This is a genomic window from Variovorax sp. J2P1-31 (genome assembly GCF_030317215.1).
Taxonomy (GTDB): Bacteria; Pseudomonadota; Gammaproteobacteria; order Burkholderiales; family Burkholderiaceae_C; genus Variovorax.
Map to the genome: position 1 here is coordinate 53793 of NZ_JASZYA010000005.1, position 112534 is coordinate 166326.

Annotated in this window: 98 protein-coding genes (1 of these 98 running past the window's edge); 56 read left to right on the plus strand and 42 right to left on the minus strand. The window is 70.2% G+C overall.

All coding sequences use genetic code 11. The annotated features are described in order from the left end of the window. Positions 1 to 28 precede the first annotated feature (28 nt). Both QTI20_RS28845 and QTI20_RS28850 read left to right on the plus strand, forming a co-directional pair. A complete protein-coding gene (locus QTI20_RS28845; protein WP_286555851.1) occupies positions 29 to 1156 on the plus strand; it encodes a ligase-associated DNA damage response exonuclease in 1128 nt (375 codons plus the stop codon). Beyond that, a complete protein-coding gene (locus QTI20_RS28850; protein ID WP_286555850.1) occupies positions 1153 to 2829 on the plus strand; it encodes an ATP-dependent DNA ligase in 1677 nt (558 codons plus the stop codon). Before QTI20_RS28845 ends, QTI20_RS28850 begins: the two co-directional genes overlap by 4 nt. A 6-nt stretch (positions 2830 to 2835) precedes the next feature. On the opposite strand, the gene QTI20_RS28855 is transcribed toward QTI20_RS28850, so the two are convergent. After that, a complete protein-coding gene (locus QTI20_RS28855) occupies positions 2836 to 3732 on the minus strand; it encodes a LysR family transcriptional regulator (protein ID WP_286555849.1) in 897 nt (298 codons plus the stop codon). Between the two features lie 140 nt (positions 3733 to 3872). Between QTI20_RS28855 and gtdA the strand changes: the two genes are divergently transcribed. The 7 genes from gtdA (at position 3873) to QTI20_RS28890 (ending at position 11951) form a co-directional block, all read left to right on the plus strand. Further along, complete coding sequence (gene gtdA, locus QTI20_RS28860) at positions 3873 to 4925, plus strand: gentisate 1,2-dioxygenase (protein ID WP_286555848.1); 1053 nt, start codon at positions 3873 to 3875, stop codon at positions 4923 to 4925. 59 nt (positions 4926 to 4984) lie between these two features. Further along, positions 4985 to 5689 (plus strand): fumarylacetoacetate hydrolase family protein, encoded by a 705-nt coding sequence (locus tag QTI20_RS28865; protein ID WP_286555846.1) that lies wholly within the window; start codon positions 4985 to 4987, stop codon positions 5687 to 5689. 14 nt (positions 5690 to 5703) lie between these two features. Further along, a complete protein-coding gene (locus tag QTI20_RS28870) occupies positions 5704 to 6969 on the plus strand; it encodes a 3-hydroxybenzoate 6-monooxygenase (RefSeq protein WP_286555845.1) in 1266 nt (421 codons plus the stop codon). Positions 6970 to 7042: 73 nt separating this feature from the next. Then, positions 7043 to 8035, plus strand: a complete 993-nt coding sequence (locus QTI20_RS28875) for a Bug family tripartite tricarboxylate transporter substrate binding protein (protein WP_503011452.1) — start codon at positions 7043 to 7045, stop codon at positions 8033 to 8035. A 31-nt stretch (positions 8036 to 8066) separates the two neighbouring features. Continuing rightward, the gene (locus QTI20_RS28880) at positions 8067 to 9035 is read left to right on the plus strand and encodes a Bug family tripartite tricarboxylate transporter substrate binding protein (RefSeq protein WP_183024208.1); all 969 of its coding nucleotides are present in this window, start codon (positions 8067 to 8069) and stop codon (positions 9033 to 9035) included. Next, positions 9032 to 10378, plus strand: coding sequence for an FAD-dependent oxidoreductase (locus QTI20_RS28885; protein ID WP_286555843.1), 1347 nt, complete (start codon positions 9032 to 9034; stop codon positions 10376 to 10378). Before QTI20_RS28880 ends, QTI20_RS28885 begins: the two co-directional genes overlap by 4 nt. 37 nt (positions 10379 to 10415) lie before the next feature. Beyond that, a complete protein-coding gene (locus QTI20_RS28890) occupies positions 10416 to 11951 on the plus strand; it encodes a cryptochrome/photolyase family protein (protein WP_286555841.1) in 1536 nt (511 codons plus the stop codon). Here QTI20_RS28890 and QTI20_RS28895 read toward each other — a convergent pair. Then, positions 11948 to 13060 carry a PQQ-dependent sugar dehydrogenase gene (locus tag QTI20_RS28895; protein WP_286555839.1) on the minus strand — a complete coding sequence of 371 codons (1113 nt, stop codon included), beginning with the start codon at positions 13058 to 13060 and terminating at the stop codon, positions 11948 to 11950. The two genes, QTI20_RS28890 and QTI20_RS28895, sit on opposite strands and share 4 nt — an antisense overlap. A gap of 89 nt (positions 13061 to 13149) precedes the next feature. Between QTI20_RS28895 and QTI20_RS28900 the strand changes: the two genes are divergently transcribed. The 4 genes from QTI20_RS28900 (at position 13150) to QTI20_RS28915 (ending at position 16547) form a co-directional block, all read left to right on the plus strand. Then, a complete protein-coding gene (locus QTI20_RS28900) occupies positions 13150 to 13626 on the plus strand; it encodes a hypothetical protein (RefSeq protein ID WP_286555837.1) in 477 nt (158 codons plus the stop codon). 73 nt (positions 13627 to 13699) lie between these two features. Further along, entirely contained in the window at positions 13700 to 14596 is an 897-nt protein-coding gene (locus tag QTI20_RS28905; RefSeq protein WP_286555835.1) for an acyl-CoA thioesterase, read from the plus strand. Next, positions 14593 to 15708: an NADH:flavin oxidoreductase/NADH oxidase gene (locus QTI20_RS28910; RefSeq protein ID WP_286555834.1), complete on the plus strand. Its 1116-nt coding sequence runs from the start codon at positions 14593 to 14595 to the stop codon at positions 15706 to 15708. The genes QTI20_RS28905 and QTI20_RS28910 overlap by 4 nt, the downstream gene beginning before the upstream one ends. A 32-nt stretch (positions 15709 to 15740) precedes the next feature. Continuing rightward, the gene (locus QTI20_RS28915; protein WP_286555832.1) at positions 15741 to 16547 is read left to right on the plus strand and encodes a PPK2 family polyphosphate kinase; all 807 of its coding nucleotides are present in this window, start codon (positions 15741 to 15743) and stop codon (positions 16545 to 16547) included. A 12-nt stretch (positions 16548 to 16559) separates the two neighbouring features. Here QTI20_RS28915 and QTI20_RS28920 read toward each other — a convergent pair whose 3' ends face one another. Next, a complete protein-coding gene (locus QTI20_RS28920; protein ID WP_286574312.1) occupies positions 16560 to 17894 on the minus strand; it encodes a glycosyltransferase family protein in 1335 nt (444 codons plus the stop codon). Between the two features lie 198 nt (positions 17895 to 18092). Here QTI20_RS28920 and QTI20_RS28925 point away from each other — a divergent pair, with 198 nt between their 5' ends. The 4 genes from QTI20_RS28925 to QTI20_RS28940 are packed head-to-tail and all read left to right on the plus strand — an operon-like array spanning position 18093 to position 24301. Beyond that, on the plus strand, positions 18093 to 19022 hold the full coding sequence (locus QTI20_RS28925; RefSeq protein ID WP_286555828.1) for a glycosyltransferase: 930 nt from the start codon (positions 18093 to 18095) through the stop codon (positions 19020 to 19022). Beyond that, complete coding sequence (locus QTI20_RS28930) at positions 19019 to 20173, plus strand: glycosyltransferase family 4 protein (RefSeq protein ID WP_286555827.1); 1155 nt, start codon at positions 19019 to 19021, stop codon at positions 20171 to 20173. Before QTI20_RS28925 ends, QTI20_RS28930 begins: the two co-directional genes overlap by 4 nt. A gap of 11 nt (positions 20174 to 20184) precedes the next feature. Continuing rightward, a complete protein-coding gene (locus tag QTI20_RS28935; protein WP_286555825.1) occupies positions 20185 to 22689 on the plus strand; it encodes a glycosyltransferase in 2505 nt (834 codons plus the stop codon). 4 nt (positions 22690 to 22693) lie between these two features. Next, entirely contained in the window at positions 22694 to 24301 is a 1608-nt protein-coding gene (locus tag QTI20_RS28940) for a hypothetical protein (RefSeq protein ID WP_286555824.1), read from the plus strand. On the opposite strand, the gene QTI20_RS28945 is transcribed toward QTI20_RS28940, so the two are convergent. The 10 genes from QTI20_RS28945 to QTI20_RS28990 form a co-directional block, all read right to left on the minus strand. Beyond that, a complete protein-coding gene (locus QTI20_RS28945) occupies positions 24298 to 25011 on the minus strand; it encodes an ABC transporter ATP-binding protein (RefSeq protein ID WP_286555823.1) in 714 nt (237 codons plus the stop codon). The two genes, QTI20_RS28940 and QTI20_RS28945, sit on opposite strands and share 4 nt — an antisense overlap. A gap of 154 nt (positions 25012 to 25165) precedes the next feature. Beyond that, the gene (locus tag QTI20_RS28950) at positions 25166 to 25921 is read right to left on the minus strand and encodes an ABC transporter ATP-binding protein (RefSeq protein ID WP_286555821.1); all 756 of its coding nucleotides are present in this window, start codon (positions 25919 to 25921) and stop codon (positions 25166 to 25168) included. Then, complete coding sequence (locus QTI20_RS28955; RefSeq protein ID WP_286555820.1) at positions 25918 to 26859, minus strand: branched-chain amino acid ABC transporter permease; 942 nt, start codon at positions 26857 to 26859, stop codon at positions 25918 to 25920. The genes QTI20_RS28950 and QTI20_RS28955 overlap by 4 nt, the downstream gene beginning before the upstream one ends. Continuing rightward, positions 26856 to 27776 carry a branched-chain amino acid ABC transporter permease gene (locus QTI20_RS28960; protein ID WP_286555818.1) on the minus strand — a complete coding sequence of 307 codons (921 nt, stop codon included), beginning with the start codon at positions 27774 to 27776 and terminating at the stop codon, positions 26856 to 26858. The genes QTI20_RS28955 and QTI20_RS28960 overlap by 4 nt, the downstream gene beginning before the upstream one ends. A gap of 177 nt (positions 27777 to 27953) precedes the next feature. Beyond that, positions 27954 to 29165 (minus strand): ABC transporter substrate-binding protein, encoded by a 1212-nt coding sequence (locus QTI20_RS28965; protein WP_286555816.1) that lies wholly within the window; start codon positions 29163 to 29165, stop codon positions 27954 to 27956. Between the two features lie 185 nt (positions 29166 to 29350). Beyond that, on the minus strand, positions 29351 to 30205 hold the full coding sequence (locus QTI20_RS28970; RefSeq protein WP_286555814.1) for a class I fructose-bisphosphate aldolase: 855 nt from the start codon (positions 30203 to 30205) through the stop codon (positions 29351 to 29353). A gap of 40 nt (positions 30206 to 30245) precedes the next feature. Further along, on the minus strand, positions 30246 to 31226 hold the full coding sequence (locus tag QTI20_RS28975) for an aldo/keto reductase (RefSeq protein ID WP_286555916.1): 981 nt from the start codon (positions 31224 to 31226) through the stop codon (positions 30246 to 30248). A 17-nt stretch (positions 31227 to 31243) separates the two neighbouring features. Then, positions 31244 to 32245, minus strand: a complete 1002-nt coding sequence (locus QTI20_RS28980) for an ABC transporter permease (RefSeq protein ID WP_286555813.1) — start codon at positions 32243 to 32245, stop codon at positions 31244 to 31246. Beyond that, positions 32242 to 33762, minus strand: a complete 1521-nt coding sequence (locus QTI20_RS28985; protein WP_286555812.1) for a sugar ABC transporter ATP-binding protein — start codon at positions 33760 to 33762, stop codon at positions 32242 to 32244. The genes QTI20_RS28980 and QTI20_RS28985 overlap by 4 nt, the downstream gene beginning before the upstream one ends. Next, positions 33759 to 34808, minus strand: coding sequence for a substrate-binding domain-containing protein (locus QTI20_RS28990; protein WP_183024227.1), 1050 nt, complete (start codon positions 34806 to 34808; stop codon positions 33759 to 33761). The genes QTI20_RS28985 and QTI20_RS28990 overlap by 4 nt, the downstream gene beginning before the upstream one ends. A gap of 179 nt (positions 34809 to 34987) precedes the next feature. Here QTI20_RS28990 and QTI20_RS28995 point away from each other — a divergent pair, with 179 nt between their 5' ends. From QTI20_RS28995 to QTI20_RS29005, 3 genes are read left to right on the plus strand one after another with little or no spacing between them, the layout of a single operon-like run. Continuing rightward, positions 34988 to 36475: an FGGY family carbohydrate kinase gene (locus tag QTI20_RS28995; RefSeq protein ID WP_286555810.1), complete on the plus strand. Its 1488-nt coding sequence runs from the start codon at positions 34988 to 34990 to the stop codon at positions 36473 to 36475. Next, complete coding sequence (locus QTI20_RS29000) at positions 36472 to 38235, plus strand: glycerol-3-phosphate dehydrogenase/oxidase (RefSeq protein WP_286555808.1); 1764 nt, start codon at positions 36472 to 36474, stop codon at positions 38233 to 38235. Before QTI20_RS28995 ends, QTI20_RS29000 begins: the two co-directional genes overlap by 4 nt. Before the next feature lies 1 nt (position 38236). Next, positions 38237 to 38992 (plus strand): GntR family transcriptional regulator, encoded by a 756-nt coding sequence (locus QTI20_RS29005; protein WP_286555807.1) that lies wholly within the window; start codon positions 38237 to 38239, stop codon positions 38990 to 38992. Positions 38993 to 39138: 146 nt separating this feature from the next. Here the strand turns inward: QTI20_RS29005 and QTI20_RS29010 are convergent, their stop codons facing one another. The 3 genes from QTI20_RS29010 to uvrA are packed head-to-tail and all read right to left on the minus strand — an operon-like array spanning position 39139 to position 44244. Further along, complete coding sequence (locus QTI20_RS29010; RefSeq protein ID WP_286555806.1) at positions 39139 to 40026, minus strand: DMT family transporter; 888 nt, start codon at positions 40024 to 40026, stop codon at positions 39139 to 39141. A 48-nt stretch (positions 40027 to 40074) separates the two neighbouring features. Continuing rightward, positions 40075 to 41169, minus strand: a complete 1095-nt coding sequence (locus QTI20_RS29015) for a sensor histidine kinase (RefSeq protein WP_286555802.1) — start codon at positions 41167 to 41169, stop codon at positions 40075 to 40077. Between the two features lie 39 nt (positions 41170 to 41208). Next, positions 41209 to 44244 (minus strand): excinuclease ABC subunit UvrA, encoded by a 3036-nt coding sequence (gene uvrA, locus QTI20_RS29020; RefSeq protein ID WP_286555800.1) that lies wholly within the window; start codon positions 44242 to 44244, stop codon positions 41209 to 41211. A 194-nt stretch (positions 44245 to 44438) separates the two neighbouring features. On the opposite strand from uvrA, the gene ssb reads away from it, so the two are divergent. Then, a complete protein-coding gene (ssb, locus tag QTI20_RS29025; RefSeq protein WP_183024236.1) occupies positions 44439 to 44975 on the plus strand; it encodes a single-stranded DNA-binding protein in 537 nt (178 codons plus the stop codon). Between the two features lie 107 nt (positions 44976 to 45082). Here ssb and QTI20_RS29030 read toward each other — a convergent pair whose 3' ends face one another. Then, positions 45083 to 45979, minus strand: a complete 897-nt coding sequence (locus QTI20_RS29030; protein WP_286555798.1) for a LysR family transcriptional regulator — start codon at positions 45977 to 45979, stop codon at positions 45083 to 45085. A gap of 142 nt (positions 45980 to 46121) precedes the next feature. Between QTI20_RS29030 and QTI20_RS29035 the strand changes: the two genes are divergently transcribed. The 7 genes from QTI20_RS29035 (at position 46122) to QTI20_RS29065 (ending at position 52656) form a co-directional block, all read left to right on the plus strand. Continuing rightward, a complete protein-coding gene (locus QTI20_RS29035; protein WP_286555796.1) occupies positions 46122 to 47069 on the plus strand; it encodes a dioxygenase family protein in 948 nt (315 codons plus the stop codon). Between the two features lie 103 nt (positions 47070 to 47172). After that, the gene (locus tag QTI20_RS29040; RefSeq protein WP_286555794.1) at positions 47173 to 47421 is read left to right on the plus strand and encodes a 2-hydroxymuconate tautomerase family protein; all 249 of its coding nucleotides are present in this window, start codon (positions 47173 to 47175) and stop codon (positions 47419 to 47421) included. 98 nt (positions 47422 to 47519) lie between these two features. Next, positions 47520 to 48887 (plus strand): MFS transporter, encoded by a 1368-nt coding sequence (locus QTI20_RS29045; RefSeq protein WP_286555793.1) that lies wholly within the window; start codon positions 47520 to 47522, stop codon positions 48885 to 48887. 73 nt (positions 48888 to 48960) lie between these two features. Next, positions 48961 to 50640, plus strand: a complete 1680-nt coding sequence (locus QTI20_RS29050; RefSeq protein WP_286555791.1) for an FxLYD domain-containing protein — start codon at positions 48961 to 48963, stop codon at positions 50638 to 50640. A 68-nt stretch (positions 50641 to 50708) separates the two neighbouring features. Further along, positions 50709 to 51440, plus strand: coding sequence for an energy-coupling factor ABC transporter ATP-binding protein (locus QTI20_RS29055; protein ID WP_286555787.1), 732 nt, complete (start codon positions 50709 to 50711; stop codon positions 51438 to 51440). Beyond that, the gene (locus QTI20_RS29060) at positions 51433 to 52026 is read left to right on the plus strand and encodes an energy-coupling factor transporter transmembrane component T family protein (RefSeq protein ID WP_286555786.1); all 594 of its coding nucleotides are present in this window, start codon (positions 51433 to 51435) and stop codon (positions 52024 to 52026) included. The genes QTI20_RS29055 and QTI20_RS29060 overlap by 8 nt, the downstream gene beginning before the upstream one ends. Positions 52027 to 52074: 48 nt before the next feature. Next, positions 52075 to 52656 (plus strand): biotin transporter BioY, encoded by a 582-nt coding sequence (locus QTI20_RS29065; protein ID WP_286555784.1) that lies wholly within the window; start codon positions 52075 to 52077, stop codon positions 52654 to 52656. Here the strand turns inward: QTI20_RS29065 and QTI20_RS29070 are convergent. Beyond that, complete coding sequence (locus tag QTI20_RS29070; RefSeq protein ID WP_286555782.1) at positions 52653 to 53123, minus strand: DUF6314 family protein; 471 nt, start codon at positions 53121 to 53123, stop codon at positions 52653 to 52655. The two genes, QTI20_RS29065 and QTI20_RS29070, sit on opposite strands and share 4 nt — an antisense overlap. An 85-nt stretch (positions 53124 to 53208) precedes the next feature. Here QTI20_RS29070 and QTI20_RS29075 point away from each other — a divergent pair, with 85 nt between their 5' ends. Next, positions 53209 to 54204 carry an LLM class flavin-dependent oxidoreductase gene (locus QTI20_RS29075; RefSeq protein ID WP_286555781.1) on the plus strand — a complete coding sequence of 332 codons (996 nt, stop codon included), beginning with the start codon at positions 53209 to 53211 and terminating at the stop codon, positions 54202 to 54204. Positions 54205 to 54312: 108 nt separating this feature from the next. Here the strand turns inward: QTI20_RS29075 and QTI20_RS29080 are convergent, their stop codons facing one another. Together QTI20_RS29080 and QTI20_RS29085 are read right to left on the minus strand one after the other, a co-directional pair. Beyond that, positions 54313 to 55464 (minus strand): alpha-hydroxy acid oxidase, encoded by a 1152-nt coding sequence (locus QTI20_RS29080; protein ID WP_286555779.1) that lies wholly within the window; start codon positions 55462 to 55464, stop codon positions 54313 to 54315. A 97-nt stretch (positions 55465 to 55561) separates the two neighbouring features. After that, positions 55562 to 56443, minus strand: coding sequence for a LysR substrate-binding domain-containing protein (locus tag QTI20_RS29085; RefSeq protein WP_286555778.1), 882 nt, complete (start codon positions 56441 to 56443; stop codon positions 55562 to 55564). A gap of 94 nt (positions 56444 to 56537) precedes the next feature. Here QTI20_RS29085 and mnmA point away from each other — a divergent pair, with 94 nt between their 5' ends. Next, a complete protein-coding gene (gene mnmA, locus QTI20_RS29090; RefSeq protein WP_286555777.1) occupies positions 56538 to 57698 on the plus strand; it encodes a tRNA 2-thiouridine(34) synthase MnmA in 1161 nt (386 codons plus the stop codon). A gap of 130 nt (positions 57699 to 57828) precedes the next feature. Here mnmA and QTI20_RS29095 read toward each other — a convergent pair whose 3' ends face one another. From QTI20_RS29095 to QTI20_RS29115, 5 genes are read right to left on the minus strand one after another with little or no spacing between them, the layout of a single operon-like run. Then, positions 57829 to 58341, minus strand: coding sequence for an NUDIX hydrolase (locus QTI20_RS29095; protein ID WP_286555775.1), 513 nt, complete (start codon positions 58339 to 58341; stop codon positions 57829 to 57831). Between the two features lie 7 nt (positions 58342 to 58348). After that, positions 58349 to 58780, minus strand: a complete 432-nt coding sequence (locus tag QTI20_RS29100) for a DUF4019 domain-containing protein (RefSeq protein ID WP_183024251.1) — start codon at positions 58778 to 58780, stop codon at positions 58349 to 58351. Between the two features lie 4 nt (positions 58781 to 58784). Further along, entirely contained in the window at positions 58785 to 61208 is a 2424-nt protein-coding gene (locus QTI20_RS29105; RefSeq protein WP_286555773.1) for a CHASE2 domain-containing protein, read from the minus strand. Between the two features lie 16 nt (positions 61209 to 61224). Then, positions 61225 to 62964, minus strand: coding sequence for a FecR family protein (locus QTI20_RS29110; protein WP_286555772.1), 1740 nt, complete (start codon positions 62962 to 62964; stop codon positions 61225 to 61227). After that, entirely contained in the window at positions 62961 to 63695 is a 735-nt protein-coding gene (locus QTI20_RS29115) for a response regulator transcription factor (protein WP_286555770.1), read from the minus strand. Before QTI20_RS29115 ends, QTI20_RS29110 begins: the two co-directional genes overlap by 4 nt. 257 nt (positions 63696 to 63952) lie before the next feature. On the opposite strand from QTI20_RS29115, the gene bamE reads away from it, so the two are divergent. The 6 genes from bamE (at position 63953) to QTI20_RS29145 (ending at position 69979) form a co-directional block, all read left to right on the plus strand. Then, positions 63953 to 64387, plus strand: a complete 435-nt coding sequence (gene bamE, locus QTI20_RS29120; RefSeq protein WP_286555768.1) for an outer membrane protein assembly factor BamE domain-containing protein — start codon at positions 63953 to 63955, stop codon at positions 64385 to 64387. A 108-nt stretch (positions 64388 to 64495) separates the two neighbouring features. After that, positions 64496 to 65626, plus strand: a complete 1131-nt coding sequence (locus QTI20_RS29125; protein ID WP_286555767.1) for a Re/Si-specific NAD(P)(+) transhydrogenase subunit alpha — start codon at positions 64496 to 64498, stop codon at positions 65624 to 65626. 17 nt (positions 65627 to 65643) lie between these two features. Further along, positions 65644 to 65973 carry an NAD(P) transhydrogenase subunit alpha part 2 gene (locus QTI20_RS29130; RefSeq protein WP_183023185.1) on the plus strand — a complete coding sequence of 110 codons (330 nt, stop codon included), beginning with the start codon at positions 65644 to 65646 and terminating at the stop codon, positions 65971 to 65973. After that, positions 65970 to 67472, plus strand: coding sequence for an NAD(P)(+) transhydrogenase (Re/Si-specific) subunit beta (locus tag QTI20_RS29135; RefSeq protein ID WP_183024258.1), 1503 nt, complete (start codon positions 65970 to 65972; stop codon positions 67470 to 67472). The genes QTI20_RS29130 and QTI20_RS29135 overlap by 4 nt, the downstream gene beginning before the upstream one ends. 85 nt (positions 67473 to 67557) lie before the next feature. Beyond that, positions 67558 to 69237 (plus strand): long-chain-fatty-acid--CoA ligase, encoded by a 1680-nt coding sequence (locus QTI20_RS29140; RefSeq protein WP_286555765.1) that lies wholly within the window; start codon positions 67558 to 67560, stop codon positions 69235 to 69237. 13 nt (positions 69238 to 69250) lie between these two features. After that, positions 69251 to 69979 carry a 5'-methylthioadenosine/adenosylhomocysteine nucleosidase gene (locus tag QTI20_RS29145; protein ID WP_286555763.1) on the plus strand — a complete coding sequence of 243 codons (729 nt, stop codon included), beginning with the start codon at positions 69251 to 69253 and terminating at the stop codon, positions 69977 to 69979. Between the two features lie 111 nt (positions 69980 to 70090). On the opposite strand, the gene corA is transcribed toward QTI20_RS29145, so the two are convergent. Then, the gene (gene corA / locus QTI20_RS29150; protein ID WP_183024261.1) at positions 70091 to 71077 is read right to left on the minus strand and encodes a magnesium/cobalt transporter CorA; all 987 of its coding nucleotides are present in this window, start codon (positions 71075 to 71077) and stop codon (positions 70091 to 70093) included. Between the two features lie 210 nt (positions 71078 to 71287). Between corA and QTI20_RS29155 the strand changes: the two genes are divergently transcribed. From QTI20_RS29155 to hprK, 4 genes are all read left to right on the plus strand, one after another. Beyond that, positions 71288 to 73396 carry an ATP-dependent helicase gene (locus tag QTI20_RS29155; protein ID WP_286555915.1) on the plus strand — a complete coding sequence of 703 codons (2109 nt, stop codon included), beginning with the start codon at positions 71288 to 71290 and terminating at the stop codon, positions 73394 to 73396. Positions 73397 to 73709: 313 nt separating this feature from the next. Continuing rightward, on the plus strand, positions 73710 to 74039 hold the full coding sequence (hpf, locus tag QTI20_RS29160; protein WP_183024262.1) for a ribosome hibernation-promoting factor, HPF/YfiA family: 330 nt from the start codon (positions 73710 to 73712) through the stop codon (positions 74037 to 74039). 106 nt (positions 74040 to 74145) lie between these two features. Continuing rightward, on the plus strand, positions 74146 to 74613 hold the full coding sequence (locus QTI20_RS29165; RefSeq protein ID WP_183024263.1) for a PTS sugar transporter subunit IIA: 468 nt from the start codon (positions 74146 to 74148) through the stop codon (positions 74611 to 74613). A gap of 82 nt (positions 74614 to 74695) precedes the next feature. Then, the gene (hprK, locus tag QTI20_RS29170) at positions 74696 to 75649 is read left to right on the plus strand and encodes an HPr(Ser) kinase/phosphatase (protein ID WP_183024264.1); all 954 of its coding nucleotides are present in this window, start codon (positions 74696 to 74698) and stop codon (positions 75647 to 75649) included. 51 nt (positions 75650 to 75700) lie between these two features. Here the strand turns inward: hprK and fur are convergent, their stop codons facing one another. Next, on the minus strand, positions 75701 to 76120 hold the full coding sequence (fur, locus tag QTI20_RS29175) for a ferric iron uptake transcriptional regulator (RefSeq protein WP_183024265.1): 420 nt from the start codon (positions 76118 to 76120) through the stop codon (positions 75701 to 75703). A gap of 88 nt (positions 76121 to 76208) precedes the next feature. Here fur and QTI20_RS29180 point away from each other — a divergent pair, with 88 nt between their 5' ends. The 4 genes from QTI20_RS29180 (at position 76209) to QTI20_RS29195 (ending at position 78888) form a co-directional block, all read left to right on the plus strand. Further along, positions 76209 to 76760, plus strand: a complete 552-nt coding sequence (locus QTI20_RS29180; protein WP_286555759.1) for an outer membrane protein assembly factor BamE — start codon at positions 76209 to 76211, stop codon at positions 76758 to 76760. Between the two features lie 108 nt (positions 76761 to 76868). Continuing rightward, positions 76869 to 77699 (plus strand): 4-hydroxy-tetrahydrodipicolinate reductase, encoded by an 831-nt coding sequence (gene dapB, locus QTI20_RS29185; protein WP_286555757.1) that lies wholly within the window; start codon positions 76869 to 76871, stop codon positions 77697 to 77699. 11 nt (positions 77700 to 77710) lie between these two features. Further along, positions 77711 to 78406 carry a MotA/TolQ/ExbB proton channel family protein gene (locus QTI20_RS29190; RefSeq protein ID WP_286555755.1) on the plus strand — a complete coding sequence of 232 codons (696 nt, stop codon included), beginning with the start codon at positions 77711 to 77713 and terminating at the stop codon, positions 78404 to 78406. A gap of 11 nt (positions 78407 to 78417) precedes the next feature. Next, positions 78418 to 78888 carry an ExbD/TolR family protein gene (locus QTI20_RS29195; RefSeq protein ID WP_286555753.1) on the plus strand — a complete coding sequence of 157 codons (471 nt, stop codon included), beginning with the start codon at positions 78418 to 78420 and terminating at the stop codon, positions 78886 to 78888. Positions 78889 to 78981: 93 nt separating this feature from the next. Here QTI20_RS29195 and QTI20_RS29200 read toward each other — a convergent pair whose 3' ends face one another. The 4 genes from QTI20_RS29200 to glgX are packed head-to-tail and all read right to left on the minus strand — an operon-like array spanning position 78982 to position 86325. Next, positions 78982 to 81453: a glycogen/starch/alpha-glucan phosphorylase gene (locus tag QTI20_RS29200; protein ID WP_286555751.1), complete on the minus strand. Its 2472-nt coding sequence runs from the start codon at positions 81451 to 81453 to the stop codon at positions 78982 to 78984. A gap of 33 nt (positions 81454 to 81486) precedes the next feature. After that, positions 81487 to 82929, minus strand: coding sequence for a glycogen synthase GlgA (gene glgA, locus QTI20_RS29205; RefSeq protein WP_286555750.1), 1443 nt, complete (start codon positions 82927 to 82929; stop codon positions 81487 to 81489). After that, complete coding sequence (glgC, locus tag QTI20_RS29210) at positions 82929 to 84236, minus strand: glucose-1-phosphate adenylyltransferase (protein ID WP_286555749.1); 1308 nt, start codon at positions 84234 to 84236, stop codon at positions 82929 to 82931. Before glgC ends, glgA begins: the two co-directional genes overlap by 1 nt. A 25-nt stretch (positions 84237 to 84261) precedes the next feature. Next, positions 84262 to 86325, minus strand: coding sequence for a glycogen debranching protein GlgX (gene glgX, locus QTI20_RS29215; protein ID WP_286555747.1), 2064 nt, complete (start codon positions 86323 to 86325; stop codon positions 84262 to 84264). 141 nt (positions 86326 to 86466) lie between these two features. Here glgX and leuS point away from each other — a divergent pair, with 141 nt between their 5' ends. From leuS to holA, 3 genes are read left to right on the plus strand one after another with little or no spacing between them, the layout of a single operon-like run. After that, a complete protein-coding gene (gene leuS / locus QTI20_RS29220) occupies positions 86467 to 89124 on the plus strand; it encodes a leucine--tRNA ligase (RefSeq protein WP_286555746.1) in 2658 nt (885 codons plus the stop codon). 4 nt (positions 89125 to 89128) lie between these two features. Then, entirely contained in the window at positions 89129 to 89629 is a 501-nt protein-coding gene (locus tag QTI20_RS29225; RefSeq protein WP_286555745.1) for an LPS-assembly lipoprotein LptE, read from the plus strand. 5 nt (positions 89630 to 89634) lie between these two features. Then, on the plus strand, positions 89635 to 90705 hold the full coding sequence (holA, locus tag QTI20_RS29230; protein ID WP_183024275.1) for a DNA polymerase III subunit delta: 1071 nt from the start codon (positions 89635 to 89637) through the stop codon (positions 90703 to 90705). Between the two features lie 25 nt (positions 90706 to 90730). On the opposite strand, the gene phnE (QTI20_RS29235) is transcribed toward holA, so the two are convergent. From phnE (QTI20_RS29235) to phnD, 4 genes are read right to left on the minus strand one after another with little or no spacing between them, the layout of a single operon-like run. Further along, positions 90731 to 91552, minus strand: coding sequence for a phosphonate ABC transporter, permease protein PhnE (phnE, locus tag QTI20_RS29235; RefSeq protein ID WP_286555744.1), 822 nt, complete (start codon positions 91550 to 91552; stop codon positions 90731 to 90733). After that, the gene (gene phnE / locus QTI20_RS29240) at positions 91545 to 92345 is read right to left on the minus strand and encodes a phosphonate ABC transporter, permease protein PhnE (RefSeq protein ID WP_286555743.1); all 801 of its coding nucleotides are present in this window, start codon (positions 92343 to 92345) and stop codon (positions 91545 to 91547) included. Before phnE (QTI20_RS29240) ends, phnE (QTI20_RS29235) begins: the two co-directional genes overlap by 8 nt. Further along, the gene (gene phnC, locus QTI20_RS29245) at positions 92333 to 93118 is read right to left on the minus strand and encodes a phosphonate ABC transporter ATP-binding protein (protein ID WP_286555740.1); all 786 of its coding nucleotides are present in this window, start codon (positions 93116 to 93118) and stop codon (positions 92333 to 92335) included. Before phnC ends, phnE (QTI20_RS29240) begins: the two co-directional genes overlap by 13 nt. Before the next feature lie 10 nt (positions 93119 to 93128). Then, entirely contained in the window at positions 93129 to 94118 is a 990-nt protein-coding gene (gene phnD / locus QTI20_RS29250) for a phosphate/phosphite/phosphonate ABC transporter substrate-binding protein (protein WP_286555738.1), read from the minus strand. A gap of 222 nt (positions 94119 to 94340) precedes the next feature. Here phnD and QTI20_RS29255 point away from each other — a divergent pair, with 222 nt between their 5' ends. From QTI20_RS29255 to gshB, 8 genes are all read left to right on the plus strand, one after another. Continuing rightward, positions 94341 to 95012: a response regulator gene (locus QTI20_RS29255; RefSeq protein ID WP_183024280.1), complete on the plus strand. Its 672-nt coding sequence runs from the start codon at positions 94341 to 94343 to the stop codon at positions 95010 to 95012. Further along, positions 95005 to 96477 (plus strand): sensor histidine kinase, encoded by a 1473-nt coding sequence (locus QTI20_RS29260; RefSeq protein WP_286555736.1) that lies wholly within the window; start codon positions 95005 to 95007, stop codon positions 96475 to 96477. Before QTI20_RS29255 ends, QTI20_RS29260 begins: the two co-directional genes overlap by 8 nt. Next, positions 96474 to 97769, plus strand: a complete 1296-nt coding sequence (locus QTI20_RS29265; RefSeq protein WP_183024282.1) for a glutamate-5-semialdehyde dehydrogenase — start codon at positions 96474 to 96476, stop codon at positions 97767 to 97769. The genes QTI20_RS29260 and QTI20_RS29265 overlap by 4 nt, the downstream gene beginning before the upstream one ends. A 152-nt stretch (positions 97770 to 97921) precedes the next feature. Further along, the gene (gene gshA, locus QTI20_RS29270) at positions 97922 to 99217 is read left to right on the plus strand and encodes a glutamate--cysteine ligase (protein WP_286555734.1); all 1296 of its coding nucleotides are present in this window, start codon (positions 97922 to 97924) and stop codon (positions 99215 to 99217) included. Positions 99218 to 99383: 166 nt separating this feature from the next. Further along, positions 99384 to 101252, plus strand: coding sequence for a potassium transporter Kup (locus tag QTI20_RS29275; RefSeq protein WP_286555733.1), 1869 nt, complete (start codon positions 99384 to 99386; stop codon positions 101250 to 101252). Positions 101253 to 101381: 129 nt separating this feature from the next. Beyond that, positions 101382 to 102383, plus strand: coding sequence for a dienelactone hydrolase family protein (locus QTI20_RS29280; protein WP_286555732.1), 1002 nt, complete (start codon positions 101382 to 101384; stop codon positions 102381 to 102383). A gap of 51 nt (positions 102384 to 102434) precedes the next feature. Further along, a complete protein-coding gene (locus tag QTI20_RS29285; RefSeq protein WP_286555731.1) occupies positions 102435 to 103685 on the plus strand; it encodes a benzoate/H(+) symporter BenE family transporter in 1251 nt (416 codons plus the stop codon). Then, positions 103682 to 104635: a glutathione synthase gene (gshB, locus tag QTI20_RS29290; RefSeq protein WP_286555730.1), complete on the plus strand. Its 954-nt coding sequence runs from the start codon at positions 103682 to 103684 to the stop codon at positions 104633 to 104635. Before QTI20_RS29285 ends, gshB begins: the two co-directional genes overlap by 4 nt. Before the next feature lie 36 nt (positions 104636 to 104671). Here the strand turns inward: gshB and QTI20_RS29295 are convergent, their stop codons facing one another. The 3 genes from QTI20_RS29295 to QTI20_RS29305 form a co-directional block, all read right to left on the minus strand. Next, positions 104672 to 106855, minus strand: coding sequence for a TonB-dependent receptor (locus QTI20_RS29295; RefSeq protein WP_503011456.1), 2184 nt, complete (start codon positions 106853 to 106855; stop codon positions 104672 to 104674). A gap of 148 nt (positions 106856 to 107003) precedes the next feature. Beyond that, on the minus strand, positions 107004 to 107768 hold the full coding sequence (locus QTI20_RS29300; protein ID WP_286555727.1) for a class II glutamine amidotransferase: 765 nt from the start codon (positions 107766 to 107768) through the stop codon (positions 107004 to 107006). 2 nt (positions 107769 to 107770) lie between these two features. Continuing rightward, a complete protein-coding gene (locus tag QTI20_RS29305; RefSeq protein ID WP_286555725.1) occupies positions 107771 to 109246 on the minus strand; it encodes an MFS transporter in 1476 nt (491 codons plus the stop codon). 128 nt (positions 109247 to 109374) lie between these two features. On the opposite strand from QTI20_RS29305, the gene QTI20_RS29310 reads away from it, so the two are divergent. After that, on the plus strand, positions 109375 to 110796 hold the full coding sequence (locus QTI20_RS29310; RefSeq protein ID WP_286555724.1) for a zinc-binding metallopeptidase family protein: 1422 nt from the start codon (positions 109375 to 109377) through the stop codon (positions 110794 to 110796). Here QTI20_RS29310 and QTI20_RS29315 read toward each other — a convergent pair. From QTI20_RS29315 to QTI20_RS29330, 4 genes are all read right to left on the minus strand, one after another. Beyond that, the gene (locus QTI20_RS29315) at positions 110766 to 111020 is read right to left on the minus strand and encodes a cysteine-rich CWC family protein (protein WP_286555722.1); all 255 of its coding nucleotides are present in this window, start codon (positions 111018 to 111020) and stop codon (positions 110766 to 110768) included. The two genes, QTI20_RS29310 and QTI20_RS29315, sit on opposite strands and share 31 nt — an antisense overlap. A gap of 25 nt (positions 111021 to 111045) precedes the next feature. Continuing rightward, positions 111046 to 111675: a L,D-transpeptidase gene (locus QTI20_RS29320; protein WP_286555719.1), complete on the minus strand. Its 630-nt coding sequence runs from the start codon at positions 111673 to 111675 to the stop codon at positions 111046 to 111048. A 113-nt stretch (positions 111676 to 111788) separates the two neighbouring features. Beyond that, a complete protein-coding gene (locus tag QTI20_RS29325) occupies positions 111789 to 112064 on the minus strand; it encodes a proteophosphoglycan ppg4 (protein ID WP_286555717.1) in 276 nt (91 codons plus the stop codon). Between the two features lie 272 nt (positions 112065 to 112336). Next, on the minus strand, positions 112337 to 112534 hold the final stretch of the coding sequence (locus QTI20_RS29330) for a malate synthase G (protein WP_286555715.1). 1977 nt of this gene lie beyond the right edge of the window; the window shows 198 of its 2175 coding nt (coding positions 1978-2175); the start codon falls outside the window, past its right edge — the gene reads right to left on this strand; the stop codon is at positions 112337 to 112339.

The window sequence follows — 112534 nt, forward strand, 5'->3', positions numbered from 1 at the left end:
TGGCGGGGGCCGCCTAGGATCACAGCCCATGAGCTCGCCGTCTTCCGCCGCCGCCGCCGCACCGCGCACCGACGACCTGGTGGTCGCGCGGCCCGAGGGCCTCTATTGCCCGCCCGGCGATTTCTACATCGACCCCTGGCGGCCCGTGGACCGGGCCGTGATCACGCATGCGCATTCGGACCACGCGCGCGTCGGCCACGGCCACTACCTCGCCCACACCGACAGTGAGGGCACGCTGCGCACCCGGCTCGGCGCCGACATCGCGCTGCAGACGCTGCCCTACGGCCAGGCCATCGAACACCACGGCGTGCGCATCTCGCTGCACCCGGCCGGCCATGTGCTGGGCTCGGCCCAGGTGCGGCTCGAACACGGCGGCCGCGTCTGGGTGGCCTCGGGCGACTACAAGACCGAGCCCGACGGCACCTGCACGCCCTTCGAGCCCGTGCCCTGCGACACCTTCATCACCGAGTCCACCTTCGGCCTGCCGATCTACCGCTGGCCCACGCAGGCGGTGCTGTGCGCGGAAATCAACGACTGGTGGCGCCGCAATGCCGACGAGGGCCGCGCCTCGGTGCTGTTCTGCTATGCCTTCGGCAAGGCGCAGCGCATCCTGCACGGCGTCGATGCGGGCATCGGGCCGATCGTGGTGCATGGCGCGGTCGAACCGCTGAATGCGGTGTACCGCGCGGCCGGCGTGGCCTTGCCGCCCACGCTGCGCGTGAGCGACCCCGGTGTCGACGCGCCACTGCTCAAGCGTGCGCTGGTGCTGGCGCCGCCCTCGGCCCAGGGCACGCCCTGGATGCGGCGCTTCGGCAACTACGTCGATGCCTTCGCCAGCGGCTGGATGCAGCTGCGCGGCACGCGCCGCCGCCGCGGGGTGGACCGCGGCTTCGTGATGAGCGACCACGCCGACTGGCCCGGGTTGCAGCGTGCGATCGCCGGCACCGGCGCCGAGCGCGTGTTCGTCACCCATGGCAGCGTGGCGGTGCTGGTGCGCTGGCTCACGGAGAACGGGCTGGAGGCGCAGGGCTTCCAGACGGCGTACGGGGAGGAGGATGGCGAGGAGGTGCCGGCTGCTTCGACGGTGGTGCGCGAGGAGGGCGCCGAAAGCCCCCCTCCCGGCCTTCGCCCAGAGGGGGAAGGAGGAACACCGTGAAGGCCTTTGCCGCGCTGTACCGCGAGCTCGACGCCACCACCTCGAGCCTGGCCAAGCAGGCCGCGCTGCAGCGCTACCTGCACACGGCCGCGCCCGAGGACAGCGCCTGGGCCGTTTACTTCCTGGCCGGCGGCAAGCCGCGCCAGCTGGTGCCGACCAAGCTGCTGCGGCTTCTCGCGCAGGAGGCCGCGGGCCTGCCCGAGTGGCTGTTCGACGAAAGCTACGAAGCGGTGGGCGACCTGGCCGAGACCATCGCGCTGCTGCTGCCGCCGCCCACCGAGACGCACGAACTCGGCCTCGCGGCCTGGATCACGCAGCGCCTGCTGCCACTGCGCAAGCTGCCGCCCGAGAAGCTCGTGGCCGCGCTGCGCGCGCAGTGGCCGCAGCTCGCGGTCGAGGAGCGGCTGGTGTACTTCAAGCTCATCACCGGCAGCTTCCGCGTGGGCGTGTCGCGGCTGCAGGTCACGCAGGCGCTGGCGGCGGTGGGCGCGCTCGACCCCAAGCGCGTCGCGCAGCGGCTCATGGGCTACACCCACATCGGCGGCCAGCCGAGCGCGGCCGACTATGCGGGCCTGATCGCGCCCGAGAACGGCAGCGAGCTCAACCAGAAGACCAGCGGCCAGCCCTATCCCTTCTTCCTCGCGCACCCCTTCAACCTGCCGCTGGAACAGTTCGATGCGGTGCTGGGCCCACCCACGGACTGGATCGTCGAGTGGAAGTGGGATGGCATCCGCGCGCAGCTGGTCAAGCGCGCGGGCGTGGTGTCGCTGTGGTCGCGCGGCGAAGAACTCGTGACCGACCGCTTTCCCGAGCTGGCGCTGATGGGCGAGGCGCTGCCCGACGGCACGGTGCTCGATGGCGAGATCGTGGTGTGGCGCAAGGACGAGACTTCGCCGGAGGGCGAAGGCCGCGTGCAGCCCTTCGCCGAACTGCAGCGCCGCATCGGCCGCAAGACGCTGGGCCCCAAGCTGCTGCGCGAGATCCCGGTGGTGCTGCTGGGCTACGACCTGCTCGAATGGGAAGGCCAGGACATGCGTGCGCAGCCGCAGCAGGCACGCCGCGCACTGCTCGATGCGTTGATCGCGCAGCTGCGCCATCCGCAGCTCATCGCGAGCCCGTTGCTCGAAGGCGCCGATTGGGCCGACCTGGCGCGCCAGCGCGAGGCCGCGCGCGCGATGGGCGTCGAAGGGATGATGCTCAAGCAGCGCCATGCGCACTACGGCGTGGGCCGCACCAAGGACGTGGGCACCTGGTGGAAGTGGAAGATCGATCCGCTGAGCGTCGATGCGGTGCTGATCTACGCGCAGCGCGGCCACGGCCGCCGCGCCAGCCTCTACAGCGACTACACCTTCGCGGTCTGGGACGGCCCGCCCGATGCGCCCGAGCGCAAGCTGGTGCCCTTCGCCAAAGCCTACTCGGGCCTCACCGATGTCGAGATGGGCCGCGTCGACGCGGTGATCCGCAAGACCACCATCGAAAGCTTCGGCCCGGTGCGCAGCGTCAAACCCACGCTGGTGTTCGAACTGGGCTTCGAAGGCATCGCGCGCAGCCCGCGCCACAAGAGCGGCATCGCGGTGCGCTTTCCGCGCATGCTGCGCTGGCGCGAGGACAAGCCGGTGGAGGAGGCCGACACGCTGGAGACGCTCGAGGCGCTGCTGCCCGCGCAGCGCTGAAGCCTGCTAGCCACCCCCGAACAGCTGCGCCACCGTGCGCCGCAGCCAGGCGTTACCCGCGTCCGCGTGGAAGCGCTCGTGCCAGTGCTGCTTGACGGCGTAGGCGGGCAGGGCGAAGGGCAGCTCCATCAATCGCACCGGCTCCTGCGTGGCCAGCACCTCGCCCAGCACGCGCGGCACGATCACCACCAGTTCGGTGTGGGCCACGATGCGCGCCACGCTCAGGAAGCTCGACAGCCGCGCCACCACGTTGCGCTGCACGCCCAGGCGCGCCAGCGTGGTGTCGACGATCGCATGGCCGGTGCCGGAGGACGAGATCACCGCATGGGCCTCGGCCTCGAAGCGCTTCTTCGTGAGCCGCGCGCCGACGCGCGGGTGGTTCCGCGCCACCAGCGCCACGAAGTTCTGCATGAACAGCGTCTGCTGGTAGAAGCCCGCATCCAGCTGCGGCATGAAGCCCACCGCCAGGTCGACCTCGCCGTCCTCGAGCCGGCGGCCGCTGGCCGTGGAGATGATCTCGGTCTCCAGGTGCACGCCGGGCGCCACGCGCCGCAGGTGGTCGAGCAGGCCGGGCAGCAGCACCACCTCGCTGATGTCGGTCATGCAGATCCGGAAGTTCCGCCGGGCCTGGGCCGCGTCGAAGGCGCTGCGGCTGCCGCGCGCGGCTTCCAGCTGGGCCAGCGCCTCGCGCAGGTGCGGGTGGATGCGCTGGGCGTGCGGTGTCGGCTGCATGCCGCGCGCGGTGCGGGTGAACAGCCGGTCGTCGAAGTGCTCGCGCAGCTTGTTGAGCATGGTGCTGGCGGCCGCCTGCGCCAGCCCCAGCTGCTCGGCCGCCTTCGACACGCTGCCGGTCTTGTAGACCGCGTCGAACACGGCGAGCCAGTCGAGATCGAGTTTGGACATGCGGGCGGCTCCTGAAGGCGAAGCCTGCATTATCGAAAAACGAAATACCGGGTATCTTCTGCAGGGCTTGAAGCCATAGTGGGGGCGGCGAACAATGGCGGACCCGGCACCGCAGCCGGGCCGACCCAAGAGACAAGCCCATGAACGACGCCTCGACTGCCGACGAACGCCGCGCCTACTACGAGCGCATCCAGCCGCTGCACCTCACGCCGCTGTGGGAGTCGCTGCATGCGCTGGTGCCGCGCGAGCCGCAGACGCCTTGCGTGCCCGCGCTCTGGCGCTACGACGCGATCCGGCCGCTGCTGATGGCATCGGCCGATCTCATCACCGCCGAAGAAGCCGTGCGCCGCGTGCTGGTGCTGGAGAACCCGGCCATTCCCGGGCGCTCGTCGATCACGCAGTCGCTCTACGCGGGCCTGCAGCTGATCATGCCGGGCGAGGTGGCGCCCTCGCACCGCCACGTGCAGTCGGCGCTGCGCTTCATCGTCGATGGCAAGGGGGCCTACACCACGGTGGGTGGCGAACGCACGACCATGCACCCGGGCGACTTCATCATCACGCCCTCGTGGGCCTGGCACGACCATGGCAACGAGGGCATCGAGGGTGTGAGCGAACCGGTGGTGTGGCTCGACGGCCTCGACATCCCGATGGTGCGTTTCTTCGACGCCGGCTTCGCCGAGAACGACGACGCCAAGGTGCAGCACGTGGCACGGCCCGAGGGCCACAGCCTGGCGCGCTTCGGCCACAACATGGTGCCGGTGCGGCACGACCACAGCTCGGCCACCTCGCCGATCTTCAACTACCCCTACGCCCGCAGCCGCGAAGCCCTGGCGCAGCTGCAGAAGCAGGAGGCACCCGACGCCTGGCTGGGCCACAAGCTGCGCTACATCAACCCGCTGACCGGCGGCGCGCCGATGCCGACCATCGCGACCCACCTGCAGCTGCTGCCGCGCGGCTTCGCGGGCCAGGCGCATCGCGCCACCGACGGCGCGGTCTACAGCGTGGTCGAAGGCCGCGGCACGGCCGAGATCGCGGGCCAGCGTTTCGACTTCGGCCCGCGCGACACCTTCGTCGTGCCCTCGTGGGCGCCGCTGAAGCTCGCGGCCGCCGACGAGGTGGTGCTGTTCAGTTTTTCCGACCGCCCGGTCCAGCAGGCCATGGGCGTGCTGCGGGAAGCCTTCCTCGAAGACTGAGCGCTTCAGGTCTCGGTCCTTTCATCTTTCATGCGCCGCCGCGTGCGGCAGGAGCCCCCATGTCCTTTGCCTTCACCCCACCCGCGATCGTCGGCCTGCCCATCGCCGGCAGCGACGATCGTTTCCCCGTGCGCCGCGTCTACTGCGTGGGCCGCAACTACGCGGCCCATGCACGCGAGATGGGCTTCGACCCCGAGCGCGAGCCGCCCTTCTTCTTCTGCAAGCCCAACGACGACGCCTCGGTGGTGCCGGTGGCCGAGGGCTCGACCGCCACGCTGCCCTACCCGCCGCTGACGAAGAACTACCACTACGAGGCCGAGCTGGTGGTGGCCATCGGCAAGGGCGGGCGCGACATCGCGCTGGCCGATGCGGCCTCGCATGTGTTCGGCTATGCGGTGGGCCTGGACATGACGCGCCGCGACCTGCAGATCGCCGCGCGCGAAAAGGGCCGGCCCTGGGAAGTGGGCAAGGCCTTCGATTTCTCCGCGCCCATCGCGCCCATCGTGCGCCGTGACGCGGCGCCCGATGTGCAGCGCGCGGGCATCGTGCTCGAGGTCGACGGCACGGTGCGCCAGCAGGCCACCATCGCGCACCTGATCTGGTCGATCGACGAGGTCATCGCCAACCTGTCCTCGCTGTTCACGCTGCAGCCCGGCGACCTGATCTTCACCGGCACGCCCGAGGGTGTGGGCGCGGTGCAGCCGGGCCAGACCCTGACCGTGCGCATCGACGGGCTGCTCTCGCTGTCGGTGCGCATCGACTGAGCCGGAGCCTTGCGATGAACCCCACAACCCAAGCCGCGCCCCGCGTGCTGCTGATCGGCGGCGGCATCGGCGGCATGGCGGCCGCCCTGGCGCTGGCGCGGCAGGGCCTCGCGGTCGAACTGCTGGAGCAGAGCCATGCCATCGGCGAGATCGGCGCCGGCCTGCAGCTGGGCCCCAACGCCTTCGCCGCGCTCGACGCGCTGGGCGTGGGCGAGGCGGTGCGCGCGGGATCGGTCTTCACCGACCGGCTGGTGATGATGGACGCGGTCGATTGCCGCGAGGTCGCCTCGGTGCCGGTGGGCGAGGCCTTCCGCGCGCGCTTCGGCAACCCTTATGCGGTGAGCCACCGCGCCGACCTGCACGGCGCGCTGCATGCGGCGGTGCAGCGGCAGCCGCTGGTGCGCGTGCACACGGGCGCGCAGGTCGAGGTGCTGGAACTCGGCGGCGCGCAGGTGCGGGCCGTCACGCGCGACGGCCGGGTCTTCACGGCCGATGCGGTGGTCGGCTGCGACGGCGTGAAGTCGGTGGTGCGCGAACGACTGGTCGGCGATGCGCCGCGCGTGTCGGGCCATGTGGTGTACCGCGCGGTGGTGCCGGCCGAGGACATGCCGGCCGACCTGCGCTGGAACGCGCCGGTGGTCTGGGCCGGCCCCGACTGCCACCTGGTGCACTATCCGCTGCGCCACGGCGAGCAGTACAACCTGGTCGTGACCTTCCACAGCCGCGAGCCGGAAGTCTGGGGTGTGAGCGACGGCAGCAAGGCCGAGGTGCTGTCGTACTTCGACGGCGTGCATGCGCGCCCGCGCCAATTGCTCGACCGGCCCACCTCCTGGCGCCGCTGGAGCACGGCCGACCGCGAACCCATCGCCCACTGGAGCGCGGGCCACGCCACGCTGCTGGGCGACGCGGCGCATCCCATGATGCAGTACCTGGCGCAGGGCGCCTGCATGGCGCTGGAGGACGCGGTGACGCTGGGTGCCGCGGTGCAGGCCTGCCGTGCGGCCGACGGCGTGGACGACCTGCCCGCGGCCTTCCGGCTCTATGCCTCGGCCCGGGTGGGGCGCACCGCGCGCGTGGTGCTGTCGGTGCGCGAGATGGGCCGGCTCTACCATGCCAAGGGTGTCGAACGCCTGGTGCGCAACGGCCTCTGGGTGGGTCGCACGCCCGAGCGCTTCTACGATGCGGTCGAGTGGCTCTACGACTGGCGGCCCGAGCGGTGCCTGGACGAGGCCGATGCGGCACTGCGGCCCGAACGCCAGCGACATCCGGCCGACGCCTGAAGGCGCGATGATCGGTGTCGCGCCAAGAGAAGAAAACCTTCCATCGCAGATCCATCCACCAGGAGACTTCCCCATGCCTTCGATGCCCCGTCTGTTCGCCCCGGCCGCCGCCGCCCTGCTGCTGGTGCTCCATGCCGGCGCCCATGCGCAGACCGCCGCCGCCGACTTCCCGAACAAGCCCGTCACGCTGGTCACGCCCTTCGCGGCGGGCAGCGGCCCCGACGCGGTGCTGCGGCTGGTGTCCGACAAGCTCTCGCGGCTCTGGGGCCAGCGCGTGGTGGTCGACAACAAGCCCGGCGGCGGCGGCTTCATCGCGATCGACCAGGCGAAGCGCGCCGCACCCGACGGCTACACGCTGCTGCAGCTCGACAGCGAGCACATCGCCGCGCTGCCGCACCTCTACAAGTCGCGCAACTTCGTCACGCTGCAGCATTTCGACCCGGTGGCCTCGCTGTTCCGCACGCCCTTCTTCGTGGCCGTGGGCACGGATTCCAAGTGGAAGAACATGAGCGACCTGATCGCCGATGCCAAGGCGCATCCGGGCCAGGTCAGCTACGGCTCCTGGGGCGTGGGCAGCCCGGGCCATCTCGGTGGCCAGCAGCTCGACGCGCTGGCCGGCACGCGCATGCAGCACGTGCCCTACCGCGAGGTCTCGCAGCTGTTCGCCAACGTGGGGGCGGGCGACGTGCCGTGGAGCTTCGCGAGCATCCCGTCGAGCCAGGGCATCTACAAGGCCGGCAAGCTGCGCTACCTGGCGATCGCCGCGCCCAAGCGCATTCCGCAGATGCCCGACGTGCCGACCATGGCCGAGGCGGGCGGCCCGCCCTCGCTGGAGGTCAATTCCTTCGTCTCGCTGCTCGCGCCCAAGGGCGTGCCGGCCGCGGTCAAGGCGAAAATCAACGCCGATGTCGCCAAGGTCATCGCCGACCCCGAGATCCGTGCCCGCTTCGACACCTTCGCCTTCGAGCCCCTGGCCTGGTCGCCGGAGGAAATCCAGCGCAATGCCGAAGCCAAGTCCAAGGTCTACGGCGAGCTGGTCCGCATCGGCAACATCAGCCTCGAGTAACGTCTTCCTCCCTGCTTCCGAAAGAGAAAACATGCGTCGTTCCCTCCTCGTCCTCGCGCTGGCCGCCGCCTCGGCCGCCGCCCTGCCTTTCGCCGCCGCCGCGGAGGGGGCCTGGCCCAACCGGCCGATCCGGCTGATCGTCGGCTTCCCCGGCGGCTCGACGCCGGACATCGCGGCCCGCACCATCGCCGAGCCGCTGTCGCGCGCGCTGGGCCAGCCGGTGGTGGTCGACAACAAGCCCGGCGCCTCCGGCAACATCGCGGCCGATCAGGTGGCCAAGGCCACCGACGACCACACGCTGGGCATCGTCATCAACGGCAACCTCACCTCGTCGAAGATGCTGTACCCCAAGCTGCCCTACGACCCGGGCAAGGACTTCACCTACCTGTCGCTGATCGCGACCGCGCCGCTGGTGGTGGTCGCGCCCAACAACCTGCCCGCGGGCGCCGCCTTCTTCGAGGCCGCGCGCAAGGCCGGCGACAGCTGGAACTACGGCTCGGTCGGCACCGGCTCGGTGGCGCACCTGGGCATGGAGCTGCTCAAGAGCCGCGTGCCCGGCTTCAACCCGGTGCACGTGCCCTACCAGGGCAACCCGCAGGTCGTGACGGCCATGCTGGGCGGCCAGGTGCAGATGGCGCTGATCCCGCCGGGCGTGGCCATGCCGCAGATCCGCGCGGGCAAGCTGCAGGCCATCGGCATCACCAGCGGCCGCAGCACGCTGGTGCCCGAACTCGCGCCGCTGGCCGATGCCGGCGTGAAGGACTTCAACCTCGAGGTCTGGACCGCGCTGCTGGGCCCGGCCAACCTGTCGAAGGCGGCGCAGGAGCGCATCTCGAAGGAACTGGCCATCGTCATGAAGTCGCCCGACGTTCGCCAGAAGCTGTTCGAGCAAGGCTGGCAGGCCGTGGGCACCTCGCCCGAAGGCATGCGCGTGCGCGTGGACGAAGAGGCCAAGATCATGTCGCGCATCATCCAAACGCGAGGCATCAAGCTGCAATGACCCAGACCCTGAACGAACCGGCGCGCAGCCTGCCGGTCTACGGCGAATACGACGTGGTCGTGGTGGGCGGCGGCCCGGCCGGCCTGGCGGCGGCGGTGAGCGCGGCGCGCCATGGCGCGCGCACCTTGCTGGTCGAGCGCTACGGCTTCCTGGGCGGCATGGGCACGGCCGGCGGCGTGACCAACTTCGCCGGCCTCTACGGCAAGCGCCGCGGCGAGATGACGCAGCTGGTGCACGGCGTGGCCGACGACCTGCTGGCGCGCATCGACGCGCTGGGCGGCCTCAACAAGCCGCAGGACGGCATGCAGGGCCGCATCCGCGTGCGCTCCTACGACACCTCGGCCTACAAGTGCGCGGCCGACCAGATGGTGGTCGAGGCGGGCGTCGAACTGCTGTTCCATGCCTACGCAGCCGCGGTGCTGCTGGACGGCCGGCGCATCGCCGCGCTGGTGGTCGAGACCAAGTCGGGCCGGCAGGCGATCCGCGCCAACGCCTTCGTCGACGGCAGCGGCGATGCCGACGTGGCGGCCTTCGCGGGCGTGCCCTTCGAGGTCGGCGACGGCCACGGCAGCGGCCTGTTCCCGACCACCATGTTCCGCGTCGGCCAGGTCGATGCGCCGCGCGCGCTGGCCGCGGTGGGCGAGTTCAAGGCCATCAACGACCTGATGAACGCGGTGCGCGAACGCAGCCCCGAGGCCTACCGCTTCCCGCGCGACGGCGCGATCCTGCGGCCCAACATCGACCCGCGCGAATGGCGCGCCAACGTCACGCAGATCCGCAATGCCCAGGGCAAGGCGATGAACGGCGTCGACGCGCGCGAACTCAGCGACGGCGAGCTCGAGGGCCGGCGCCAGATCGCCGAGTACTTCCGATTTCTGCGCGCCGAGGTGCCGGGCTTCGAGCAGTCGGCCATCGTCGAGATCGCGCCCCAGGTGGGCCTGCGCGAGACGCGCCGCATCGAGGGCGAGTACGCCTTGAGCGGCGAGGACATCCTGTCGTCCGCGAAGTTCGACGACGTGATCGGCCTCAACGGCTGGCCGATGGAGATGCATGCCGATGGCCGCATCGAATGGGCCTTCCCGCGCGACGAGGCCAACACCTTCAACCACCTGCCGTGGCGCATGCTGGTGCCCAGGGCGATCGACAACCTGCTGGTGGCCGGCCGCTGTGCCGCCATGACGCACGAGGGCCAGTCGGCCGCGCGCGCCAGCGGCGGCTGTTTCGTGATGGGCCAGGCGGCAGGCACGGCGGCCGCGTCGCTGGGCGCGGGCCGCTTCGCACAGGTCGACGTGGCGGCACTGCAGAAGACGCTGATCGCCGACGGCGCGGACCTGGACCGATAGGCACACGCGCGGGTCGCCCCGCGCGGACAATCCACCGATGCGCAACCTGGTGGTGGTCCTGGGCGACCAGCTGAGTCTCTCGAGCGTGGCCTTCGAAGGCTTCGACGCCACGCGCGACCGCGTCTGGATGGCCGAGGTGCCCGAAGAGTCCGAACATGTGCCGAGCACCAAGATGCGCACGGCGCTGTTCCTGTCGGCGATGCGCCACTTCGCCGAGGCGCTCGCGGCCCGCGGCCTGCCTGTCGACTACCTGCGGCTGGGCGCGCATGCGTTCGCCTCGATCGAGGCCGCGCTGGCCCGGACGCTGGCGCGCGAACGCCCCGAGGCGCTCGTGATGGTCGAGGCCGGGGAATGGCGGCTGGAACAGGCGATCGCGCGCGTGTGCCAGGCGGCGGGCGTGCGGCTCCTGCGGCGCGACGACCTGCACTTCATGGCCTCGCGCGCCGACTTCGCCGACCATGCGCGGGGCAAGCCGCGGCTGGTGATGGAGGCCTTCTACCGGCAGATGCGGACCCGGTACCGGGTGCTGCTGGACGCGCAAGGCGGGCCCGAAGGCGGGCAGTGGAACTTCGACGCCGACAACCGCGGCGCCTTCGGCCGCGCCGGGCCGGGCCTGCTGCCACCGCCGCCGTCCTTCGCGCCCGACGCGATCACGCGCGAGGTGCTGGCCGACGTGGAGACGCACTTCGGCGAGCACTACGGCAGTGCCGAGGCCTTCGACTGGCCGGTGACGCGCGCCCAGGCCCTGGTCGCGCTGGCCGACTTCATGACCTGGCGGCTGCAGGACTTCGGCCGGGTGCAGGACGCGATGTGGACGGACGAGCCTTTCCTCTATCACAGCCTGTTGTCCTCGTCGCTCAACCTGAAGCTGCTGGACCCGCGCGAAGTCATCGAGGCGGCCGTGGCGCAGTGGCGGGCCGGCGCGGTGGCGATCGAGGCGGTCGAGGGCTTCGTGCGCCAGATCCTGGGCTGGCGCGAGTTCATGCGCGGCGTGTACTGGTGGCGCATGCCCGCGCTGGCCGAGGCCAACGCGCTGCATCACCACGAAGACCTGCCCGCCTGGTACTGGTCGGGCCAGGTGCAGATGAACTGCATGCGGCAGGCCATCGGCCAGACCCTGCGCACCGGCTATGCGCACCACATCCAGCGTCTGATGGTCACCGGCAACTTCGCGCTGACCTTCGGCGTGGCACCGGCGCAGGTGCATGCGTGGTACCTGTCGGTGTACGTCGATGCGGTGGAGTGGGTCGAGCTGCCGAACACCGTGGGCATGTCGCTGTTCGCCGATGGCGCGCGCTTCGTGACCAAGCCCTATGCCGCGGGCGGTGCCTACATCCGGCGCATGAGCAACTACTGCGACGGCTGCCGCTACGCGCCCGGCACGCGCAGCGGCGAGGGCGCCTGCCCGGTGACCGTGATGTACTGGGATTTCGTGGCGCGCCACGAACGCCTGCTCGAGAACAATCCGCGCACGGTGATGATGGCGCGCAACCTCCGGCGCATCGATGCCGCCGAGCTGGAAGCGATCCGGCAGACCGCCACCGACATGCGCGCGCGGCCGGACCTGCTCTAGCGCGGCAGCACCCGCAGCACGCGCCCGCTCTGGCTGTCGGTCAGCAGGTACAGCGCGCCGTCGGGGCCCGCGCGCACGTCGCGCAGGCGCTCGCCCAGTTCGGTGAAGAGAGTCTCCTGCGCGCCGGGCCGGCCGTCTTCCATCGGCACGCGGCGCACGCTTTTCTCCTTCAACGCGGCCACGAAGAGGCTGCCGCGCCAGGCGGGGAACAGCGTGCCGTCGTAGTGGGCCATGCCCGCGGGCGCGATGGAGGGCGTCCATTCCGCCAGCGGCGGCGTGATGCCCGGATAGCTGCGGTAGGGCGTGATGCGCGCGCCGGTGTAGTCGATGCCGCCGGTGGTGATCGGCCAGCCGTAGTTGGCGCCACGCGCGATGCGGTTGAGTTCGTCGCCGCCCTTCGAGCCATGTTCGTGCGCGTACAGCAGGTTCCGGCCCGGCAGGCTCACCATGCCCTGCGGATTGCGGTGACCGAGGCTGTAGATCTCGGGCAGCGCACCGGCGTGTCCGACGAAGGGGTTGTCGGCCGGCACGCTGCCGTCGCGGCCGATGCGCAGGATCTTGCCCAGGTGCGTGTGCAGGCGTTGCGCGTCGGTGCGTTCGAGGTTGCCGTCGCCCATGCCGACCACCAGCGTGCCGTCGTCCAGCAGCGCCATCCGGCCGCCGAAGTGCTGGCCGTGTGCCTTGGCCGGGCGCGTCGTGAGGATCGGCGTCACCTCGCGCAGTTGCGCGCCGTCGAGCCGGGCACGCACCACGCGCAGGTGGTTGGCCGAGGCCGTGCCGTGCGCGAACGAGAGGTAGAGCCATCCGTTCTGCGCGAAGCCGGGGTCGACCAGCACGTCGAACAGCCCGGCCTGGCCGCTCGCGTACACCGGCGGCAGGCCCGCGACCGCTTCGGCGCGCAGCACATGGCGCCCCTCGGGCGCCGGGTCGAGGATGCGCAGGCGGCCGGGCCGCTCGGTCACCAGCAGCCGGCCATCGGGCAGCGCCGCCAGGGCCCAGGGATGCACCAGGCCGTCGGCCACGGTCTCGATGCGGTAGGGCACGCCGGGTGCCGCGGCCTGCGATGGCGCGGGCGCGGTCAGCAGGCCGGCCCACAGCAGCCAGGCCATCCGTGCCCCTGGAGATCGGACGTGCATGCGCCGTGCGCCATGATGGGGGCCTTGTGTCATGTGCCCAGTATCGAACAGCCTGCCTGCCGATGAACCCTGAAGACCCTTCGTTCCCGCACCCATGGCGCACCCGCCTGATGGCCTTTGTCGGCGCGGCCCTGTTCGCCATCGCCTGGGGCTCGCTGGTGCAGACCCAGTTCAACCTGAACGCGCTGGCCGCGCTCGGCGTCGAGATGCCGCTGGCCCTGCGACTGCGGACCTCGGTGCAGGACCTGCGGGGCTTCGGGCCCGTCTATGCGGCCATCGTGCTCGCCGCCTGGCTGCCCGCGTTCGCGGTGGCCGCCTGGCTCGCGCGTCGGCACCCGGCCTGGCGCGCCGCGCTGTTCGCGCTGGCCGCCGGCGTGGCGCTGCCGCTCGCCATCCGCGCGATCGACGCCGCCGCGCCCATGCCGGTGCTGATCGACGCCACGCGCGGTCTCGGCGGGCTGTCGGCCATGGTGGCGGGCAGCGTGCTGGGTGGGGCGCTCTTTGGGTGGGGGACGCGGGTGCGGCCCTCGGGCGGGTGATTTCCCTGTGACAGCGCTTCGCCCCGCGCTTTGCTATGGTGCGTGACTCTCTTTCGCCTCCGCTGCCTTCACGATGACCGCTCCCGCCACCCCCACCCGCCTCGTCGACGAACTCGTCGCCCTCATGCAACTCGAGCCGCTGGGCGACGACCGCTTCCGGGCGCAGAGCGAGGACATCGGCACGCCGGCGGTCTTCGGCGGCCAGGTGCTGGGCCAGGCGCTGATGGCGGCCAGCCGCACCGTCGACGCCGATCGGCCGGTGCATTCGATGCACGCCTACTTCCTGCTGCCCGGCGAGCATGCGCCCATCGAGTACACGGTCGACCGGGTGCGCGACGGCCGCAGCTTCACCACCCGCCATGTGGTGGCGCGCCAGCAGGAGCGGATCATCTTCGAGATGTCGGCCTCGTTCCAGACCGTCGATGCGGGCGTGGAGCACCAGTTCGCCATGCCGCCGACCGCCGCGCCCGAACAGGTCGCCGACGACCTGCAGCGCCGCATCGCGCTGGGCGACCGGCTGCCCGAGCGCGCGCGCATCAAGGGCCTGATGCCGCACGGCATCGAGTTCCGCACCGTCGAGCCCGACGACCTGATCGCGCCGGTGCCGCGCGAAGGCACGCGCGCGATCTGGATGCGCGCCGTGGCGCCGCTGCCCGACGATCCGCTGATGCACCGCGCGCTGCTGGCCTATGCCTCCGACCACGGCCTCCTCGGCGCCGCGCTGATCCCGCACGGCCTGACCTACCTGCAGGGCAACGTGCGCATGGCCAGCCTGGACCATGCGATGTGGTTCCACCGCGACTTCCGCTTCGACGACTGGCTGCTGTACGTGCTCGATTCGCCCAGCGCCAGCGGTGCGCGCGGCCTCTCGCGCGGCAGCGTGTTCACGCGCGACGGCGTGCTGGTGGCCTCGGCCGCGCAGGAAGGAATGATGCGCGTGCGCCAAACGGAATCCCAAGGAAAACCATGAGCCAGCTCTTCTCGCCCCTGCAGCTCGACGCCCTCACGCTGCCCAACCGCATCGTGATCGCGCCGATGTGCCAGTACTCGGCCGACGGCGCCGGCAACATGACCGACTGGCACCTGATCCACCTGGGCCAGCTGGCGCTGTCGGGCGCGGGCCTGCTGATCATCGAGGCCACGGCGGTCGAGGCCATCGGCCGCATCACGCCCGCCGACGTGGGCCTCTACGACGACGACAACCAGGCCGCGATCGCGCGCGTGCTGAAGGCGGTGCGCCAGCACTCGCGCATGCCGATCGCGATCCAGCTCGCGCACGCGGGCCGCAAGGCCTCGAGCCATGTGCCGTGGGACGGCGGCCAGTGCCTGGCGCCCGGCGAGGGCGCCTGGCAGACGGTGTCGTCCTCCGCGTTGCCGCATGCGGCCGGCGAACCCGCGCCCGTGGCGCTCGACGATGCCGGCCTGGCCCGCGTGAAGGCCGCCTTCGTGCAGGCCGCGCAACGCGCGCATGCGCTGGGCATCGACGCCATCGAACTGCATGGCGCGCACGGCTACCTGCTGCACCAGTTCCTGTCGCCTATCGCCAACCAGCGCAGCGACCGCTACGGCGGCTCGCTCGAGAACCGCATGCGCTTCCCGCTCGAGGTCTTCGAGGCGGTGCGCGCCGCGGTGCCGGCCGGCATGCCGGTGGGCGTGCGCATCTCGGCCACCGACTGGGTCGAGGGCGGCTGGGACATCGACTCGAGCATTGCCTTCGCCAAGGCCCTGGCTGCGCACGGCTGCAGCTTCGTGCATGCCTCCTCGGGCGGTGTGTCGCCGCAGCAGAAGATCCCGCTGTCGCCGGGCTACCAGGTGCCGCTGGCCGAACGCCTGAAGGCCGCGCTCGACGTGCCGGTCTTCGCGGTCGGCCTGATCACCGAAGCGAAGCAGGCCGAGGCCGTGATCGCCGCCGGCCAGGCCGATGCGGTGGCCATCGCGCGCGCCGCCTTGTTCGAGCCGCACTGGCCCTGGCGTGCCGCGGCCGAGCTGGGCGCGCAGGTCGAGGCGCCGCCGCAGTACTGGCGCTCGCAGCCGCGCGACCAGAAGGCGCTGTTCGGCGAGGCCCGCATCGGCGCGCGCTGAGTTCTTTTTTCTTTCGTCCGGAGGTTTTGCCCATGTCCCGTTTCGACAAGTACCGCATCGGTTCCAAGGTCCGCCTGGCCGACATCGATCCCGGGAACAAGGGCTTCCTCAAGGGCGACGAGGCCGCGCATGGCGCGCAGCTCGATGCGCTGGCGATCGCGCTCGACGAATTGCAGAACCTCATGCATGCCGAGGGCCGGCGCAAGCTGCTGCTGGTGCTGCAGGGCACCGACACCAGCGGCAAGGACGGCACGGTGCGCTGGGTCTTCTCGCGCACCTCGCCGCTGGGCGTACGGGTGGCGGCCTTCAAGGCGCCCAGCCTGGAAGAACAGGCGCACGACTTCCTCTGGCGCTGCCATGCGGTGGTGCCGCGCACCGGCGAGCTCGCGGTGTGGAACCGCAGCCACTACGAAGACGTGCTGGTGCCTGTGGTCGAAGGCTGGATCGACAAGGCCGCGACGCAGCGCCGCTATGCGCAGATCAACGACTTCGAGCGGCTGCTGACAGAAACCGGCACGGTGGTGCTCAAGTGCATGCTGCACATCGACAAGGATGAGCAGCGCCAGCGCCTGCAGGCCCGCATCGACGACCCGGCCAAGAACTGGAAGTTCAGCCTGGGCGACCTCGAGGCGCGCAAGAAGTGGAGCGACTACCAGCGCGCGTATGCGAAGGCGCTGGACGCCACCTCGACCGACGTGGCGCCTTGGTACGTGGTGCCGGCCAACAGCAAGACGCACCGCAATCTGATGATCGCGCAGCTGCTGGTCAAGACGCTCAAGGACATGAAGCTCAGCGTGCCGCCGCCGGACCCGGCGCTCAAGGGGCTGGTGGTGCGCTGAAGGGCGCGCCCCTCAGCGCGCCAGCAGCCGGCGCAGGTCCGCGCGGGCGCGCCGCAGCACGCGGCGCGGCAGGCCGAGGCGCGCAGGCGACGCCACCACGGCGGCGATCGCTTCGGTCGCGGGCGGCACCGCGGCTTCTGCTGCGGGCGTGGGCGCGGGCACGTGCGGTGGCAAGGCGGCCAGGGTGCCGCGCAGCGTCGCAGCCACTTCCGCCGGCACGATGCGGCCCTGGATGTGGGCCGCCAGTTGCGCACCGCGCCTTGCCGCCTCGGTCCGGTCGGCCGCGATGAAGCGCAAGGCGGCCACGGCCGACGCGAGATCGGGTTCGGCCCAGTGCTGGTCGGGCGTGTAGCTGCCGTTGGCCTCGCCGGGGCGCACCGGCGCGAGCGTCCAGTCGACGAAGCAGGCGGCTTCCGGATCGAGGAAGGCCGTCGGGCCGCCCCAGCCCGTGATCACCACCGGCTTGGCCGCGAGCGCGGCCTCGAAGGCGCCCAGTCCCCAGCCTTCGGCCCGGCACAGCGAGACGAAGCAGTCGCCGGCCTCGTGCAGCGCCTGCAGCGCGCCGTCGGAGAGCTCGTCGGTCACGAGCCGGATCGGCGGCGGCACCCGGCCGTGGCGCAGCACCGCGCGGCCGATCATGGCCTCGAACTGGGGCTGCACCGGCACGCTCTGGCCTTCGTGGCCGGGGTCGCGGCGCACACGCTCCAGGTCGTGCGCCGTGGTCTTGATGACCAGCGCCACCGGGTCGTCCGGGCCGAAGGCTTCGGCAAAGGCCGCGACCAGCGGGTCGATGGACTTGCGCTCCAGCCAGGTCGAGACCGTGTAGAAGAGCTGCCGGCCTTCCAGGCCCGCCAGCAGCGGCCGCAGGCCGGCACGGTCGGCGTCGCTCACCGGCCGCTGCGGCCGCGGCAGGTGGGGCACCACCCAGATCGGGATGTGCACGCCGCTGGCGCGGAAGACCTCGCGGTTCCATTCGGTCGGCACGATCACCGCGTCGAGGCCGTTGATCAGCGCCGGCCAGTGGGCGGGCAGGCGGTCGGTCTCCCACACGGTGTGGCCCACGATGCGGCGCGCGCCCCGCGCACGTTCGCGTGCGATGAAGTGCGGGTAGTACTCGGGCACGAAATGGACGATGACGTTCTCGCAGGCGCGCGCATCGTCCCGCAGCGGCCACAGGTCCTCGGGGCCCGCCTCGGGCGAAGGCGCCGGCGCGTAGCCCAGGCCCAGCGCGCCGCCGGGCAGCATCGGCTCCCAGGCGATCTCGGTGCCCGCATCGCGCAGCGCGCGCACCAGCGCGGTGGCCGCCACCGCATAGCCGCTGGTGTCGCCCAGGCCCACGTAACGCAAGCTCAGACCGTCCAGGAAATGATTGAGAGACATTAGTAACAAATAGTGTACATTTGATCGACAGTGCCCCGTCGAGGGGCAGGAAGAGGGCCGGATCCAGCCCTGCCCCAGGGGCGAGAGGCGCCGCGCGGCCGCTTCGAAGCCTCCCTTCGCGGTGCCTGCTGTCGGACAGCGCTTCTGATCCTTGGCCGTATTTCCGTGACAGCACCCTCCGCTTCCCGCATCCCGAACACGTACCACTTCGTCTTCGGGCTGCGTCCGCAGACCGAGCCCTTTCACCTGATGCACTACCTGTGCCTGGCCTCGTGCCTGGGGGTGAACCGGCCCGACCGCGTGGTCGTGCACCTGCACAACGAACCCTTCGGCGAACTGTGGGACCTGATCCGCCCCCGGATCGAGGTGGTGCCGATCCCCGAGCGCGAGCTTCGCATCGACCTTTCCTACGACGACGACTACATCCGCCGTTTCGCCTATGCGCATGTGGCGGACTTCATCCGGCTGCGCATCCTGCACGAGCAGGGCGGCATCTATGCCGACATGGACTCGCTGTTCGTCGCGCCACCGCCCGCGCACCTGTTCGAAGCCTCCTGTGTGATGGGCCACGAGCGCGTGGATGCGGGCGCGCCGTCCTCGCCCGAAGGCTCGCTGTGCAATGCGCTCATCATGGCCGAGCCCGGTTCGCCCTTCATCGCCACCTGGATCGAGCGCATGCCCGGCGCCTTCGACGGCAGCTGGAGCAACCACTCGACCTTCCTGCCCTACCGCCTGAGCCGCGAATTCCCGCAGCAGATCCGCGTCGAGCCCGAGAGCCGCTTCTTCTCGCTGGACTGGTCGCGCGACGGCATCGCCGCGCTGTTCGAGCAGGACCGCCAGCTGCCGCCCGATGCGACCAGCCTGCACCTGTGGGCCCACCTGTGGTGGGACGTGGAGCGGCGCGACATGTCCGACTTCAACCACACGCTGCTGACCCCGGCCTACGTCGCGCATGCACGCAGCACCTATGCCCGGATCGCGCGGCCCTTCCTGCCACCGGGCATGGCGCCGTCGGCGTTGGGCCACTGGCTGCGACAGCAGGTCGCGCCCGAGGGCTGGCTCGGGCGTCTGCGTGGCGGGCGTGCGGCGTCATGAGCGAGCCGGCCCCTCCGCGCAGCCGGGCGCTGCTGCTGACCCACGTCTTTCCTGATCCGCAGGGCGTGGGCCTGGCGCGGCGCGGCTGGCGCTGGGCCTGCGAACTCGCGGCCCAGCACGACCTGGAGATCGTCCTCATCACGCGCAACGAAGGCCAGCCCGTGCCGCCGTCGCCCCTGCCCGGCAGGCTGCGCGTCGTGCACTGCACGGGCGCGCCCATCGCCTCGCGGGGGCTGGCGGACTGGTTCGATCCCGACGCTGGCGCGGCCCGGGCGCTCGCCGCGCTCGAGGGGCCGCGCCCCGCGCGCATCGTGGTGTTTCGCTTCTACCTGCACGACATGGCGGCGCAACTGCCCCCCGACTGGCGCGCGATCGCCGAGATGGACTGCGACGACCTCGAATCCGCCACGCGCTGGAGCCTGGCCGCGCTGGCCTTGCGCCGCGGCCGCTGGTCCGCGGCGCGCGCCTGCATGGCGCAGGCGAGGGGCTATGCGAAGCTCGAACGCAGCCTGTTGCCCGCCTATGCCACGGTCCATGTCTCGGCCTTCGAGGATGCGGCACGGCTGCGCCGGCTGCCAGGGATGAAGGCGGTGCACGCGAGTCCCAACAAGCTCGTGCCCGAACCCGATCTCGTGCCCGCACCGATGCCCGTCGGCGGCCGCACGCTGCTGTTCGTCGGCGCTTTGTTCTACCCGCCCAACGAGGATGCGCTGCTGTGGTTCGCCCGGGCCGTGCTGCCCGCGCTGCGGCGGCGGGTGCCGGATGTGCGCATCGTGGCCGCGGGCCGCGCCGAAGAGGCGCTGGTGCAGCAGCTCGCGCGGCACGGCATCGTCTACGTCCATTCGCCCGCGGACCTGCGCCCGCTCTATGCCGAGGCCACGGCCGTGATCGCGCCGGTGCGTGGCGGCGGCGGCACCAAGCTCAAGGTGCTCGAGGCCTGGCAGCACGAGCGGCCGCTGGTCGCGACCTCGCATGCCGCGCGCGGGCTCGCGGTCGAATCGGGGCGGCATCTGCTGGTGGCCGACCGGCCGCTGGAGTTCGCGCGCCATTGTGCGGCCCTGCTCGCCGACCCGGTGCTGGCGGCTGCGCTGGTGCGCGACGCCGCGGTGCTGCTGAAGGCGCGTTACTGCCTCGACGCGCCGACGCGCTGAGGGGAGGGGACATGCACCTGTCACCGCACGCCACGGCGCCGTCGTCGCCGCTGTTCATCCTCTCGGTCGCCACCGGCTACGGCGGTGCCGAGCGCGACATCGAGATCCTGCTGCCGCACCTGGCCGCGCAGCGCCAGGTCGTGGTCTTCGCCTGCAGTCCCTACCACCTCGAGCGGCTGCGACGCATCGAACGGCCGGGCCTGGAGGTGCATCGCATCGATGCCTCGCGCGAGGGCTTCGTCGAGGCCGGCGCGCGCCTGTTCGTGCAGCGCTACTTCGCACTGCGGCCCTCGGCCATCCTGGCCAACACGCTCGACTCGCTGCGCATCCTCGCGCAGGCCGCCGACTGGCTGCCCGGGATCGATGTGCAGTCCTGCTTCTACGTGCGCGATTTCCAGTGGTTCGACCATGCACCGCTGCTGCAGGCCATGGCCCGCGCCACGCTGCTCGTGCCCGACCGCTCGGTGCTCGAGAAGCCCGGCTACCTGAATCCCCATGTCTGGCCGCACGGCCCGCTGCGCGCGCTGGCGATGCCCACGCCGGTGGACATCCCGCCGGCTGCGGCGACCGAGCAGCCCCCCGACGCCTCCTTCCTTCACCTGGCCACGGTGAACGGCTTCAAGGGCCATCGACCGCTGGCCGACGCGGCCGCGCTGCTGCGTCGCCGCTGTCCCGGCCTGCGCATCGACTCGTACGGCCACCGGCCGCTCCCTGCGTTGTATGAGCAGCTGCGCGCGCACATCGAGGCGGCCGGTGCCACGCCGACGCTGGCGCTGCACGAACACGTGGCCGACCCGTCCGCCCTGATCGGCCGGGCGCGTGCCGTGCTCGTGACCTCGGTCTCGGCGCACGGCGGACCCGAGACCTTCGGCCGCACGCTGATCGAGGCCTGGGCCCATGGCCGTCCGGTGATCGCCTTCGCCTGCGGCACGCCGGCCCGGCTGGTGCGCCACGAGGTCGACGGCCTGCTGGTGGACGAGGGGGACGTCGAAGGGCTCGCCGCCGCCATCGCCCGGCTGCACCAGGACCCGGCGCTGGCCGATCGGCTGGGCCGCAACGGCCGCGCACGGGCCGAGCGCGAATTCGCCACCGAGGCGGTGCTGCGGCAACTGCTGCCGGTGCTCGAGGGGCAATGGCACCTGGGGTCGGCGGCACCCATGACAGCGCCCGCCGAAGAGGGGCCGACCACGCTGTTCGACGTCTCGCTCTCGCTGATGCTGGGCTGGCATTCGCCTGTGGGCATGCTGCGCGTGGAGAAGGACATGGGCGACCTGCTGGCCCGGCAGCGCGGGCCCGTCCAACTCGTGCGGCACGGTGCCGAGGACGGCGGCTACCGGCGCCTGAGCGCACGCGAGCTGGAGTTCCTCGCCAACCGGCTCGACGGCCACGACGGCATCGGCAGGCTGGCCTTGCGCGAACTCGCGACCACCCCGCTGCCGCCGCCGCGGCTGCCGCTGTCGATCGGCCGCTCGATGCGCCTGCTGGGCCGCCTGCACGGAGCAGGCGGCGGGCAGGTGAACCGCAACGCCGCAGGCCGGCGCCTGCGGCGTTGGCTGCATGCGCGTGCCGAATCGGCCGTGCGGGCCGCCCCCGTCGACGCGGCGCGCTACGCGCCGGAGGCGGGCGATGCCTTCCTCAGCGTCTCCAATCCCTGGGACTACGTCGGCCTGCCGGTGTTCCAGGCGCTGCGGGCCCGCGGCGTGCGCACCGTGCTGGCCGTGCACGACCTCATGGTCTGGGAGACGCCGCAGTGGACGGCCGGGCGCGATCCGCGCGAGCACGCGGCCAACATGCTGCCGGTGCTGGCCGAAGCGGACCGGCTGGTGGCCGTTTCGCAGCACACCGCAGAGGTGGTCGCGCAGGCTTTCACCGCGATCGACCGGCCGTTGCCGCCGATGCGCGTCGCACACCCCGCCGGCCTGCCCGGCACGCTGTTTCCCTTCGGCGGGCCGCCCCCGGGCCTCGATGCCACGCGTCCCTTCGTCGTCTACTGCTCGACCATCGAGGTGCGCAAGAACCACCTGCTGCTGCTGCACCTGTGGGAGCGCCTGCGCCAGAGCCTGCCGCCCGAGCGGCTGCCGACGCTGGTCATCGCGGGTCGATGGGGCTGGGGCGTGGAGCCGGTGCGGCTGGCGGTCGAGCGCAACTGGCGCCTCGCGCCGCATGTGCACGTGGCGCAGGCGTTGCGCGACGAGCAGCTGCTGTGGCTCTACCGCCATGCGCGCTTCGCCGTCTTCCCTTCCTTCAACGAAGGCTTCGGCCTGCCGGTGGCGGAAGCGCTGGCGGTGGGCACGCCGGTGGTGGTGTCGGACCATCCGGCGCTGGTCGAGGCCTCGATGGGGCTGATGCCCGCGATCGACCCGGGCGACCTGCCGGCCTGGCAGCAAGAGATCGCCGCGCTGTGCCTGGACGACGCGCGCCTGGCGCAATTGCGCGCGAAGGCCCGCCACTGCCGGGTCGCCCCTTCCGACGGACTGCCCCGCGCGCTGGCCGATGCCGCGGGACTTTCGGCCTGAGACCATGGAACACCCCACCCTCGAACCGGGCTCGGTGCGCGACGAGCGCCCGACCGCCGCACGCTCGCTGCGCGCGGCCCTGCATTACTTCTCCGGCACGCTGCAGTCCCAGCATGCCCTGATCGACGCGCGACGGCGCACGCTGGGTGAACTCGGCGGCGAACTGGCGCGCCAGCAGGCCGAGATCGATGGCCTGCGGCAGACGCTGGTGCAGCGCGAGGCGGAGATCGACCGGCTCGCGCAGGCGCTGGCTCGGCCTTCGCGGCTTCGGCTGGCGTTGCGGCATCCGGTGCGCGCCGTGCGCTATGTGCTGCGCCGCATCGTCCAGCGGCTGCGCCCGGCGCCGGCGCCCGCGGCCGTGGCATTGCCGGCGCCCGTGGTCGACTGGATGAGCACGCCCGTGGCCGCGCGCGTCCAGCCCTCCGACTACCGCGAGCGCATGCGGGCCTTGCTGGACACAGGCCTGTTCCAGGGGCTGCGCACGCTCACCCTCGTCGTGCCGCCCGCGCTGCGCGGGGCCGGTGCCTCGATCGAACGCAGCCTGGCCCAGACCGGCCTGAGATGCAGCCTCGTGTCCGCGATGCCCGCGCAGTTCACCGATGCGCTCTACCTCGTCGTGAGTCCCTGCGCCTTCACCCGGCTGCCGCCGGCCGACCGGCGCATCGTGTGGCTGGTCGAGCCGGCCGAGCAGGCGACGGTCCTGGCGGAGGCCGTGCTCGCGCCGCTGGCCGAGTCGCTGGCCATCTTCGATGCATCGCTCGCGCACATCGCGGCCCTGCAGGCGCGCGGCATCGCGCTGCACCAGACCTTCTATGTGCCGATCGATCCGGCGGGCGCCGTCGATGACTCCGCGCTGGGCCTGGCCCATCTGCTGCCGCGCGCACTGCATGGCTGCGGCGCGATCGACGACGAGGCCTTCGAGCGCGCCACGCGCGGCACGCGCCTGGACGCGGACCATCTCGTGCTCTGCCTGCCGGAGTCGCTGGCCCGCTTCGAAAGCGCACGGGCCCACCTGCGACCCGGCGCCCTGCTTTTCCCCGGCCTGCGCCACCTCGACGGATGGAAGGGCACGGCGCTGGGCTATCGCTTCATCGCACGCAGCGCGCTGGCCGCGGGACGCACGCGGCTGATCGTGTCGGAGGACGACGTCGAGTTCGACGAGGACTTCGAGGCCAGGCTGGCGAAGACGCTTCAGCACCTCGACGTGCATGCCGGCCGCTGGGACCTGTTCTCGGGCCTGCTGACCGACCTGTCGGAGCACGCCGAGGTCAAGGCGGTCGAGGCCAGCGGGAGCGACCTGTTCCTGCGGCTGGACTCGGTCATCGGCATGCTCTTCGGCATCTACGGACCGCCCGCGCTGGCGGCGCTGGCGACCTACCGGGTGGCGGGCAACGATCCCATGAAGGACACCATCGACCGCTATCTCGAAGCGCTGCGGCCGCGCTGCGTGACGATCTTTCCGCCGCTGGTGCGGCATGGCGAGGGCTTCACTTCCACGCTGTGGATGCCCGAGGGGCGCGGCTTCCTGAGCAACGAATCGATCAACCCCATGATCCATCGCAGCCAGCTGCGACTGGTCGCGAAGATCGGCGACTGCCTCGAGCGGGCCTAGACCCCCAGGTAGCGCGCCCACAGCCCCCGGTCCGCATCCAGCGCGGCCGAGTCCCCTCGCCACACCACGCGGCCGCGCTCGAGGATCAGGTGGCGGTCGGCGAGCGGCAGCAGGCGCTGCACGTACTTGTCGACCACCAGGATCGCTTCGCCCTCGGCCTTGAGCGTGGCCAGGCAGCGCCAGATCTCCTCGCGGATCACCGGGGCCAGGCCTTCGGTGGCCTCGTCGAGGATCAGCAGGCGCGGGTGCGTCGACAGCGCGCGCGCGATGGCCAGCATCTGCTGCTCGCCGCCCGAGAGCTGGTTGCCGGCGTTGGCCTTGCGCTCGCCCAGCCGCGGGAACAGGCCGTAGAGCGCCTCGACGGTCCAGCGCGGTGCGCTGTGCTTCGCATCGGCGCGCGGCCGCGCGAAGGCGCGCAGGTGCTCGTCGACGCTCAGGTTCGGGAACACATGCCGGCCCTCGGGCACGATCGCCACGCCGCGGCGCGCGATCACGTCGGGCTTGGCACCGCCGATGTCGGTACCGTCGAAGCGCACGCTGCCGCGCAGCGGCTTGAGCGTGCCGGTCAGCACCTTGAGCAGCGTGCTCTTGCCCATGCCGTTGCGGCCCAGCAGCGCCAGCACCTCGCCGGGGCGCACGTCGATGTCGATGCCGAACAGCACCTGGCTTGCACCGTAGCCGGCTTCGATGGCCTTGCCTTCGATAAGCATCAGGTTTTCCTCCCACTGCACAGAGGGTCACGTCGGCAGAAACCGGCGCAGCGCCAGCCCAGGAACACCGCGGAGCCGGCTTTGCCGGGCCACGGGTGTTGCCCCCGGAAGGGGGTTGGCGCTGCCACACGAAGTGGGCAAGCTTGGGGGAGAGTCATGTGTGCCCTTCCGCTTCGGTGCCCAGGTAGACGGCCTGCACGTCGGGATGGCCGCGCACTTCGTCGGCGGTGCCGGTCATCAGCACCTTGCCCTGCACCAGCACCGTGAGCCGGTGGGCGAGCTTGAACACCGCATCCATGTCGTGCTCGATCAGAAGAATGGCCATCTCGCTGCGCAGCGATTCGATCAGCGTCACCATGCGCGCCGATTCGTCGGGGCCCATGCCGGCCATCGGCTCGTCGAGCAGCAGCAGCTTGGGCCGGGCGGCGAGGGCGAGCGCCACGTCGAGCGCGCGCTGCGCGCCGTGCGGCAGGGTGCCGGCGATGCGCTGGCGTTCGCTGGCCAGGCCCACGCGCTCGGCCAGCGCCTCGGCCTGCGCGACCAGGTCGGCCTCATCGGCGCGCGGCGCCATGAAGCGCATGCTGCTGCCCGCGTGCGCCTGCACCGCGAGCATCAGGTTGTCGTGCACCGTCTCGTTGGCGAACACGCGCGTGACCTGGAAGCAGCGCGACAGGCCCGCGCCCACGCGCTGGTGGTCCTTCAGGCCGGTGATGTCGCGCTCGCCCAGCCAGATGCGGCCGGCGTCGGCCTTGAGCAGGCCCGAGATCAGGTTGATCAGCGTGGTCTTGCCGGCGCCGTTGGGGCCGATCAGCGCATGCACCTCGCCGGCATCCACCGTGAGGTTCACATGGTCGGTCGCGAGCAGGCCGCCGAAGCGCTTGACCAGGCCTTCGATTCTGAACAGGCTCATGCGGCCACCGCCTTCTTCCTGCGCGACAGCGCCGCCAGCCCCTTGGGCGCCCACAGCGCCACCGCGATCAGCAGCAGGCCCAGCGGCATGTGCCAGTGCTCGGTGTGCTGCTTGAGCACCTCCTCCAGCAGCAGCCACACGGCCGCGCCGACCGGGCCGCCCCAGCTGCGGCCCAGGCCGCCGATCACCACCATCACCAGCAGCGTGGCCGACTGCGTCCAGTGCATCGCGCTCGGGCTGATGAAGCCGTTGCCGCCCGCCAGCAGCGCGCCCGCGAGGCCGGCGATCGCGCCCGCGATGGCGAAGGCCGCCAACTGGATGCGGAACACCGGGTAGCCCAGCGCGCGCATGCGCGTCTCGTTGTCGCGGATGCCGCGCAGCGCATGGCCGAAGCGCGCGCCAGTGGCGCGGTGCATCCAGGCCAGCAGCAGCGTGACCAGCGCCAGCACCACCCAATAGAAGTTCGATTCGTTGCCCAGGTCGACCCCCAGGCCCAGCACCGGGCGCGCGGGCAGCGTGTAGCCGTCGTCGCCGCCGTAGGCCCGCAGCGACACCGCGATGAAGTACAGCATCTGCGCGAAGGCCAGCGTGGTCATGATGAAGTAGACGCCGCGCGTGCGCAGCGCCACCGTGCCGATCAGCGCGGCGACCAGGCCCGCGAAGAGCATCGCGGCGGGCCAGAGCACCCAGGCCGAGACCACGCCCGCATCGGACAGGGCCACCACCGTGTACGCGCCGACGCCGATGAAGCCCGCATGGCCCAGCGCCACCATGCCGCCGAAGCCCAGGATGAAGTTGAGGCTGGCCGCGGCCAGCGCGATGATGAGCACGCGCCGCATGAAGCCGACGTAGAACTCCATGCCGAACAGCGGCGCCACGAGCGGGAAGGCCGCCAACGCGAGCAGCAGCGCGACGAGAAGAAGGGTACGGGGCTTCATGCGCGTGCCGAGAAGAGGCCGGAAGGCCGGAAGATCAGGACGACGACCATCAGCGCGTACATCGCCACTTCGGCGAACAGCGGGCCGAGGTCGGCGGCGGTGGCCGGGGGCAGCGTGGCGCGCAGCAGCATCGGCAAAAAGGCGCGGCCGATGGTGTCGACCAGGCCCACCAGCAGTGCGGCGACGAAGGCGCCACGCACCGAACCGATGCCGCCGATCACCAGCACCACCAGCGCGGGGATCAGGATCTGCTCGCCCATGCCGACCTGCACCGCGACGATGGGCCCCATCAGCGCGCCGGCCAGCGCGGCCAGTGCCGCGCCCAGCAGGAACACGCCGTTGAAGATGCGGCCCACGCGCACGCCCATGAGCTCGGCCATCGGCCGGTCGGAGGCGCCGGCGCGCACCCGCATGCCGACGCGCGTGTGGTTCACGAGCACATAGAGCGCCAGCGCCACGGCCACGCCGGCGCCGAGGATCACCAGCCGGTAGGCCGGGTAGGGCAGGCCCTCCATCAGCTGCACCGGGCCGCTCAGGGCCGCGGGCGTGGGCGCCATCACCGGCGAGGGGCCCCAGATCATCTTGACGATGTCGTCGGCCACCAGGATCACGCCGAAGGTCGCGAGCACCTGCGCGAGGTGGTCGCGCTTGTAGAGCCGGCGCATCAGCAGCACCTCGAGCAGCGCGGCGACCACGACGGTGACCGCCACGGCCAGCACGATGGCCGCCACGAAGGAGCCGCTCTGCTGGTGGGCCTGCGCCGCGACATAGGCGCCCGACATGAACAGCGAGCCGTGCGCGAGGTTCAGCACGTCCATGATGCCGAACACCAGCGTGAGCCCCGCGGCCAGCAGGAACAGCATCAGGCCGAAGCCGAGTCCGTTGAGCAATTGCTCGAGAAAGAGAATGCCGGTCATTGGGAGAAGAAGGATGCGGGCAGCCGGACGCAGGGGACGCGAAGGTTTCGCAGAGGACGCAGAAGATTCATCGGGACAGGTCCAGGAACTCCCTGGCTGTCCTTTCGCGTCTTCTGCGAAAGCTCTGCGCCTTCTGCGTCCTGAAGTCCGTCTGTCGGATGGGCTGCTGCGAGACGCTTACTTCAGCGGGCACTTGTCGGCGTAGGTGTCGCCGTAGTTCGTGAGCAACGTGCTCACCGTCTTGTTCGTGACCTTGCCCTGGGCGTCCTTGCCGATCACGCGCAGGTAGAAGTTCTCGATCGGATAGTGGTTGTTCGCGTACTTGAAGCTGCCGCGCGTCGACGCGTAGTTGGCCTTCTTCAGGGCGGCGATCACGGCTTCGCGGTTCTGCGCGTTGCCGCCGGCCTGCTTCACGGCGGCGTCCATGGCCAGGATCACGTCGTAGGCCTGGGCGGCGTACAGCGAGGGGTAGCGGCCGTTGTATTCCTTGCGGAAAGCTTCGACGAAGGCCTTGTTCGGCGCGTTGTCGAGGTCGTGCGCCCAATGCGAGGTGTTGAACAGCCCCAGCATGGGTTCGCCCACCGCGCCGATCACGTCCTCGTCGGCCGAGAAGCCGCTGGTGACCAGCGTGATGTCCTTCGACAGGCCCGCGCCCACGAACTGCTTGATGAAGTTGATGCCCATCGCGCCGGGCAGGAAGAAGTAGATCGAGTCGGGCTTGGCCGCGCGGATCTGCGCCAGCTCGGCCGCATAGTCGATCTGGCCCAGCTTGGTGTAGAGCTCGTCGGCGACCTGGCCCTTGAACTGGCGCTTGACGCCGCCCAGCGCGTCCTTGCCCGCGGGGTAGTTGGGGGCGATCAGCACCATCTTCTTGAAGCCGCGGTCCTGCGCGAACTTGCCGGCCGCTTCATGGAACTGGTCGTTCTGGTAGGCGGTGCCGAAGAAATAGGCATTGCACTGCGCACCCGCGAACTGGCTGGGGCCGGCGTTCGACGAGAGGTAGGGCACCTTGGCCGCGAACAGCGTGGGGCCGACGGCGATCGCGATGTTCGAGCCGATCGGGCCGCTGAACAGGTCGATCTTGTCGCGCTGGATCATGCGGTCGACCAGCTGCTTGGCCTGGTCGGGGCTGCCCGCCATGTCGGCCTGGATGAACTCGACCGGCTGGCCGCCCAGCTTGCCGCCCAGCTGCTTGATGCCCAGCGCGAAACCGTCGCGTGCCTCGGCACCCAGCGCGGCGAAGGGACCGGAGATGTCCAGGGCCAGCCCCACCTTCACCGGCGCGGCCATCGCGGCACCGGCGAAGCCGAAGGCGGAGGCCAGCGCCAGGGCGCACAGGGAACGGGTCAGGCGGGTCGCGGCGGGCGGCGGGGTGATCTTCGTGCGCATGGAGACTCCGGTAAGTAAGGGTTGGCACCACATCGATGCGTGCGGCCCCGGCATTGTGCGGAGCCACTTCATTCACAAGTCAATACTTTATGCATGAAGCATCTGGTGTCAACGGGGCTTGCACGAATGGTGCCAACCCTTGGTCGCGCGAACGCGCCGCCGCGTCCGCGTCCCTTGCGCCCGCCTCAGTCCGCCGTGCCGCCCGTTTCGTAGAGCCGCCAGGCCGCCTCGGCGCCGAGGCCGCGGTGGATCATGGCCATCAGCGCGGCCACCACGCCCGAGGGGTTGGCGTGCTGGTAAACGTTGCGTCCGTAGACCATGCCGACGGCGCCCTGGTCCAGCAGCACGCGCGAGCGCGCGAACACCTGCTGCAGGTCCTCGCGGCCGCCGCCGCGCACGAGCACGGGGCAGCGCGCGGCCTGCACCACGCGGTGGAAGTCGGCCGGGTCGCTGGTCGGGTCGGCCTTGACGATGTCGGCCCCCATCTCGCGTGCCAGACGCGTCAGCGTGACGATCTTCTCGGCATCGCCGTCGACGCTGTAGCGGCTGCCGGCGGTCGGGGCCTGCATCACCAGCGGCTCGATCATCAGCGGCATGCCGTAGCGGTCGCAGTCGGCGCGCACGCGCGCGATGTTCTGCACGCACTGGCGGAACAGGTCGGGCTCGTCGGGCAGCATGAACAGGTTGACCACCACGCAGGCGGCGTCCATCTGCACCGCGGGCAGCACCGGGTCGTCGTGGTTCTGCAGCACGGCCCACATCGCGCGGTGCCGGGTCGCGTTGTAGGGGTTGCCCATGTCCAGGCGCATCACCAGCGCGGGGCGGCCGCGGCCGGGGCGGTGCTGCAGCAGGTCGGCCTGGCCGAGGTTGAGCTGGATGGCGTCGGGCGCGGCGGCCACCAGCCTGTCCATCACCGCGGGCATGTCCTCGAGCCCGTCGAGGAAGGTGGGTTCGTTGCACACGCCGTGGTCGAGCGCGATGTCCAGGCAGCGCCCGTTGTGCAGCAGGCGGTTCAGGCGTGCGGTCTTGTCCTTCGACATGGGGAGAGGTCCTTGAGTGGAGAGGAGGGGGGAAGGGACGTCAGGCCAGCGCGCGCAGGTGCGCGGCCGCGGCCGCGTCGATGCGTTGCAGCGTCTCGTCCTGCAGGGCGATCGCACCGGCGGCTGCGTTCTCGGTGGCCTGCTGCGGCACGCGCGCGCCGCACAGCGCCACCGACACGCTGCCGCGCGCCAGCGTCCAGGCGATCATCAGTTGGCCGAAGGAGCAGCCGAGCTGCCGGCGCAGCGGCTCGAGCGTCTCGAAGAAGGCCGCGAGCCTGGCGCGGTTGCCGGCGCTGAAGCGCGGGTTGCTCGCGCGCTGGTCGTCGCCGGTGAACTGGCGCGCGGGGTCGATGGGGCCCGCGAGCAGGCCCAGCGCCAGCGACGAGTAGCCCAGCACCGCGACATCGTGCTCGGCGCACAGCGGCAGCAGCGTCTGCTCGATCTCGCGGTCGATCAGGCTGTAGCGCTCCTGCGCCGCATCGACCGGGCCGTGCCGCAGGTACTCGGCCAGCGTCTCGGGGCTCACGTTGCTCACGCCGATGGCGCGGATCTTTCCCTGCTGCTTGAGCGAGAGCAGCGCGTCCATGGTCTCGGCCACGGGCGTGGTGCTGTCCTGCCAGTGCGTGATGTAGAGATCGATGTGGTCGGTCTGCAGGCGCTTGAGGCTCTCTTCGCATTCATGGAAGATCGACTCGCGCCCGAGGTAGCGGTACACCGGATGCCCGTCTTCCTCGAAGAAGTGCGTGCCTTCCCGCGTGTGCCACACCAGCCCGCACTTGGTCGCGATCACGGCTTCGTGGCGGCGGCCCTTGAGCGCGGCGCCGACGATGCTTTCCGAGCGCCCGAGCCCATAGGCCGGCGCGGTGTCGATCAGCGTCACGCCGGCGTCCAGCGAGGCCTGGATCGCGCGCACGGCCGCTGCCTCGTCGGCACCGCCCCACATCCATCCGCCCATGGCCCAGGTGCCCAGGCCGATGGCCGAGCATGCGATGCCCGAGGGGCCGAGCGTGGTCTTCTTCATCGTCGATGCGTTGTCGCTCATCGCGGGGTCTTTCGTGTGTTCAGGAGGTGGTCGATGGTCACGGCCGCGAGCAGGATCAATCCCTTGATCACGTCCTGCCAGTAGGGCGACACGTCGAGCAGGATCAGCGAACTGGTCACCACCGACAGCAGCGCCAGGCCCAGCACCGCGCCCAGCACCGTGCCCGCGCCGCCCTTGAGGCTGGCGCCGCCGATCACGGCCGCGGCGATTACGTTGAGCTCCATGCCCATGCCGAAGGTGGGCGTGGCGGCGCCGAAGCGCGCGGTGTAGATCACGCCCGCCAGGCCGGCCGAGGCCGAGCACAGCACCGTGACCCAGAACTTCACATGGCCCACGCGGATGCCCGAGTACAGCGCGGCCTTCTCGTTGCTGCCGGTGTAGAACACGCGCCGCAGCAGGGTCGAGCGGCGCAGCACGAAGTCGCTCACCACCACGATCGCCAGGAAGATCAGGATCACGGCCGGCACGCCGAACAGCGTGCCCTGGCCGATGAACTTGAATTCGGCCGGCAGCGAGAACAGCGACTGCGGCGTGCCCTGCGTGAGCGCCAGGCACAGGCCGCGCACGATCACCATGAAGGCCAGCGAGGCGATGAAGTGGTTGAGCCCGATGCGCGTGACGCAGCCGCCGATCAGCGCGCCGATGCCCGCGCTCGCGGCGATGGCGATGAGCCCGGCCGTCCACGGATCGAGGCCCATGAGGAACAGCTTGCCCGTGACCACCATCGCGAAGCACACCACCGAGCCCACCGACAGGTCGATGCCGCCGACGATCAGCAGGATGGTCATGCCCACCACCACGATGCCTTCGATGGAAAAGGACAGCAGCATCGCGCGCACGTTGTCCCAGGTGAGGAAGTAGGGCGAGGCGAAGCTCATCGCCACGCACAGCGCCGCGATGATCAGCAGCAGGCCCATCTCGCGCATGCGGATGAGCTGGAGGGCGGGCTTCGTCGGTCGCGGCGCCAGGCCCGCGTCGAGTTGTGCTGGAGGGTTCATGCTGTTTCCTGTTCGCATAGTCCGGAGGCCAGCCGCAGCAGCGCCTCTTCCGTCATGTCGTGGCCCTGCAGCTCGCCGGCCAGCCGGCCGTCGCGGATCACCAGCGCGCGGTCGCACAGGCCGATGATCTCGGGCAGTTCCGAGGAGATCACGACCACGCCCGTGCCCTGGTTCGCGAGCTCGCGCAGGATGTGGTGGATCTCCGACTTGGCGCCCACGTCGACGCCGCGCGTGGGCTCGTCCATCAGCAGCACCGAGGGCTCGGTGGCCAGCAGCTTGGCGATCGCCACCTTCTGCTGGTTGCCGCCCGACAGGCTGGCCACGGCGATGGCCACGCCGTCCGATTTCAGCTTGAGCTTAGCGCCCAGCGTCACCGCCAGCCGGTGTTCGGCCGCGCGCTGCAGCAGCCCGAAGCGCGAGCTCACGCGCTGCAGTGCCATCGAGGCGATGTTCTGCGCGATCGGCAGGTCGAGGTAGACCCCGGCCGCCTTGCGGTCCTCGCTGAGGTAGGCGATGCCGGCGCGCAGCGCGTCGCTGTATTTGCGGATCGACAGGGCCTTGCCGCGCAGCCGCACCGTGCCGCGCGTCGCGGGACGCAGGCCGCACACGGTCTCGGCCAGCTCGCTGCGGCCCGCGCCCATCAGGCCCGCGATGCCGAGGATCTCGCCTCGCCGCAGCGTGAAGGACACGCCGTGCACGCGCGCGCCGTCGGCGAGGTCGATCACCTCCAGCACGGCATCACCCGCGGCCGAGGCCTCTTGCTTGGGCGGGTAGTAGTTGCCCAGGTCGCGCCCGAACATGCGGCGCACCAGCGCGTCGGCGTCGAGCTCGGCCAGCGGGCCGCTGTGCACGTTGCGGCCGTCGCGCAGCACGGTCACGCGGTCGCAGTGCGCGAAGATCTCGGCCATGCGGTGGCTGATGTAGACGATGCCGATGCCCTGCGCCTTCAGGTCGTGCAGCACCTTGAACAGCGCGGCCGACTCGTTGTCGGTCAACGCGGCGGTGGGCTCGTCGAGGATCAGCACCTTGCAGTCGAGCGTGAGCGCCTTGGCGATCTCGACCAGCTGCTGGCTCGAGATGCTGAGCTCGCCCACCAGCGCGCTGGGGTCGATGGCCTGCCCCAGCCGCTGCAGCACCTTCGCGGCGCGCGCGTTGAGGCTGGCGTAGTCCATCCACGCCTGCCGGCCGGCGTTGATCTCGGGCATGAAGATGTTCTCGGCCACGGTGGCGTCCGCGCACAACGCGATCTCCTGGTGCACCAGGCCGATGCCCAGGCGCATCGCATGCGCCGGGCCGTCGATGACCACCTGGCGGCCGTCGAGCGTGATCTCGCCCTCGTCCGGCTGGTGGATGCCATCGATGATGTTCATCAGCGTGGACTTGCCCGCGCCGTTCTCGCCGCACAGCGCGTGGATCTCGCCGCGTGCGAGCGAGAAGTCCACGCCCGTGAGCGCGCGCGAAGCGCCGAAGCGCTTGCCGATGCCGCGCAGTGCGAGCAGATCGCTCACAGCCTTCATTCGCCGATGCCCTTGGTGCCGCGGCGCGCGAGGTACTTGTCCCAGTAGAAGTCGTCGGCGTTGGCCTTGCTGACCACGGCCAGGCCGTTGTCGAGGAAGGGCACGGCCATCGGGTTGGTGCCGTTGCGCTTGGCGTCGTTCATCGGGTCGATCAGGCCCGGGTTCTTGGCCAGGAACAGCATCATCATCCCCATGTAGCCCTGCATGCCCTGGTTGGGGTTGATGGAGCCGAACACGTCGCCCGACTTGATCATGTCGAGGATCTTGGCGTTGACGTCGCAGCACATCACCTTGATGTTCTTCTTGCTTTCCACCTTGGCCTGCGCCGCGCCCAGCGCCGAGTTGGCCTCGGGCATGAACAGCGCGCCCAGGTTCGGGTTGGCCTGCGCCAGGCTCAGCACCGCCTGGTAGGCCTTGTTCGGGTCCTGGTTGCTGGCGGCGCGGCCGACCAGCTTCATGCCGGGGTGCTTGGCCTTCATGCGGTTGATGAAGGCCGCGATGCGGCGGTCGTGGTTGTCCTGGCCCGGGTTCTCCAGCACCGCGTACTCGCCCTTGCCGCCCATCGAGGCCGCGATCGCGTCGGCCGCCTGCGTGCCTTCGCGGTCGTTGTCCGAGGTGATGAAGGACGTGCGCTTGGAGTTGGGCGAATCGGCCGCGAAGGTGACGACCGGGATGCCCATCGCCGCGGCGCGGTTGATCGGCTCGATGAAGGGGTCGGGGTTCATCGGGTGCAGCAGGATGCCCGCGGGCTTGCGCGCCAGCTCCTGCTCGAAGGAGGCCAGCTGCTTGTTGACGTCGTACTCCGGCGTGCCGGTGTAGCGCGTCTTCACGCCCAGCGTGCGGCCGAGCTGCTTCATCATCTCGTAGACCGGAAACCAGTACTCGACGCCCGACACCATCACGTTCATCACGTAGACGTCGCCGGCATTGCCGCGCAGGCCGGTGCCCGCCGCGGCAGGGGCGGCGGCTTGCTGTTGCGCGAGTGCGCTGGCGCCGGCCAGGCCGATACCGGCGGCGGCCGCGGACTTCAGGAAATTACGCCTCATTCTTTGTCTCCTCACGTGGACTGGCAGAGCTGGCGACCTGCTGTTCGGGCAGGCCATTCAGGACCTTGGTGTCACCACAGTTGTTATGACAGGTAGAATGTAAGCGCAGCGCGTTTCTTCAGATAACTAGGGGAAACGCTACTGGAAACACGCTTTCATTGCATCGAAGCTGTTATGACATGAAGTCCAACATACTGATCGGCATCGACATGGGCTCGAGCAGCCTCAAGGCCCTGGCCCTCGACGCCGGGAGCGGCCGGGCGCTGGCGCTGTCCCGGCTGCCCCTGCCGCACGACCGGCTGCCCGCGGGCGGATGCGAAACGAGCGCGCCGGCCATTCGCTCGGCCCTGACCCAGGTGCTGCGCGACGTCGCCCACCAGCTCGGCGCGCGCGTGCACGAGGTGCGCGCCATCGGCTGCACCGGCCACGGCGCGGGGCTCTATGCGCTCGATGCAAACCATGAACTGGTGGGCGGCAGGGCGGTGGCCTCGACCGACCAGCGCGCCGATGCGCGGGCGCGCTCGCTGGCGCGGCGGCACGGCCCTGCGCTCTTCGCCGACGTCGGCTGCCAGCCGTGGCCGGGCCAGCCCACGGTGATCGCGGCCGAGCTGCTGGGTGCCGACGCGGTGCAGCGCGGCCTGCTGCACCGCCTGCTGTTCGCCAAGGACTACCTGGGCTTCCTGCTGACCGGCGAGATCGCCACCGATGCCAGCGACGCCAGCACCGCGGGGCTGCTGTGGATCGCCTCGGGCCAGTGGTCGCAGCCGGCCTTTGACGCCTCGGGCATCGCCGGGCTCGGCCCGCGCGCCTTCGGTCCGCTGCTGCGCAGCGGCGAGGTGATGGGCCTGCTGCGGCCTTCGGAGGCGGCTTCGTGCGGATTGCCCGCGGGCATTCCGGTCGCGATGGGCGCCATCGACCTGCTGGCCTCGATGACCGCGGTCGGCGCCGAGGCGCGCGGCCGTGCGGTGTCGGTGCTCGGCACCTGGTGCGTGAATGCGGTGATCGGGCCGGTGATCGCGCCCCAGCCCGATGTCGTGGCGGTGGTCAACTTCGGCCGCGCGCAGCAGCGGCTGTACCTGGAGAACAGCCCCTCGTCGATGGCCAACATCGCCTGGCTGGCCGGCGTGCTGGGCCTGCCCGATGCGCGCGCCGTGCTCGACCTCGCGATGTCGGTGCCGCTGGGTGCGCGCGGCCTGCGCTTCCTGCCTTTCGTGAATGGCGGCGCGGGCATCACGGCCGGCTTCGTCGGCCTGCAGAGCCATCACACGCGCGCCGACATGGCGCGTGCGGTGGTCGATGCCACCGCGGCGCTGCACGCCCGCCACACCGCGCGCCTCGCGGCCTGCGGCCTGTCGGTGTCGGCCTCGACCGTGCTGGGCGGCGGGGCCAGCGACGTGCGGCTGGTGCGCCTGCTCGCATCCTTCCTCGGCCGCCCGGTCGAGCGCTGCGCCGACGACGAGACCGGCGCGCGCGGGGCGGCGCTCTATGCCGCCATGTCTCAGGACATCGACCACGCCGCACCCGGCAGCGTGCTGCTCGCGCCCTGCGACGGCGTCGAGCCCGACGCGCGCGAGGCGCGGGCCCATGCGGACTTCCTGGCCGGCTTCAACGAATTGATCGACACCATGTCCCCTGTGTTCTCCCATCTGGCGGGGGCTGCGCGATGAGCGCCGCGCCACAGCCCTTCGTGCGCCCGGCCGCGATCGCCGAGCGCCACTTCTCGACCGTGGTCATCGGCGCCGGCATCAACGGCGTCGGCGTGTTCCGCGACCTGTGCCTGCAGGGCGTCGACTGCCTGATCGTCGACAAGGGCGACTTCAGCGCCGGCGCCAGCAGCGCGCCCTCGCGCATGATCCACGGCGGCCTGCGCTATCTCGAGAGCGGCAGCTTCTCGCTGGTGGCCGAGGCCACGCGCGAGCGCAACCGCCTGCTGCGCAATGCGCCGCACCTGGTGCAGCCGCTGGAGACCGTGGTGCCGCTGTCGAGCTTTTCCGGTGGCCTGGTCAGCAGCGCGCTGAAGTTCTTCGGCCGCACGCCGCCGCCGCGCACGCGCGGGCTGCTGGCGGTGGCCGCAGGCCTGCGGCTCTACGACCTGCTGGGCCGCCGCCAGCGCGTGATGCCCACGCATCGCATCCGCCGCGTGCCGCCGGCCGACCGGCGCCTGTTCCGTGCCGCGGTGCGCTGGACCGCCACCTTCTTCGACGCCTGGATCCGCCATCCCGAATGGCTGGTGCTCGAGCTGATCGGCGATGCCTGCCGCGACCAGCCGCGCTCGGCCGCGGTCAACCATTGCCGCGTGACGGGCTGCGCGGGCAAGGTGCTCACGCTGCGCGACGAGCTCACCGGCGCGCTGGTGCGGGTGACGGCCGACACCGTGGTCAACGCCACCGGCGCCTGGCTCGACCGCAGTGCGTCGCTGCTGGGCGGCGCCCCGGCGCGGGTCATGGGCACCAAGGGCTCGCACCTGGTGCTCGACCATCCCGCGCTGCGCGATGCGCTCGAGGGCCGCATGGCCTACTTCGAGGCGGTGGACGGGCGGGTGTGCATCGTCTATCCCTTCCTCGACCGCGTGCTGGTGGGTTCCACCGACATCCCGGTGGACGACCCCGACCGGATCGCGACCGAACCGGCCGAGGTCGACTACCTGCTCGAGGTGCTGGGCGAAGTCTTTCCGAACCTGGCCTTCGGTCGCGGCGACGTGGTCTACACCTATGTCGGTGTGCGCCCGCTCGCGCGCTCCGACGCCGACCAGCCGGGGCAGATCTCGCGCGATCATTCGGTGGTGGTGGATGCGCCCGACGGCACGCGTGACATTCCCGTGGTCGGCCTGGTGGGCGGCAAGTGGACCACCTTCCGCGCGCTGGCCGAAGAAGCCACCGACGAAGTGCTGCGGCTGCTGGGCCGCGCGCGCAACGCATCGACCGCCGCGCTGGCCATCGGCGGCGCCGCGGACCTGCCGGCCGACGCCGCGGCCACCGAGCGCTTCCTGGCGGGCATCGTGTCGTCCTCCGGCCTGAGCCCTGCGCGCGCCCGCACGCTGCTGCGCCGCTACGGCACGCAGGCCTTGCCGCTGGCGCAAGGCTTCGCCGCGGCGGGCGATGTGCCGCTGCTGCATGCGCCCGACCATTCGGTGGCCGAACTCCGCCACCTGTGCCGCGCGACGGGCGTGGTCCACCTCGACGACCTGGTGATCCGCCGCACGCTGCTGGCGATCCGTGGGCTGGTCACCGACGCCGCGCTGGCCGAGATGGCGGCCGTCGCGGCCGAGGCGCTGGGCTGGGACGCGGCCCGCCAGCACCAGGAGCTGCAGGCCTGCGCCACTGCGCTGCGCGAGCGGCACGGCGTGCGCCTCGCGCCGGTGCAGCCCAGGGCGCCCTCTGCTTTCGATGCATCATTGACGAACCGCTCGGCCCTTGGCCAGTCCTAACGTGAACGCTTCCACCGACCCCTCGACCGTGCTCGACCGCGGCTCCGAATCGCCCCTCTGGGCCCAGTTCCGCGATGCCCTCCGCCTGCAGATCCTGCAGGGCGTGCTGCCGATCGGCGCTAAGCTGCCGTCCGAGGCCGAGCTGGGCGAGCAGTTCGGCATCTCGCGCATCGTGGTGCGCGAGGCGCTGGCCGACCTGGTGCGCAACAACCTCATCTACAAGATCAAGGGCCGCGGCGCCTTCGTGTCGGCGCGCGAGCGCGACGAGGACTTCGTCTCGACCGTGCTCGGCTTCTCCGACGAGATGGAACGCAAGGGCCGTTCGGTGCGCACGCAGATCCTGGTGCAGGCGCTGCGCGCCCCCACCGCGCAGGAGGCCGTGTCGCTGGGCCTCACCGACGACACCCAGGTGGTGGCGCTCAAGCGCCTGCGCAGTGTCGACGGCGAGCTGCGGCTGCTGGTCGAGACCGTGGTGCCGGCCGACCTCGCACCGGGCCTGCACCGCACGCGCCTGGACGACCGCTCCCTCTACGACGTGCTGCGCCGCCAGTACGGCCTGCGCCTGGTGCGCGCCGAGCGCTGGATCGACGCGGTGCTGCCCGATGCGCAGACCTGCGAGCTGTTGAACCTGCCCACGCCCGAGCCGCTGTTGCGCATCGAATCGATCGCCTACGGCGCCAACGGCCGGCCGCTGGAGCACTACCGCGCACTGCACCGCTGCAAGACCAGCCGCCTGCATGTGCAGACGACGACCTGAGGGGGATCGGGAGCGGGCAGCCGGACGCAGAGGTCGCGGAGGTTGCGCAGAGGTCGCAGAAGAAATCCAAGAAATGATTTCGATATCTTCTGCGACTTCTGCGTCGCTTTTGTCTTCCTTCTGCGTCCGGCTGTCCGGCTTCTACTTCAGGCCCGGGCCACTTTCGCCGGCCACAGCACCGAGGCGATCGCGACCATCATCAGCGCCACCGCGACCCCGTCCTGCCAGTGCACGACCTCGCCCAGCCACACCGCGCCGCTGAACACGCCGAGCACCGGAATGAACATCACGCTCAGCGTCGAGGCCACGGGCGGCAGGCCGCGTGCCAGGTAGAACCAGGCGGCGTGCGCGAAGCCGAAGATCAGCACCGCGTTGTAGCCGATCGAGCCCCAGGTCACGGCACCGGGCCAGGCCAGCTGCTCGCGCTCGAAGAGCAGCGAGAGCAACGTCATCACCACCGCCGTCATCGCCGTCATCCAGAACGACAGCGTGAGCGTCGGCAGCCCGATGCGCGTGTGGCGCAGCTGCTGCGTGCCCAGGGCCCAGGTGGCGGCGGCCACCAGCGCCAGTGCCACATAGCCGGGCCGTCCCGCGAGGCCGGTGAGCTCGTGCCACAGCAGCAGCCCGACGCCGATCGCACAGGCGCCCACGCCCAGCCAGGCGCGCCGCGTGAGCACGGCCGAGAACAGCAGCGCGCCGATCACGGCCGAGAACACCGGCATCGTGTAGCCCAGGATCGCTGCGCGTCCGCCCGACAGCGCCTTCACCGCCAGGATGATGCAGGCGTGCCAGACGAACATGTTGGTGGCGCCCAGCCACACCAGCTCGGGCCAGGCGCTGCGCGGCACGCGGAACGGCACCTTCATCCACACCAGCGCCAGCCCCAGCACCGGCAGGCCCAGCCAGATCGAGATCGCGCGGAAGCCCAGCGGCGGGTAGTCCGCCACGCCGAGCTTCATCACCGGCCAGTTGAAACCCCAGGCGAGGGTCAGGAGAAGGAGGAGGACGAACTGGCGCGGGGTGAAGGAGGGCATGGGGCGCGATGGTGGCGGGGGAGTGTGGGCGGGTGCTGGCGCTCGAGATCAGCCGCTGGACGCCGCCAGCGGCAGCAGCACGGTCACCGTGCTGCCCTGTCCCAGTCCGGCGCTGGCGGCCGAGACCTCGCCGCCGTGCCGCTCGACGATCTTCTTCACGATGGCCAGGCCCAGCCCCAGTCCACCCTCGGCATTGGACGCGGCACCGGGCGCCTGCACGAAAGGCTCGAACAGCTCGTCGATGGCGCCGGGCTGCATGCCGATGCCGTTGTCGCGCACGGTGACGACCACTTGGCGCGCCGCGGTGAGGCGAAGGTCCAGCGCCACCTCGCCGCCCGGGTCGGTGTACTTGGCCGCGTTGTTGAGCAGGTTCGCGAACACCTGCACCAGGCGCGTCGCATCGCCGAGCACCTCGACCGGCGCGGTGCCCAGGTCCGTGCGCAGCCGATGCCCCTTCTTCGCGATCAAGGGCTCGCTCTGCTCCAGCGCCTGCGCGAGCACCGCGCGCAGGTCCACCGGCCGCAGGTCGAGCTGGAACTCGCCGCGCATGACGCCCGAGAGGTCGACCAGGTCGTTCGCCATGCGCGTCATCTGCAGCACCTGGCGCCCGATGAGTTCGCTGGCCCAGACCACCCGCTTCGCGTCGTCGGGCGCGCGCCGCAGCAGCTCCTGCGCCGAATGCAGCGCCGACAGCGGGTTGCGGATCTCGTGCCCCAGCGTGGCCATGGCGTGGTCCTTGGCGCGGTTGCTGGCCCGCAGTTGCCGCACGCTCTCGGCCAGTGCATGGCGCGACGTCCGCAGCCGCCCGCCGATGACGCCGATGCTCAGGCCGATCACCAGGAACAGCACGGTCCGGCTGATGTTCTGCGGCTGGAGGAAGTCCTGCAGCCCGGTGCCGCTGCCGATGAAGAAGTAGGTGCCGATGGAGGTGCTCAGCACGGTGGCGAACAGCGCCGGCCCGAAGCCGCCATAGAGCGCGGCCACCACGACGGCGAGCGACAGGATCAGGTAGGGCCCCTGCTGCCCCAGCAGCGGGTTCAACAGGTAGCGCAGCAGCAGCGCGGCCAGCACCGCCGCCAACGCGATGGCGTAGTCGCGCGATTGCGCGCTGGCGGAGGGGGGCTCGGGCGGCAGCAGTGGCATGGTGCGGGGGCCGGGTGCGGCTGGAAAAAGGCGCTCAGCTCAGAGCAGCCGCTTCAGATAGCGCCCCGTGTGGCTCGCCTCGTTCGCCGCGATGTCCTCCGGCGTGCCTTCGCCCACCACCGTGCCGCCGCCGGCGCCGCCTTCGGGGCCCATGTCGATCAGCCAGTCGGCGGTCTTGATGACGTCGAGGTTGTGCTCGATCACCACGATGGTGTTGCCCGCGTCGCGCAGCTGGTGCAGCACCTTGAGCAGCAGCTCGATGTCGGCGAAGTGCAGGCCGGTGGTCGGCTCGTCGAGGATGTAGAGCGTGCGGCCGGTGTCGCGCTTGCTGAGCTCGAGCGCGAGCTTCACGCGCTGCGCCTCGCCGCCCGACAGCGTGGTCGCGGCCTGGCCCAGCTTGATGTAGGAGAGGCCCACGTCCAGCAGCGTGTGCAGCTTGCGCTCGATGGTCGGCACGGCCTTGAGGAATTCGTGCGCGGTCTCGACCGTCATCTCGAGGATCTGCGCGATGTTCCGGCCCTTGTACTGGACCTCGAGCGTCTCGCGGTTGTAGCGCTGGCCGTGGCAGACCTCGCAGGGCACGTAGACGTCGGGCAGGAAGTGCATCTCGACCTTGACCACGCCGTCGCCCTGGCAGGCCTCGCAACGGCCGCCGGCCACGTTGAAGCTGAAGCGGCCCGGGCCGTAGCCGCGTTCGCGCGCGGTGTTGGTCTCGGCCATCAGCTCGCGGATCGGCGTGAACAGGCCGGTGTAGGTGGCCGGGTTGCTGCGCGGCGTGCGCCCGATCGGACTCTGGTCGACGTTGATGACCTTGTCGAAGTACTCGATGCCTTCGATGGCCTCGTGCTCGGCCGGTTCGTCGTGCGCGCGGTAGAGCGTGCGCGCCACCGCGCTGTAGAGCGTGTCGTTGACCAGTGTGGACTTGCCCGAGCCCGACACGCCGGTCACGCAGGTCAGCAGGCCGACCGGGAAGGCCACGCTCACGTTCTTGAGGTTGTTGCCGCTGGCGTTGACCACGCGGATCTCCTGCAGTTCGCCCTGCGAAGCCAGGTGCGCGGCCTCGCGCGCGGCGCGGCGCTCGGCGGCCGGGCTCTGCGGGAAACGCGAGGCCTTCTTGCCTTCGTTGAAGGCCGGCTTGGCCACCACCGGCAGCCAGGCGGTGCGGTGCACCGGCACCGCGATCTTCCGGGCGCCCGACAGGTATTGGCCGGTGAGCGAATCCGGGTTGGCCGCGACCTGGGCGTAGGTGCCCTCGGCCATCACGCGGCCGCCGTGCACGCCCGCGCCCGGGCCCATGTCGATCACGTGGTCGGCGGCGGCGATCATGTCCTCGTCGTGCTCGACCACGATCACGCTGTTGCCGATGTCGCGCAGATGCTTGAGCGTGCCGATCAGCCGGTCGTTGTCGCGCTGGTGCAGGCCGATGCTGGGCTCGTCGAGCACGTACATCACGCCCGTCAGGCCCGAGCCGATCTGCGAGGCCAGCCGGATGCGCTGCGATTCGCCGCCCGACAGCGTCTCGGCGCTGCGGTCCAGGCTCAGGTAGTTGAGGCCCACGTCGTTGAGGAACTTGAGCCGCAGGCCGATCTCGCGCACCACCTTGTCGGCGATCTCGGCCTTGGCGCCGCGCAGCTTGAGCGTCTGGAAGTAGGCCAGGCTGTCGCGCAGCGTCAGGTGGCTGACCTCGTAGATCGCCAGCTTCGGCGGCGTGCTGCCGTCGTCGCGCGGCGTGTCGTCGACCAGGAAGACGTTGCGCGCCTCGATGCGCAGCCGCGAGCCGCCGCAGTCGGGGCAGGGCTGCAGGTTGCGGTAGCGCGCCAGGTCCTCGCGCACCAGGGTGGAGTCGGTCTCGCGGTAGCGCCGCTCCATGTTCGGGATGATCCCTTCGAAGGGATGCTTCTTCACCAGCTTCTTGCCGGCCGAGGCGCCCGACTCCATGGTGTAGCTGAACTTGATCTCTTCCTCGCCCGAGCCCTGCAGCAGCACCGCCTGCACATCGGCCGGCAGCGACTCGAAGGGCGCGTCGACGTCGAACTTGTAGTGCTTGGCGACGCTCTCGATCATGCTGAAGTAGTAGCCGTTGCGGCGGTCCCAGCCCTTGATCGCGCCGCTGGCCAGCGACAGCGAGGCGAACGCGACCACCCGGCTCGGGTCGAAGAACTCGCGGTGGCCCAGGCCGTCGCAGCTGGGGCAGGCCCCCACCGGCGAGTTGAAGGAGAACAGCCGCGGCTCCAGTTCGGCCAGCGAGTAGTGGCAGATCGGGCAGGCGAACTTGGCGTTGAACAGGTGCTCCTTGCCGGCCACCGTGTTGTCGTCGCCCATCTCCAGCGCGATGGCGCGGCCGTCGGCCAGGCGCAGCGCGGCCTCGAAGCTCTCGGCCAGGCGCTGCTGCATGTCGGGGCGCGCGCGCAGCCGGTCGATCACCACGTCGATGTCGTGCTTCTCGGTCTTCTTGAGCTTGGGCAGGTCGTTGTATTCGTAGGTCGCGCCGTCGACGCGGAAGCGCACATAGCCCGCGGCCTGCATCTCGGCAAAGAGCTCGAGGAACTCGCCCTTCTTCTCGCGCGCGACCGGCGCCAGGATCATCAACCGGGGCTCGTCGGGGATGGCCAGCGTCGCATCGACCATCTGCGACACCGTCTGCGCCTGCAGCGGCAGGTGGTGGTCGGGGCAGTAGGGCGTGCCGGCGCGCGCGTAGAGCAGGCGCAGGTAGTCGTGGATCTCGGTCACCGTGCCCACGGTCGAGCGCGGGTTGTGGCTGGTGGCCTTCTGCTCGATGCTGATGGCGGGCGACAGGCCCTCGATCACGTCGACGTCGGGCTTGTCCATGAGCTGCAGAAACTGCCGCGCATAGGCCGACAGGCTTTCCACATAGCGGCGCTGGCCCTCGGCGTACAGCGTGTCGAAGGCCAGGCTGGACTTGCCCGAGCCCGACAGGCCGGTGATCACCACCAGCTTGTTGCGCGGGATGTCGAGGTCGACGTTCTTGAGGTTGTGCGTGCGTGCGCCGCGGATGCTGATGCGCTGCTGCGCGAGCACGGCACCGAGGTAGGCGTCGTTTTGGGGCGAATTCACAGGCGGCGGTCCGATTTTTTTGGGCAACCGGACATGATAGACGCCCGGGCTTTCCTCGGCTGGGCCCCGGTTTAGGACTGACCTGGAACCCGCCGCGGCGCCGGCGACGGCCGGTTCCCGCAGGCCGGCCCCGAGCGGCGATAATCGCCGGTTCTTTTTTCCTCCTCTTCATCCATTCATCAGGGGCAGTGCACATGGCATCGGTCAACAAAGTCATCCTCGTCGGCAATCTGGGCCGCGATCCCGAAACCCGTACCTTCCCGAGCGGGGACCAGGTCTGCAACGTGACCCTGGCCACCACCGACAAGTGGAAGGACAAGCAGAGCGGCGAGATGAAGGAAGCGACCGAGTGGCACCGCCTGGTGTTCAACGGCCGCCTCGCCGAAATCGCCGCGCAGTACCTGCGCAAGGGTTCGCAGATCTACGTAGAAGGCCAGATCCGCACCCGCAAGTACCAGGACAAGGACGGCGTCGAGAAGTACGCCACCGACATCCGCGTCGACCAGATGCAGATGCTGGGCAGCCGCCAGGGCATGGGCGGCCCGGCCGGCGGCGGTGACGACGGCGGCTATTCGCAGGGCGGCGGCAATGGCGGCGGCGGTGGTGGCGGTTACTCGCGTCCCGCGGCCGCGGCACCGCGCCAGGCACCGGCCCCCCGCCAGGCGCCTGCTTCGGCGCCGGCGCGTTCGTCGTCGGGCTTCGACGACATGGACGACGACATTCCGTTCTGAAGCCTTTCGGCCTTCTCGCCCAATGAACAAGGGCCTGCGCTTCGAGCCGCAGGCCCTTTTTTCTTTGGGCCGGAAATCCATGGCCGCACGGGGCCCAGGGGCCTGGCCTACCGCTTCGAGCCCTCCGGATAGTCCTTGACCACCTCGAGGAATGCCGCCAGGACCGGCGAGCGATCGGCCTGCCGGTAGACGCAGCTCAGCTCGATGTCCTTGAGGTGGCGCGACTTCAACGGCCGGAACACCACGCCGGGCAGCCGGAGCATGGCGCCGGATTCGGTCGTGATGCAGAGCCCGAGCCGGGCCGACACCAGCGCCACGCAGGTCGTGACGTCCTCCACTTCCTGCGCGATGCGCAGCGCCACCTTTTCCCGCCGGAACGCGTTCATCACCTCCTGCGCGAGCCCGGCCAGGGGCGTGTTCGGATAGAGGACCATGGGTTCGTCCGCCAGGTCGGCGATCGAGACCTGCGCCCGCGCGGCCAGCGCATGGTCTTCGTGCATGCCCACGTACATCGGCTCGCGCAGCACCCGGCGCACCGCCAGATCGGGTTCCGCGGGCGGCAGGCGATGGAAGCCGACCGTGATCCGGTGCTCGCGCAGCGCCTGGATCTGCTCCCCCTTGGTCAGCGTGTGCAGGTGGATGCGCACGTCGGGGCGCAGCGCATGGAAGCGGCCGATCAGCAGCGGGATCACATGCAGCACGCCCGAGCCGAAGATGCCGACCTGCAGGTCCCCCGTCAGGCCCTTGCCCGCGCGCAGGGCGCGTTCGCGCGCGAGCTGGGACAGAGCCAGGATGTTGGGCACGTCCTGCAGCAGCGATTCGGCGGCTTCGGTGAGTTCCACGCCACGCGGGGTGCGCAGGAACAGCGGCGTGCCCAGGTCCTCCTCGAGCTGCCGGATCTGCCGCGACAGCGGCGGTTGCGCCATGTGCAGGCGCTCGGCCGCGCGGGAAAAGCTGCGTTCCTGCGCGAGCGCCAGGAAGTAGCGCATCTGTCGCAAATCCATTCGATGACTCCTCGGGCAGGGGATACCAAAAAAGTATGGCAGGCGCCCACGACAGTATTGGACTGTATCGCGCGGCAGCGCGAACATTCAGCCCGAGAAGACAGGCAGCGTGGCAGAAGACGGCAGACAGGAGACCCGGACGATGATCATCAAGACCCAGCAGGACGTGACCGCCGCGGTGCTCGCGGAACTCGCGCGCGCCGAAGACCCGCGCTTCAGGGAGATCATGCAGGCCGCGGTCCGGCACCTGCATGGCTTCGTGCGCGACGCCCGCCTGACCGAGGCCGAGTTCCACCGGTCGTGCGCGCTGATCGCGCAGCTCGGGCAGCTCACGACCGCATCGCACAACGAGGTGGTGCTGATCGCGGGCTCGCTGGGCATCTCCTCGCTGGTCTGCCTGCTGAACAACGGCGACCAGGGCCAGACCGACACCACCGCCAACCTGATGGGGCCGTTCTGGCGCATGGATTCGCCGCGCACCGAGAACGGCGGCTCCATCGTGCGCACCCCGACACCGGGCGCGCCGATCTTCGTGGACGCCTGGGTGCGCGACCGCCAGGGCCAGCCGGTGGCGGGGGCCGAGGTCGACGTGTGGCACACCTCCGCCGATGGCCTCTACGAGAACCAGGACCCGGCCCAGGGCGACATGAACCTGCGCGGCAAGTTCACCACCGATGCCAAGGGGCACATCGCCTTCCGCAGCGTGAAGCCGGCCGGCTATCCGATCCCGCTGAGCGGGCCGGTGGGCGCGTTGCTGCGCGCGCAGGGGCGGCACAACATGCGGCCCGCGCACATCCACTTCATGATCCACAAGCCGGGCTTCAAGACCCAGTTCTCGCAGGTCTACTCGAGCGACGACCCGAACCTCGAGACCGATGTGCAGTTCGGCGTCACCCGGGCGCTGGTCGGGCAGTACGTGCTCCATGGCAGCGGCGACCTGCCGCCCGCGGCGGACGTGAGCGGCCCCTGGTACTCGCTCGCACACCATTTCGTGATCGAGCCGGGCGAGGCCCGGCTGCCCGCGCCACCCATCACCGGCAAGGCCGGCGGCGAACGCCCGCAGCTTCAGGTGCTGGCGCGCCGCCCATGAAGAAGAGTCCGTCGTGCCCATGGCCCGGACCGGCCGGGACCGCCATCGCATGGCCGGTGCCGCCGCACCCCTCCCGCCCCCTCCCTCCACCGAGTGCCACCCCATGCCCATTGCATTGATCAAGATCATCGAGGGGCGCAGCGCCGAGAAGAAGCGACGCCTGATCGAAAGCGTGTCGCGCGCCATGGCCGACAGCCTGGAGATGCCGATCGACGGCGTGCGCGTGCTGCTGGACGAATACCCGGCGGACCGCTGGGGGCGCGGCGGACAGCCCCTCGGCGTCGCGCCGCCGAATGCCGAGCGCCCGCCGGACCCGGTGGCGCAGGCCACGGCCAAGCTGCTGTCCAACTGAATCAAGCCACGCGCCGCGAAGCGAAGGCGGCTGCGCTACCGCGGATCGCCGGCGGGAGCGCGAGCCCGTGGCGCTTCACACCGAACCACGGAGACACCATGAACGACAAGCCCCCACTCGACATCCAGCAACTCATCGACCGGCAGCGCTTCGGCGCCTTCCACGGGGTGCTGCTGGCCCTCTGCTTCCTGATCCTGGTCGTGGACGGCTTCGACACGGCCGCGATCGGCTACATCGCCCCCGCCCTGCTGGCGGAGTGGGGTGTGGAGAAGTCCGCGCTCGGGCCGGTACTGAGCGCGGCGCTCTTCGGCCTCGCGATCGGTGCGGTCACTGCGGGGCCGCTGGCCGACCGGGTCGGCAGGAAGGCGGTGCTGGTGGTCTCGGTCGCGTTCTTCGGCATCGCCAGCCTGGCGACCGCCTTCTCCACCAGCCTCGAGATGCTGACGGTCCTGAGGTTCGTCACCGGACTGGGGCTGGGCGCGGCCATGCCGAACGCCGCGACCCTGACCGCGGAATACGCGCCGGCCGCGCGCCGCTCCTTGCTGACCAACGCGATGTTCTGCGGCTTCCCGCTGGGCGCGGCGGGCGGAGGGCTCGTCGCCGCATGGATGATTCCCCACCACGGCTGGCGAAGCGTCCTGGTGCTCGGCGGTGCGCTTCCGCTGGTGCTGGCCTGCGTCCTGGCGTGGCGGCTTCCCGAGTCGCTGCGCTACCTGGTCGTCAACCGCAAGCCCGCCGACCGCATCCGCAAGGTCCTGCGCCGCATGACGCAGCGGCCGATCGCCGAAGGCACGGTGTTCGTCGTGCCCGAGCCGACCCAGGCCTCCGGCAAGCGCGCCATCGGCCTGGTGCTGTCGCGTGCCTACCTGCTCGGCTCCGTGATGCTCTGGCTGACCTACTTCATGGGATTGCTGATCTTCTACCTGCTGACCAGCTGGATGCCGGTGCTGATGAAGGAGGTGGGCTTCAGCATCGAGCGTGCGGCCCTGATGGCCGCGCTGTTCCCTTTGGGTGGTGGCATCGGTGCCGTGGCCGTCGGCTGGTTGATGGACCGCACCAACCCCCATGCGGTGATCGCCGCGGCCTATGCACTGACCGCGGCCTTCGTGTTCGGCATCGGCCAGGGCACCGCGAGCCTGGGGGTGCTCGCCACGCTCATCTTCCTGGCCGGCGTGTTCATGAACGGCGCGCAGACGGCGATGCCGGCGCTGGCGGCCCAGTTCTATCCGACGCAGGGCCGTGCGACCGGCGTGTCGTGGATGATGGGCATCGGTCGCTGCGGTGGCATCGCCGGCGCGCTGGTGGGCGCGGAACTGATGCGCCGGCACCTGGGCTTCGACATGATCTTCACCCTGGCCAGCGTGCCGGCGCTCATCGCGACCCTGGCCCTGGTCGTCAAGCTCGTGGCCAGCCGGGGTGTGCACGCGCTGGCGGCACCGGCCGACCTGGCGCAGCGAACCCGCTGAACGGGCGGAGGCCCTGGCCGTGCTGGCGCAGGGCATGCCGACGCTGGAATGGGGTCGCCGACAATGCGTCCCCATGACCATCAACCTGCAGACCCTCAAGTGCGCCGAATGCGGCAGCAGCGTGCTCGGGCGCACCGGCCTCAACCAGTACGAGTGCGCGCATTGCGGATCGGTGGCGGTGGTGGAGGACGATGTCTCGGCGCGGCTCGATCGGGTGCTCGAGCAGGTCAAGGATGCGGCGGCCGATCGGTTGGCGAAGGAGCAGGCGGCGCGCAGTGCGCAGCAGATCCGGATGATGGGGCTGGCCTTCGGCGCGATGGTGGTGTTGGGCGTCGTGGTCTTTGCCGTCAGCGCCTTCCTGCCCAAGAGCCGCTCCGGCGCGGCGATCGCGCCGATGGCGGCGGCAAAGGTCGACCGCACGATCCCGGTCGACGGGCTCAAGCTCGGCGAGCCGCGGCAGGTGCTGGTCGGCAGCGGCAGTTCGGCGCGGCCCAGGCTCTTCGTGCTGGCGCGCAACGAGACCGGCCAGGCCCTCGAGACGCCGCGCGTCGAGGCGCAGTTCTACGACGGCGAGACCCGGCTCGGCGCGCGCACCGAGAGCCTGCCGGTGGCGCTGCTGATGCCGGGCGAGTCGGCGCCGCTGCTGATCGATCTGCCGAACGGCGACCAGGCCGTCACGCGCCAGGAACTGACTGTGTCGCGGCTGTCCGCGCCCCAACGCGTGGTCGACGGGCCCGCGCTGCGCTTCGCGCGCGTGCGGCTGGTGCAGCAGAAGGACGAGCTGCGGCTGGTGGGCCGCCTCGTGAACCCGCGCACCGACGCCACGTTGACCGGCCTGCAGGTGCTGGCCACCGCCTACGACGACAGCGGCGCGCCGATCGGCTTCGGCCGCGGCTACGTGCAGGGCAGTGAACTGCGTCCCGGCGAACGCAGCGCGGTCGAGGTGCGCATCGACCGCTTCGGCGGCAGCACGCCCGTCGCCGCCTGGGACTACCGCATCGACCAGCATGTGAGCCATGCCGACGGCAGCCGCAGCGCGGTGCGTGCGGCCGACCGCGTGGTGCGCACCGTGGGCGCGCCCGAAGCCTTCAACCCCGAGCTGCGCATGAGCACCGAGGACCTGCTGGCCGAGGACGCCGAACGCTTCGACCTGGCGCAGCTCGAGCTGCTGCCGCTGATCCCCGGCGTCAACACGATCCGCCAGCGCACCTACATGACCGAGCTGGTGAACCGCAGCAAGGACCTGATCGCCGTCACGCCGGCCGCCGTGATCTCGCGCTTCGACGGCAACACCCTCGACGGCACCACGCGGCTCGACGGCATGGCCTACCTCTATCCGGGCGAGCGCATGCCGGTGCAGGTCGATCCGCGCCGGGCCGACCGCATCACGCAGACCCGGGTCGAGTGGAAGCCGATGCGTGCCGCGGCGTTGCCGGGCCCGCGCATCCCGCTCGAAGTGCGCGTGACCGGCACCGAGGCCCAGATGGGCAGCGTGCTGGTCAACTTCAGCCAGCGCTTCAGCTACAAGGCCGTGCTGGTCAAGGGCGAGGTGAAGAACCCGGGCGCGGCCATCGTGCGCAAGGCGCGGGTCTGGGTCAGCCTGCGCGACAAGGCGGGGCGGCTCACCGGCTTCAAACCGGTCGACAAGCTGCCGGCCATCGGCCCGGGCGAGAGCGTGCCTTTCGAGGTGCGCATCGAGCAGCAGGGCGACGATTTCGCGACGGTGAGCACGGTCTACCAGAGCACCGAATAGCCGGCAGGCGCACACGCGCAGGCCCTCAAGTAAAGTGGCGCCCCTTGCTCCAGACAACGAATCCCCCCTTGCCCGACGATGGCCTGCGCCTCGAGGATGTCACGCTGGTGCGTGGCACGCGGCGCGTCTTCGAAGGGCTCACGCTGCATTTGACCGAACGCCGCATCGGCCTGGTCGGTGACAACGGCGCCGGCAAGAGCAGCCTGTTCCGCTTGCTGTGCGGGCTCGACCGGCCCGAGGCGGGGCGGGTGCGGGTGCACGGCCTGGACACGGTCTCCGAGCGACGCCAGCTGCCGCGCCACATCGGCCTGATGTTCCAGAACCCCGACGACCAGATCGTCTTCCCGACCGTGGCCGAGGAGCTGGCCTTCAGCCTGACGGCGCAGGGCGCGGCGCGCGCCGCGGCACGCGTGCAGGCGAAGGATTTCCTCGCGCAGCGCGGCCTGGCGGACTGGGCCGGCCGCGCGGTGGGCGAACTCAGCCAGGGCCAGCGCCAGCAGGTCTGCCTGCTGGCGCTGCAGATCTGCAGCCCGCGCACGCTGCTGCTCGACGAGCCCTTTGCCAGCCTCGACCTGCCGAGCCAGGCGCGCCTGTCGGCGCAGCTCGCGGCGACCGCGCAGCAGGTGGTGGTGTCCACCCACCAGCTCGACACCGTGCGCGACTTCGAACGCGTGCTGTGGCTGGCCGACGGTCAGGTGCGCGCCGACGGCCCGGGCCCGGCGGTGTGCGCGGCCTATGCCGACGACGTGCGGGCGCGCGCCGAGGCCTCGCCCCCCCACGGCGGCATGCCGCATGCGTAGCCTCTACTCGTCGCAAAGCACCTGGCTGCACGCGCTGCCGGCCTGGCTCAAGCTCGCGAGCCTGTCGGTCGGCGGCACGCTGCTGGTGCTGATGAACCGGCCGCTGCCGCTCGCCGTGGTGTTCGGCGTCGTGCTGCTGTGCTTCGCCTCGCTCGGCCCGCCCGCGTGGCGCCGCGCGCGCATGCTGCTGGGCATGGCGGTGGCCGGCGCCCTGATCGTCGGCTTCCATGTGGCGCTGGGCTCGACCCTGCTGGGCGTGGTGAGCGCCTTGCGGCTCGCGAGCGCCGCGCTGCTGGCCCTGATGCTCACGCTGAGCACGCGCTTCGACGACCTGCTGGCCGTGCTCGAGGCGGTGCTGCACCCGCTGCGGCGCCTGGGCGTGCCGACCGAACGGCTGGCGCTGGGCCTGGGGCTGATGCTGCGTTTCGCCGAGAATTTCCATGCCCAGTGGCAGCGCCTCGACGACGCCTACCGGGTGCGCGCGGGCCGTGGCGGCGGTTTCCGCCTGCTCGCGCCGCTGACCATCCGCACCCTGCAGACCGCGGAGCGCGTGGCCGACGCGCTGGCGGCCCGGCTGGGCCGTTGACTCCGGCCCTGCCACGACATTTCCGTTTCCTCACTGGATCGACCCCCCATGACTTCCTCCGCCGGTTCCCTCACTTCGTCCCGTTCGCTGTCCTATGTCGCGCTGTTCGCGGCCCTGATGGCGGTGTTCGGCCTGATCCCCAAAATCGACCTGCCCTTCGGCGTGCCGATCACGCTGCAGTCGCTGGGCGTGATGCTGGCCGGCTGCCTGCTCGGGCCGCGGCGCGGCTTCTGCGCGGTGGCGCTGTTCCTGCTGGCCGTGGCGCTGGGCCTGCCGCTGCTGCCGGGCGGCCGCGGCGGCCTGGGCGTGTTCGTGGGGCCGACCGCGGGCTTCCTGTTCGGCTGGATGTTCGGCGCCTTCGCCTGCGGCCTGCTGATGCGCCGCATGGCGCGCCTGAGCGGTGCGGCCCTGTGGGCCGGCGCCTTCGCGGCCGCGCTGGTCGGCGGTATCTTGGTGGTCTATGCCTTCGGCATCGCCGGCCTGTCGTGGGTGGCCCACATGTCGCTGACGCAGGCCACCATGGCCATGCTGGTCTTCATTCCGGGTGACCTGGTCAAGTGCGCGCTGTGCGCGCTGCTGGTCCAGACCGTGATGCGCGGCATGCCGGGCTGGCGCCTCGATCGTGATTAAACGCTGCCGCGCGCGAACACCGTCTCCGACACATAGGCCTTGCGCGGCCCGTGCACCGTGTGGCGGATGACGAAGCGGCCGTCGGCCAGGAAGCGGTAGCGGCTCTCGTAGGTGTCGGGCGTGCACAGGTGCGTGGCGGCGCCGGTCCAGCCGTCGCCGTCCGCGGTCAGCGCGATGGCATGGAAGAGCCGCGGCGGGGTCTCGGCGAAGAACACGGCCAGGCCGTCCGGCGCCCGTTCGAAGCGGTACGCGCGGTGCCCGTCGAAGGACTGGCCGTTGGCCAGCCGCACCCGGCCGTTCTCGCGGTAGTGCAGGCTGTCGGGGCCTTCACGCGTGAACAGCGCGACGCCTTGCATCTCGGCCTGGCCTTCGATGGTGCGCATCAGCTGCCAGGCGCCTTCGAGCCGGTCGAAGACCGCCTCGGCATCGCCCCAGGGCGGCTGGGTGGGTGAATGGCGGCGGGTCATGGCAGAACTCTAAGGCAACGGCCCTAGCAGAGCCCGCAATGGCCTGCTCCAGCAGGCAGAAGCCGATCGGTCCATGATGCGCGCCATGGCCGATTTCTCCATCCTCGATCTCTCCCCGATCTGCGAGGGCAGCGATGCCGCGCAGTCGTTCAAGAATTCCCTGTCGCTGGCGCAGCATGCCGAGGCGCAGGGCTACCGCCGCTACTGGCTGGCCGAGCACCACGGCATGCCGGGCATCGCGAGCGCGGCCACGGCCGTGCTGCTGGCCCACATCGGCGCCGGCACCTCGACCATCCGCATCGGCGCGGGCGGCGTGATGCTGCCCAACCATTCGCCGCTGGTGATCGCCGAGCAGTTCGGCACGCTCGAGTCGCTCTACCCGGGCCGCATCGACCTGGGCCTGGGCCGCGCGCCCGGCTCCGACCAGCGCACCGCGCGCGCGTTGCGCCGCAACCTCGAATCGGATTCCGACCAGTTCCCGCAGGACGTGATCGAGCTCATGGACTTCATGAGCAAGGAACCGCGCCAGCCGGTGATGGCGGTGCCGGGCCGCGGCCTCGAGGTGCCGGTGTGGATCCTGGGCTCGAGCACCTTCGGCGCGCAGCTGGCGGCGCACCTCGGCCTGCCCTATGCCTTCGCCTCGCACTTCGCGCCGCAGCAGATGATGGCGGCCATCCGGATCTACCGCGAGAGCTTCAAGCCCTCGGCGCAGCTGGCCAAGCCTTACGTGATGCTGGGCTTCAATGCCTTCGCGGCCGAGACCGACGAAGAGGCGCGCTTCCGCGCGAGCTCATGGCAGCAGGCCTTCGTGAACCTGCGCAGCGGCCGGCCGGGCCGGCTGCCGCCGCCGGTCAAGGACTACTACGCGAGCGTGGGCCCGGCCGAGCGCGCGCTGCTCGATTCGGTGCTGTCGTGTTCGGCCGTCGGCTCGCGCGAGACCGTGCGCGCCGGCCTGGCGGCCTTCATCGAGAGCACCGGTGCCGACGAGCTCATGATCACCGCGCAGGTCCACGACCACGCGGCGCGGCTGCGCTCCTACGAGATCGTGGCCGGGCTGCACAAGGAGCTGTTCCCGGCCTGAGCCACGCACTCTTAGCGTGGAACACCGCGGAACCGGCTTTGCCGGGCCGCTGGTGTTGCCCCCTGAAAGGGGGTGGGCGCTGCTACACGAAGTGAGCGAGCCTGGGGGTCAGCGTGGGTACGTGCCGGGCAGCAGGATCTTCTTGTCCACGTTCTGGATGTCGGTGTGGCCGCAGAAGGCCATGGTCACGTCCAGTTCCTTGTGGATCAGCTGCAGCGCCTTCGTCACGCCGGCTTCGCCCATCGCGCCCAGGCCGTAGGCCATGGCGCGGCCGATCATGGTGCCGCGCGCACCCAGCGCCCAGGCCTTGAGCACGTCCTGGCCGCTGCGGATGCCGCCGTCCATCCAGACCTCGGTCTTCGCGCCCACCGCGTCGATGATCGGCGGCAGCGCCTCGATGCTCGAGGGCGCGCCGTCGAGCTGGCGGCCGCCGTGGTTGCTCACCACGATCGCGTCGGCGCCGGCATCGACCGCCAGCTGCGCGTCCTCGGCCACCATGATGCCCTTGAGGATCAGCTTGCCGCCCCATTGCTTCTTGACCCATTCGACGTCGGCCCACGACAGCGTGGGGTCGAACTGCTCGTTGGTCCAGGCCGAGAGCGAACGCATGTCGCTCACGCCCTTGACGTGGCCGACCAGGTTGCGGAAGGTGCGGCGCTTGGTGCCCAGCATGCCCAGGCACCAGGCCGGCTTGGTCGCCAGGTTGACGATGTTCTTCAGCGTGGGCCGCGGCGGCGCGGTCAGGCCGTTCTTCAGGTCCTTGTGGCGCTGGCCGATCACCTGCAGGTCCAGCGTGAGCACCAGCGCGCTGCACTTGGCGTTGCGGGCACGCTCGATCATGCGGGCCATCGACTCGCGGTCGCGCATCATGTAGAGCTGGAACCAGAAGGGCGCCTTCGTGTGCTCGGCGATGTCCTCGATCGAGCAGATGCTCATGGTCGAGAGCGTGAACGGGATGCCGAACTTCTCGGCCGCGCGCGCCGCATGGATCTCGCCGTCGGCATGCTGCATGCCCGTCAGGCCCACCGGCGCGATCGCGACCGGCATCTTCGCGGCCTGGCCGACCATGGTGGTGGCGGTGGTGCGGCCTTCCATGTTGACCGCCACGCGCTGGCGCAGCTTGATCTTGTGGAAGTCCTCGCTGTTGGCGCGGTAGGTGCCTTCGGTCCACGAACCGGAGTCGGCGTAGTCGTAGAACATGCGCGGCACGCGCTTCTCGGCCAGGACGCGCAGGTCTTCGATGGTGGTGATGGTGGTCATGTCGGGACGGTGTCGGAGGAAAGGGGAGCGTGCCGCACTGTAGGGGCAGCGGGCCGGCGGCGGCGTGAATTCTGGACCGGGTGCGCGTGAAGCTTTTTCACTCGCGCAGCGCCTGGCGCAGCCAGTCGACGAAGGCCGCACATTCCCAGCGCTCCAGCGTGCCCGGTTTCCAGCACAGGAAATAGTCGTTGGGTGAGCGCACGCTCTCGCGTGAGAGCCTGACCAGCCGTCCGCTGTCGAGCCAGGCCTGGCCCAGCTTGAGGCGCATCAGCGCCACGCCGAAGCCGGCCACCGCGGCGTCGAGCACCAGCCCCAGGTCGTTGAACTGGGTGCCGGTGCGCGGCTCGGGCAGGCCGATGCCGCAGGCCCGGAACCAGGTGTGCCAGGGCTCGAGCGGCGAAGGGATCAGGTGCGCGCGCGCCACGATCTCGTCGCTGTCGAAGCCCTCGAGCGGGCCGGTCTCGTGCAGGTACTCGGGGCTGCAGACCGGGCAGATGTCCTCCGACAAAAGGTGCGTCGATTCGCGCTCGGCAAAGGCGCCCTGGCCCAGGCGCAGCTCGATGTCGGCCTCCTCGGCCGTCAGGTGGTGGCCCGGGATCGTGACCTGCAGCATCAGCTCGATCTCGGGATAGGCATGGCGAAAGCGCGCCAGCCGCGGCAGCAGGATCTGGCGCGAGAAGGTGGGCGTGACGGCCACCCGCAGCCGGGTCGGTGCTTCGGGACCGCGCTGGCGCCCGGGCACCTGCTGCAGCGCGGCCAGGGCCTCGCGCACGCGCGGCAGGTAGGCCGTGCCCTCGGGGCTCAGGCTGAAGTCGCCGCGGGCGAAGACCTTGCAGTCGAGCTGGGTCTCGAGCTGGCGGATGCGGTGGCTCACCGCGCTGGGCGTGACGCTCAGTTCCTCGGCCGCCTGGGTGACGCTGCGCAGGCGCGCCAGCGCCTCGAAGGCGAGCAGGCTCTGGATGGGCGGGATGCGGGACATGGCGGCGATTGTGGCGCGCCCGCAGCGGCCGGGGCCGCTCGGTGATTTCCCGCATGCGGGCACCGGTCGGCCGGGGCTGGGACAATGGCGCCCTATGACAAAGCAGCGCATCGTGGTCGGCCTGAGTGGCGGCGTCGACTCCGCCGTCACCGCGCACCTGCTCAAGCAGCAGGGCCACGAGGTGGTCGGCATCTTCATGAAGAACTGGGAGGACGACGACGACAGCGAGTACTGCTCGTCGAACGTCGACTTCATCGACGCGGCCAGCGTGGCCGACGTGCTGGGCATCGAGATCGAGCACGTCAACTTCGCGGCCGACTACAAGGACCGCGTCTTCGCCGAATTCCTGCGCGAGTACCAGGCCGGCCGCACGCCCAACCCCGACGTGCTGTGCAACGCCGAGATCAAGTTCAAGGCCTTCCTCGACCACGCGATGCGGCTGGGCGCCGAGAAGATCGCCACCGGGCATTACGCGCGGGTGCGCCTGAACGAAGGCACGGGCCGGCACGAGCTGCTCAAGGGCCTGGACCCGGCCAAGGACCAGAGCTATTTCCTGCACCGCCTGAACCAGGCGCAGCTGTCGAAGACGCTGTTCCCGGTGGGCGAGCTGCACAAGACCGAGGTGCGCCGCATCGCCGACGCCATCGGCCTGCCCAACGCGAAGAAGAAGGACTCGACCGGCATCTGCTTCATCGGCGAGCGGCCCTTTCGCGAGTTCCTCAACCGCTACATCTCCAAGGAGCCGGGACCGATCAAGGACGAGCGCGGCCGCACGCTGGGCGAGCACCAGGGCCTGAGCTTCTACACGCTGGGCCAGCGCCAGGGCCTGGGCATCGGCGGCGTGAAGGAGCGCGGCGCCCAGCGCGGCGCGGGCGACCATTCGCCCTGGTTCGTGGCGCGCAAGGACATGGCGGCTAACACGCTCTGGGTGGTGCAGGGCCACGACCACCCCTGGCTGCTGTCGCAGACATTGAGCGCCGACGACGCGAGCTGGGTCGCGGGCAGCGCGCCGGCGGCGGGCCACTACGGCGCCAAGTCGCGCTACCGGCAGGCCGACGCGGCCTGCGCGCTGGGCGAGAGGGCCAACGGTGCCTTCCGCCTCGATTTCGCGCAGCCGCAGTGGGCGGTGACGCCGGGGCAGTCGGCGGTGCTGTATGACGGTGACGTGTGCCTGGGGGGCGGAGTGATCGCCTCTCCCCCCGAAGCGCCTTCGGCGCCTCCCCCCCAAGGGGGGCGACACCGGCGGCCCGGCTGAAAACGTGCGAATGAACCTGCTGCGCACCCCGATCCCGCATCTGCGGTGCTCACCGCACGGGAGTGCGGCTCCGCTCCTCAATGCAGGCTCGGGGCGCTCGCGACGGTTCCTTCACACGTTTTGAGCCGACTCAACGCAGCGGCGTGGCGTGCACCGAAGCATCGGTGTGGATCAGCGACAGCGGATGGCGCTGGCCCGCCAGGTAATCCTCGATGCATTCCAGCAGCAGCGGGCTGCGGTGCCGGTCGGCGCTGGCGCGGAGTTCGTCGGGCGTCATCCAGAGCGTGCGCACGATGCCCTCGTCGAGCGCGCGCCCGGGCTCGAAGGCGCCCAGCGTGCCGGCGAAGGCGAAGCGCAGGTAGGTGACGTCCTCCTCGCTGTCGCGCTGTTCCGTGGCGGTGCTCGGTGCGCGCTGGAAGCGGGCCATGTAGATGCCCACCAGCGCGGTGGGCGTGAAGTGGTGGGCGGTTTCCTCCAGCGCCTCGCGGGCGCAGCCCTCGGCGGGCGATTCGCCGGGATCGAGGTGGCCGGCCGGCGTGTTGAGCTTGAGGCCGTGGGCCGTGTGCTCTTCCACCAGCAGGAAGCGGCCGTCGCGTTCGATCACGGCGGCCACCGTGACGTTGGGTCTCCAGCGTGTCGTCATGCCGGACTCAGCGCAGCACGTAGCCGCTGAAGCGCCAGATGCGGTCGCTGTCGAGGTGGAAGCTCAGCAGTTCGCGCACCGGCGTGGGCCGGTCGGCGAAGCGGCTCTCGTATTCCACGCTCACGTACTGGCCGCCGAGCTCGGGGTCGGGGTCGTTCACCACCTGCCGGTTCACCGCCACCCAGGTGCGCTGCTGCGGAGCCCCGAGCGGCGCGCGCGCCTTGGCGACCATGGCGATGAAGTCGGCGCGCGGCACCCGCTTGCGCGCCACCGGCGCGGCCCCGTCCCAGAGCTCGCCCACCTGGTCCTGGTCGATCATCTGCACCGCCTGCAGTCCGCCGCGCACCATGTCGCTGGGCTCCACCTCCTGGGCGGCTGCAAGACCGAGGCCGCCGGCGAGGCAGAGGGCGGCAACGGCGAGTTGGGCGAAGCGGATCATCTTTTCATTCCTTGTGGTGAGGAGGATGGCCCAGTGCCTCCATGTCGGCGGCGCTGGGTCGCGGAAGAACCAGGGTGACGGTGCAGCCGGCATCGGCCGCACTGTCGATCTCGATCGTGCCGCCGTGACGCTGCACGGCCGTGCGCACCAGCAACAGGCCCAGGCCCACGCCGTGCACCTCCGGGTGCGTCTCGCGGTGCAGGCGATGGAAGGGCTGGAACAGCTGCGACTGTAGCGCCGGGGGAATGCCCGGCCCATGGTCGCGCACGGCGATGGCCCAGAAGTTCTCGCGCGCGCGCACCGAGCAGTCGAGCTCGGCACCGGTCGGCGAGTACTTGAGCGCATTGCTCAGCACGTTGGTGAGCGCGCGGGTCAGCAGGGAGCGGTCGGCGATGCAGGGCGCCTCTTCGTGGGTGCTGGAGAAGCGCACCCGGACCTGCTTGCGGTGCGCCAGGCACCAGGCGTTGTCGATGGCCTGCTGCAGCAGACTCGCCACGTCGAGCACCTCGGCCTGGAAGGGCTGGGCCTCGGCGCGCGCCAGGTTGACGAAGCCGTCGGCCAGTTCGAGCCCGGTCTGCGCATGGCGCTCGATGCGCTCCAGCAGCACCTGGCCGCCCAGCACTTCGGGGCGTGTGCGCGCGAGCTCGACCGCCGTGAGGATCGAGGCGCTGGGCTCGCGGATGTCGTGCGAGATGAAGCGCAGCGCCTCGTCGCGCTGGCTCTGCGCCTGCCGCATGGCCGTGATGTCGACCAGCGCGCTCATCCAGCCCGCATGGCGGTTGCGCGCGTCGAAGAAGGGCACGCAGCGCAGCAGCAGGATGCGGCCCAGGGCGTCTTCGCCCTCGCCCAGGATGGGCTGCCGCTCGCCCGAGCGCAGCGCGCCGCGCGTCAGCATCGGCGCGCCCGTGGTGCGCCAGCGCAGGTCGGCCAGCAGCTCGTGCGCATCGCGGCCCACCAGGCTCTGCGGCGCCATCTTCCAGTGGCGGGCCGCGGCGAGGTTGGCGATGAAGACGTGGCCGCCGCGGTCCAGCACCAGCGTGGCATCGGCCATGTGGTCGATGCCGTCGCGCACGAAGCGGTGCAGGTCGCGCATGCGCAGGCCGGCGGCCGAGGTGGCGCTCATCTGGCGGTCCAGGAAGTCGCCCTCGAGCTTCGGCGGGCCGGCCACGGGCAGGCCGTCGAGGGCCTCGTTGAGCTGCTCGGTGCCCCAGCGCAGGTAGCGCAGCGCCGCCGTCAGCCGCATCAGGCTCCACAGCGGATAGACCAGCAGCAGGCCCAGGAAGCCCGAGGCCGGCGTGAACTGGATGCCGACCCAGGGCCGGGCGTTGTGCAGGCCGAGGCGCACCGCGAGCAGCGCGCAGATCAGCGCCACCACCGCCAGCGGGCGCAGCCACAGCAGGCCCAGCAGCGCGATGGCCATCGGCACCAGGTTGTAGGCCAGGTCCTGGGTCGGGCTGGCCACCACCACGTGGCGCCCGTTGAGCAGCGCCTGCAGCACGCTGGCGAAGACCTCGACGCCCGGCATCAGGCCGGTCGGGCGCGGAATCGAGGTCGCGTACAGGTCGCCCAGCCCGGCCGCGGTGGCGCCGACCAGCACATAGCGGTCGCGGAAGGTGCCCGGCGGCACCTGGCCGCGCAGCACGTCGATGTACGACACAGTCTGGAAGGGCGGCGCGCCGGCGGAACCGGCAGCGGTGAAGATGATCGCTTCGTGCCCGCTGCGCACCCAGGGCCCGGTCGGCTTCCCGGTCATCGCGAGCGGCACGGGCCCGGTCGGCGGCGGGCCGCCGGCGTAGGCCTGCGCGGCCTGCTGCAGCGCGAGCGCGAAGTGCGGCCAGCCGCGGCCGGCGAAGCCTTCGCGCAGGTAGACGCTGCGCACGACGCCGTCCTCGTCCAGCGACAGGTGCGCATGGCCGACGGCCGCCGCGGCCCGGGCCAGCGCCGGCACGGGCAGCAGCTCGGACTGCTGCTGCGAGCCGCGCGACTGCAGCGCCATCGGCAGCACGACGCAGCCGCTGTCGGCGATGCCCGTGGCCAGCAGATCGTCGTCGCCGGGATGGTCCCGGTCGGCTTCGGTGAGCAGCAGGTCGAGGCCGATGCAGCGCGGGTTGTCCGCGGCCACGCGGCGCAGCAGCTCGGCATGCAGGGCGCGGCGCCAGGGCCAGCGGCCGATGGCCTCGATGCTCTGCTCGTCGATGGCGACGATCACGATCTCGTGCGAGGGCGGCTGGCGCATCTCGGCACTGGCGTTGTCCTGCAGCATGCGGTCGAAGCGCGGCATGGGCTGCGTCAGCGTGAGCAGCGTGACCAGCGCGGTCAGCCCGCCCGCGAGCAGCAGCCAGGCCAGCCGGCGCACCAGCATCCGGCGCAAGCGGCTCTGCCGGCGCGGGCGGCGATCGTGCGAAGGGGGCGCCGGCGCAGCGGACATGGCGAAAAGAAGGCGCTCAGGGCCGCTCGACCGGGCTGCCGTCACCCGTGCGCAGGACCTCGCCGCTGGCGGTGTCCACCACTGGGCCGATGTGCACCGTGCGGGCCGCCGTGAAGGGGCCGGCCAGGCCCGAGGCGTCGCGCGCCTGCAGCCGCAGGTGGTAGTTGCCGCGCGCCGGGCCGCTGATCGTCCAGTGCGGCGCGGCCAGCTCGACGTCGAGCAGCGGCGTGCGGAAGTCGGGCTCGCGCGCGAGCTGCGCGCGGAAGGTCTGGCCGGGCTCGGCGCGCCAGTGCAGCGTCGGCTGTTCGCGCCGGTCGTCCAGCCGCAGGTCGGCGATGGTGGGCGTCGACACGACGGTGAAGGATTGCGGCGCGGCGAAGGGGCCCTGGCGCCCGGCGCCGTCCGCATCGCGGGCGAGCGTGGCCACGCGCCACCAGTAGGCGCCGGGCGCCAGCGCGGCCAGGCCGAGCTCGCAGCCGCCGGTGCGCGTCTCGTCGAGCACCGGCCGCGCGAAGTCGGCCGTGGTCGCCACCTGCAGGCGCACGCCCTGCGCCCCGGCCGGCGCGGCGCAGACCAGCCGGCCGGCCTCCGCGGTGAGGCGCGTGTCCGGCGCGGGCGCGCGGTAGCCCGGCGGCACCGGCCGGGCCTGGATGCGGAAGGGGTGGCCGATCTTGGGGCCGGTCAGGCCCTCGCGGTCGATGGCGCGCACGCTCATCCGGTAGTCGCCGTCCTCCAGCGCCGGGAACTGCACGCGCCCGCCCTCGAAGACGCCGTTGCGCAGCACCTCGCTCAGCCGCTCCGGCCGCGCGATGCGCACTTCGTAGCCGGCCACCGTGCCCGTGGGCGTCGGCAGCTGGAACACCAGGCGCTCGGCGTCCTGCAGCAGGTCGGGCAGGGTGGACGGGTCGGGCGGCGGCGGCAGGGCCGGGCGCTTGTGGAAGGCGCCGCTGGCCTCGAGCACCGCGCCCTCGCCGGCCTGCAGGTCGGCCACGGGTGCGCCGTGCGTGCGTGGCCGCATCTTGACCACGCCCGTGGTCACGGCCGTCGAGACCCGGCCCTCGGGCGAGACCGCCACGGCGAAGCGCGTGCCGCGCACGCTGGCGACGGCGCCCGGCGCATGGATCTCGAACAGCCGGCCCTTCGGCTGCGGTGCCACCTCCGACTCGACCTTGCCGCGGCGCACCTGGATCACCGATTCGTAGGCGCCGGTGGCGCGCTTGCTGCGCAGTCGCTTGAGCTCGACGTCGGAGCCGGCCAGCACCCGCACCACCGAGCCGTCGGCCAGCCGCAGCCGCAGGAAGCCGTCCGTCGGCACCTGGATCTGCGTGCCTTCCGTCACCGCGTCGCCGGTGGCCAGCGGGCTCGCGGGTTCCGCGGCTGCGGCCGGCCTGGTCCTGGATTTCGCCGCGGGTGCGGGCCCCTCGATCGGCGCGATGCCGACCGCGTCGCCCTGCACGAACTCGACCCGGGCCGTCGCCAGGGAGGCCGGGCGCAGCCAGGCGCGCGGGATGCGCAGCACGCTGCCCGCTTCGAGTTCGTCACGCTCGCCCAGGTGGTTGATCGCCTGCAGTTCCCGCCAGCGCGAAGGCGAGCGCAGATGGCGTTCACCCAGGGCCTGGAGCGTGTCGCCGGGCCGCACCTGGAGCCGAAGATCGCCGCGCGGCGCCGCGCCCGCCTGCAGGCCGCCCGCCATCGTCAGCGCACCCGCCCACAGCACGGCCAGCGCCCGCCGGCGCGGGCGTCGGGCGGGCGTCATTCCGGCGTGCCGCTGGCCGACTCCCGCGTCGTCGTCGTGAAATCGCTGCCGTCGATCGACTCCAGCCGGTAACCGAGGCCATAGATCGCCGACAGCAGGAAGCCGTTGGCGGGGCGCAGATCGAGCTTGGTGCGCAGGCGGGAGATGTGGGTGTCGAGCGAGCGCGAGGGCGTCTCGGCGCCCAGGCCCCAGACCGCTTCGCGCAGGTGTTCGCGCGACAGCAGGCGGCCCAGGTTCTGGAACAGGAACAGCGCGAGCTCGTACTCGCGGTGCTTGAGCTCGGTCGGTTCGCCCTTGAAGCGCAGCGTGCGCGAGTGGGGATGGAAGTGGTAGGGGCCGAAGATCAGTTCCGGCTCGAATTGCGCGGGATAGGAGCGCCGCAGCAAGGCCCGCACCCGCGCCTCGAGTTCGGCGATGCGGATCGGCTTGACCATGAAGTCGTCGGCGCCGGCCGTGAGCCCTTCCACCATGTCGGCCTCTTCGCGGCGGTTGGTCACGAAGAGGATGGGCAGCCGGCTGTTGAGGTCTTCCCGGATCCAGCGCACCACGGTCGGTCCCTGCACATCGGGCAGCGTCCAATCCAGGATCAGCAAATCGTAGGTCTGCAGGCGCAATTCGCGCAGCAGGGTGGTTCCATCGGAAAAGCCATGGCATTCATGGCCGATTCCTTCCATCGTCAGGCGAATCAGATCCAGTTGGCCCGATTCGTCGTCAAGTGCGGCAATGCGCATTGCAACTCCCTTTTGTTTTGAGGCCCGGAGTCTAGGTGCGGGGCGTCTGTCGACCAAGTGTATCGAGTCTTTCAACTGTCAACTAGTGCACGGATGTGGTCTTAATAGTCAACAATTGTCATTAATTGCCAAAAATCGGACCTATTGCCTTGGTGGCCGCCCTGGGTGCTGATTACATTGCGCGAAGCAAAAAATTGCCCATTCCGTTTATTTGACATTCATTTGCAATTGAATGGGTCTGCGGTGGGTGGGTCGCAATGATTCTGAAGAATTCTTTCAAAAAATCCATGGGGTTGCTGGCCGCTGGCACGGGCTTGCTGATGGGCTGTGGCGCATCGCCCGGGCCCGATCTGGCCGCCTGGACCTTTGGTGGCACGGCGCCGGTCGTGCGCGCCGTCGGCAGCTTTCCGGACCGCGCGCTGGTCGCGCAGCTCGAACCCGGCGTGCGGGAGGCCGACCTGCTGCGCTGGTTCGGCGCGCCGGACCTCGGCCGCGAGCGGGACGGTGCCGATGCCGCGGCATGGGAATACCTCTTCCATTTCCGCAGCGGCGGCGGCGTCACAAGCTGTCGCGTCAAGCTGGGCTTCGACGGCGCACGCACCGTGCGCAGCGTCCATTGGCAGCCCTCGGCCTGTGGCGACTGGTTGAGCGTCAAGACGCCGGCACAGGCGCAAGGAAAAGCCGCTCCCTGAAAACAAACGGCTGCACCCCTATAGGCGCATTGCGGGAAGTCGGCGGGTGCTTCGGGTAAGCTCCGGCGCGAATAACAACGCAGCCCCGCTGCCCCGAGGAGATTCCTTATGCTGATAGGAGTACCAGCGGAGACGCTGGCCGGAGAAACACGCGTGGCGGTGACGCCGGAGACCGCGAAGAAGCTGGTGGCGCAGGGCCACGTGGTGATCGTTCAATCGGGCGCGGGCGTCGCGGCCAGCGTGACCGATGCGGCCTATGAAGCCGTCGGTGCGCGCATCGTCGATGCGGCCGAGGCCTTCGCCGCCGAGATCGTGCTCAAGGTGCGCGCGCCGTCCGATGCCGAAGCCGCGCGGCTCAAGCCCGGTGCGGTGGTCATCGGCATGCTCAACCCCTTCGATGCCGCGGGCCTGCAGCGCCTGGCGGCTGCCGGTGCGGTGGGCTTTGCATTGGAAGCGGCCCCGCGCACCACCCGTGCGCAAAGCATGGACGTGCTGTCCTCCCAGGCCAACATCGCCGGCTACAAGGCCGTGATGATCGCGGCCGACCAGTACCAGCGCTTCTTCCCCATGCTCATGACGGCGGCGGGCACCGTCAAGGCCGCGCGTGTGGTGATCCTGGGCGTGGGCGTGGCGGGCCTGCAGGCGATCGCCACGGCCAAGCGCTTGGGCGCAGTGATCGAGGCCTCCGACGTGCGCCCCAGCGTGAAGGAACAGATCGAATCGCTGGGCGGCAAGTTCATCGAGGTGTCGTACGACACGCCCGAAGAGAAGGAAGCGGCCGTCGGCGTGGGCGGTTATGCCAAGCCCATGCCCGCGAGCTGGCTGGCACGCCAGCAGGTCGAAGTGGCCAAGCGCGTGGCGCTGGCGGACATCGTGATCAGCACGGCGCTGATCCCGGGCCGCGCGGCCCCGACGCTGATCACCGAAGAAATGGTCAAGAGCATGAAGCCGGGCTCGGTGATCGTGGACATCGCCGCGGGCAAGGGCGCCGATGGCGTGGGCGGCAACTGCCCGCTGTCGGAAGCCGACAAGACCGTGGTCAAGCACGGCGTGACCATCGTGGGCGAGACCAACCTGCCCGCGCGCGTGGCCGCCGATGCGTCGGCGCTGTATGCGCGCAACGTGCTGGACTTCCTCAAGCTGATTTGCCCCAAGGAGGGCGGCCTGAAGATCGACCTCGAGGACGACATCGTGGCGGCCTGCCTGGTCACGCGCGACGGCCAAGTGACGCGCAAGTAAAAGAACAAGGAGCCGACATGGATTCCGTCAACCCGACCGTCATCAACCTGATCATCTTCGTGCTGGCCATCTACGTGGGCTACCACGTGGTGTGGACCGTCACGCCCGCGCTGCACACGCCGCTGATGGCGGTGACCAACGCGATCTCCGCGATCGTGATCGTGGGCGCGATGCTCGCGGCCGCGCTCACCACCACGCCGCTGGGCAAGACCATGGGCGTGCTGGCCGTGGCGCTGGCCGCGGTCAACGTCTTCGGCGGCTTCCTCGTGACCCGGCGCATGCTGGAGATGTTCAGGAAGAAAGAGAAGAAGGCCCCGGCCGCCAACAAGCAGGGAGACGCAGCATGAGCATGAGCCTCGTCACGCTGCTGTACCTCGTTGCCAGCGTCTGCTTCATCCAGGCCCTGAAGGGCCTGAGCCACCCCACCACCTCCATCCGCGGCAACGTCTTCGGCATGACCGGCATGGCGATCGCGGTGCTGACCACGATTGCGCTGATCCATGGCCAGGCCAAGGCGCTGAACATCGACTTCGGCACCGGCATCGCCTACGTGCTGGTGGCGCTGGTCGTGGGTGGCGGCCTGGGGGCCTACATGGCCAACAAGGTCGAGATGACCAAGATGCCCGAGCTGGTGGCCTTCATGCACAGCATGATCGGCCTGGCGGCGGTGTTCATCGCGGTGGCCGCCGTGGCAGAGCCCTGGGCCTTCGGCATCACGGCCGCTCCGGTGGCCGCGGCCATCGGCAGCGTCACGGTCGATGGCGGCGCGGTGCTGATCGACGGCTTCCTGCGCTACGCCATCCCCACGGGCAACCGCCTGGAGCTGTTCCTGGGCGCGGCCATCGGCGCGATCACCTTCAGCGGCTCGGTGATCGCCTTCGGCAAGCTCTCGGGCAAGTACAAGTTCCGCCTGTTCCAGGGCGCGCCGGTGCAGTTCTCGGGCCAGCACATGCTCAACCTGGTGCTGGGCCTCTTGACCATCGCGCTGGGCCTGGTGTTCGTCTTCACCGAGAGCTGGACCGCCTTCTTCGCGATGCTGGCGCTGGCCTTCGTGATGGGCGTGCTGATCATCATCCCGATCGGCGGGGCGGACATGCCGGTGGTGGTGTCGATGCTCAACAGCTACTCGGGCTGGGCGGCGGCGGGCATCGGCTTCAGCCTGAACAACGCGATGCTGATCATCGCGGGCAGCCTGGTGGGCAGCTCGGGCGCGATCCTGAGCTACATCATGTGCAAGGCCATGAACCGCAGCTTCTTCAACGTGATCCTGGGCGGCTTCGGCGGCGAGGCGGTCACGGCGGGCGGCGGGGCCAAGGAGCAGCGGCCGGTGAAGAGCGGCAGCGCCGACGACGCGGCCTTCGTCTTGAGCAATGCCGAGACGGTGGTGATCGTGCCGGGCTACGGCCTGGCGGTGGCACGCGCGCAGCACGCGGTCAAGGAGCTCGCGCAGAAGCTCACCGACAAGGGCATCACGGTGAAGTACGCGATCCACCCGGTGGCCGGTCGCATGCCGGGGCACATGAACGTGCTCTTGGCCGAGGCCGAGGTGCCCTACGACCAGGTGTTCGAGATGGAGGACATCAACGGCGAGTTCGGCCAGGCCGACGTGGCGATCATCCTGGGTGCGAACGACGTGGTGAACCCCGCGGCGCACACCAAGGGCAGCGCGATCTACGGCATGCCGATCCTGGAGGCCTACAAGGCCAAGACGGTGATCGTGAACAAGCGCTCCATGGCCGCGGGCTACGCGGGCCTGGACAACGAACTCTTCTACATGGACAAGACCATGATGGTCTTCGGCGACGCCAAGAAGGTCGTGGAAGACATGGGCAAGGCGATCGAGTAGGCCGAGGAGGCCGCAAGGCCTTCGCCTGAAGACCGCAGGCGCCGCGTCGCGGCGCTTTCTTTTTTTCTCAAGTGGAGACAAGAACATGACGGACCGTCCCTGGCTCGCGAGCTATCCCCCCGGCGTCCCCGCCGACATCGACCCCTCGAGCTATGCCTCGCTGGTCGGCTTGATGGAGGAGAGCTTCTCGAAGTACGCCGACCGCGTGGCCTACAGCTTCATGGGCAAGGACATGCGCTATGCCGAGGTCGACCGGCAGAGCCGCGACTTCGCGGCCTACCTGCAGGGCCTGGGCCTGGTCAAGGGCGACCGCGTGGCGGTGATGATGCCCAACTGCCTGCAGTACCCGATCGCGGTGGCCGGCATCCTGCGCGCGGGCCTGATCCTGGTCAACGTCAACCCGCTCTACACCGCGCGCGAACTCGAGCACCAGCTGCAGGACAGCGGCGCGACGACCATCGTGATCATGGAGAACTTCGCGGCGACGCTGCAGCATTGCCTCGCGTCCACGCCGGTCCGCCACATCGTGCTGGGCGCCATGGGCGACCGGCTGGGCCTGCTCAAGGGCGCGCTCGTCAACTACGTGGTGCGCAAGGTCAAGAAGCTGGTGCCGGCCTACGAACTGCCGGGCGCGGTGCGCTTCAACAAGGCGCTGGGCGAAGGCGGGCGGCATCCGCTCAAGGCCCCGGTGGTCGGTCCCGACGACATCGCGGTGCTGCAGTACACCGGCGGCACCACCGGCGTGGCCAAGGGCGCGGTGCTGCTGCATCGCAACGTGATCGCCAACGTGCTGCAGTCCGAAGCCTGGAACTCGCCCGCGATGCAGAAGGTGCCGGCCGGCGAGCAGCCGACCAGCGTCTGCGCGCTGCCGCTGTATCACATCTTCGCCTTCACCGTGAACATGATGCTGGGCCTGCGCACCGGCGGCAAGGTGCTGCTGATCCCGAACCCGCGCGACCTCGCGGCCACGCTCAAGGAGCTGTCGAAGCACACCTTCCACAGCTTCCCCGCGGTCAACACGCTGTTCAACGGCCTGGCCAACCATCCCGATTTCGGCACCGTGAACTGGAAGCACCTGCAGGTCTCGGTCGGCGGCGGCATGGCGGTGCAGGGCGCCGTGGCCAAGCTCTGGCTCGAGAAGACCGGCTGCCCGATCTGCGAGGGCTACGGCCTGTCCGAGACCTCGCCCACGGTGAGCTGCAACCCGATCACCAGCACCGCCTACACCGGCACCATCGGCGTGCCGCTGCCGAGCACGCGCATGACCTTGCTCGACGACGCCGGCCACGAAGTGGCGCCCGGCGAGCGCGGCGAGATCGCGATCAAGGGTCCGCAGGTGATGGCCGGCTACTGGCAGCGCCCCGACGAGACCGCCAAGGTCATGACGGAGGACGGCTGGTTCAAGTCGGGCGACATCGGCGTCGTCGACGAGCGCGGCTTCTTCAAGATCGTCGATCGCAAGAAGGACATGATCCTGGTCTCGGGCTTCAACGTGTACCCGAACGAGATCGAGGACGTGGCGGCGCTGATCCCCGGCGTGCTCGAATGCGCGGCCGTCGGCGTGCCCGACGAGAAGACCGGCGAGGCGGTCAAGCTGGTGATCGTGCGCAAGGACCCGTCGCTGACCGAAGAGCAGGTGCGCGCCTTCTGCCGCGAGAACCTCACGGGCTACAAGCGCCCCAAGGTCATCGAGTTCCGCACCGACATGCCCAAGACGCCGGTGGGCAAGATCCTGCGCCGCGAACTGCGCGACGCAAAGCAGTAGGAAGGGCCGCAGGATGCACGCCGGGGCGGCGCCGATCGCCATCGTCGCGGCGATGCACGAAGAGCTGGCCGCGCTGCTCGAGCGCATGCCCGACGAGCGCAGGGTCACGGTCGCGGGCCGCGACTTCTGGCAGGGCCATCTGCAGGGCCATGAAGTGATCGCGGTGCTCGCGCGCATCGGCAAGGTGGCGGCCGCCACCACCGCCGCGGTGCTGGCCGAGCGCTTCCGCGTCGGCCGCGTGGTCTTCACCGGCGTCGCGGGTGGCCTCGGGCCCGGCGTGCGGGTGGGCGACGTGGTGGTCGCCGAGGCCTTCCTGCAGCACGACATGGACGCCTCGCCGATCTTCCCGCGCCACGAGGTGCCGCTCTACGCCAGAAGCCGTTTCCCGGCCGATGCCGAGCTCGCCGCCGCGCTGCGCGAAGCCGCCCGCATCGCCCTGCCGCAGGCCCGCGTGCACCACGGGCTGGTGATCAGCGGCGACCGCTTCGTGTCCACCACGGCCGAAGCGCACGCGCTGCAGGCCGAGCTGCCCGACGCCCTCGCCGTGGAAATGGAAGGCGCCGCCTTCGCCCAGGTCTGCCACGACTTCGACCTGCCCTTCGCGGCAGTGCGCACCATCTCCGACCGCGCCGACGACGCCGCCCACGGCGATTTCCTCGAGTTCATCCGCACCGTCGCGAGCCCGTATTCGGCTGCGATCGTGGATGCGCTGCTGCGCGCGTTGCCCAAACGCCAAGGGTAGACAAGCCCCAACGGTAGGAGGCGAGTCTTTACCAGAGATGCCGCGGAACCGGCTTCGCCGGGCCGCTGGCATCGCCCCCTTGAGGGGGAGGGCGAAGCCCTCGGGGGTGGTCTATTTCAACCAGCCCCGGCGCCGGAAGTACCACATCGGCACGAGCGCACTCGCCACCATCAGCGCGATCGCATAGGCATAGCCGTAGGCCCAGTCGATCTCGGGCATGACGCGGAAGTTCATGCCGTAGACGCTGGCGATCAGCGTGGGTGGCAGCAGCGCGACGCTGGCCACCGAGAAGATCTTGATGGTCTTGTTCTGGTTGATGTTGATGAAACCGACGGTTGCATCCATCAGGAAGTTGATCTTGTCGAACAGGAAGGCCGTGTGGTTGTCCAGCGACTCGATGTCGCGCAGGATCTGCCGCGCCTCCTCGAACTGCTCGGCGTTGAGCATCTTGCTGCGCATCATGAAGCTCACCGCGCGGCGCGTGTCCATCACGTTGCGGCGGATGCGCCCGTTCAAGTCTTCCTGGCGCGCGATGGCGCCCAGCACCTCGCCGGCCAGCTCGTCGCTGACGTTGCCCTCGAGCACCTTCTTGCCCGCCACCTCGAGCTCGTCGTAGATGTTCTCCAGCGTGTCGGCCGAGTATTCGGCGTCGGCGTCGAACAGCTTCAGCAGCACTTCCTTGGCGTCTTCGATCAGGCCCGGCGCGCGGCGCGCGCGCATGCGCAAGAGGCGGAACACCGGGATGTCCTGGTCATGGATCGAGAACAGCACGCCGCGGCTGCGCAGTTCGGCGTTGTGCTGGTTGAGGATGAAGGCCACGCGCACCGAGCGCGCGTTCTCTTCCTCGTCGATCAGGAAGTCGCTGCGGATGTGGAGCTCGCCGTTGTCTTCCTCGTAGAAGCGCGCCGATTCCTCGATGTCCTCGTCCATCGCGTCTTCGGGGATGGACAGGCCGTAGTACTGCTTGATCCAGCGCTTCTCCTCGACCGTGGGCGATTCGAGGTCGACCCAGATGGGCTGGAACTGTGACAGCTCTTCGAGGGCCTCGATTTCTTCCTGAACGAGGCGCCCGTTGGCAAGCGTGAAGATGTTGAGCATGGCTCACTCCCGTGAAAAGGTCTTGCGGTTGGCGGCGGGAAGGGCGCTTTCAAGACCCTCGCCAACGACGCTCAGGAGGGAGTTGAAAGCTGCCGAGACGGATAGCTTTCCATGCGGGTCTCCGGGGTTGCAGCGAGGCGCGATTATGGCACTGCAGCATGAGGCGCCGAAGTCGATGGCTGGATGAACATCCAGTACAGTAGCGCCTCGATGCAGCCTGCCGCCCATCCTGTTTCCGCCGTCCCCGCCACCCAGGCCGAGCGCCTGGCGGCCGCGCTCGCGACGCTCAACGAGGCGCAGCGCGCGGCGGTCGAGCACGGCGTGGGCGCGGCCCTCGCCGATGCGCGGCCCCTGCTGGTGATCGCCGGCGCGGGCTCGGGCAAGACCAGCACGCTTGCGCACCGCGTGGCGCACCTGGTGGCGCAGGGCGTCGATCCGCAGCGCATCCTGCTGCTGACCTTCTCGCGCCGGGCCGCGCAGGAGATGTCGCGCCGCGCCGGCCAGGTCGCGGCGCAGGTGCTGGGGCTGCGTTCCGATGCGGCGCCTTCGCTGCCCTGGGCCGGCACCTTCCACGGCATCGGCGCGCGCCTGCTGCGCGAGTACGCGACCCACATCGGGCTGGCCGAGAATTTCAGCATCCACGACCGCGGCGACGCCGAGGATCTGATGGGCCTGGTGCGCCACGAACTGGGCTTCTCGACCACCGCGAAACGCTTTCCGCAGAAGAGCACCTGCCTGTCGATCTATTCGCGCACCGTCAACACCTGCGGGTCGCTGGCCGAGGTGCTCGCGCATGCCTTCCCCTGGTGCGCCGAATGGGAGAGCGAGCTCAAGCGCCTGTTCGCGGCCTATGTCGAGGCCAAGCAGCAGCAGCACGCGCTTGACTACGACGACCTGCTGCTCTACTGGGCCGGCATGGTGGCCGAGCCCGCGCTGGCGGCGCTGATCGGCGAGCGCTTCGACCATGTGCTGGTCGACGAGTACCAGGACACCAACCGGCTGCAGGCCGCGATCCTGCAGGGCCTCAAGCCCGACGGGCGCGGCGTCACGGTGGTGGGCGACGACGCGCAGTCGATCTATTCCTTCCGCGGCGCCACGGTGCGCAACATCCTCGACTTCCCGGGCCAGTTCTCGCAGGCCGCGCGCATCGTCACGTTGGAGCGCAACTACCGCTCCACGCAGCCCATCCTCGACGTCTCGAACGCGGTGATCGCCGCGGCCGCCGAGCGCCACGCCAAGACGCTCTGGACCGACAAGCCCTCGGCCGGACGGCCGCAGCTGGTGCTGGTGCCCGACGAGGCGCAGCAGGCCCAGTGGGTGGCCGACCGCGTGCTCGCGCACCGCGAGGGCGGGCTGGCGCTCAAGTCGCAGGCCGTGCTGTTCCGCACCTCGTACCACAGCGCCGCGCTCGAGCTCGAACTGGCGCGGCGCAACATCCCCTTCGTCAAGTACGGCGGGCTCAAGTTCCTCGAGGCCGCGCACGTCAAGGACCTGCTCTCGGTGCTGCGTTTCGCGCAGAACCCGCGCAGCCGGATCGCGGGCTTCCGCGTCACCCAGCTGATCCCCGGCATCGGCCCGGTCACGGCCGCGCGGCTGCTCGACGCGATGGACGTGGCGGCCGATCCGGCGGCGGCGGTGCAGGCCTTCGTGCCGCCCGCATCGGCGCTGGTCGAATGGGCGCGCTTCGCCGAGATCTATGCCGCGCTGCGCGCCCCCTCGCTGGCCTGGCCGGCCGACATGGAACTCGCGCTGCGCTGGTACCTGCCGCACCTCGAACGCCTGCACGACGACGCCGGGCTGCGCCGCGGCGACGTCGAGCAACTGGCCCGCCTCGCGGCCGGCTACGGCTCGCGCGAGCGCTTCCTGACCGAGCTCACGCTCGATCCGCCCGAGGCCACCAGCGACCGCCCCGGGCCGCCGCTGCTCGACGAGGACTACCTGATCCTCTCGACCATCCATTCGGCCAAGGGGCAGGAGTGGACTTCGGTGCATGTGCTCAACGTGGTCGACGGCTGCCTGCCGGCCGACGTGGCCCAGGGCGCGCAGGAACTCGAGGAGGAGCGGCGCCTGCTCTACGTCGCGATGACGCGCGCCAAGGATCACCTGCACCTGCTGGTGCCGCAGCGCTTCTACGTGACGCAGCAGTCGGCCCGAGGCGACCGCCATCTCTATGCCGGGCGCAGCCGCTTCGTCACCGAGGCCGATGCGGCCCGTTTCGAGCAGCTCACCTGGCCGCCTCCGCCGCCACGCGCGCCCCACACGCCGCCACCGGCCGCGACCATCGACCTGCTGGCGCGCATGCGTGCCAGCTGGCGCTGACGCGCCGCGCCCACCCTGCCCGCAGAAGGGTCGTAAGCCCCTGCATCGCAGCGTTACCTTTGGTCCTCCTCGCGCTGGCAAGCGTTGCCGGCACGGCGTCCGGTGCTATGAATTCGGAAGCGGCCCGGGTGCCGCTCGGCGGGCCGGCCCGCCGAGGGATTGCATTCGCTTCGCGCCTTGGGCATAGTGAATCGACCCCTTCCTCTCTTTGCACATTTCTCTTCCCCTTCCCCCGTTTTCCTTCCCCCCGGTCGATGCGCCAATCCCGGTGCAGCGGCCATTTTTCCCAACCGTCAATTCCAGGAGGTCATTCATGAATCTGACGATCAGCGGTCATCACCTCGACGTCACCCCTGCACTGCGCAGCTACGTCACCACCAAGCTGGACCGGATCACCCGGCACTTCGATCAGGTGGTCGATGTCAAGGTGCTCCTCACGGTGGAAAAGCAGAAGGAGAAGGACAGCCGCCAGAAGGCGGAATGCAACATCCACGTCAAGGGCAACGACATGTTCGCGGAGTCGAGCCACGCTGATCTCTATGCCGCCGTCGACGAGCTGGTCGACAAGCTCGACCGCCAGGTCGTGCGCCACAAGGACAAGCTCCAGGACCACCATCACGCAGCACCCAAGCGTCTGATGTAAGGTTCGGCTTCGACCTGTTCGGGCAAATACTCTTGCGGGCCACCTTCGGGTGGCTCTTTGCTTTTTACGGCAGGGGTGCATAATCGCCCCCGCTCCGACCCCACCCATGAATCGCCTAGCGTCCATCCTGCCGCCCGCTCAAGTCCTCGTGAGCGTTGACGCCACCAGCAAGAAACGTGCTTTCGAGGAAGCCGGCTTGCTGTTCGAAAACCTCCATGGCCTGGGGCGTGCCCTGATCACCGACAGCCTGTTCGCCCGCGAACGGCTCGGCTCGACCGGGCTCGGCCACGGCGTGGCCATCCCGCACGGGCGCATCAAGGGCCTCAAATCGCCCATGGCGGCCGTGTTCCAGCTGGCCGACCCCATCGGCTTCGATGCGCCCGACGAGCAGCCTGTGGTGCTGCTGATCTTCCTGCTGGTGCCAGAGGCTGCGACCCAGAAGCACCTGGAGATCCTGTCCGAGATCGCCGAGCTGCTGAGCGACGCCGGCCTGCGCGAGCAGATCAAGTCCAGCACCGACGCGGCCGCGCTGCATGCGCTGATCGCGGGCTGGCAGTCGGCGCAGGTCGCCTGACCCCGGGGCGCCAGCCCCGGCCTGCGGCGGTCGTTGCCGCCGCGCGGCGTGACACCCCGTTTCTGCGCTTATTCTCTAGGGCATGAAACCCACCGTCATCAGCGCCGACGCGATGTTCGAGGAATTCCGCGGGCCGCTGCGCTGGGAGTGGCTGGCCGGGCTGGGCGCCTCCGAGCGCCAGTTCGACGCGGAAGTCATCAGCCGGGCGCAATCGGCGGCCGACCTGGTCGGCTACCTCAACTACATCCACCCCTACCGGGTCCAGATCCTGGGCGCGCGCGAGATCGCTTACCTGACCCGCGGCACGCCCGAGGACTGCGAGCGCCGCATCGCGCGCATCGTCACCCTGGAGCCGCCGGTGCTGGTGCTGGCCGACGGCCAGGCCGCGCCCGACGAGCTGCTGGCCATCTGCGAGCGCGCGCAGTTGCCGCTGTTCGCCACGCGCGACGGCTCGGCCTACGTGATCGACCTGCTGCGCGCCTACCTGTCCAAGCATTTCGCCGAGCGCACCTCGATGCACGGCGTGTTCATGGACATCCTGGGGCTGGGCGTGATGATCACGGGCGAGTCGGGCCTGGGCAAGAGCGAGCTCGGCCTGGAGCTGATCTCGCGCGGCAACGGCCTGGTGGCCGACGACGCGGTCGACCTGTTCCGCATCAACCAGAACACCATCGAGGGCCGCTGCCCCGAGCTGCTGCAGAACCTGCTGGAGGTGCGCGGCATCGGCCTGCTGGACATCCGCGCGATCTTCGGCGAGACCGCGGTGCGCCGGAAGATGCGGCTCAAGCTGATCGTGCACCTGGTGCGGCGCGACAGCTTCGAGCGCGACTACGAGCGCATGCCCGCGGCGCCGCTGACCCAGGACGTGCTGGGCATCGCGGTGCGCAAGGTGATCATCCAGGTGGTGGCCGGTCGCAACATCGCGGTGCTGGTCGAGGCGGCGGTGCGCAATTCGATCCTGCAGCTGCGGGGCATCGACACCTATGCCGACTTCGTGGCGCGTCACCACAAGGCGATGGAATCGGCCCAGGACTGAGCGGCAGGGCCTCTGCACGCGCAAAGCGCGTGTAAAGACCGGAAGCTTCTGTTACCTGCGGCTGGCGCAGTCGCCGCACAGGCCGTACAGGGACATCGCATGGTCCTGCAGGATCCAGCCCTTGTCCTTGGCGATGAGCTGCTGGCGGCGCTCGATCTCGGCGTCGTAGAACTCCTCGACCTTGCCGCAGGAGGTGCAGATCAGGTGGTCGTGGTGCGTGCCTTCGTTGAGCTCGTAGACCGCCTTGCCGCTCTCGAAGTGGCTGCGCTCCAGGATGCCGGCCTGCTCGAACTGCGTGAGCACGCGGTAGACGGTGGCCAGGCCGATGTCCGAGCGTTCGTTGAGCAGCACGCGGAACACGTCTTCGGCCGTCATGTGGCGCTGGCCACCGGTCTGGAAGATCTCGAGGATCTTCAGACGCGGCAGCGTGGCCTTGAGGCCGGTGTTCTTGAGTTCGTCGATATTGCCCATGGTCGTTCCTCAGCCAGCCGTGCATGCGGCCATCCGCAAAAAGGCCAGCCGCTACAATGGGTCGATCATATCGCTCCCCCTTTTTCCCATGCTTGCCAATTCCCAAAGCCGCCTGTGCCTACTGGCTGCCGCCGTCGTGGCGAGCGTGTCGCTCGGCGCCTGCAGCAGCGTGACCGACCGCACACGCGGCATGCTCTACGCCGTGACGCCCTACAAGGTCGAAGTGGTGCAGGGCAACTTCGTGTCCAAGGAACAGGTCGAGGCGCTCAAGCCCGGCATGTCGCGCCAGCAGGTGCGCGAGATCCTCGGCACCTCCCTGCTCACCGACGTCTTCCATTCGGACCGCTGGGACTACGTGTTCACCATCCGTCGCCAGGGCGTGGAGCCGCAGCAGCGCCGCTTGACCCTGTTCTTCAAGGGTGAATTGCTCGAGCGCTACCAAGGCGACCCGATGCCCAGCGAAGAGGAATTCGTGGCCGGCCTCGACGTGCGCAAGTTCAGCGGCAAGATCCCGCCGCTCGAGGCGACCGAGGAGCAGCTCAACAGGGCCGCCCCGGCCAAGACCGACGCCGCGCCGGCGGCGCCCGCGCCCCTGGCGCCGCTGCCGCCGAGCTACCCGCCGCTCGAATCCACGCGCTGACGAGGCGCCATGCCGGCCTGGGTGCCGGCCGTGCGCTGGCCAGCGCCCCGGGAACGCACCGCTGCGTTTGACCCGAACCCTCCCGAATCTGCTGAAGGCTGAATCCGCGTGACCGAACTCTCCGCCCCGTCCTCCTCCACGCGCCGCATCGCGATCGCCGGCGCCTCCGGCCGCATGGGCCACATGCTGATCGAGGCCGTGCGCAACGCCGACGACCTGGCCCTGGCCGGCGCGCTCGACCGTGCCGACAGCGAAGCGCTGGGCACCGACGCCGCGGCCTTCCTGGGCTTCACCAGCGGCGTGCCGATCGTGTCCGACCTGCGGGCCGGCCTGAAGGGCGCGCAGGTGCTGATCGACTTCACCCGCCCCGAAGGCACGCTGGCCCACTTGGCCGTGTGCCGCGAGCTCGGCGTGCAGGCCGTGATCGGCACCACCGGCTTCAGCGAAGCCCAGAAGGCCGAGATCGCCGAGATCGCCAAGGACATCGCCATCGTGATGGCGCCCAACATGAGCGTGGGCGTCAACGTGACCTTCAAGCTGCTGGAGCTGGCGGCCAAGGCGCTGTCGACCGGCTACGACATCGAGATCATCGAGGCGCACCACCGCCACAAGGTCGATGCGCCCTCGGGCACCGCGCTCAAGATGGGCGAGGTCATCGCCGACGCGCTGGGCCGCGACCTCAAGGAATGCGCGGTCTATGCCCGCGAAGGCATCACCGGCGAACGCGACCCCTCGACCATCGGCTTCTCGGCCATCCGCGGCGGCGACATCGTGGGCGACCACACCGTGCTGTTCGCCGGCACCGGCGAGCGCATCGAGATCACGCACAAGTCCTCGAGCCGCACCACCTACGCCCAGGGCAGCCTGCGCGCCGCGCGCTTCCTGGCCACGCAGAAAGCCGGCCTGTTCGACATGTTCGACGTGCTGGGCCTGAAGTAGGCTCTGGCGCCATGAGCGTGCTGCAGCTGCTGACCCAGGGCGACGGCGTCAGCCGCGCGGTGGCGGCGCTGCTGGTGGCGATGTCGGTGGCCAGCTGGATCGCGATCCTGCTCAAGGCCTGGCTGCTGCGCGGCGGCACGCGCGCGGTGCTGCGCAGCATCGCGGCCTTCTGGCAGTCGCCCACCCTGGCCGAGGCCGAACGCAGCGTGGCGGGCTTCGACGGCCCGCGGCTGGTGCTGCCGGCGGTCTCGGCGCTCCAATCCCTCGCCGGCAACGCCCAAGGCGCCACGCTGGGCCATGGCGGCGACCGCAACCAGCGCCTCACGCGCGCGCTGCGCGACGCGCTGCACTCGGCCTTGCGCCGCCTGCAATCGGGCCAGATCCTGCTCGCCACCGTGGGCGCCACCGCGCCCTTCGTCGGGCTGCTGGGCACGGTCTGGGGCATCCACGGCGCGCTCGCGGGCATCGCGGGGCAGACGGGAGGCTTCACCATCGACAAGGTGGCCGGCCCGGTGGGCGAGGCGCTGATCATGACGGCCTTCGGCCTGGCGGTCGCGATCCCCGCCGTGCTGGCCTACAACGTGTTCGGCCGCGTGATCGGCCGCATCGAGGCCGAGCTCGAAGGCTTCGCGCACGACCTGCTGGGCCTGTTCGGCGAGCCCGTCGCGCCGGCCCCGCCGCCGCCCGCGCGGCCCATGCCGGTCTAGCGCGTCGCACCATGGCCTTCGGTCGCTCCTCCCTGGGTTCCGCCACCGGCGGCGGCGGGCGCGCGATGGGCGCGGGCGGGCAGCGCCCGATGTCGGACATCAACGTGACGCCGCTGGTCGACGTGATGCTGGTGCTGCTGGTGATCTTCATCATCACCGCGCCGCTGATGGCCAGTTCGATCCGGCTCGACCTGCCGCGCACCGGCGCCGGCACCGCCAACGAGACGCCCAGGTTCGTCGGCCTGTCGGTCGATGCCAGGGGCCAGACCTTCCTCAACGACCAGCCGGTGACCGACGAGGAACTCGCGACCCGCCTGGCCCAGGCCGCCGCCGCCGACCGCGGCACCGAAGTCCAGCTGCGCGCCGACCAGACCGTGCCCTACGGCCGCGTGGTGGTGCTCATGGGCATCGCGAACAAGGCCGGTCTGAGCCGGATCGGCTTCGTGACCGAGGCGCCGCCGGCCGCCGAGAAGCCTCGCTGAGGTCTTTGCCTTGCTCCTTCCCCCTTTGGGGGAAGGTTGGGATGGGGGCCCGCCCGCCCCGCACATCCTCCCCGGCGGGGGAGGGAGAAACACTCAACCCAGGATCACCGGCTTGGTCTTCCAGATCTGGTGCGCGTACTCCGCGATGGTCCGGTCCGAGGAGAACGCGCCCATGCCCGCCACGTTGAGGATCGCCATGCGGGTCCACGCATCGGGGTCGCGGTAGAGCGCATCGACGCGGGCCTGGGTCTCGACATAGCTCGCGTAGTCGGCCAGCAGCAGGTACTGGTCGCCCCAGTTCACCAGCGTGTCGTAGATGCCCTGGTAGCGCGCGGGTTCGCCGGGCGAGAACTTGCCGTCGCGGATCGCGTCGAGCACGCCCTGCAGTTCGGGGTTGGCTTCGTAGAAGCTGCGCGGCTGGTAGCCGTGCGCGCGGATATCCGCCACCTCGGGCGTGGTGTTGCCGAAGATGAAGATGTTGTCGTCGCCGACGTTGTCCTTCATCTCGACGTTGGCGCCGTCCAAGGTGCCGATGGTGAGCGCGCCGTTGAGCGCGAACTTCATGTTGCCGGTGCCCGAGGCCTCGGTGCCGGCGGTGGAGATCTGCTCCGACAAATCGGCCGCCGGCATGATGACCTCGGCCAGGCTCACGCTGTAGTTGGGCAGGAACACCACCTTGAGCAGCTTGCCCACGCGCGGGTCGTTGTTGACCACCGCCGCCACGTCGTTGATCAGCCGGATCACCAGCTTGGCCGCGTGGTAGGCCGAGGCCGCCTTGCCCGCGAACACCACCACGCGCGGCACCAGCTCGCTGGTCTGGCCGGTCTCGTGCGCGGCCACGATGCGCTGGTAGCGCGAGACCACGTGCAGCACGTTGAGCAGCTGGCGCTTGTACTCGTGGATGCGCTTGACCTGCACGTCGAACATCGCGTCGGTGTCGACCGTGATCGCCAGGTGCTGCTCGATCCAGTTGGCCAGCCGCAGCTTGTTCTCGCGCTTGGCGTGGCGGAAGGCGCGCACGAAGGCCGGCTGCTGCGCCATCGGGCGCAGCGCCTCGAGCTGCGTCAGGTCGCGCCGCCAGCCACGGCCGATGCGCTGGTCGAGCAGCGCCGCGAGCGAGGGGTTGGCCTGCGCCAGCCAGCGCCGTGGCGTGACGCCGTTGGTCTTGTTGTTGAAGCGCTCGGGGAAGATGCGGTTGAAGTCCGCGAAGATCGACTGCTTCATGAGCTCCGAGTGCAGCCCCGACACGCCGTTGATCGAGTGGCTCGCGAGCACCGCCACATAGGCCATGCGCACGCGCCGCTCGCCGGTCTCGTCGATCAGCGACAGACGGCGCAGCAGCTCCACGTCGTGGCCCAGCTTCTGCGTCACGGTGGCCAGGAAGCGCGCGTTCAGGTCGTAGAGGATCTGCAGGTGGCGCGGCAGGATGCGGCCCATCATCTCGACCGGCCAGGTCTCGAGCGCCTCGTGCATCAGCGTGTGGTTGGTGTAGCTGAACACCTTCTGCGTGTGGCCCCAGGCCGTGTCCCAGTCCAGGCCGTGCTCGTCGAGCAGCAGGCGCATCAGCTCGGGCACCGCGAGCACCGGGTGGGTGTCGTTCAGGTGGATGCTGACCTTGTCGGGCAGGTTGTCGAAGGTCTTGTGGGTGCGCAGGTAGCGGCGCAGCAGGTCCTGCACGCTGGCGCTGACGAAGAAGTATTCCTGGTGCAGCCGCAGCTCGCGGCCCGAGGCGGTGGAGTCGTCGGGGTAGAGCACGCGCGAGACGTTCTCCGAGTGGTTCTTGCTCTCCACCGCCTGCATGTAGTTGCCGCGGTTGAAGGCCGACAGGTCGATCTCCTCGGTGGCGCGCGCCGACCACAGCCGCAGCGTGTTGGTGGCCTGCGTGCCGTAGCCCGGGATGATGGTGTCGTAGGCCACGGCCAGCACGTCGTGGGTGTCGACCCAGTCGGCCGCGCTGCCGCCGTCGCGCTTCTGCACATGGCCGCCGAAGCGCACCCGGTAGGTCACCTCGGGCCGCTGGAACTCCCAGGGGTTGCCGCGGGTGAGCCAGTAGTCGGGCGTCTCGACCTGCTGGCCGTCGACGATCTTCTGGCGGAACATGCCGTACTCGTAGCGGATGCCGTAGCCGAAGCCCGGCACGCCCAGCGTGGCCATCGAATCGAGAAAACAGGCCGCGAGCCGGCCCAGGCCGCCGTTGCCCAGCGCCGCATCGGGCTCGCGCTCGGCCAGCGCCGCGATGTCGACGCCGAAGTCGGCCAGCGCCTGCTTGACGATGTCCTGCAGCTCGAGCGCCAGCAGCGCGTTGGTGAAGGTGCGCCCGATCAGGAACTCCATCGACAGGTAGTAGACGCGCTTGACGTCCTGCGCATAGCTGGCGCGCGTGGTCGCCATCCAGCGCTCGACCAGCTGGTCGCGCACCGCCAGCGCGGTGGCGTTGAGCCAGTCGTCGGGGCTGGCGGCCACCGGGTCCTTGCCGACCGCGTAGATCAGCTTGTTGGCCACGGCGCGCTTGAAGGCGGCCACGTCGCGGTCGGGATGGTCGTAGGCAAATTCTTCGATCGTCATGGGTGGGTCGTCGTGTGTGTGTGGATCGGAAGGTCAGGCGAGCGCTTGCTCGCAGACGGCGATGTAGTGCGCGGCGGCGGTCTGCCAGTCGGCGGGCTGCCGCATCGCGTGGGCGCGGACGCGGCGCCAGTCGGCCGGCCGGTGGTAGAGCGCGAAGGCGCGGCGCAGCGCGCGGTCGAAGCCGGCGGCGTCGAAGCCGTCGAAGACGAAGCCGCTGGCGCTGCCGTCGGCCATGTTCTCGAGCGTGCAGTCGACCACCGTGTCGGCCAGGCCGCCCACGCGGTGCACCAGGGGCAGACTACCGTACTTGAGGCCGTACATCTGCGTGAGACCACAGGGCTCGAACATCGAAGGCACCAGCGTCACGTCGCCGGCGCCGAACAACCGGTGCGCGAAGCCCTCGTCGTAGCCCAGCGTGGCATGCACCGATTGCGGCGCGGCGGCCGCGCGCGCGCGAAAGGCTTCCTCGAGCCAGCGCTCGCCCGTGCCCAGGAGCGCGAGCTGGCCGCCGTGCGCCAGCAGCGTGTCGATCGCGCCCAGCACCAGGTGCTGGCCCTTCTGCTCGGTGAGCCGGCTGACCATCACGAACAGCGGCGCGTCGGGCGCGATGGCCAGGCCCAGCGCCTGCTGCAGCGCGGCCTTGCACACCGCCTTGCCGCCCGGATGGCGCGCGTCGAAGGGCGTGGGCAGCAGCGCGTCGTGGGCCGGGTTCCAGACCGCGTCGTCCACGGCGTTGAGGATGCCGCTCAGCACGCCGCTGCGCCCGCGCAGCAGGCCGTCGAGGCCGCAGCCCTGGGCGGGGGTCTGGATCTCGCGCGCATACGTCGGGCTGACGGTCGTGAGCCGGTCGGAGAAGTAGAGCCCGGCCTTCATGAAGGACAGCTGGCCGTGGTATTCCAGCCCGTTCATGTGGAAGGCCGCCGGCGGCAGGCCCAGGCCCGCGAACTCCCAGGGCGGGAACAGGCCCTGGTAGGCCAGGTTGTGGACCGTGAACACGCTGCCCACGCGCGGGCCAGGCGTGGGGTCGAACGCCAGGTAGGCGGGCGCGAGCGCCGCATGCCAGTCGTGCGCATGCACCACTTCGGGTCGCCAGCCCGGATCGAGGCCGCGCGCCAGCCGGGCGGCGGCCCAGCCCAGCAGCGCGAAGCGGCGCGCGTTGTCGGCGTAGGGCTGGCGCGATGCGTCCTCGTAGGGGTTGCCCGGGCGGTCGTAGCGCGCGGGCGCATCGACCACATAAGCCTGGACCGTGCCGATGCGGCCGGCGCGCAGCACCGCGCGCTCGCCCCAGGGCGCGTCGAAGGCCGCGACCTCGGCGAGGTCGCCGACGCCGGCCAGGATCGCCGGGAAGCCCGGCAGCAGCACGCGCACGTCCTGCCCGGCCTGGGCCAGCGCCGCCGGCAGCGCGCCGGCCACATCCGCCAGCCCGCCGGTCTTGAGAAGGGGAAAGAACTCGGCGCTGACCTGGAGGATGCGCATCAGTGCGGCGCCTCGGCCAGCCGCTGCAGCATCTCGCGCGTGATCAGCACCACGCCGGTCTCGGTGCGCTCGAAACGGGCCGCGTCCGCGACCGGGTCCTCGCCCACCACCATGCCCTCGGGGATCACGCAGGCGCGGTCGACCACCACCTTCGACAGCCGCGCATGGCGGCCGACCTCGACGTCGGGCAGCAGCACGGCCTCGCGCACCTCGCAGAAGGAGTGGATGCGCACGCCCGAGAACAGCACCGAGCTGCTCACCTTCGACCCCGACACGATGCAGCCGCCCGACACGATGGTGTTGACCGTGATGCCGGGCTGGCCGTTCTGGTCGAGCACGAACTTGGCCGGCGGCAGCTGCCGCTGGTAGGTCCAGATGGGCCAGTCGGTGTCATAGATGTCGAGCTCCGGGGTGATCGAGGCCAGATCGAGGTTCGCCGCCCAGAATGCATCAATCGTGCCGACGTCGCGCCAGTAGACCGGCGCGTGCGGCCCGCGCGCGCCGCGCGTCACGCACGACAGGCTGAACGGATGCGCGAGCGCGCGGCCCTGGGCCACGGCGCGCGGGATGATGTCCTTGCCGAAGTCGTGGCTCGAATCGGGGTTGACCGCGTCCTCCTCGAGCAGCTGGTAGAGGTATTCGGAATCGAACACGTAGATGCCCATGCTCGCGAGCGCCAGGTCGGGATGGCCGGGCATGGCGGGCGGGTCGGCCGGCTTCTCGAGGAACTCGGTGACGTTGCGGTCGGCGTCGATGGCCATCACGCCGAAGGCCGAGGCCTCGTGGCGCGGCACCTCGATGCAGCCCACGGTGCAGCCCAGGCCGCGCTCGGCATGGTCCTTGACCATGATCGAGTAGTCCATCTTGTAGATGTGGTCGCCGGCCAGCACCACCACGTAGTCGTGCCGGGTGGAGCGGGTCTGGATGATGTCGAGGTTCTGGAACACCGCATCGGCCGTGCCGCGGTACCAGTGCTCGTCGCCCACGCGCTGCTGGGCCGGCAGCACGTCGACCATCTCGTTGAGCTCGGCGCGCAGGAAGCTCCAGCCGCGCTGCAGGTGGCGCATCAGCGAATGCGACTTGTACTGCGTGACCACCGCCATCCGGCGGATGCCGGAGTTCAGGCAGTTCGACAGCGCGAAGTCGATGATGCGGAACTTGCCGCCGAAGTACACGGCCGGCTTGGCGCGCCGGTCGGTCAGCTGCTTGAGTCGCGAGCCCCGGCCGCCGGCCAGCACCAGGGCGATGGTGCGGCGTACCAGTTGATGGGCCTGCAAGGGTTGGATCCTGGCGTTCTCGGTGGTCATGCGGCTTGTCTCCCGGTGGTGTGGGTCAATTCAGCGTAGCACCGGGCGCCGCTTCGCGCACCCTTTGCGCCAGCCAGAGCGTGGCGGGCGCCAAGGTTTCTGCGCGCTGCAGCAGCCGGCGGGGCCGGTCGTCGTCCTCGCTGGCCAGCCGGCGCAACCAGGCGCCGGGTGGCATCACGAAGTCGACGGCCTCGGTCCCGGCCTGGATGAGCACGAGCCATGCCACCTCGTGCACGGGCGCATCGAACAGCACCATCAGCGCGGGCCGGTCGCCGCGTTCCCAGTCGGCCGGTGCCATGGGCTGCCCCTCGGGCGTGAGCCAATGCAGGCCCGTGGGCGCCTGCTCCGCCGGCCACCAGGACGCGCGGCGCAGGGGCGCCGCCTCGCGCCGCAGTGCCAGCACCTGGGCCACGAAGCGCTGCAACGCCGTGTCGGCATGGTCCCAGTCCAGCCAGGTCGTGGCGTTGTCCTGGCAGTAGGCGTTGTTGTTGCCGCCCTGCGTGTGGCCGATCTCGTCGCCCGCCAGCAGCATCGGCGTGCCCTGTGACAGCAGCAAGGCGGCCAGCAGCACGCGCTGCAGGCGCGCGCGCCCGGCCCGCACGGCGGGGTCGTCGGTCTCGCCCTCGATGCCGCCGTTGCGGCTCAGGTTGTGGCCGCTGCCGTCGCGGTTGCCTTCGCCGTTGGCCAGGTTGTGGCGCTCGGTGTAGCTCACCAGGTCGCGCAGCGTGAAGCCGTCGTGCGCGGTCACGAAGTTCACGCTGGCCGTGGGCGCGCGGCCGTCATGGCGGAATTCGCCGCTGGAGGCGGTGAAGCGGTGGGCGAAATCGCCCGGGCCCGCGCCATGGCCCAGCCAGAAGCTGCGCTGGGTGTCGCGGAAACGGTCGTTCCATTCGAGCCAGCCGGGCGGGAACTGGCCCAGCCGGTAGCCGCCCGGGCCGATGTCCCAGGGCTCGGCGATCAGCAGTGCGCGCGACAGCACCGGGTCCTGCGCCATGGCGGCCAGCAGCGGGGCGCGCGGATCGAAGTCGCCGCCGCCGCGCCGCGCCAGCACCGGCGACAGGTCGAAGCGGAAGCCGTCGACGCCCAGCGCCGTGACCCAGTGGCGCAGGCTGTCCATCGCGAGCTGCACCACGCGCGGCTCGGCGAAGTTCAGGCAGTTGCCGCAGCCGGTCCAGTTCTCGTAGAGCGCGCGGTCGTCGGCGCGCAGGTGGTAGTAGAGCGCGTTGTCGATGCCGCGCAGCGACAGCGTGGGGCCGAGCTCGTCGGTCTCGGCGCTGTGGTTGTAGACCACGTCGATCACCAACTCCATGCCGCGCGCATGCACCGCGTCGGCCAGCGCGCGGAATTCCGAGGCCGGCGTGCTGCCGGGCCGGCCGCTCCAGTAGCGCGCCTCGGGCGCGAACCAGCCGATGGTCGTGTAGCCCCAGTAGTTCGACAGGCCCGCCTTCAGCAGCCGCTCCTCGTCGGCGCGGTGCTGCACCGGCATCAGGCTCAGCGTGGTGATGCCCAGGCCCTGCAGGTGGTCGAGCACCGCCGGCTCGGCCAGGCCGGCGTAACTGCCGCGCAGTGCGGGCGGCACAGCCGGATGGCGCATCGTCTGGCCGCGCACATGCAACTCGCAGAGCACGCGCTCGGCCGCGGGAATGCGGGGGCGCGGCACGTCCAGGGGGCCGGGGTCCGCCGTCACGCGGGCCTTGAGCGCGACCGCGCCGTTGTCGCGGCCGTCGCGCTGCGATGGCTGGCCGGGCACATGGCCCAGGAACAGGTCGCTGCCGTCGTAGCGGCCGACGATCTCGCGCGTGTAGGGGTCGAGCAGCAGCCTGGCCGGGTTGAAGCGCTGGCCTTCGTGCGGCGCCCAGGGGCCGTGCACCCGGTACCCGTAGACCAGGCCGGGCTGTGCGCCCGCGAAATGGCCGTGCCAGACGCCGTCGGTGCAGGCCGGCAGCGGCAGGCGCTGCTGCTCGCTGCGGCCGCCGGCGTCGAACAGGCACAGCTCGACCCGCGTGGCGCGCGGCGCCGCGAGCGCGAAGTTCAGGCCCTGCGGGCCGGCTGTCGCACCCAGGGGGAAGGGGAGGCCTGCGGTCAGCATGGAGGGATCGGTCGTTTTCATTGTGCATGCGAAAAGCGCGCCAGACCCGCGACAAGCCCCGCGTTACAGGACCGGCGCCGGACAGCCGCGATAATCCGCGTTCCCCCGGCCGACCGAGCGCCGGGCTGTTGCCAAAGCCTCATGAACCCCAGCTACCAACCCGCCGACGTCGAATCCGCTGCCCAGTCCCACTGGACCGCGGCCGACGCCTACCGTGTCGTCGAGAACCTGCGCGATGCGCGCGGCGAACTCAAGAAGAAGTACTACGCCTGCTCGATGCTGCCCTACCCCAGCGGCAAGCTGCACATGGGGCACGTGCGCAACTACACGATCAACGACATGCTGGTGCGCTACCTGCGCATGTCGGGCTACAACGTGCTCATGCCCATGGGCTGGGACGCCTTCGGCCTGCCGGCCGAGAACGCGGCGCTCAAGAACGGCGTGCCGCCGGCCAAGTGGACCTACGAGAACATCGCCTACATGAAGGGCCAGCTCCAGGCCATGGGCCTGGCGATCGACTGGAGCCGCGAGATCGCCACCTGCGACCCGAGCTACTACAAGTGGAACCAGTGGCTGTTCCTGAAGATGCTCGAGAAGGGCATCGCCTACCGCAAGACCCAGGTCGTGAACTGGGACCCGGTCGACCAGACCGTGTTGGCCAACGAGCAGGTGATCGACGGCAAGGGCTGGCGCACCGGCGCCACGGTCGAGCGCCGCGAGATCCCCGGCTACTACCTGAAGATCAGCGACTACGCGCCCGAACTGCTCGAGCACACCCAGCACAAGCTGCCGGGCTGGCCCGAGCGCGTCAAGCTGATGCAGGAGAACTGGATCGGCAAGAGCGAAGGCGTGCGCTTCGCCTTCACGCACGACATCCAGGGCGCCGACGGCAAGCCGATCCAGGACGGCCGCATGTACGTCTTCACGACGCGCGCCGACACCATCATGGGCGTGACCTTCTGCGCGGTCGCGCCCGAGCATCCGCTGGCCCTGCACGCGGCCAGGACCGACCCCAAGGTCGCGGCCTTCATCGAGGAATGCAAGAACGGCGGCACCACCGAGGCCGAGCTCGCCACGCAGGAGAAGAAGGGCGTGCCCACGGGCCTCACCGTCACGCACCCGATCACCGAGGAGCAGGTGCCGGTGTGGGTCGGCAACTACGTGCTGATGAGCTACGGCGACGGCGCCGTGATGGGCGTGCCCGCGCACGACGAGCGCGACTTCGCCTTCGCCAACAAGTACGGCATCGAGATCATCCAGGTGGTGCTGGTGGATGACGAGCCGCACTTCGACTATCACAAGTGGCAGGACTGGTACGGCGACAAGCAGCGCGGCGTGACCATCAACTCCGACAACTTCAGTGGCATGGGCTTCAAGGAAGCCGTGGCCGCGGTGGCGCATGCGCTGGGCCAGAAGGGCCTGGGCGAGCTGCAGACCACCTGGCGCCTGCGCGACTGGGGCGTGAGCCGCCAGCGCTACTGGGGCACGCCGATCCCGATCATCCATTGCGAAGAACACGGCGCGGTGCCGGTCCCCGAGAAGGACCTGCCGGTGGTGCTGCCGACCGACTGCGTGCCCGACGGCTCGGGCAACCCGCTGCACAAGCACGAAGGCTTCCACGCCGGCGTGGTGTGCCCGGTGTGCGGCAAGCCCGCGCGGCGCGAGACCGACACCATGGACACCTTCGTGGATTCGTCCTGGTACTTCATGCGCTACTGCGACCCGACCAACGACCAGGCGATGGTCGGCGAGGGCGCGGCCTACTGGATGCCGATGGACCAGTACATCGGCGGCATCGAGCACGCGATCCTGCACCTGCTGTACGCGCGCTTCTGGACCAAGGTCATGCGCGACCTGGGCCTGGTGAAGGTCGACGAGCCCTTCGCCAAGCTGCTCACGCAGGGCATGGTGCTCAACCACATCTACTTCCGGCGCGGCCCGTCGGGCGGCAAGGACTACTTCCCGCCGCTCGAGGTCACGCCGGTGCTCGACGCGCAGGGCCGCATCGTCGGCGGCACACTGGCCGACGGTTCGTCGGTCGAGTACGGCGGCGTGGGCAAGATGGGCAAGAGCGAGCGCAACGGCGTCGACCCGCAGGACCTGATCGAGCGCTACGGCGCCGACACCGCGCGGCTCTACACCATGTTCACCGCGCCGCCCGAGGCCACGCTGGAATGGAACGACGCGGCGGTCGAGGGCAGCTCGCGCTTCCTGCGCCGGGTCTGGAACTTCGGTGCCGCCCAGCATGCCTTCGATGCCGGCGCGGGCCGGCCCGGCGCCAAGGCCGACTTCGGCAAGGAGGCCAAGGCGCTGCGCCGCGAGGTCCACAGCGTGCTGCGCCAGGTCGACTACGACTACCAGCGCATGCAATACAACACGGTGGTGTCGGGCGCGATGAAGCTGCTCAACGCCCTCGAGGGTTTCAAGCCCGGCGGCGATGCGGGCGACCGCGTCGCGCTGCGCGAAGGCTTCGGCATCCTGCTGCGCGTGCTGTACCCGGCCACGCCGCACATCGCGCACCAGCTGTGGCAGCAACTCGGCTACGACCGGGACTTCGGCGAGCTGCTCGACGCGCCCTGGCCGGTGGTCGATGTCGCCGCGCTGGTGCAGGACGAGATCGAGCTCATGCTGCAGATCAACGGCAAGCTGCGCGGCAAGGTGGTGGTGCCCGCGGGCGCCTCCAAGGACGAGATCGAGGCGCTGGCGCTGGCCAGCGACGATTTCGTGCTGCACGCGGCGGGCGCGCCGGCCAAGCGCGTGATCGTGGTGCCGGGCCGGCTCGTCAACGTGGTGCTCTGATCGCATGAAACAACTCCAGCCCTCGCGTCGTCTCTTCCTGGCGTCCTCCGCCGCGGCCCTGCTCGCGGGCTGCGGCTTCGAACTGCGCAAGGCGCCGACCTTCGCGTTCAAGACCATCGCGGTGCCAGGCAATTCGGCCTTCGTGAACTACCTGCGCCGCAACCTCGCGGCCGCCGGCACGGTCGAGCTGATCCCGGCGGCGCGGGCCTCCGAGGCCGAGGCGGTGCTCGACATCCTGGGCGAGAACCGCGACCGCGTGGTGCTCGCGACCAACTCGGCCGGCGAAGTGCGCGAGCTGGAGCTGCGGCTCACCATTCGTTTCCGCCTGCGCACGCCGGCCGGCAAGGAACTGCTGCTGACCGAGATCTCGCAGAAGCGCGACCTGACCTACAACGAATCCAGCGCGCTGGCCAAGGACGCCGAGGCCGAACTGCTGTTCCGCGACATGCAGAACGACGTGGCGCAGCAGATGCTGCGCCGCATCGCCGCGGTCAAGGAAATCTAGCCCGCATGCAGCTGGCGGCCGCCCAACTCCAGGCGCACCTCGCGAAGGGGCTGCGCTCGCTCTACACGATCCACGGCGACGAGCCGCTGCTCGCGCAGGAGGCGGCCGACGCCATCCGCGCCGCGGCGCGCACCCAGGGCTACACCGAGCGCAGTTCGTACACCGTGGCCGGCGCGCATTTCGACTGGAGTGCGGTGCTGGCCGCGGGCGGTTCGCTCTCGCTGTTCGCCGACAAGCAGATCGTCGAGATCCGCATCCCCTCGGGCAAGCCGGGCAAGGACGGCAGCGTGGCGCTGCAGCAGATCGCCGAGGCCGCGACCGGCAACGACAGCACGCTCACGCTGGTGCTGCTGCCCAAGCTCGACCGCGCGACCCGCACCGGCGCCTGGTTCTCGGCGCTGGAGAACCACGGCGCGAGCCTGCAGGTCGACCCGGTCGAGCGTGCCGCGTTGCCGCAGTGGATCGCGCAGCGCCTGGCGCTGCAGGGCCAGCGCGTGAAAGCCGGCGAGGAGGGCCAGCGCACGCTGCAGTTCTTCGCCGACCGCGTCGAAGGCAACCTGCTGGCCGCGCACCAGGAAATCCAGAAGCTCGCGCTGCTGCATCCGGCCGGCGAGCTCGGCTGGGAACAGGTCGAGGGCGCGGTCAACAACGTGGCGCGCTACGACGTCTTCAAGCTGTCCGAGGCGGTGCTGGCCGGCAACCCGGTGCGCGTGGCGCGCATGCTCGACGGCCTGCGCGCCGAGGGCGAGGCCGAGGTGCTGGTGCACTACACGCTGGCCGAGGACATCCGCGCGCTCAAGCGCGTGAAGGACGCGATGGGCGCGGGCCGACCGCTGCCCATGGCGCTGCGCGAGAACCGCATCTGGGGCGCGCGCGAACAGGCGTTCGAGCGCGCATTGCCGCGGCTCGACGACCGCGCGCTGGCGCGGCTGCTCAAGGCCGCGCACACGGTCGACGGCATCGTCAAGGGCCTGCGCCAGCCCGACTGGCCGGCCAGCGGCTGGCAGGCGCTGCAGCGGCTCGCGCTGATGCTGTGCCGGGCCTGCATGGCGCCGCCGGCCAAGGCCGCGCGCTAGGTCCTGCTGCGCGCGCCGCGGCGCGCTACAGCACGCGCTTGCGCACCTGGGTCACGACCACTTCGGCCAGCACCACGATCGCGAACACCGCGATCAGGATCACCGCCACCTGCGTCCACTGGAACAGGTTGAGCGCGGTGTCCAGCGCCACGCCGATGCCGCCCGCGCCCACCAGGCCCAGCACGCCCGACTCGCGCACGTTGATGTCCCAGCGCAGCAGCACCACCGACCAGAAGGCCGGCTTGATGTGCGGCCAGTAGCCGTACCAGACCTGCGCCGCGGTGGAGGCGCCCGCGGCCTGCAGCGCCTCGATCGGGCCGCGCGGCGTCTGCTCGATGGCCTCGCCCAGCAGCTTGCCGACGAAGCCCACCGAGCGGAAGGCGATCGCGAACATGCCGGCCAGCGGGCCGGGCCCGAAGATGGCGACGAACAGCAGCGCCCAGACCAGCGAGTTGACCGAGCGGCTCGCGACCAGCACCACGCGTGCGGCGAGGTTCAGCGCGCGGTTGTGCGTGATGTTGCCGGCCACCAGCAGCGTCAGCGGCACGGCCAGCACCAGCGCGAGCACCGTGCCCAGCGTGGCCATGTGCAGCGTCTCCATCAGCGCCGCGTGCACCACCGCCGGGTAGTGCGACCAGTCGACCGGCCACATGCGCGTGAGCATGTCGCCCATCTGCTCGGGCGCGTCGTAGAGGAATTCGGGGATCACCTCGATCGTGCGCACCGACTGCACCACAGCCCAGACGATCAGCAGCCAGACGCCGTAGCGCAGCAGCCGCTGCGTGAGCGTGAAGCGCTGCCAGCGGCGCGGCGCGGCGGCGGAAGCGAGCGCGAGCGACTCAGACATCGAGCGCCTTCCGCGTGGCGTTCACCACCAGTTCGCCGACCACGATGATCGCGATCACGGTCGCGAGGATGGTGCAGACGAAGCTGTACTCGAAGCGCAGGAAGGCCGAGAACAGCGCGCCGCCGATGCCGCCCGCGCCCACGATGCCGACCATGGTGGAGTTGCGCAGGTTGGAGTCGAGCTGGTAGGTGGCGAAGCCGACGAAGCGGCTCATCACCTGCGGCAGCACGCCGAACAGCACCACGTTGCCGAAGGAGGCGCCGGTGGCGCGCACGGCCTCGATCTGCTTGTGCGAGATCTCCTCGATGGCGTCGGCGAACAGCTTGCCCACGAAGCCCACCGTGGCCACCGTGAGCGCCAGGATGCCGGCCAGCGGGCCGAAGCCCACGGCCTTGACGAACATGATCGCGGTGATCACCGGATGCACCGCGCGGCACACCGCGATCAGGCCGCGTGCCCCCGCGCAGAGCCAGTGCGGCACCATGTTGCGGGCCGCCATCAGGCCCACCGGCAGGCTCAGCGCGACGCCGCCCACGGTGGCCAGCACCGCGATCTGCAGGGTCTCGCGGATGCCTTCCCACAGCACGTCCATCTTGCCCACGTCGGGCGGGAACATGCGCGAGAGAAAGCGCGCGCCCTGGTGCAGCCCGCTGAGCAGGCGCGCGGGCGAGAGGTCGATCTGCGCGATCACGTAGACCGTGTAGGCCAGCAGCGCGAGCAGCGCCAGCTTCTGCTTGCCGCTCCAGGCGAAGGCGGTGGACGCGGGGCGCGCGGTGGCGTTCACTGCATCCATGCCTGGCCGCCGTAGATGGTCTGCAGGTGGTCGTCGGTCAGGCCCGCGGGCGGGCCGTCGTAGACCACATGGCCGCCGGTCATGCCGACGATGCGGTCGGAATAGCGCCGCGCGAGTTCGACGTCGTGGATGTTGACGATCACCGGGATGCCGCGCTCGCGCCCCTGGTCGCCCAGCAGCTGGATGATCTCGACCGAGGTCTTGGGGTCGAGCGAGGAGGTGGGCTCGTCGGCCAGCAGCAGCGCGGGCTGCTGCATCAGCGCGCGCGCGATGCCCACCCGCTGGCGCTGGCCGCCGCTGAGCGCGTCGGCGCGCTGGTTGGCGAAGCTGCCTAGGCCGACCACGTCGAGCAGTTGGTAGGCGCGCTCGAAGTCCTCGGGCGCGAACTTCCTTCGCCAGGCCTTCCAGGCCGACAGGTAGCCGAGCCGGCCGGTCAGCAGGTTCTCCATCACCGTGAGCCGCTCGACCAGGTTGTATTCCTGGAACACCATGCCGATGTGGCGCCGGCTGTGGCGCAGCGCCGCGCCTTGCAACCGGGCCATGTCGAGCCGCTGGCCGCCCACGTCGAGCCAGATCGCGCCGGCGGTCGGATCGACCAGCCGGTTGATGCAGCGGATCAGCGTGGACTTGCCGGTGCCCGAGGGGCCGATGATGCTGGTCAGACCGGTGCCGTCGATCTTGAGATCGATGGACTTCAGCACGGGCACGCCGGGGCGGTATTCCTTGACCAGCCCCTGGATGTGCAGCGAGCCTGCGGACGCGGTGGTGTTCATCGGCTGGGGCTTACTTCTTGGCCGCGGCCTTGTCGTAGGCGTCGCGGGTGAAGGTCTCGCCGGCCGAGGCCGCCACCTTGCGCACCAGCTCCCAGTCCTTCTGGTAGCTGATCGGCAGGAAGCGGTCGCCGCCCAGGCCCTTGGCCATCTCGGCCGGCACCTTGTAGTCGTAGAAGCACTGCTTGATCTTCTCCTGCAGCGCCGGCTCGAGGTTGTGCGCGTAGGCGTAGGCGTCGGTCGGGAACTTGTCGCTGGTGTAGAGCACCCGGAAGTCGTCGGCCTTGACCACGCCGCGCTCGGTCATGTGCTGCAGCACGTCGCTGGCCACCGGGGCCGCGTCGTAGTCGCCGGACTTCACGCCCAGGATGGACTGGTCGTGCTTGCCCGAGTAAACGACCTTGTAGTCGGTGTCGGGCGTGAGGCCGATGGCCGGGAACAGCGCGCGCGGCGCCAGGTTGCCCGAGTTGGAGGAGGGCGAGGTGTGGGCGATCTTCTTGCCCTTGAGGTCGGCGATCTTCTGGAACGGGCTGTCCTTGCGCACGATCATCTTGAGGTTCATGCCCACCGAGCCTTCGCTGTTGCCGCGGATCGCGAAGGGCACGGCGCCGGCCAGGTTGACCGCGAAGTTCACCGGTCCGGGCGAGAAGGCCGCCATGTGCAGGCGGCCCGAGCGCATGGCCTCGATCTGCGCCGCGTTGGACTGCACCGAGAAGAACACGACCTTCTTGTCCAGGCACTGCGAGAGGTGGCCCATGAAGGGGCGGAACAGCTTCTCGTAGATGGCCGGGTCTTCGACCGGCGTGAAGGCGAACACCAGCGTGCCGGGGTTGCGCAGCTTCTTCGGGTCGGTCGGGGTGTCGGCCACCAGGTCGCGGTTGGCGTCGCAGTAGCCCGCGTCGAGGTCGCCGCGGAAGGCGCAGGCCTCCTGCGCGGAAGCGCCGCATGCGGCGGCGAGCAGGGCCGCGGCGGCGGCGATCTGGAAAGCGGTGGTCTTCTTCATGGCCAATCCTCGGGTGGTGCTGGGGTGGTGGATCGGTGCGGACTATAGGCAGGCGCCATGCGCAGAAGCCGGCCGCCTTTCGCTTCCCCTTCAGCCGGCTTTCAAACGGCTTGCAGAATGCCTCGGGACTTGCCCGGGGGGCGGGCGGGCCCTCGCGCGCGCGAACCTACACTCGGGCGCCTTGAACCCTCCCCATTCCCCCTTTCTTTTCCGCGCCCGACGATGAAGCTGCTGCTCGTGGAAGACGACTTCGACCTCAGCGGCGCGCTGGTGCGCGTGCTGAGCCGGCGCGGCTTCGAGGTCGACCATTGCAGCGACGGCGGCGCGGCGCTGGAGCGCCTGCAGGCCGGCCACTTCGACGTCGTGATGCTGGACCTCGGCATCCCGGGCATCGACGGCCTGCAGGTGCTGCAGCGCCTGCGCGGCCGCGGCGCGACCGTGCCGGTGCTGATCCTCACCGCGCGTGGCGCGGTGGGCGACCGCATCGCCGGCCTCAACGCGGGCGCCGACGACTACCTGGCCAAGCCCTTCGACCTCGACGAGCTGGACGCGCGGTTGCGCGCGCTGGTGCGCCGCTCGGGCGGCATGGAGGCGCCGCGCTGCGGCGAGCTGCGCTACGAGCGCAGCAGCGGCGCCTTCTACTTCCGCGAGGAGCCGCTGGAACTCACGCCGCGCGAGAGCGCGCTGCTGGCCGCGCTGATGGAGCGGCCGGGCCAGGCCATGACCAAGGAACGGCTGACCGTGCTGGCCTTCGGCCAGGCGCTGCCCACGCAGCCCGATGCGATCGAGGTGGTGGTGCACCGGCTGCGCAAGAAGCTGGCGGCCACCGGCGTGCAGATCACCACCCTGCGCGGCGTCGGCTACCTGGTGCAGGAGGCGCGCGGCCATGCCTGAGGCGGCGGCGCCGGCGGCGTCGCGCACCCGCTCGCTGCGCTCGCGCCTGCTGCTCTGGCTGATCGGCCCGCTGGTGGCCTTCCTGGCGGTCAACGCCTACTTCACCTACACCTCGGCGCTGCAGACCGCGCAGCTGGCCTTCGACCGCCTGCTCGTGACCTCGGCCCATGCGCTGGCCGACCTGATCCGGCTGGAGCGCGGCGAGCTGCAGATCACGCTGCCCCATGCGGCGCTCGAGATCTACGACGGGACCGGCACCGGCGCGGGCGACGACGGCCCGGGACGCAGCCGCATGGTCTACCGCGTGAGCTTCCTCGACGGCGAGTACCTGGCGGGCGACGAGGAACTCGCGCCCTACCGCGAGCGGCCGCCGCAGCACCCGCTCTACCAGTCGATGATCGCGCTCTACGACACCACGGCGCGCGACGTCGGGCCGATGCGCATGGCGGCCCTGCTGCAGCCGGTCGAGTCCTTCGAGGGCATGCGGCTGGTGGTGGTGCAGGTGGGCGAATCCTCCGCCTACCGCACGCGGCTCGCGGCCCAGATCCTGCGCGGCACGCTGCTGCGCCAGGGCGCGCTGCTGGCGATCCTGCTGCTGCTGATATGGGCCGTGGCCACCCTCGCGCTCAAGCCGGCGCGCGCGCTGGCGCGGCAGCTCGACCTGCGGCCCGCGCGCGACCTCACGCCGGTCGCGATCGAGCATCCGCCGCAGGAGCTGCAGCCGGTGGTGGCGGGCTTCAACGGCCTGCTGTCGCGGCTGGCGGCGGCGCAGGAGCAGCAGCGGCGCTTCGTGGCCGATGCCTCGCACCAGCTGCGCACGCCGCTCACCGTGCTGCAGCTGCAGGCCGATGCGGGCCTGCGCGGCGACCTGCCGCCCGAGGAGGCGCTGGCCAGCATCGCGGCCACCACGCGGCGCGCCAACCGGCTGGTCGAGCAGCTGCTGTCCTCGGCGCGCGCGCAGCAGGCCGCGGCGCAGGAGCCGGCCGAGCGCTTCGATCTGCGCGCGCTGGCCGAGGACGTGGCGGTCGAGCTGTCGCCGCTGCTCGCGCAGCGCCACCACGCCTTCCAGCTCGACGGCGCGGCCTGTGAGCTGAGCGGCTACCGCTGGATGGTGCGCGAGATCCTGGGCAACCTGCTGAAGAATGCGATCGAGTTCACGCCCGAAGGCGGCGCGCTGGGCATCCGCATCGTGCCCGAGGACGGCACCGACGGCGTGGCGCTGACGGTCTGGGATTCGGGCCCGGGCCTGTCCGACGCGATGCGCGAACAGGTCTTCACGCCCTTCGTGACCGACCGCTCCTCGCGCGGCGCGGGGCTGGGGCTGGCCATCTGCCTGGACCTGGCGCGCACGCTGGGCGCCACGCTCACGCTGGTCAACGGGCCGACCGGCCCCGAGGGCGCCGGCGGCCTGCAGGCAACCCTTCGGCTGCCCGGCCGGGTGGGGCATGAGAAAATGCCCCGATGAACGCGTTCAACGTCAGAGAACACATGCAGGCCCTGGGCCTGCAAGCCAAAACCGCCTCCGCGCTGATGGCGCGCGCCGATGCGGCGGTCAAGAACAAGGCCCTCAAGGCGCTGGCCCGCCTGCTGCGCGAAGGCGCCGAAGACCTCGCGCCGGCCAATGCCCGCGATGTCGAGCGGGCCACCGCGGCCGGCCTGTCGGCCCCGATGGTCGACCGGCTCAAGCTCACGCCCAAGGTGATCGAGACCGTGGCCCTGGGCTGCGAGCAGCTGGCGGCCATGCCCGACGTGATCGGCGAGATCATCGGCATGAAGCAGCAGCCCAGCGGCATCCGCGTGGGCCAGATGCGGGTGCCGATCGGCGTCTTCGGCATGATCTACGAGAGCCGGCCCAACGTGACCATCGAGGCCGCGAGCCTGGCGATCAAGAGCGGCAACGCGGCCATCCTGCGCGGCGGCTCGGAAGCCATCGAGTCGAACAAGGCGCTGGCGGCGCTGGTGTCGGCCGCGCTGGCCGAGGCCGGCCTGCCGGTCGAGGCGGTGCAGCTGGTGCAGACCACCGACCGCGAGGCCGTGGGCCAGCTGATCGCCATGCCCGAGTTCGTCGACGTGATCATCCCGCGCGGCGGCAAGGGCCTGATCGAGCGCATCAGCCGCGACGCCAAGGTGCCGGTCATCAAGCACCTCGACGGCAACTGCCATGTGTACGTCGACGACAGCGCCTCGCTCGACATGGCGGTCAAGGTGGTGGACAACGCCAAGACCCAGAAATACAGCCCCTGCAATGCGGCCGAGGGCCTGCTGGTGGCCGCCTCGGTGGCCGACGTGTTCCTGCCCGAGATCGGCGCGGTGTTCGCGGCCAAGGGCGTGGAGATGCGCTGCGACCCGGTGGCGGCGCGCATCCTGCGGGCCGACGACGCGCTGCACGGCGGGCACGCGACCATCGTCGACGCGGTCGAGTCCGACTGGTCGGAGGAGTACCTCGCGGCCGTGATCAGCATCAAGGTGGTCGAGGGCGTGGACGAGGCCATCGCCCACATCAACCGCTACTCGAGCCACCACACCGACGCGATCCTCACGCGCGACCACATCAACGCCCAGCGTTTCCTGCGCGAGGTCGATTCGGCCAGTGTGATGGTGAATGCGAGCACCCGCTTCGCCGACGGCTTCGAGTTCGGGCTGGGCGCCGAAATCGGCATCAGCACCGACAAGTTCCATGCGCGCGGCCCCGTGGGCATCGAAGGGCTCACCTCGCTGAAATACGTGGTGCTGGGTCAGGGCGAAGTCAGGAGCTGAGCCGCACGCTCGGTTGGCCGCATCGCATCGCCCCCTTGCCCAGGGGGCTTTTCGTTTCTGGCAGCGCTTTTTTTGGCTTGTCATCTGGCCCGATGGCCCCAAATCCTACAATTCCACTCCACCTTTACGCTGAACGCACACAAGGCCGCCGCATGGTCCCCCACCTCGTCACCGCCCTGACCGGCCCCATCAACGAACTCGAACAGCGCGTTCTCGACTCCACTCCCGCCATCGAGCGCTGGTTCCGGCTGGAATGGATGGAGCACACGCCGCCCTTCTACAGCTCGGTCGACATCCGCAACGCGGGCTTCAAGCTGGCCCCGGTCGACACCAACCTGTTCCCCGGCGGCTGGAACAACCTGACGCAGCAGATGCTGCCGCTGGCGGTCCAGGCGGCCCAGGCGGCGATCGAGAAGATCTGTCCGGAAGCGCGCAACCTGCTGGTGATCCCGGAAAACCACTCGCGCAACACCTTCTACCTCGCCAACATCGCCCAGCTGGTGCGCATCTTCCACATGGCCGGGCTCAACGTGCGCGTGGGCTCGATCGACCCGGCGATCAAGTCGCCCAAGACCATCGAGCTGCCCAACGGCGACACCGTCACGCTCGAGCCGGTGGTGCGCACCAAGCGCCGCCTGGGCATCAAGAACTTCGATCCCTGCACCATCCTGCTGAACAACGACCTGTCGGCCGGCGCGCCGGGCATCCTGGAAGACCTGCACGAGCAGTACCTGCTGCCGCCGGTGCACGCGGGCTGGTCGGTGCGGCGCAAGAGCAACCACTTCCGCAGCTACGAGGAGGTGTCCAAGCGCTTCGGCAAGCTGCTGGGCATCGACCCCTGGCTGATCAACCCGATGTCCAGCCGCGCCGCGGGCGTGAACCTGGGCGAGGGCGTGGGGGTCGACGTGGTCACCAGCCATGTCGACGCGATGCTGACCAAGGTGCGGCGCAAGTACAAGGAATACGGCATCAACGAGAAGCCCTTCGTGGTGGTCAAGGCCGACAGCGGCCCCGGCGGCACCAGCGTGATGACGGTGCGCGACGCCAAGGAAGTGCTGGGCCTGAGCCAGCAGGCCCACAGCCGGACCAGCCCGGGGCGCGCCGGCCAGGAACTCGAGGACCTGATCATCCAGGAAGGCGTGCTGACCAACGAGCGCGTCCACCAGGGCGTGGCCGAACCGGTGGTCTACATGATGGACCGCTACGTGGTGGGCGGCTTCTACCGCGTGCACGCCGACCGCGGCAGCGACGAAAGCCTCAAGTCGCCGGGCGCCAGCTTCGTTCCGTTGGCTTTTTCCGACAGTGCGCACCTGCCCCAACCGGGCGCCAAGCCGGGCGCCAGCGCCCCCAACCGCTTCTACATGTACGGGGTGATCGGCCGGCTGGCCATGGTGGCGGCCAGCTACGAGCTCGAGGCGACCGACCCCGACGCCGAGGTCTACGAGTAGCGACATTGCCGCCGTGTCTTTGCGGCGACCGGCGGCAACGGCAGAATAGCGGTCCCACAGCAACGGAATTACCAGGTCGGCGTTGAGCGGCGCGTGTCGAAGCGATGCGCGCCGTCGTCCCCAGGAGGGGTGTGATCCACACCGCTTCGCCTGTTCCATCGACCTCGTGTCCGCTCCCAAATCGTCTTCCGCCGCGCTCGTGCTCGGTGCCATCGGCATCGTCTACGGCGACATCGGCACCAGCGTCCTCTACGCGATCAAGGAAATCTTCGGGCACGGCCATGTGCCGTTCACGATCGAGAACGTGTACGGCATGCTCTCGATGATCTTCTGGACCATGACGGTCATCGTCTCCATCAAGTACGTGGTGCTGGTGCTGCGGGCCGACAACGAAGGCGAGGGCGGCCTGGTCGCGATGCTGGCGCTGGCCTCGCGCGCGGTGGTCGACCGCCCCAAGCTGCGCAACGGCCTGCTGGCCGTCGGCATCTTCGGCACCGCGCTGTTCTACGGCGATGGCGTGATCACGCCGGCGATCTCGGTGCTGTCGGCGGTCGAGGGCCTGGAGGTGATCTCGCCGCACTTCAAGGGCTACGTGATCCCGATCACGCTGGTCGTGCTGTTCTGCCTGTTCGCGGTGCAGAAGCGCGGCACCGCGGGCATCGGCAAGTTCTTCGGGCCGATCACGCTGGCCTGGTTCCTGGTGCTGGCGCTGCTGGGCATCTCGCAGATCCTCACCCATCCCGAGATCCTCGCGGCCGTGAGCCCGCACTACATGGTGCGCTTCGTCTGGGACAACCCCGGCATCAGCTTCATCGTGCTGGGCGCCGTGGTGCTGTGCGTGACCGGCGCCGAGGCGCTCTATGCGGACATGGGCCACTTCGGCAAGCGGCCGATCCGCATCGCCTGGTTCTCGGTGGTCATGCCCTGCCTGGTGCTCAACTACTTCGGCCAGGGCGCGCTGCTGCTGGGCGACCCGAGCGCCGTGACCAACCCCTTCTTCCGCATGGCGCCCGAGTGGGCGCTGGTGCCGCTGGTGGTGATGGCCACCGCCGCCACCGTGATCGCGTCGCAGGCCATGCTGACCGGCGCCTTCAGCGTCACGCGCCAGGTGATCCAGCTGGGCTACCTGCCGCGCCTGCGCATCGAGCACACCAGCGCGCGTTCGGCCGGCCAGATCTACATCCCCTTCGTCAACTGGGCGCTGTTCGTCTGCATCGTGCTGGCGGTCGTGATGTTCCGCAACTCCAGCAACCTGGCCGCGGCCTACGGCATCGCGGTCACGACCGACATGCTGATCACCACGGTGCTGACCTTCTTCGTGATCCGCTTCGCCTGGAAGCTGCCGCTGCTGCTGTGCATCGGCGCCACCGCGATCTTCTTCCTGATCGACTTCGCCTTCTTCGCCTCCAACCTGCTCAAGCTGCCGCAGGGCGGCTGGTTCACCGTGATGATCGGCCTGGCCGTCTTCACGCTGATGATCACCTGGAAGGAAGGCCGCCGGCTCATGGGCGAGACCCAGCGCGCCGACGCGATCGACCTGCGCAGCTTCCTGGGCGCGGTCTTCGTGAGCCCGCCCGCGCGGGTCGAGGGCACGGCCGTGTTCCTCACGGCCGAACCCGGCAGCGTGCCCAACGCGCTGCTGCACAACCTCAAGCACAACAAGGTGCTGCACGAGCAGAACCTGTTCGTCACGGTGCGCAACCACGAGGTGCCCTGGATCCCGATGGACAAGCGCATCGAAATGGAGCCGCTGGGCCACCACTGCTGGCAGGTGATCGTGCATTACGGCTTCAAGAACGACATCGACCTGCCGCGCGCGCTCGAGAACGCGCGCCTGCGCGGCTGCCAGCTCGAGCCCATGACCACCAGCTACTTCCTCTCGCGCGACGTCGTGATCCCCACGCTGGGCAGCGGCATGGCGCCCTGGCGCGAGAAGCTGTTCGCGCAGATGCACCACAGCGCGAGCGGGGCGGCGAATTTCCTCAACCTGCCGAACAATGCGGTCGTAGAGCTGGGGTCGAAGATAGAGATCTGACGCGAGCCAGGGCAAAGTGCGGGTGCCGGTGCCGCCGATCGGATATTCCTGAGTTTTTGAGCCCTCCGGCGCCTGGCGCAGTTATCTTTCGTCCATCCGAAACGAAGAGTTCGGCATGGGAGGCAAAAGATGATGCTCGAGAAGATGGGGCTGCCGTACGCGGCGGCACTTCGCGGTGCGGGTGGCGTGGCCGATGGATTGCGTGTGCGACAGCGCGCGGCAGTCATTCTGCTGCGCCTCATGCAAAAGCGCATGGCCATCGGCTGCGCCATCGTGCTGCAGCTCGCTGCGTCGGCGCCTGCGCAGGCGAAGTGGATCGAGGAGCAGATGGACCTGCCGGTCCAGGTCAGCGACAGCTACGGCAAGACGATTGCGCAGTCCATCAAGCTCACCCTTTTCCGTGACGACAGCAACCCCACGCCGGCGCCGGTGCTGGTGTTGAACCATGGCCGTTCGGCGGAGGCGACTGAACGCGCCGCGATGGGGCGCGCGCGATACCTCAAGGCGTCGCGTTACTTCGTGGCCCAGGGCTTCATCGTGGCCGTGCCGACCCGCATCGGCTACGGCGACACGGGAGGCCAGGATGTCGAGGACACCGGCAACTGCAGCAGCAAGCGCTACGAACCCGGCTATGCCGCCGCGCTTGCACAGACGGTTGCAGTGCTGGAGGCCGTGCGCAGCCGGCCTGATGCGGATCGCGAACGTGCCGTCATCGCGGGTCAATCGTTCGGTGGCACCACGGCCATCGCAGCGGCGGCGCAGCGCATTCCGGGCGTCGTGGCCGCGATCAACTTCGCCGGCGGAGGCGGCGGCAATCCGAAGACCCGGCCGCAGCGACCGTGTGCGCCGCAGGCCATGGAACGCCTGTTCGGTTCCTATGGCAAGTCGGCCCGGGTGCCCACGCTCTGGATCTACACCGAGAACGACCAGTACCTGGGGGCCGAGCACCCGCGCGAATGGTTCAAGGCCTTCAAGGACGCGGGTGGTGTCGGTGAATTCGAGCAGTTTCCGCCGCACGGCGAGGACGGCCATTCGCTGTTCACGCGCTTCCCGGAGGTCTGGCAACCCAGGGTGCGTGCATTTCTGGATGGCCTGGGCGTCGCGCCCTCGTCGCGACGCCCAGGCGAATGAAGCCCGCATGCTGAGAGCCGAGGGGAGTCTGCCTGACGGCACAATCCCCGCATGCGATTCTTCAAAGACCTGAGCCTGTCGGCCTTCACCGCGGGCTTCGTCGCGGTGCTCGTGGGCTTCACCAGCTCGGTGGCGATCGTGTTCCAGGCCGCGCAGGCCTTCGGCGCGACGCCGGAGATGATCGCCTCGTGGATGTGGGCGCTGGGCCTGGGCATGGGGCTGGCCAGTGCGCTGCCCTCGCTGTGGCTGCGCAAGCCGGTGATGATCGCCTGGAGCACGCCGGGCGCGGCGGTGCTGGCCACGGCCGGCGCGGGCTACGGCATGGGGGAGGCGGTCGGTGCCTTCATCGTCTGCGCGCTGCTGATCACGCTGTCGGGCGCCTCCGGCCTGTTCGAGCGTGTGATGAACAAGATCCCGATGGCCCTGGCCTCGGCGCTGTTGGCCGGCGTGCTGGCGCGCTTCGGGCTGTCGGCCTTCACCGCGGCCCAGACCGCGCTGCCGCTGGTGCTGCTGATGCTCGCCACCTACCTGCTCGGAAAGCGTCTCGTGCCGCGCTATGCGGTACCGCTGACCTTGCTGGTGGCCATCGTCTATGTGGCGCTGCGTGGGCAATTGGCGTGGTCGTCGGTGCACTTCAGCCTCGCGATGCCGGTGTTCGTGATGCCGGTCTTCACCTGGCAGGCGGCGGTGAGCCTGGCGCTGCCGCTGTTCGTCGTGACCATGGCCTCGCAGAACCTGCCGGGCGTGGCCGCGATCCGCGCGGCCGGCTACGACATGCCGATCTCCAGACTCATCACCATGAGCGGCCTGGTCACGCTGGTGTTCGCGCCCTTCGGCGGCTACGCGCTCAACCTGAGCGCCATCACCGCCGCCATCTGCATGGGCCGCGAAGCGCACGAGGACCCGGCACGGCGCTACACCGCGGCCGTGAGCTGCGGCGCGATCTACGTCGTGATCGGCCTGTTCGGCGCCGCGGTCACCGGCCTGCTCACGGCGTTCCCGAAGGAGCTGGTCGCGGCCATCGCCGGGCTCGCACTGCTGGGCACCATCGGTGGCGGCCTGGCCGCGGCGGTGCGCGACGAGTCGCACCGCGAGGCCGCGCTGATCACCTTCCTGGTCACCCTCTCGGGCGTGACGATCGCCGGCATCGGCTCGGCCTTCTGGGGCGTGGTGGCCGGCGCGCTCGCGCTGGCGATCCAGCAGCTGGGCAAAAGGGCCGTGGCGAGCAAGGACATCGCGCCTGCCTGCAAGATCAAGCAAGACACCAGGGCGGCCGAACGGGCCGCCGGAAAGACCTCATGAACCTCCTCTTCGTCGCCGATCCGCTCGATCAATTCAAGATCTACAAGGACACCACCTTCTCGATGATGCGCGAGGCCCAGCGGCGCGGCCATCGCATCGCGGCCTGCCTGCCCGAAGACCTGCAGTGGGTCTCGGGCGGCCGGGTCACGGCCACCGTGCGCCAGATCACGCTGACCGGCGACCCGGTCGACTGGTTCACGGTCGACCTCACCGAGACCCGGGCGCTCAAGGATTTCGACGGCGTGCTGATGCGCAAGGACCCGCCCTTCGACGCCGAGTACATCTACGCCACCCACCTGCTCGAGCAGGCCGAGCGCGAAGGCGCGAAGGTGGTGAACAAGCCGCGCGCGCTGCGCGACCACCCCGAGAAGCTCGCCATCATGGAGTTTCCGCAGTTCACCACGCCCACGCTGGTCACGCGCAGCGCCGAGTCGGTCAAGGACTTCCACGCCGAGCACGGCGACATCATCCTCAAGCCGCTCGACGGCATGGGCGGCATGGGCATCTTCCGCGTGCGGCAGGATGCGCTCAACCTGGGCTCGATCGTCGAGACCCTCAACAAGGGCGGCGCCGAGACCATCATGGTGCAGCGCTTCGTGCCGCAGATCGTCGAGGGCGACAAGCGCATCCTGATCATCGGCGGCGAGCCCGCGCCCTTCGTGCTGGCGCGCATCCCGCAGGGCACCGAGGTGCGCGGCAACCTCGCGGCCGGCGGCAAGGGCGTGGCCCAGCCGCTGACCGCGCGCAACCGCGAGATCGCCGAGACCGTGGGCCGCGCGCTCGCACCGCGCGGGCTGCTGCTGATCGGGCTCGACGTGATCGGCGACTCGGTCACCGAGATCAACGTGACCAGCCCTACCTGCTTCCAGGAGATCACCGACCAGACCGGCTTCGACGTGCCGGCGATGTTCCTCGACGCGCTTGAAGCCGAACTGAAAAAGGGACCCTGAGGTCCCTTTCGATGCGGGCGCGGCGGCCTTCGACGCTCAGAAGTCGAAGGAGGCGCTGACGCTGAAGGTGCGCGGGTTGCCCAGCACCAGGTAGCCGTTCTCGGGGTAGCCGCCGACCGAGGACCAGTAGTTGCGGCCGGCCACGTTGTCCACGCGGGCGCGCAGCGTCACCAGCTTGCCGGCCATCTCGGTCACGTAGCGCGCGCCGAGGTCCAACCGGCCCCAGCCGGGCACGCGCAGCGTGTTGGCGCTGTCGGCATGGCTGTGGCCGGTGGCGACCACACGGGCGTCGAAGGAAAGGCCGCGCACGCCGGGCACGTCCCAATCCACGCCGAGGCTGCCTTGCACCTTGGGGATGCCGATCACCGTCTTGCCGTCGGTGGCGGCGGCGCCGGTGGACTTCTGCTTGGCGTCGAGCAAGGTCAGGCCGCCCAGCAGGCGCAGGCCCTTGTAGACCTCGCCGAAGGTGGTGAGCTCGAGGCCCTGGTGGCGGTCCTTGCCCGCCTCGACAAAGAACTGCTGGCTGTTGACGAAGGCGCGCGGCTTGTCGGTGGAGAAGAAGGCGATGCCGCCGCCGATCGTGCCGCCGTCGTACTTGAGGCCGATCTCCTTCTGCTTGGACACATAGGGCGTGAGCTGCGCACCCGCGTTGAGCACCGCGCCGGTGGTCGAGGTGGTCGGCGCGGTGTCGCCCTTGCTCAGGCCTTCGACGTAGTTGGCGTACAGCGAGACCTGCGGCTGCAGCTTGTAGACGAAGCTGGCCATCGGGCTGGTGCGGCTCTTGTCGTAGGGCGAGGGCACGCCGGTGTAGTAGGCGTAGCCGGTGCTCGACAGCGTCTGATGGCGCACGCCCAGCGTGAGCAGCGCGCGGTCGTCGAGGAAGGACAGCGTGTCGCCCACCGCCAGGCTGCTCAGCCGCACCTTGGTCAGCAGCGCCGGGTTGGCCAGGTCGTTGCCGCGGAAGGCGCCGGCCGTGAAGCCCGGCAGCGCGATGCCCACCGGGGTGTAGATGCTGCTGACGGTGTTGTTGAAGAAGTCCCAGGCATAGGCGTTCTTCTCCTCGAGCTCGTAGAAGGAGTACGAGGCCACGAGCGCATGCTTGACCGGGCCGGTGCTGAGCTTGGCGCGCACGCCGAACTCGGCGGTGCGGGTGTCGTCCTGGCGCTCGTTGTCGAAGCGGGACATGTTGCCCGCGCCATTGGCGTTGGTGACCGTGATGCCGGCCAGCCGGTTGCCTTCGAAGCTGCGGCGGGCGCCGGCCGCGCCCCAGACCGTCACGTCGGAACTGATGTCGTACTCGCCGCGCACCGAGCCGAAGGTGTCGCGCTCGTTCGAGTAGGTCCAGGGCTGGGCGTAATTGACGGTGTTGTCGGCCGCCGAGGGCACCGAGGTCAGGCCGGCGCCCAGCGTGACGTTCGGGCGCGGGCGGGTCAGGCGGTGTTCCTGGTGGCCGAAATCGGCGGAAATGCGCGCGTCGCGGCTGCGCCAGTCGAGTCCCAGCGAGAACAGGTCGAGCTTGACCTTCTCCTCGTCCACGCCGGTGCCGCCTTCGCGGTGCAGTGCGTTGAGGCGGATGCCGGTGCTCTGGTCGGGGCCGAAGCGGCGCGAGATGTCGGTCGACACATAGCCTTGCTGGCCGCTGCTCACACCGGTGCTGACCTGCGTCAGCGGCTCGCTGCCCGCGCGCTTGGGCAGCAGGTTGATGTTGCCGCCGATGCCGCCGCCGCTGGGCGTGGCGCCGTTGAGGAAGGCGCTCGCGCCGCGCAGCACCTCGACGCGTTCGAAGAGTTCGGCTGCGATGTACTGGCGCGGCAGCAGGCCGTAGAGGCCGTTGTAGGCGATGTCGTCGGAGTTCACGATGAAGCCGCGGATGAAGTACGACTCCTGGAAGTTGCCGAAGCCGCGCGCGACCCGCACCGAGGGATCGTTCTGCAGCACGTCGGCCACGCTGCGCGCCTGCTGGTTCTGGATCAACGCGTTGGTGTAGCTGGTGGTCGAGAAGGCCGAGCTCATGATGTCCTGCGTGCCCAGGATGCCCACCCGCCCGCCGCGCGCCACCTGCCCGCCCGCGAAGGGCTTGGTCAGCCCCTCGGCCGAGGCGTCGGCGCTGGCTTCCACCGTCACGGTCGAGAGGGTGCCCGCGGGTTCGACCGGCGCGGTCTGCGCGAACGCGGCCCAGGAATGCAGTGCCAGTGCGGCGGCGAGGGTCACGGGGCGCATGAGGAAGGGGGTGGAGGACATGGTGAATCGAAATGAGTTTGCAAATGCGAACCATTATTATTAAATGCCATGGCTGCAGGCGCACGCAATCCGCGCGGGTCCGCGCTTCTGCGTTGTTTTTTTGGCGCGCCGGGCGGCCGGTGCCGGCTCAGCCGGCCCGTCGGCCGTCCACGAAGACCGCGAGTTCGCCGGGCGCGAAGGCGGTCCAGGTCTCGTCGGTGGTGAGCGGTGCGGTCACGATCACGGCCACGCGGTCGTCGGGCGTGGTGTGCTGGGCGAAGTCGATCGCCACGTCCTCGTCGGCCAGGTGCGCCAGCATGAAGGGGTGCTGGCGCTCGATGTACCAGAGGTTCGTCGAGGCATGGGCCCACAGCGCCTGGCCGTTGGACAGCATGAAGTTGAAGGTGCCGTGCCTGGCGATGCGCGGCGCGAGTTCGCGCAGCGTGAGCGTGAGCTCCTCCACGCTGGGCACGTCGGCATGCGACTTGGCGAGCTCCTGCATCAGCCAGCAGAAGGCGTGCTCGCTGTCGGTGTCGCCCACCGGGTGGAAGTTGCCGTGCAGCCGCGGCCGGAAGTCCTTGAGGTCGCCGTTGTGGGCGAACACCCAATAGCGGCCCCAGAGCTCGCGCACGAAGGGATGGCAGTTCTGCAGGTTGACCCGGCCCTGCGTCGCCTTGCGGATGTGGGCGATCACGTGGCTGCTCTGGATCGGGTAGCGCCGGATCAGCTCTGCCACGGGCGAGGTGCAGGCCGGCAGGTGGTCGACGAAGTGCCGCAGGCCGCGGTCCTCGAAGAAGGCGATGCCCCAGCCGTCGGCATGGTGGTCGGTGCGGCCGCCGCGCTGCGCGAAGCCGGTGAAGCTGAAGGTCACGTCGGTCGGCGTGTTGCTGTTCATTCCCAGCAGTTGGCACATGCTCAGGTTTCCTCGGACGTGGTCTTGGGGGGGAAGGGCGCGCGGACGCGCAATTGCCAGGCCGCGCAGATGGCGAGCGCGCACAGCGCGGCCAGCATCAGGAAGACTTCGTTGAAGGCGGCCAGCCGCGCCGGGCTGCTCAGCGGGTTGGCGAGCGAATCGCCGTGCGCCGCCAGCCGCCATTCGAGCGCGATCGCGCACAGGCTCACGCCGGCCGCGCCGCCCAGCATGCGCAGGAAGCTGATGGTGCTGGCGCCCTGGGGGATCAGCGGCTTGGCCAGCGGCCGCATCGAGCCCAGGTTGAGCGAGGGCAGGATGAAGCCCAGCCCGATGCGCCCGATGACCGCGAAGACCACCAGCAGCCACAGCGCGCTGCCCAGCGAGAGCGCGAGCATCAGCGTGAACGAGACCGCCAGCAGCGCGAGGCCGATGCTCACCAGCAGCCAGGTCGGCTGGCGGTCGGCCAGCCGGCCCACGCCCGCGATGGTGAAGGCCAGCACGATGCCGGCCGGCAGCATGATCGTGCCCACGTGCGAGGCCGACAGGTGCAGCGCCACCTGCATGTAGACCGGCAGCAGGTAGGTCGAGCCGAACAGCGCCGCGCCGTAGATGAAGGCCACCACCGTGCCCATGGAGAACTGCCGGTAGCCGAACAGCGCCATGTTCATCAGCGGCGCACCTTCGGCGGCCATCAGGCGCCGCTGCCACCAGATGAACAGCACCAGCGAGGCGGCCGCGCCGGCCAGCAGGACCGCGGCCTCCAGCGGTGCGTCGCCGCGCAGCGTGACCAGGCCGTTGAGCAGGCACAGCGTGCCCACGGTGCCGATCAGCAGGCCGCGCCAGTCGAGCCCGCTGGTGCGCGCCGCGCTGGCGCCGCCGGGAGCGGTGGTCGGCACGAACTTGTAGGCCAGCCAGATCGAGGCCAGGCAGAAGGGCACCACCATGAAGAAGATCGAGCGCCAGCCGAACAGGTCGACCAGCACGCCGCCGATGCTGGGCCCGATGGCCGGTGCCAGCACCACGCCCATGCCGAAGATGCCGCTGGCGCGGCCCTGCTCGTGCGGCTCGAAGGCGCGCAGGATGATGATGGCCGGGATTGGCTGCACCACGCCCGCGGCCAGCCCCTCGGCCACGCGCGCGATCAGCACCAGCGAGAAGTCGTTGGCCAGCCCACCCGCGATGCCGCCGGCCAGCAGCAGCACCATGGTGCCGACATAGGTGCGCCGATAACCGTAGCGGCCCAGCAGCCAGGGCGTGGTCAGCATCGACACGGTCATCGCCACCATGAAGCCCGAACTCACCCACTGCGCGCGTTCCTGGCCCAGCGCGAAGTAATGGCTCATGCCGGGGATCGCCACGTTGACGATGGTCGACGACATGATCGAGGCCATGGTGCCGACCATCACCGACAGCAGCAGCAGCCAGCGGTAGCGTTCGCCATAGCGTTGGCTCAGGGAGGGGAGGGGCGAGGCGGTCATGGGGCGGGGCGGCGGCCGTTCGGGGTCGGCCTGTCCTACAAGGATATCGGTCTTTGCGCTTCGCGGCGCCAGGAAGCGGGGGAGACAATGCCTGCGCTGTCCCACACCCATCCAGAAGAACATACACCATGGACTCTCTCACCGATGACGGCAGCCAAGCCGTCGATCCGCAGGTGTTGCCCGACGGCAATGCCTCCTCGCTGGCCGCCGACCTGCGCGCGCCCACCATCAGCCGCGCCTACCAGTGCCAGTGCGGCCGGCCGGTCTTCCTCGGCAACAGCCAGTGCCTGGCCTGCCGCACGCCGCTGGGCTTCGTGCCCGAGCGGCTGGGCGTGGTGCCGCTCTCGCCCGGCCCCGAAACCGACACCTTCACCGTCTTCGGCGACGCCGGCGGCCCGGTGCTGCGGCGCTGCGCCAACTTTCTGACCGCGGCCGGCTGCAACTGGATGGTGCCCATGCCGGCGCCGGGTGGCGACGCCGCCCCCTCGCCGCAGGGCCTGGCGCCCGGCTACTGCCTGTCGTGCAGCGCGACCCGGACCATTCCCGACCTCTCGATCGAGACCAACGGCACGCTGTGGCGCAAGCTCGAGCAGGGCAAGCGCCGGCTGCTCTCGCAGCTGCTCGCGCTGGGCCTGCCGGTGGTCACCCGCCATGCCGATCCGGTGCATGGCCTGGCCTTCGATTTCCTGAGCAACGTGCCCGGCGGGCAACACGTGCTGACCGGCCACGAGATGGGCGTGATCACGCTCAACGCCGAGGAGGCCGAGGATGCGGTGCGCGAACGCATCCGCGCCGAGATGCGCGAGCCCTACCGCACGCTGGTGGGCCACTTCCGCCACGAGATCGGCCACTACTACTGGGACCTGCTGGTCGCGCCCACACCCTGGATCGAGGGCTTCCGCGGCCTGTTCGGCGACGAGCGCGCCGACTACGCGACCGCATTGCGCACGCACTACGAGAACGGCCCGCCGGCCGACTGGGCGGTGCGCTTCGTCACCAGCTACGCCAGCTCGCATCCCTGGGAGGACTGGGCCGAGACCTGGGCCCACTACCTGCACATGGCCGACACCGCCGACACCGCGATGAGCTTCGGCGTCGACGCGCAGAACGTCGAACTCGCGAGCGACCTGTTCACCGTCGAGGACCTCTGGCAGCCCGAGCACCCGGGCGCGCTGAAATTCCTCGACTTCCTCAATGGCTGGGTGCGGCTGACCAACGTGCTCAACGAGTTGTCGCGCAGCATGGGCCAGCCCGACTACTACCCCTTCGTGCTGCCGCGCGCCACCGTGGGCAAGCTGCAGTTCATCCACCAGGTGATCACCGAGCAGCGCCAGCGCGACCACGCGGGCGCGCCGCAGGACGAGGCCACGGGCACCGACGTGCCGCTCGACGCCGCCCCCGCGCCGCTGCCACCGCCGGTCGATGCGCCGATGGAGAACAGCCAGGGACAGAGCCAGGGCCAGGTGCAGGCGCAGCAGCCTTTCTGCCAGACCGGGCTGCAGCAGAACCAGGGGATGTTTCAGGACGAGGTGGGCACGCCGCCGCGCTGAGCGCCGTCGGCGGCCGCCGCTGCGCAGCGCGCGCAGATGCAGGCCTGCCCGCGCGCTTCGGCCGGAATGCGCGCCAGCAGCGCCTCGCCGAAGCTGAAGTCCGCCGCCATGCACCAGCAGGGCGGCTGCGCCTCGCCGGTCGCGCGTTCGATCTCCATCGCGCAGGCGTTCGACGCGCCGCACAGTGGGCAGCGCGTGGGATCGGTCGGCACAGGCGTGGGCATGGACCGATTGTCGGCCCTGCGCGACTCAGCCGCCGGCCAGGAAGGGGAAGTGCTCGCGCAGGCTGCTGGCTTCCGGCAGCACATAGACCACGCCATGCGCCGTGCCCAATGCGGGCTTCACGTAGCTGTCGTAGAAGCTCGCCGGCACGTTGATGCAGCCGTAGGAGATGCGGTTGTCGGCCACCGTCGGCGTGGCCAGTCGCTCGAGGCGGCGATCGGCCTTGTTGCTTGCGCGCACGCGGTGCATCGAGACGGCCGCGTCGTAGTCGACCCAGACGATGTCCTCGCCGCCGGTGTTGCGGCCGGGCTCGGACACGAAGCGCCCGGCCGGCGTGGTGCGCTCGTGCGGCTGGATCTGCGCCATCGGCCGCTCGCCGATGCCCGGCACCGAACGGTCGCCGCGCGCCAGCCCCAGCAGCACCGGCGACGAGGCCTGCAGCCGGCCCTCGGCGTCGTAGACGTAGAGGCGCGCGTTCTTCTTGTCGATCACGGCGAAGGGCTGGCGCTGGTGGTCGTTCGAGGCGAGCACGCCCTGCACCACGGTGCGCACCTCGGTCGACACCGTGAGCGCAGGCGGCGCCGCCTGCGCCAAGGCCGCGGCGCCCAGCAGGGCGATCGCGGCGATGCGGGTACGCAAGGAAGAGGAACGCGTCATGTCGGCCCTTCGGAAAGATGCAGTGGCGACGCAGTGTCGCCGGGAAGCGTTTCCAACGCACGAGGCCGGCAGCGCATGGCGATGCCGGCCTCGCGTGGCGGCGTGGGCCGCCCTCAGTTGCGGTCGGCGCGTGCGGGACGCATGGCCGGCGCGGGCATGGGTGCCGGTGCAGGCGCCGCGGCCGGGGCGGCGGTGTTGTTCATGGGTGCGCCGGCGGCCGGGCCGGTCGGGGTGCCGGTGGTGCCCATCGGTGTGCCCATCTGGGTCTGCTGACCCGCGGCCGTGGCCGGGTTGGGCGAGGCGTTGGTCGGCGGGTTGCCCTGGGCGAAAGCCATGCCGGCGGTGCCGAGCAGAAGGGCGGTGAGAAGGGGAGCGGTACGTTGGATCATGGTGTTTTTCCTGAGGGTGGTGAACGAACAGTGTGTCGACCGAACCGGCGGGGCCGGCATCGCTGCTGACCCTTGTGGACAGCTGCGTTCACCCTAGGGCCCGACGCCGGGCACCGGGTCGGCATGCCGCGCGGCCCCGTGTAGGCGCAACGTGCCCTTGCGTGTGGACATCGGGGCTGCGCGCTTGCGCGCGTGCGCTGTCGTTGCGTGCGCGTGGGCAAAAAAAACGGCACCCGGAGGTGCCGTTCGTGCCGCCGCGAGGGGCCGCTGGATCAGGCCTCGCCCTTGACCTTCAGCCGCCACGCATGCAGCAGTGGCTCGGTGTAGCCGCTGGGCTGCTCGAGGCCCTTGAACACCAGGTCCTGCGCGGCCTGGTAGGCGGCCGAGGTCTTGAAGTGGCCGGCCATCGGCTGGTAGAGGCTGTCGCCCGCGTTCTGGCCGTCGACCACCGCGGCCATGCGTTCGAAGGT

Excerpts from the sequence above, each read along its gene's own strand:
- QTI20_RS29065 (WP_286555784.1), top strand. The coding sequence starts at position 52,075 with ATGACTTCCTCCGCCGGTTCCCTCACTTCGTCCCGTTCGCTGTCCTAT.
- bamE (WP_286555768.1), top strand. The coding sequence starts at position 63,953 with ATGATTCTGAAGAATTCTTTCAAAAAATCCATGGGGTTGCTGGCCGCT.
- QTI20_RS28975 (WP_286555916.1), bottom strand. The coding sequence starts at position 31,226 with ATGAAGAAGACCACGCTCGGCCCCTCGGGCATCGCATGCTCGGCCATC.
- QTI20_RS29285 (WP_286555731.1), top strand. The coding sequence starts at position 102,435 with ATGCGATTCTTCAAAGACCTGAGCCTGTCGGCCTTCACCGCGGGCTTC.
- QTI20_RS29260 (WP_286555736.1), top strand. The coding sequence starts at position 95,005 with ATGCCTGAGGCGGCGGCGCCGGCGGCGTCGCGCACCCGCTCGCTGCGC.
- glgX (WP_286555747.1), bottom strand. The coding sequence starts at position 86,325 with ATGCTGACCGCAGGCCTCCCCTTCCCCCTGGGTGCGACAGCCGGCCCG.
- QTI20_RS29325 (WP_286555717.1), bottom strand. The coding sequence starts at position 112,064 with ATGATCCAACGTACCGCTCCCCTTCTCACCGCCCTTCTGCTCGGCACC.
- mnmA (WP_286555777.1), top strand. The coding sequence starts at position 56,538 with ATGACAAAGCAGCGCATCGTGGTCGGCCTGAGTGGCGGCGTCGACTCC.
- QTI20_RS29010 (WP_286555806.1), bottom strand. The coding sequence starts at position 40,026 with ATGCCCTCCTTCACCCCGCGCCAGTTCGTCCTCCTCCTTCTCCTGACC.
- QTI20_RS29155 (WP_286555915.1), top strand. The coding sequence starts at position 71,288 with ATGCAGCCTGCCGCCCATCCTGTTTCCGCCGTCCCCGCCACCCAGGCC.
- QTI20_RS29180 (WP_286555759.1), top strand. The coding sequence starts at position 76,209 with ATGCTTGCCAATTCCCAAAGCCGCCTGTGCCTACTGGCTGCCGCCGTC.
- QTI20_RS29165 (WP_183024263.1), top strand. The coding sequence starts at position 74,146 with ATGAATCGCCTAGCGTCCATCCTGCCGCCCGCTCAAGTCCTCGTGAGC.
- QTI20_RS28845 (WP_286555851.1), top strand. The coding sequence starts at position 29 with ATGAGCTCGCCGTCTTCCGCCGCCGCCGCCGCACCGCGCACCGACGAC.
- QTI20_RS29070 (WP_286555782.1), bottom strand. The coding sequence starts at position 53,123 with ATGACCCGCCGCCATTCACCCACCCAGCCGCCCTGGGGCGATGCCGAG.
- QTI20_RS28855 (WP_286555849.1), bottom strand. The coding sequence starts at position 3,732 with ATGTCCAAACTCGATCTCGACTGGCTCGCCGTGTTCGACGCGGTCTAC.
- QTI20_RS28945 (WP_286555823.1), bottom strand. The coding sequence starts at position 25,011 with ATGCTTATCGAAGGCAAGGCCATCGAAGCCGGCTACGGTGCAAGCCAG.
- QTI20_RS28950 (WP_286555821.1), bottom strand. The coding sequence starts at position 25,921 with ATGAGCCTGTTCAGAATCGAAGGCCTGGTCAAGCGCTTCGGCGGCCTG.
- QTI20_RS28900 (WP_286555837.1), top strand. The coding sequence starts at position 13,150 with ATGAACCCTGAAGACCCTTCGTTCCCGCACCCATGGCGCACCCGCCTG.
- QTI20_RS29000 (WP_286555808.1), top strand. The coding sequence starts at position 36,472 with ATGAGCGCCGCGCCACAGCCCTTCGTGCGCCCGGCCGCGATCGCCGAG.
- QTI20_RS29015 (WP_286555802.1), bottom strand. The coding sequence starts at position 41,169 with ATGCCACTGCTGCCGCCCGAGCCCCCCTCCGCCAGCGCGCAATCGCGC.
- QTI20_RS29035 (WP_286555796.1), top strand. The coding sequence starts at position 46,122 with ATGATCATCAAGACCCAGCAGGACGTGACCGCCGCGGTGCTCGCGGAA.
- leuS (WP_286555746.1), top strand. The coding sequence starts at position 86,467 with ATGAACCCCAGCTACCAACCCGCCGACGTCGAATCCGCTGCCCAGTCC.
- QTI20_RS29310 (WP_286555724.1), top strand. The coding sequence starts at position 109,375 with ATGGACTCTCTCACCGATGACGGCAGCCAAGCCGTCGATCCGCAGGTG.
- QTI20_RS29030 (WP_286555798.1), bottom strand. The coding sequence starts at position 45,979 with ATGGATTTGCGACAGATGCGCTACTTCCTGGCGCTCGCGCAGGAACGC.
- QTI20_RS28875 (WP_503011452.1), top strand. The coding sequence starts at position 7,043 with ATGCCTTCGATGCCCCGTCTGTTCGCCCCGGCCGCCGCCGCCCTGCTG.
- QTI20_RS29135 (WP_183024258.1), top strand. The coding sequence starts at position 65,970 with ATGAGCATGAGCCTCGTCACGCTGCTGTACCTCGTTGCCAGCGTCTGC.
- QTI20_RS28865 (WP_286555846.1), top strand. The coding sequence starts at position 4,985 with ATGTCCTTTGCCTTCACCCCACCCGCGATCGTCGGCCTGCCCATCGCC.
- QTI20_RS29320 (WP_286555719.1), bottom strand. The coding sequence starts at position 111,675 with ATGACGCGTTCCTCTTCCTTGCGTACCCGCATCGCCGCGATCGCCCTG.
- phnE (WP_286555743.1), bottom strand. The coding sequence starts at position 92,345 with ATGGATGCAGTGAACGCCACCGCGCGCCCCGCGTCCACCGCCTTCGCC.
- phnD (WP_286555738.1), bottom strand. The coding sequence starts at position 94,118 with ATGAAGAAGACCACCGCTTTCCAGATCGCCGCCGCCGCGGCCCTGCTC.
- glgC (WP_286555749.1), bottom strand. The coding sequence starts at position 84,236 with ATGACCACCGAGAACGCCAGGATCCAACCCTTGCAGGCCCATCAACTG.
- QTI20_RS28955 (WP_286555820.1), bottom strand. The coding sequence starts at position 26,859 with ATGAAGCCCCGTACCCTTCTTCTCGTCGCGCTGCTGCTCGCGTTGGCG.
- phnC (WP_286555740.1), bottom strand. The coding sequence starts at position 93,118 with ATGAACACCACCGCGTCCGCAGGCTCGCTGCACATCCAGGGGCTGGTC.
- QTI20_RS29145 (WP_286555763.1), top strand. The coding sequence starts at position 69,251 with ATGCACGCCGGGGCGGCGCCGATCGCCATCGTCGCGGCGATGCACGAA.
- QTI20_RS29100 (WP_183024251.1), bottom strand. The coding sequence starts at position 58,780 with ATGATCCGCTTCGCCCAACTCGCCGTTGCCGCCCTCTGCCTCGCCGGC.
- QTI20_RS28930 (WP_286555827.1), top strand. The coding sequence starts at position 19,019 with ATGAGCGAGCCGGCCCCTCCGCGCAGCCGGGCGCTGCTGCTGACCCAC.
- phnE (WP_286555744.1), bottom strand. The coding sequence starts at position 91,552 with ATGTCTGAGTCGCTCGCGCTCGCTTCCGCCGCCGCGCCGCGCCGCTGG.
- QTI20_RS28935 (WP_286555825.1), top strand. The coding sequence starts at position 20,185 with ATGCACCTGTCACCGCACGCCACGGCGCCGTCGTCGCCGCTGTTCATC.
- QTI20_RS29130 (WP_183023185.1), top strand. The coding sequence starts at position 65,644 with ATGGATTCCGTCAACCCGACCGTCATCAACCTGATCATCTTCGTGCTG.
- QTI20_RS29255 (WP_183024280.1), top strand. The coding sequence starts at position 94,341 with ATGAAGCTGCTGCTCGTGGAAGACGACTTCGACCTCAGCGGCGCGCTG.
- QTI20_RS29305 (WP_286555725.1), bottom strand. The coding sequence starts at position 109,246 with ATGACCGCCTCGCCCCTCCCCTCCCTGAGCCAACGCTATGGCGAACGC.
- glgA (WP_286555750.1), bottom strand. The coding sequence starts at position 82,929 with ATGCGCATCCTCCAGGTCAGCGCCGAGTTCTTTCCCCTTCTCAAGACC.
- QTI20_RS28890 (WP_286555841.1), top strand. The coding sequence starts at position 10,416 with ATGCGCAACCTGGTGGTGGTCCTGGGCGACCAGCTGAGTCTCTCGAGC.
- QTI20_RS28915 (WP_286555832.1), top strand. The coding sequence starts at position 15,741 with ATGTCCCGTTTCGACAAGTACCGCATCGGTTCCAAGGTCCGCCTGGCC.
- gshA (WP_286555734.1), top strand. The coding sequence starts at position 97,922 with ATGGTCCCCCACCTCGTCACCGCCCTGACCGGCCCCATCAACGAACTC.
- QTI20_RS29085 (WP_286555778.1), bottom strand. The coding sequence starts at position 56,443 with ATGTCCCGCATCCCGCCCATCCAGAGCCTGCTCGCCTTCGAGGCGCTG.
- QTI20_RS29075 (WP_286555781.1), top strand. The coding sequence starts at position 53,209 with ATGGCCGATTTCTCCATCCTCGATCTCTCCCCGATCTGCGAGGGCAGC.
- QTI20_RS28995 (WP_286555810.1), top strand. The coding sequence starts at position 34,988 with ATGAAGTCCAACATACTGATCGGCATCGACATGGGCTCGAGCAGCCTC.
- QTI20_RS28880 (WP_183024208.1), top strand. The coding sequence starts at position 8,067 with ATGCGTCGTTCCCTCCTCGTCCTCGCGCTGGCCGCCGCCTCGGCCGCC.
- QTI20_RS29115 (WP_286555770.1), bottom strand. The coding sequence starts at position 63,695 with ATGCGCATTGCCGCACTTGACGACGAATCGGGCCAACTGGATCTGATT.
- QTI20_RS29190 (WP_286555755.1), top strand. The coding sequence starts at position 77,711 with ATGAGCGTGCTGCAGCTGCTGACCCAGGGCGACGGCGTCAGCCGCGCG.
- QTI20_RS28885 (WP_286555843.1), top strand. The coding sequence starts at position 9,032 with ATGACCCAGACCCTGAACGAACCGGCGCGCAGCCTGCCGGTCTACGGC.
- hpf (WP_183024262.1), top strand. The coding sequence starts at position 73,710 with ATGAATCTGACGATCAGCGGTCATCACCTCGACGTCACCCCTGCACTG.
- QTI20_RS29300 (WP_286555727.1), bottom strand. The coding sequence starts at position 107,768 with ATGTGCCAACTGCTGGGAATGAACAGCAACACGCCGACCGACGTGACC.
- QTI20_RS28965 (WP_286555816.1), bottom strand. The coding sequence starts at position 29,165 with ATGCGCACGAAGATCACCCCGCCGCCCGCCGCGACCCGCCTGACCCGT.
- QTI20_RS29110 (WP_286555772.1), bottom strand. The coding sequence starts at position 62,964 with ATGACGCCCGCCCGACGCCCGCGCCGGCGGGCGCTGGCCGTGCTGTGG.
- QTI20_RS28870 (WP_286555845.1), top strand. The coding sequence starts at position 5,704 with ATGAACCCCACAACCCAAGCCGCGCCCCGCGTGCTGCTGATCGGCGGC.
- QTI20_RS28990 (WP_183024227.1), bottom strand. The coding sequence starts at position 34,808 with ATGAGGCGTAATTTCCTGAAGTCCGCGGCCGCCGCCGGTATCGGCCTG.
- QTI20_RS29050 (WP_286555791.1), top strand. The coding sequence starts at position 48,961 with ATGACCATCAACCTGCAGACCCTCAAGTGCGCCGAATGCGGCAGCAGC.
- QTI20_RS29095 (WP_286555775.1), bottom strand. The coding sequence starts at position 58,341 with ATGACGACACGCTGGAGACCCAACGTCACGGTGGCCGCCGTGATCGAA.
- QTI20_RS28905 (WP_286555835.1), top strand. The coding sequence starts at position 13,700 with ATGACCGCTCCCGCCACCCCCACCCGCCTCGTCGACGAACTCGTCGCC.
- hprK (WP_183024264.1), top strand. The coding sequence starts at position 74,696 with ATGAAACCCACCGTCATCAGCGCCGACGCGATGTTCGAGGAATTCCGC.
- QTI20_RS29080 (WP_286555779.1), bottom strand. The coding sequence starts at position 55,464 with ATGACCACCATCACCACCATCGAAGACCTGCGCGTCCTGGCCGAGAAG.
- QTI20_RS28960 (WP_286555818.1), bottom strand. The coding sequence starts at position 27,776 with ATGACCGGCATTCTCTTTCTCGAGCAATTGCTCAACGGACTCGGCTTC.
- QTI20_RS29280 (WP_286555732.1), top strand. The coding sequence starts at position 101,382 with ATGATGCTCGAGAAGATGGGGCTGCCGTACGCGGCGGCACTTCGCGGT.
- QTI20_RS29140 (WP_286555765.1), top strand. The coding sequence starts at position 67,558 with ATGACGGACCGTCCCTGGCTCGCGAGCTATCCCCCCGGCGTCCCCGCC.
- QTI20_RS29295 (WP_503011456.1), bottom strand. The coding sequence starts at position 106,855 with ATGCGCCCCGTGACCCTCGCCGCCGCACTGGCACTGCATTCCTGGGCC.
- QTI20_RS29125 (WP_286555767.1), top strand. The coding sequence starts at position 64,496 with ATGCTGATAGGAGTACCAGCGGAGACGCTGGCCGGAGAAACACGCGTG.
- QTI20_RS29045 (WP_286555793.1), top strand. The coding sequence starts at position 47,520 with ATGAACGACAAGCCCCCACTCGACATCCAGCAACTCATCGACCGGCAG.
- QTI20_RS28910 (WP_286555834.1), top strand. The coding sequence starts at position 14,593 with ATGAGCCAGCTCTTCTCGCCCCTGCAGCTCGACGCCCTCACGCTGCCC.
- QTI20_RS29265 (WP_183024282.1), top strand. The coding sequence starts at position 96,474 with ATGAACGCGTTCAACGTCAGAGAACACATGCAGGCCCTGGGCCTGCAA.
- ssb (WP_183024236.1), top strand. The coding sequence starts at position 44,439 with ATGGCATCGGTCAACAAAGTCATCCTCGTCGGCAATCTGGGCCGCGAT.
- QTI20_RS29105 (WP_286555773.1), bottom strand. The coding sequence starts at position 61,208 with ATGTCCGCTGCGCCGGCGCCCCCTTCGCACGATCGCCGCCCGCGCCGG.
- gtdA (WP_286555848.1), top strand. The coding sequence starts at position 3,873 with ATGAACGACGCCTCGACTGCCGACGAACGCCGCGCCTACTACGAGCGC.
- QTI20_RS29060 (WP_286555786.1), top strand. The coding sequence starts at position 51,433 with ATGCGTAGCCTCTACTCGTCGCAAAGCACCTGGCTGCACGCGCTGCCG.
- QTI20_RS29315 (WP_286555722.1), bottom strand. The coding sequence starts at position 111,020 with ATGCCCACGCCTGTGCCGACCGATCCCACGCGCTGCCCACTGTGCGGC.
- QTI20_RS29225 (WP_286555745.1), top strand. The coding sequence starts at position 89,129 with ATGAAACAACTCCAGCCCTCGCGTCGTCTCTTCCTGGCGTCCTCCGCC.
- gshB (WP_286555730.1), top strand. The coding sequence starts at position 103,682 with ATGAACCTCCTCTTCGTCGCCGATCCGCTCGATCAATTCAAGATCTAC.
- fur (WP_183024265.1), bottom strand. The coding sequence starts at position 76,120 with ATGGGCAATATCGACGAACTCAAGAACACCGGCCTCAAGGCCACGCTG.
- QTI20_RS28895 (WP_286555839.1), bottom strand. The coding sequence starts at position 13,060 with ATGGCCTGGCTGCTGTGGGCCGGCCTGCTGACCGCGCCCGCGCCATCG.
- QTI20_RS29040 (WP_286555794.1), top strand. The coding sequence starts at position 47,173 with ATGCCCATTGCATTGATCAAGATCATCGAGGGGCGCAGCGCCGAGAAG.
- QTI20_RS29195 (WP_286555753.1), top strand. The coding sequence starts at position 78,418 with ATGGCCTTCGGTCGCTCCTCCCTGGGTTCCGCCACCGGCGGCGGCGGG.
- corA (WP_183024261.1), bottom strand. The coding sequence starts at position 71,077 with ATGCTCAACATCTTCACGCTTGCCAACGGGCGCCTCGTTCAGGAAGAA.
- holA (WP_183024275.1), top strand. The coding sequence starts at position 89,635 with ATGCAGCTGGCGGCCGCCCAACTCCAGGCGCACCTCGCGAAGGGGCTG.
- QTI20_RS28970 (WP_286555814.1), bottom strand. The coding sequence starts at position 30,205 with ATGTCGAAGGACAAGACCGCACGCCTGAACCGCCTGCTGCACAACGGG.
- QTI20_RS28980 (WP_286555813.1), bottom strand. The coding sequence starts at position 32,245 with ATGAACCCTCCAGCACAACTCGACGCGGGCCTGGCGCCGCGACCGACG.
- QTI20_RS28940 (WP_286555824.1), top strand. The coding sequence starts at position 22,694 with ATGGAACACCCCACCCTCGAACCGGGCTCGGTGCGCGACGAGCGCCCG.
- QTI20_RS28985 (WP_286555812.1), bottom strand. The coding sequence starts at position 33,762 with ATGAAGGCTGTGAGCGATCTGCTCGCACTGCGCGGCATCGGCAAGCGC.
- QTI20_RS29200 (WP_286555751.1), bottom strand. The coding sequence starts at position 81,453 with ATGACGATCGAAGAATTTGCCTACGACCATCCCGACCGCGACGTGGCC.